Origin of the sequence: Kribbella sp. NPDC051770 (assembly GCF_040681455.1) — a bacterium.
Classification (GTDB): domain Bacteria; phylum Actinomycetota; class Actinomycetes; order Propionibacteriales; family Kribbellaceae; genus Kribbella.
On the sequence record NZ_JBFAYT010000001.1, the window covers coordinates 281061 to 394311 of the forward strand.

At 70.1% G+C, this 113251-nt stretch carries 109 protein-coding genes (2 of these 109 only partly in view); 54 read left to right on the forward strand and 55 right to left on the reverse strand.

From position 1 onward, the window contains the following. From cbiE to AB0M01_RS01375, 4 genes are all read right to left on the reverse strand, one after another. Positions 1 to 809 carry the 5' portion of a precorrin-6y C5,15-methyltransferase (decarboxylating) subunit CbiE gene (cbiE, locus tag AB0M01_RS01360; RefSeq protein ID WP_363664857.1) on the reverse strand. The gene continues 379 nt to the left of window position 1, outside the view, so 809 of the gene's 1188 nt are visible here — the first part of the coding sequence; it begins with the start codon at positions 807 to 809; its stop codon lies beyond the left edge, outside the window. Next, entirely contained in the window at positions 802 to 1203 is a 402-nt protein-coding gene (locus tag AB0M01_RS01365) for a TIGR03618 family F420-dependent PPOX class oxidoreductase (protein WP_363664858.1), read from the reverse strand. The genes cbiE and AB0M01_RS01365 overlap by 8 nt, the downstream gene beginning before the upstream one ends. A gap of 153 nt (positions 1204 to 1356) precedes the next feature. Then, positions 1357 to 2949: an ABC transporter permease gene (locus tag AB0M01_RS01370; RefSeq protein ID WP_363664859.1), complete on the reverse strand. Its 1593-nt coding sequence runs from the start codon at positions 2947 to 2949 to the stop codon at positions 1357 to 1359. Continuing rightward, entirely contained in the window at positions 2946 to 3854 is a 909-nt protein-coding gene (locus AB0M01_RS01375; RefSeq protein WP_363664860.1) for an ABC transporter ATP-binding protein, read from the reverse strand. The genes AB0M01_RS01370 and AB0M01_RS01375 overlap by 4 nt, the downstream gene beginning before the upstream one ends. Before the next feature lie 97 nt (positions 3855 to 3951). Between AB0M01_RS01375 and AB0M01_RS01380 the strand changes: the two genes are divergently transcribed. Continuing rightward, the gene (locus AB0M01_RS01380; protein ID WP_363664861.1) at positions 3952 to 4449 is read left to right on the forward strand and encodes a MarR family transcriptional regulator; all 498 of its coding nucleotides are present in this window, start codon (positions 3952 to 3954) and stop codon (positions 4447 to 4449) included. A 48-nt stretch (positions 4450 to 4497) separates the two neighbouring features. Here the strand turns inward: AB0M01_RS01380 and AB0M01_RS01385 are convergent, their stop codons facing one another. Together AB0M01_RS01385 and AB0M01_RS01390 are read right to left on the reverse strand one after the other, a co-directional pair. Beyond that, positions 4498 to 6363: an alpha/beta hydrolase gene (locus AB0M01_RS01385; protein WP_363664862.1), complete on the reverse strand. Its 1866-nt coding sequence runs from the start codon at positions 6361 to 6363 to the stop codon at positions 4498 to 4500. A gap of 101 nt (positions 6364 to 6464) precedes the next feature. Continuing rightward, a complete protein-coding gene (locus tag AB0M01_RS01390; protein WP_363664863.1) occupies positions 6465 to 7148 on the reverse strand; it encodes an NBR1-Ig-like domain-containing protein in 684 nt (227 codons plus the stop codon). Positions 7149 to 7248: 100 nt separating this feature from the next. Here AB0M01_RS01390 and AB0M01_RS01395 point away from each other — a divergent pair, with 100 nt between their 5' ends. Next, entirely contained in the window at positions 7249 to 7941 is a 693-nt protein-coding gene (locus tag AB0M01_RS01395) for a CHAP domain-containing protein (RefSeq protein WP_363664864.1), read from the forward strand. A gap of 142 nt (positions 7942 to 8083) precedes the next feature. Here the strand turns inward: AB0M01_RS01395 and AB0M01_RS01400 are convergent, their stop codons facing one another. After that, positions 8084 to 9061, reverse strand: a complete 978-nt coding sequence (locus AB0M01_RS01400; RefSeq protein WP_363664865.1) for a LacI family DNA-binding transcriptional regulator — start codon at positions 9059 to 9061, stop codon at positions 8084 to 8086. Positions 9062 to 9205: 144 nt separating this feature from the next. Here AB0M01_RS01400 and AB0M01_RS01405 point away from each other — a divergent pair, with 144 nt between their 5' ends. Beyond that, the gene (locus AB0M01_RS01405) at positions 9206 to 9349 is read left to right on the forward strand and encodes a hypothetical protein (RefSeq protein WP_363664866.1); all 144 of its coding nucleotides are present in this window, start codon (positions 9206 to 9208) and stop codon (positions 9347 to 9349) included. Between the two features lie 149 nt (positions 9350 to 9498). Here the strand turns inward: AB0M01_RS01405 and egtD are convergent, their stop codons facing one another. From egtD to AB0M01_RS01430, 5 genes are all read right to left on the reverse strand, one after another. Then, positions 9499 to 10464: an L-histidine N(alpha)-methyltransferase gene (gene egtD, locus AB0M01_RS01410; RefSeq protein ID WP_363664867.1), complete on the reverse strand. Its 966-nt coding sequence runs from the start codon at positions 10462 to 10464 to the stop codon at positions 9499 to 9501. Continuing rightward, positions 10461 to 11201 carry an ergothioneine biosynthesis protein EgtC gene (gene egtC / locus AB0M01_RS01415; RefSeq protein ID WP_363664868.1) on the reverse strand — a complete coding sequence of 247 codons (741 nt, stop codon included), beginning with the start codon at positions 11199 to 11201 and terminating at the stop codon, positions 10461 to 10463. The genes egtD and egtC overlap by 4 nt, the downstream gene beginning before the upstream one ends. Further along, on the reverse strand, positions 11201 to 12535 hold the full coding sequence (gene egtB, locus AB0M01_RS01420) for an ergothioneine biosynthesis protein EgtB (protein ID WP_363664869.1): 1335 nt from the start codon (positions 12533 to 12535) through the stop codon (positions 11201 to 11203). Before egtB ends, egtC begins: the two co-directional genes overlap by 1 nt. Then, the gene (locus AB0M01_RS01425; RefSeq protein ID WP_363664870.1) at positions 12532 to 13761 is read right to left on the reverse strand and encodes a glutamate-cysteine ligase family protein; all 1230 of its coding nucleotides are present in this window, start codon (positions 13759 to 13761) and stop codon (positions 12532 to 12534) included. The genes egtB and AB0M01_RS01425 overlap by 4 nt, the downstream gene beginning before the upstream one ends. Before the next feature lie 138 nt (positions 13762 to 13899). Then, a complete protein-coding gene (locus tag AB0M01_RS01430) occupies positions 13900 to 14577 on the reverse strand; it encodes a (2Fe-2S)-binding protein (RefSeq protein ID WP_363664871.1) in 678 nt (225 codons plus the stop codon). Positions 14578 to 14617: 40 nt separating this feature from the next. On the opposite strand from AB0M01_RS01430, the gene AB0M01_RS01435 reads away from it, so the two are divergent. Further along, a complete protein-coding gene (locus AB0M01_RS01435) occupies positions 14618 to 15286 on the forward strand; it encodes a hypothetical protein (protein WP_363664872.1) in 669 nt (222 codons plus the stop codon). Here the strand turns inward: AB0M01_RS01435 and AB0M01_RS01440 are convergent. The 3 genes from AB0M01_RS01440 to folP are packed head-to-tail and all read right to left on the reverse strand — an operon-like array spanning position 15262 to position 17538. Then, positions 15262 to 15933 carry a class III extradiol dioxygenase subunit B-like domain-containing protein gene (locus AB0M01_RS01440; RefSeq protein WP_363664873.1) on the reverse strand — a complete coding sequence of 224 codons (672 nt, stop codon included), beginning with the start codon at positions 15931 to 15933 and terminating at the stop codon, positions 15262 to 15264. The two genes, AB0M01_RS01435 and AB0M01_RS01440, sit on opposite strands and share 25 nt — an antisense overlap. A 1-nt stretch (position 15934) precedes the next feature. Continuing rightward, on the reverse strand, positions 15935 to 16663 hold the full coding sequence (locus AB0M01_RS01445) for a pyrimidine reductase family protein (protein ID WP_363664874.1): 729 nt from the start codon (positions 16661 to 16663) through the stop codon (positions 15935 to 15937). Beyond that, complete coding sequence (folP, locus tag AB0M01_RS01450; RefSeq protein ID WP_363666186.1) at positions 16663 to 17538, reverse strand: dihydropteroate synthase; 876 nt, start codon at positions 17536 to 17538, stop codon at positions 16663 to 16665. The genes AB0M01_RS01445 and folP overlap by 1 nt, the downstream gene beginning before the upstream one ends. A 138-nt stretch (positions 17539 to 17676) precedes the next feature. Between folP and AB0M01_RS01455 the strand changes: the two genes are divergently transcribed. Genes AB0M01_RS01455 through AB0M01_RS01465 form a run of 3 tightly spaced genes read left to right on the forward strand, consistent with a single transcriptional unit; the run spans position 17677 to position 20753 of the window. Beyond that, a complete protein-coding gene (locus AB0M01_RS01455) occupies positions 17677 to 18993 on the forward strand; it encodes an L-fuconate dehydratase (protein ID WP_363664875.1) in 1317 nt (438 codons plus the stop codon). Continuing rightward, positions 18990 to 19742 (forward strand): SDR family oxidoreductase, encoded by a 753-nt coding sequence (locus AB0M01_RS01460; RefSeq protein ID WP_363664876.1) that lies wholly within the window; start codon positions 18990 to 18992, stop codon positions 19740 to 19742. Before AB0M01_RS01455 ends, AB0M01_RS01460 begins: the two co-directional genes overlap by 4 nt. 45 nt (positions 19743 to 19787) lie before the next feature. Next, positions 19788 to 20753: an aldo/keto reductase gene (locus tag AB0M01_RS01465; protein WP_363664877.1), complete on the forward strand. Its 966-nt coding sequence runs from the start codon at positions 19788 to 19790 to the stop codon at positions 20751 to 20753. A 135-nt stretch (positions 20754 to 20888) separates the two neighbouring features. On the opposite strand, the gene AB0M01_RS01470 is transcribed toward AB0M01_RS01465, so the two are convergent. The 3 genes from AB0M01_RS01470 to AB0M01_RS01480 all read right to left on the reverse strand — a co-directional run bounded on the left by AB0M01_RS01470 (position 20889) and on the right by AB0M01_RS01480 (position 24836). Then, positions 20889 to 22202, reverse strand: a complete 1314-nt coding sequence (locus AB0M01_RS01470; protein WP_363664878.1) for a neutral zinc metallopeptidase — start codon at positions 22200 to 22202, stop codon at positions 20889 to 20891. Between the two features lie 227 nt (positions 22203 to 22429). Beyond that, positions 22430 to 24010 (reverse strand): ATP-binding cassette domain-containing protein, encoded by a 1581-nt coding sequence (locus AB0M01_RS01475; protein WP_363664879.1) that lies wholly within the window; start codon positions 24008 to 24010, stop codon positions 22430 to 22432. Positions 24011 to 24164: 154 nt separating this feature from the next. Beyond that, entirely contained in the window at positions 24165 to 24836 is a 672-nt protein-coding gene (locus tag AB0M01_RS01480) for a FadR/GntR family transcriptional regulator (RefSeq protein WP_363664880.1), read from the reverse strand. A 48-nt stretch (positions 24837 to 24884) separates the two neighbouring features. Here AB0M01_RS01480 and AB0M01_RS01485 point away from each other — a divergent pair, with 48 nt between their 5' ends. The 4 genes from AB0M01_RS01485 (at position 24885) to AB0M01_RS01500 (ending at position 30457) form a co-directional block, all read left to right on the forward strand. Then, complete coding sequence (locus AB0M01_RS01485) at positions 24885 to 25289, forward strand: DUF3052 domain-containing protein (RefSeq protein WP_363664881.1); 405 nt, start codon at positions 24885 to 24887, stop codon at positions 25287 to 25289. 413 nt (positions 25290 to 25702) lie between these two features. Next, on the forward strand, positions 25703 to 29542 hold the full coding sequence (locus AB0M01_RS01490) for a multifunctional oxoglutarate decarboxylase/oxoglutarate dehydrogenase thiamine pyrophosphate-binding subunit/dihydrolipoyllysine-residue succinyltransferase subunit (RefSeq protein ID WP_363664882.1): 3840 nt from the start codon (positions 25703 to 25705) through the stop codon (positions 29540 to 29542). A gap of 1 nt (position 29543) precedes the next feature. Continuing rightward, positions 29544 to 29720 carry a DUF6104 family protein gene (locus tag AB0M01_RS01495; RefSeq protein ID WP_012922754.1) on the forward strand — a complete coding sequence of 59 codons (177 nt, stop codon included), beginning with the start codon at positions 29544 to 29546 and terminating at the stop codon, positions 29718 to 29720. A 20-nt stretch (positions 29721 to 29740) separates the two neighbouring features. Continuing rightward, positions 29741 to 30457: an AAA family ATPase gene (locus AB0M01_RS01500; RefSeq protein ID WP_363664883.1), complete on the forward strand. Its 717-nt coding sequence runs from the start codon at positions 29741 to 29743 to the stop codon at positions 30455 to 30457. 1 nt (position 30458) lies between these two features. Here the strand turns inward: AB0M01_RS01500 and AB0M01_RS01505 are convergent, their stop codons facing one another. Beyond that, on the reverse strand, positions 30459 to 31742 hold the full coding sequence (locus tag AB0M01_RS01505) for a multidrug effflux MFS transporter (RefSeq protein ID WP_363664884.1): 1284 nt from the start codon (positions 31740 to 31742) through the stop codon (positions 30459 to 30461). Positions 31743 to 31857: 115 nt separating this feature from the next. Then, a complete protein-coding gene (locus tag AB0M01_RS01510; protein ID WP_363664885.1) occupies positions 31858 to 32211 on the reverse strand; it encodes a metalloregulator ArsR/SmtB family transcription factor in 354 nt (117 codons plus the stop codon). A gap of 114 nt (positions 32212 to 32325) precedes the next feature. Here AB0M01_RS01510 and AB0M01_RS01515 point away from each other — a divergent pair, with 114 nt between their 5' ends. After that, positions 32326 to 33558, forward strand: a complete 1233-nt coding sequence (locus AB0M01_RS01515) for a sodium:proton exchanger (protein WP_363664886.1) — start codon at positions 32326 to 32328, stop codon at positions 33556 to 33558. A gap of 2 nt (positions 33559 to 33560) precedes the next feature. Here AB0M01_RS01515 and AB0M01_RS01520 read toward each other — a convergent pair whose 3' ends face one another. The 8 genes from AB0M01_RS01520 to AB0M01_RS01555 all read right to left on the reverse strand — a co-directional run bounded on the left by AB0M01_RS01520 (position 33561) and on the right by AB0M01_RS01555 (position 41228). Next, positions 33561 to 33851 carry a WhiB family transcriptional regulator gene (locus AB0M01_RS01520; protein ID WP_363664887.1) on the reverse strand — a complete coding sequence of 97 codons (291 nt, stop codon included), beginning with the start codon at positions 33849 to 33851 and terminating at the stop codon, positions 33561 to 33563. A 136-nt stretch (positions 33852 to 33987) separates the two neighbouring features. Next, the gene (locus tag AB0M01_RS01525) at positions 33988 to 35556 is read right to left on the reverse strand and encodes a carboxylesterase family protein (protein WP_363664888.1); all 1569 of its coding nucleotides are present in this window, start codon (positions 35554 to 35556) and stop codon (positions 33988 to 33990) included. Between the two features lie 60 nt (positions 35557 to 35616). Next, complete coding sequence (locus AB0M01_RS01530; RefSeq protein WP_363664889.1) at positions 35617 to 36792, reverse strand: FAD-dependent oxidoreductase; 1176 nt, start codon at positions 36790 to 36792, stop codon at positions 35617 to 35619. Position 36793: 1 nt separating this feature from the next. Beyond that, complete coding sequence (locus AB0M01_RS01535) at positions 36794 to 37669, reverse strand: diiron oxygenase (protein ID WP_363664890.1); 876 nt, start codon at positions 37667 to 37669, stop codon at positions 36794 to 36796. Between the two features lie 63 nt (positions 37670 to 37732). After that, positions 37733 to 38281 carry a GNAT family N-acetyltransferase gene (locus tag AB0M01_RS01540; RefSeq protein WP_363664891.1) on the reverse strand — a complete coding sequence of 183 codons (549 nt, stop codon included), beginning with the start codon at positions 38279 to 38281 and terminating at the stop codon, positions 37733 to 37735. Beyond that, a complete protein-coding gene (locus AB0M01_RS01545) occupies positions 38282 to 39250 on the reverse strand; it encodes a zinc-binding dehydrogenase (protein ID WP_363664892.1) in 969 nt (322 codons plus the stop codon). It lies immediately after the preceding gene. A gap of 54 nt (positions 39251 to 39304) precedes the next feature. Next, a complete protein-coding gene (locus AB0M01_RS01550) occupies positions 39305 to 39898 on the reverse strand; it encodes a DUF1349 domain-containing protein (RefSeq protein ID WP_363664893.1) in 594 nt (197 codons plus the stop codon). A gap of 127 nt (positions 39899 to 40025) precedes the next feature. Further along, on the reverse strand, positions 40026 to 41228 hold the full coding sequence (locus tag AB0M01_RS01555; RefSeq protein ID WP_363664894.1) for an NADP-dependent malic enzyme: 1203 nt from the start codon (positions 41226 to 41228) through the stop codon (positions 40026 to 40028). A gap of 304 nt (positions 41229 to 41532) precedes the next feature. On the opposite strand from AB0M01_RS01555, the gene AB0M01_RS01560 reads away from it, so the two are divergent. Genes AB0M01_RS01560 through AB0M01_RS01570 form a run of 3 tightly spaced genes read left to right on the forward strand, consistent with a single transcriptional unit; the run spans position 41533 to position 43948 of the window. Then, on the forward strand, positions 41533 to 42378 hold the full coding sequence (locus AB0M01_RS01560; protein ID WP_363664895.1) for an ABC transporter substrate-binding protein: 846 nt from the start codon (positions 41533 to 41535) through the stop codon (positions 42376 to 42378). Next, complete coding sequence (locus AB0M01_RS01565; RefSeq protein WP_363664896.1) at positions 42375 to 43196, forward strand: amino acid ABC transporter permease; 822 nt, start codon at positions 42375 to 42377, stop codon at positions 43194 to 43196. Before AB0M01_RS01560 ends, AB0M01_RS01565 begins: the two co-directional genes overlap by 4 nt. Continuing rightward, entirely contained in the window at positions 43196 to 43948 is a 753-nt protein-coding gene (locus AB0M01_RS01570; RefSeq protein ID WP_363664897.1) for an amino acid ABC transporter ATP-binding protein, read from the forward strand. Before AB0M01_RS01565 ends, AB0M01_RS01570 begins: the two co-directional genes overlap by 1 nt. A gap of 51 nt (positions 43949 to 43999) precedes the next feature. On the opposite strand, the gene AB0M01_RS01575 is transcribed toward AB0M01_RS01570, so the two are convergent. Next, the gene (locus tag AB0M01_RS01575) at positions 44000 to 44944 is read right to left on the reverse strand and encodes an NEW3 domain-containing protein (protein ID WP_363664898.1); all 945 of its coding nucleotides are present in this window, start codon (positions 44942 to 44944) and stop codon (positions 44000 to 44002) included. Between the two features lie 5 nt (positions 44945 to 44949). Beyond that, the gene (locus AB0M01_RS01580) at positions 44950 to 46392 is read right to left on the reverse strand and encodes a Gfo/Idh/MocA family oxidoreductase (protein WP_363664899.1); all 1443 of its coding nucleotides are present in this window, start codon (positions 46390 to 46392) and stop codon (positions 44950 to 44952) included. Positions 46393 to 46590: 198 nt separating this feature from the next. Between AB0M01_RS01580 and AB0M01_RS01585 the strand changes: the two genes are divergently transcribed. Continuing rightward, complete coding sequence (locus tag AB0M01_RS01585; RefSeq protein WP_363664900.1) at positions 46591 to 46983, forward strand: anti-sigma regulatory factor; 393 nt, start codon at positions 46591 to 46593, stop codon at positions 46981 to 46983. Continuing rightward, the gene (locus AB0M01_RS01590; protein ID WP_363664901.1) at positions 46980 to 47777 is read left to right on the forward strand and encodes an RNA polymerase sigma factor SigF; all 798 of its coding nucleotides are present in this window, start codon (positions 46980 to 46982) and stop codon (positions 47775 to 47777) included. Before AB0M01_RS01585 ends, AB0M01_RS01590 begins: the two co-directional genes overlap by 4 nt. A 6-nt stretch (positions 47778 to 47783) precedes the next feature. Here AB0M01_RS01590 and AB0M01_RS01595 read toward each other — a convergent pair whose 3' ends face one another. Next, complete coding sequence (locus AB0M01_RS01595; protein ID WP_363664903.1) at positions 47784 to 48068, reverse strand: hypothetical protein; 285 nt, start codon at positions 48066 to 48068, stop codon at positions 47784 to 47786. A gap of 626 nt (positions 48069 to 48694) precedes the next feature. Here AB0M01_RS01595 and AB0M01_RS01600 point away from each other — a divergent pair. Continuing rightward, positions 48695 to 48946 carry a WhiB family transcriptional regulator gene (locus AB0M01_RS01600; protein WP_012922773.1) on the forward strand — a complete coding sequence of 84 codons (252 nt, stop codon included), beginning with the start codon at positions 48695 to 48697 and terminating at the stop codon, positions 48944 to 48946. Between the two features lie 139 nt (positions 48947 to 49085). Here AB0M01_RS01600 and AB0M01_RS01605 read toward each other — a convergent pair whose 3' ends face one another. Continuing rightward, positions 49086 to 50561, reverse strand: a complete 1476-nt coding sequence (locus tag AB0M01_RS01605; RefSeq protein ID WP_363664904.1) for a histidine kinase N-terminal domain-containing protein — start codon at positions 50559 to 50561, stop codon at positions 49086 to 49088. Between the two features lie 97 nt (positions 50562 to 50658). On the opposite strand from AB0M01_RS01605, the gene AB0M01_RS01610 reads away from it, so the two are divergent. Further along, on the forward strand, positions 50659 to 51567 hold the full coding sequence (locus AB0M01_RS01610) for a DUF2785 domain-containing protein (protein WP_363664905.1): 909 nt from the start codon (positions 50659 to 50661) through the stop codon (positions 51565 to 51567). Here the strand turns inward: AB0M01_RS01610 and AB0M01_RS01615 are convergent. Further along, on the reverse strand, positions 51564 to 52625 hold the full coding sequence (locus tag AB0M01_RS01615; protein ID WP_363664906.1) for an endonuclease/exonuclease/phosphatase family protein: 1062 nt from the start codon (positions 52623 to 52625) through the stop codon (positions 51564 to 51566). The genes AB0M01_RS01610 and AB0M01_RS01615 overlap by 4 nt on opposite strands. A gap of 85 nt (positions 52626 to 52710) precedes the next feature. On the opposite strand from AB0M01_RS01615, the gene AB0M01_RS01620 reads away from it, so the two are divergent. The 3 genes from AB0M01_RS01620 (at position 52711) to AB0M01_RS01630 (ending at position 55331) form a co-directional block, all read left to right on the forward strand. Next, positions 52711 to 52974, forward strand: a complete 264-nt coding sequence (locus AB0M01_RS01620; RefSeq protein WP_363664907.1) for a DUF3311 domain-containing protein — start codon at positions 52711 to 52713, stop codon at positions 52972 to 52974. Continuing rightward, positions 52971 to 54620 carry a monocarboxylate uptake permease MctP gene (gene mctP, locus AB0M01_RS01625; protein WP_363664908.1) on the forward strand — a complete coding sequence of 550 codons (1650 nt, stop codon included), beginning with the start codon at positions 52971 to 52973 and terminating at the stop codon, positions 54618 to 54620. Before AB0M01_RS01620 ends, mctP begins: the two co-directional genes overlap by 4 nt. 129 nt (positions 54621 to 54749) lie before the next feature. Continuing rightward, entirely contained in the window at positions 54750 to 55331 is a 582-nt protein-coding gene (locus AB0M01_RS01630) for a DUF5317 family protein (RefSeq protein WP_363664909.1), read from the forward strand. On the opposite strand, the gene AB0M01_RS01635 is transcribed toward AB0M01_RS01630, so the two are convergent. Then, complete coding sequence (locus AB0M01_RS01635; RefSeq protein WP_363664910.1) at positions 55293 to 56564, reverse strand: HD domain-containing phosphohydrolase; 1272 nt, start codon at positions 56562 to 56564, stop codon at positions 55293 to 55295. The genes AB0M01_RS01630 and AB0M01_RS01635 overlap by 39 nt on opposite strands. After that, positions 56565 to 57758 (reverse strand): HD-GYP domain-containing protein, encoded by a 1194-nt coding sequence (locus AB0M01_RS01640; RefSeq protein WP_363664911.1) that lies wholly within the window; start codon positions 57756 to 57758, stop codon positions 56565 to 56567. Positions 57759 to 58443: 685 nt separating this feature from the next. Between AB0M01_RS01640 and AB0M01_RS01645 the strand changes: the two genes are divergently transcribed. Next, on the forward strand, positions 58444 to 61008 hold the full coding sequence (locus AB0M01_RS01645; RefSeq protein ID WP_363664912.1) for a tetratricopeptide repeat protein: 2565 nt from the start codon (positions 58444 to 58446) through the stop codon (positions 61006 to 61008). 161 nt (positions 61009 to 61169) lie between these two features. On the opposite strand, the gene rsrA is transcribed toward AB0M01_RS01645, so the two are convergent. From rsrA to AB0M01_RS01670, 5 genes are all read right to left on the reverse strand, one after another. Further along, positions 61170 to 61442 (reverse strand): mycothiol system anti-sigma-R factor, encoded by a 273-nt coding sequence (gene rsrA, locus AB0M01_RS01650; protein ID WP_184796691.1) that lies wholly within the window; start codon positions 61440 to 61442, stop codon positions 61170 to 61172. Beyond that, the gene (locus tag AB0M01_RS01655; protein ID WP_363664913.1) at positions 61439 to 62053 is read right to left on the reverse strand and encodes a sigma-70 family RNA polymerase sigma factor; all 615 of its coding nucleotides are present in this window, start codon (positions 62051 to 62053) and stop codon (positions 61439 to 61441) included. Before AB0M01_RS01655 ends, rsrA begins: the two co-directional genes overlap by 4 nt. A 98-nt stretch (positions 62054 to 62151) precedes the next feature. Beyond that, positions 62152 to 62784, reverse strand: coding sequence for an alpha/beta family hydrolase (locus tag AB0M01_RS01660; RefSeq protein WP_363664914.1), 633 nt, complete (start codon positions 62782 to 62784; stop codon positions 62152 to 62154). Between the two features lie 48 nt (positions 62785 to 62832). Further along, entirely contained in the window at positions 62833 to 63642 is an 810-nt protein-coding gene (locus tag AB0M01_RS01665) for an SOS response-associated peptidase (protein WP_363664915.1), read from the reverse strand. 135 nt (positions 63643 to 63777) lie between these two features. Further along, positions 63778 to 64584, reverse strand: coding sequence for a hypothetical protein (locus AB0M01_RS01670; protein WP_363664916.1), 807 nt, complete (start codon positions 64582 to 64584; stop codon positions 63778 to 63780). Between the two features lie 213 nt (positions 64585 to 64797). Here AB0M01_RS01670 and AB0M01_RS01675 point away from each other — a divergent pair, with 213 nt between their 5' ends. From AB0M01_RS01675 to AB0M01_RS01730, 12 genes are all read left to right on the forward strand, one after another. Then, entirely contained in the window at positions 64798 to 67101 is a 2304-nt protein-coding gene (locus AB0M01_RS01675) for a sigma-70 family RNA polymerase sigma factor (RefSeq protein ID WP_363664917.1), read from the forward strand. 256 nt (positions 67102 to 67357) lie between these two features. Beyond that, positions 67358 to 68641: an aspartate--tRNA(Asn) ligase gene (aspS, locus tag AB0M01_RS01680; protein ID WP_363664918.1), complete on the forward strand. Its 1284-nt coding sequence runs from the start codon at positions 67358 to 67360 to the stop codon at positions 68639 to 68641. A 151-nt stretch (positions 68642 to 68792) separates the two neighbouring features. Beyond that, entirely contained in the window at positions 68793 to 70046 is a 1254-nt protein-coding gene (locus AB0M01_RS01685) for an ArgE/DapE family deacylase (RefSeq protein ID WP_363664919.1), read from the forward strand. Between the two features lie 15 nt (positions 70047 to 70061). Then, a complete protein-coding gene (locus AB0M01_RS01690) occupies positions 70062 to 72692 on the forward strand; it encodes an AAA family ATPase (protein WP_363664920.1) in 2631 nt (876 codons plus the stop codon). A gap of 137 nt (positions 72693 to 72829) precedes the next feature. Then, positions 72830 to 73540 carry an alpha/beta hydrolase gene (locus tag AB0M01_RS01695; protein ID WP_363664921.1) on the forward strand — a complete coding sequence of 237 codons (711 nt, stop codon included), beginning with the start codon at positions 72830 to 72832 and terminating at the stop codon, positions 73538 to 73540. Then, on the forward strand, positions 73537 to 74331 hold the full coding sequence (locus AB0M01_RS01700; RefSeq protein WP_363664922.1) for an alpha/beta hydrolase: 795 nt from the start codon (positions 73537 to 73539) through the stop codon (positions 74329 to 74331). Before AB0M01_RS01695 ends, AB0M01_RS01700 begins: the two co-directional genes overlap by 4 nt. 83 nt (positions 74332 to 74414) lie before the next feature. Then, a complete protein-coding gene (locus tag AB0M01_RS01705; RefSeq protein WP_363664923.1) occupies positions 74415 to 75140 on the forward strand; it encodes a DsbA family oxidoreductase in 726 nt (241 codons plus the stop codon). A gap of 68 nt (positions 75141 to 75208) precedes the next feature. Beyond that, positions 75209 to 75799, forward strand: a complete 591-nt coding sequence (locus AB0M01_RS01710; RefSeq protein ID WP_363664924.1) for a DoxX family protein — start codon at positions 75209 to 75211, stop codon at positions 75797 to 75799. 128 nt (positions 75800 to 75927) lie between these two features. Then, a complete protein-coding gene (gene aroA, locus AB0M01_RS01715; protein WP_363664925.1) occupies positions 75928 to 77199 on the forward strand; it encodes a 3-phosphoshikimate 1-carboxyvinyltransferase in 1272 nt (423 codons plus the stop codon). 28 nt (positions 77200 to 77227) lie between these two features. Next, on the forward strand, positions 77228 to 78217 hold the full coding sequence (gene rsgA, locus AB0M01_RS01720) for a ribosome small subunit-dependent GTPase A (RefSeq protein WP_363664926.1): 990 nt from the start codon (positions 77228 to 77230) through the stop codon (positions 78215 to 78217). Between the two features lie 127 nt (positions 78218 to 78344). Beyond that, complete coding sequence (locus AB0M01_RS01725; RefSeq protein ID WP_363664927.1) at positions 78345 to 78470, forward strand: hypothetical protein; 126 nt, start codon at positions 78345 to 78347, stop codon at positions 78468 to 78470. Continuing rightward, positions 78470 to 79219: a siderophore-interacting protein gene (locus AB0M01_RS01730; protein ID WP_363664928.1), complete on the forward strand. Its 750-nt coding sequence runs from the start codon at positions 78470 to 78472 to the stop codon at positions 79217 to 79219. Before AB0M01_RS01725 ends, AB0M01_RS01730 begins: the two co-directional genes overlap by 1 nt. Here AB0M01_RS01730 and AB0M01_RS01735 read toward each other — a convergent pair whose 3' ends face one another. After that, on the reverse strand, positions 79220 to 79714 hold the full coding sequence (locus tag AB0M01_RS01735) for a DUF2231 domain-containing protein (protein ID WP_363664929.1): 495 nt from the start codon (positions 79712 to 79714) through the stop codon (positions 79220 to 79222). It abuts the gene before it with no gap. 74 nt (positions 79715 to 79788) lie between these two features. Continuing rightward, positions 79789 to 79929, reverse strand: a complete 141-nt coding sequence (locus tag AB0M01_RS01740) for a hypothetical protein (protein ID WP_363664930.1) — start codon at positions 79927 to 79929, stop codon at positions 79789 to 79791. An 18-nt stretch (positions 79930 to 79947) separates the two neighbouring features. Here AB0M01_RS01740 and hisN point away from each other — a divergent pair, with 18 nt between their 5' ends. After that, positions 79948 to 80727, forward strand: coding sequence for a histidinol-phosphatase (hisN, locus tag AB0M01_RS01745; protein WP_363664931.1), 780 nt, complete (start codon positions 79948 to 79950; stop codon positions 80725 to 80727). A 14-nt stretch (positions 80728 to 80741) separates the two neighbouring features. Here hisN and AB0M01_RS01750 read toward each other — a convergent pair whose 3' ends face one another. Beyond that, the gene (locus tag AB0M01_RS01750; protein ID WP_363664932.1) at positions 80742 to 81740 is read right to left on the reverse strand and encodes a LacI family DNA-binding transcriptional regulator; all 999 of its coding nucleotides are present in this window, start codon (positions 81738 to 81740) and stop codon (positions 80742 to 80744) included. 270 nt (positions 81741 to 82010) lie between these two features. Between AB0M01_RS01750 and AB0M01_RS01755 the strand changes: the two genes are divergently transcribed. Genes AB0M01_RS01755 through AB0M01_RS01775 form a run of 5 tightly spaced genes read left to right on the forward strand, consistent with a single transcriptional unit; the run spans position 82011 to position 87604 of the window. Continuing rightward, positions 82011 to 82877 carry an ABC transporter permease subunit gene (locus tag AB0M01_RS01755; protein ID WP_363664933.1) on the forward strand — a complete coding sequence of 289 codons (867 nt, stop codon included), beginning with the start codon at positions 82011 to 82013 and terminating at the stop codon, positions 82875 to 82877. After that, complete coding sequence (locus tag AB0M01_RS01760) at positions 82874 to 83797, forward strand: carbohydrate ABC transporter permease (RefSeq protein WP_363664934.1); 924 nt, start codon at positions 82874 to 82876, stop codon at positions 83795 to 83797. Before AB0M01_RS01755 ends, AB0M01_RS01760 begins: the two co-directional genes overlap by 4 nt. Positions 83798 to 83815: 18 nt before the next feature. Further along, positions 83816 to 85444, forward strand: a complete 1629-nt coding sequence (locus AB0M01_RS01765; RefSeq protein WP_363664935.1) for an extracellular solute-binding protein — start codon at positions 83816 to 83818, stop codon at positions 85442 to 85444. A 16-nt stretch (positions 85445 to 85460) separates the two neighbouring features. Then, on the forward strand, positions 85461 to 86516 hold the full coding sequence (locus AB0M01_RS01770; RefSeq protein ID WP_363664936.1) for a Gfo/Idh/MocA family oxidoreductase: 1056 nt from the start codon (positions 85461 to 85463) through the stop codon (positions 86514 to 86516). Then, entirely contained in the window at positions 86513 to 87604 is a 1092-nt protein-coding gene (locus AB0M01_RS01775) for a Gfo/Idh/MocA family oxidoreductase (protein WP_363664937.1), read from the forward strand. The genes AB0M01_RS01770 and AB0M01_RS01775 overlap by 4 nt, the downstream gene beginning before the upstream one ends. Positions 87605 to 87636: 32 nt before the next feature. Here AB0M01_RS01775 and AB0M01_RS01780 read toward each other — a convergent pair whose 3' ends face one another. The 4 genes from AB0M01_RS01780 to AB0M01_RS01795 form a co-directional block, all read right to left on the reverse strand. Further along, the gene (locus AB0M01_RS01780) at positions 87637 to 88509 is read right to left on the reverse strand and encodes a formylglycine-generating enzyme family protein (protein ID WP_363664938.1); all 873 of its coding nucleotides are present in this window, start codon (positions 88507 to 88509) and stop codon (positions 87637 to 87639) included. A gap of 13 nt (positions 88510 to 88522) precedes the next feature. Further along, positions 88523 to 88942: a hypothetical protein gene (locus AB0M01_RS01785; RefSeq protein ID WP_363664939.1), complete on the reverse strand. Its 420-nt coding sequence runs from the start codon at positions 88940 to 88942 to the stop codon at positions 88523 to 88525. Positions 88943 to 89120: 178 nt separating this feature from the next. Then, entirely contained in the window at positions 89121 to 89363 is a 243-nt protein-coding gene (locus tag AB0M01_RS01790; RefSeq protein WP_363664940.1) for a hypothetical protein, read from the reverse strand. Between the two features lie 141 nt (positions 89364 to 89504). Next, positions 89505 to 90719: an MFS transporter gene (locus AB0M01_RS01795; RefSeq protein WP_363664941.1), complete on the reverse strand. Its 1215-nt coding sequence runs from the start codon at positions 90717 to 90719 to the stop codon at positions 89505 to 89507. Positions 90720 to 90864: 145 nt separating this feature from the next. On the opposite strand from AB0M01_RS01795, the gene AB0M01_RS01800 reads away from it, so the two are divergent. Beyond that, positions 90865 to 91290: a CBS domain-containing protein gene (locus tag AB0M01_RS01800; protein WP_363664942.1), complete on the forward strand. Its 426-nt coding sequence runs from the start codon at positions 90865 to 90867 to the stop codon at positions 91288 to 91290. A 102-nt stretch (positions 91291 to 91392) separates the two neighbouring features. Next, a complete protein-coding gene (locus AB0M01_RS01805; protein WP_363664943.1) occupies positions 91393 to 92187 on the forward strand; it encodes a DUF4190 domain-containing protein in 795 nt (264 codons plus the stop codon). A gap of 54 nt (positions 92188 to 92241) precedes the next feature. On the opposite strand, the gene AB0M01_RS01810 is transcribed toward AB0M01_RS01805, so the two are convergent. The 8 genes from AB0M01_RS01810 to AB0M01_RS01845 form a co-directional block, all read right to left on the reverse strand. Continuing rightward, entirely contained in the window at positions 92242 to 93930 is a 1689-nt protein-coding gene (locus tag AB0M01_RS01810) for a S8 family serine peptidase (protein WP_363664944.1), read from the reverse strand. Positions 93931 to 94036: 106 nt separating this feature from the next. Beyond that, positions 94037 to 94408, reverse strand: coding sequence for a DUF4190 domain-containing protein (locus AB0M01_RS01815; protein ID WP_363664945.1), 372 nt, complete (start codon positions 94406 to 94408; stop codon positions 94037 to 94039). Between the two features lie 55 nt (positions 94409 to 94463). After that, complete coding sequence (locus AB0M01_RS01820) at positions 94464 to 95807, reverse strand: pitrilysin family protein (RefSeq protein ID WP_363664946.1); 1344 nt, start codon at positions 95805 to 95807, stop codon at positions 94464 to 94466. Further along, positions 95804 to 97072 carry a pitrilysin family protein gene (locus AB0M01_RS01825; protein ID WP_363664947.1) on the reverse strand — a complete coding sequence of 423 codons (1269 nt, stop codon included), beginning with the start codon at positions 97070 to 97072 and terminating at the stop codon, positions 95804 to 95806. The genes AB0M01_RS01820 and AB0M01_RS01825 overlap by 4 nt, the downstream gene beginning before the upstream one ends. A 16-nt stretch (positions 97073 to 97088) precedes the next feature. Further along, positions 97089 to 97916: a carbohydrate ABC transporter permease gene (locus AB0M01_RS01830; protein WP_363664948.1), complete on the reverse strand. Its 828-nt coding sequence runs from the start codon at positions 97914 to 97916 to the stop codon at positions 97089 to 97091. After that, positions 97913 to 98845: a sugar ABC transporter permease gene (locus tag AB0M01_RS01835; protein WP_363664949.1), complete on the reverse strand. Its 933-nt coding sequence runs from the start codon at positions 98843 to 98845 to the stop codon at positions 97913 to 97915. The genes AB0M01_RS01830 and AB0M01_RS01835 overlap by 4 nt, the downstream gene beginning before the upstream one ends. A gap of 33 nt (positions 98846 to 98878) precedes the next feature. Next, positions 98879 to 100273 (reverse strand): extracellular solute-binding protein, encoded by a 1395-nt coding sequence (locus AB0M01_RS01840; protein WP_363664950.1) that lies wholly within the window; start codon positions 100271 to 100273, stop codon positions 98879 to 98881. A 187-nt stretch (positions 100274 to 100460) separates the two neighbouring features. Then, positions 100461 to 101462 carry a hypothetical protein gene (locus tag AB0M01_RS01845; RefSeq protein WP_363664951.1) on the reverse strand — a complete coding sequence of 334 codons (1002 nt, stop codon included), beginning with the start codon at positions 101460 to 101462 and terminating at the stop codon, positions 100461 to 100463. A gap of 104 nt (positions 101463 to 101566) precedes the next feature. On the opposite strand from AB0M01_RS01845, the gene AB0M01_RS01850 reads away from it, so the two are divergent. The 11 genes from AB0M01_RS01850 to AB0M01_RS01900 all read left to right on the forward strand — a co-directional run. After that, the gene (locus AB0M01_RS01850; protein ID WP_363664952.1) at positions 101567 to 102181 is read left to right on the forward strand and encodes a TetR/AcrR family transcriptional regulator; all 615 of its coding nucleotides are present in this window, start codon (positions 101567 to 101569) and stop codon (positions 102179 to 102181) included. A 159-nt stretch (positions 102182 to 102340) separates the two neighbouring features. Further along, positions 102341 to 103576 (forward strand): MFS transporter, encoded by a 1236-nt coding sequence (locus AB0M01_RS01855; protein ID WP_363664953.1) that lies wholly within the window; start codon positions 102341 to 102343, stop codon positions 103574 to 103576. Beyond that, positions 103576 to 104751 (forward strand): radical SAM protein, encoded by a 1176-nt coding sequence (locus tag AB0M01_RS01860; protein ID WP_363664954.1) that lies wholly within the window; start codon positions 103576 to 103578, stop codon positions 104749 to 104751. Before AB0M01_RS01855 ends, AB0M01_RS01860 begins: the two co-directional genes overlap by 1 nt. Before the next feature lie 2 nt (positions 104752 to 104753). Beyond that, on the forward strand, positions 104754 to 105005 hold the full coding sequence (locus tag AB0M01_RS01865; protein WP_363664955.1) for an acyl carrier protein: 252 nt from the start codon (positions 104754 to 104756) through the stop codon (positions 105003 to 105005). Beyond that, positions 105002 to 106174, forward strand: coding sequence for a hypothetical protein (locus tag AB0M01_RS01870; RefSeq protein ID WP_363664956.1), 1173 nt, complete (start codon positions 105002 to 105004; stop codon positions 106172 to 106174). The genes AB0M01_RS01865 and AB0M01_RS01870 overlap by 4 nt, the downstream gene beginning before the upstream one ends. Further along, positions 106164 to 107117 carry a Gfo/Idh/MocA family oxidoreductase gene (locus AB0M01_RS01875; protein ID WP_363664957.1) on the forward strand — a complete coding sequence of 318 codons (954 nt, stop codon included), beginning with the start codon at positions 106164 to 106166 and terminating at the stop codon, positions 107115 to 107117. Before AB0M01_RS01870 ends, AB0M01_RS01875 begins: the two co-directional genes overlap by 11 nt. Beyond that, positions 107114 to 107995: an aminoglycoside phosphotransferase family protein gene (locus AB0M01_RS01880; protein ID WP_363664958.1), complete on the forward strand. Its 882-nt coding sequence runs from the start codon at positions 107114 to 107116 to the stop codon at positions 107993 to 107995. The genes AB0M01_RS01875 and AB0M01_RS01880 overlap by 4 nt, the downstream gene beginning before the upstream one ends. Positions 107996 to 108108: 113 nt before the next feature. Continuing rightward, positions 108109 to 109017: a hypothetical protein gene (locus tag AB0M01_RS01885; protein WP_363664959.1), complete on the forward strand. Its 909-nt coding sequence runs from the start codon at positions 108109 to 108111 to the stop codon at positions 109015 to 109017. Next, positions 109014 to 110129, forward strand: a complete 1116-nt coding sequence (locus AB0M01_RS01890; protein ID WP_363664960.1) for a condensation domain-containing protein — start codon at positions 109014 to 109016, stop codon at positions 110127 to 110129. Before AB0M01_RS01885 ends, AB0M01_RS01890 begins: the two co-directional genes overlap by 4 nt. 70 nt (positions 110130 to 110199) lie before the next feature. Further along, complete coding sequence (locus AB0M01_RS01895; RefSeq protein ID WP_363664961.1) at positions 110200 to 110988, forward strand: ABC transporter ATP-binding protein; 789 nt, start codon at positions 110200 to 110202, stop codon at positions 110986 to 110988. Then, on the forward strand, positions 110985 to 113251 hold the 5' portion of the coding sequence (locus AB0M01_RS01900; RefSeq protein WP_363664962.1) for an FtsX-like permease family protein. Its footprint extends 271 nt past the window's final position; the window shows 2267 of its 2538 coding nt (coding positions 1-2267); it begins with the start codon at positions 110985 to 110987; the stop codon falls past the right edge of the window. The genes AB0M01_RS01895 and AB0M01_RS01900 overlap by 4 nt, the downstream gene beginning before the upstream one ends.

Consider the following 113251-nt stretch of genomic DNA (forward strand, 5'->3'; position numbering starts at 1 on the left):
CAGCTCGGGTGGTGCCTGGCCCACTCGATCGCGATGCTGCCCGCGCCGCCGCCGACGTCCCAGAGGAGCTGGCCGGGGACCGGCGCGAGGCGGGACAGCGTGACGGCGCGGACCTCGCGCTTGGTGAGCTGGCCGTCGCTCTCGTACGCATCGTCGGGCAGGCCAGGGCTGGTCGGGAGAAGCCTCGCGTGGGCGTCTGGTCGGCACTCGATGCCGATGACGTTGAGCGCGTCGACGGCGTCTTGCCAGTTGCGCGCAGCGCTGGTCCTGACGGTCTCGCCGGCGCCGCCGAGCTGCTCCAGGACAGTGAACTGCGAGCCGCCGTACCCGCGCTCGGCCAGCAGCTGCGCGACCTCGGCCGGCGTGTGCGCGCCCCAGCTCAGGACGACGAGCCTCCGACCCGGCTGAACGTGCGGGTGGACCAGCTCGAGCGGGTGCCCGACCAGGCTGATCACCTCGACCTGGTCCTGCGGCCACCCGAGCCGTGCGCAGGCGAGCGAGACGCTCGACGGGTGCGGGATCACGTGGACCGGCCCGAGCAGGCGCGTGAGCGTCGTACCGATGCCGTGGAAGGTCGGGTCGCCGCTGGCCAGGACGCAGATCTTCTTGTCCTGGTACGTCGCCAGCAGGCCCGGCAGCGACTCGGACAACGGCGACGGCCACGCGACCTTCTCGGCACCGTCCGGCACGAGCGCGAGCTGGCGCGTGCTACCCATCACCACCTCGGCGGCTTCGACCGCCTGTCGCGCTCTCGGTGACAACCCGTCCCACCCGTCGGCGCCGACCCCGACAACAGTCAGGTCAGGCATTCCCGAGCACCTTCGTCACGTCGATCTCGACCACGACACGCAGCGGATTCACCCGCGGCTGCTTGTACCGCGCGGCGTACCGCCGCTCGGCGTCGGCGACCGCCGCCGGGTCGTCGTTCACCACCGCGCGCCCCTCCAGCGACGACCACGTCCGGCCGTCGACCTGCGTCACTGACACCGCCGCGCCCCCGGCTCCCGCCGCCCGGATCACCCGCGCCTTGTGCGACTCCCCGCTGCAGATCACCCGCGCGACCCCGGCCTCGAGGTCGAGAGTCACCCCCACCGGCGTCGAGTGCACCGTCCCGTCCTTGCGCACCGTGCTCAACACACACAGGTGCCGCTCGGTCCAGAACTGCCCGAACCCGACCGACCGCCCACTCAGCACCGATTCCACCCGCCGATCGTAGACAGCCCGCCCGCGCGGACTCGCGGGCGGGCTGGAAGGCGGACCTCCACCACTCACCAACCGGCGCCGGCTCGGCGTCGCGCCGCTCAGAGTCCGCGGCAGCAGGCCCGTCTGCGGTGGTTGGTGAGTGGTGCGCGTCCGTCAGCCGATGTCGCGGCGGCGGAAGGTTGCGTAGCCGGCCAGGGTGAGGGCGGCGGTGATGGCCAGGAGCCAGATCACCGGGGTGGCGGTGAAGTCGCCGCCGGGGAGGCGGGGGGTGTGGGCGTAGGGGCTGAGTTTCTGGACGGAATCGGGGAGGTTGAAGACCGAGCCGAACTGGCCGACCAGGAGGAAGGCGCCGTAGAGGAACCAGGCGGCGGTGACCAGGCGGGGCAGGGCTCCGAAGAGGAGGATGACGATGGCGGTCACCAGCCAGGTCGCGGGGAGCTGGACCAGGGAGGCGGCCAGGAGGCGTGGGACCTGGTTGCCCATGTTGCCCAGTTCGGCGCCGCTGGAGATGCCGGTGCCGAGGCCGCCCAGGACTGCCAGGGCGGTGGTGCCGGCCAGCGCGATGAGGACGTGGCTGGACAGCCAGCGGGTGCGAGTCACTCCGGTGGCGAGGAGGGGTTCGGCGCGGAGGCTGGTTTCCTCGGAGCGGAGGCGGAGGGCGGCCTGGATGCCGAAGGCGCTGGCGAGCAGGCCGAGCAGGCCGGTCTCGGTGGCGAGGAAGGCGTCGGTGATGCCGTTGACGCCGCCGAGTTTCTGGACCAGGTCCTTGGCGCTCTCGCTGGTGACGAAGCCGTCGACGTTGCTGGCGATGTTGCCGACGATCAGACCGAGCAGCAGGAATGCGGCCGACCAGCCGTAGAGCGCTCCGCGCTGCAGACGCCAGGCCAGCGCGAGCGGCGAGCGCAGCGAGCGGGCGGCGACCGGCGGGCCGGGGCGCGGGCGGACCAGTCCGGCGCCGATGTCGCGGCGACGCAGGAGGGCGATGGCAGCCGCCACCAGTACGACGGTGAGCGCGATCGGCAGCAGAGCGACGACGAAGCGGTCGCCGGCGAACGGGCGGATCTGCTGGGTCCAGCCGATCGGCGACAGCCAGGACACCCACTCAGCCCCGGCCGACGAGTCGCCGATTGCGCGCAGCACGTAGGCGATCCCCAGTACGACGGCCGTCAGGCCGCTCGCGGTCCGGGCGTTCTCGGTGAGCTGGACCACCAGGGCGCTCACCCCGGCGAACGCGAGGCCGGCCGCGATCCAGGTCAGCCCGAACGCGAACGAACCCACCGCCGGAAGCCCGGCCCCGATCAGCCCGAGCGCGCTGACCAGGCCGAGGGCGATGACGGTGCCGGAGGCAACGATCAGCGCGGCGGCCAGGGCGGCGTACCGGCCGAGGACGCCGGCGCTGAGCAGCTCGAGGCGGCCGTTCTCCTCCTCGCCGCGGGTGTGCCGGTTGACGATGATGGCCGCGAGCAGCCCGACCAGCAGGGCGCCGAAGTTGATCAGCTTGAACAGCGACACCTCACCGAGCGAGGTCGGGTCGAAGATCCGGCCGTACAGCGAGAGCAGCGCGGGCGAGGAATTGGTGGTGTTCGCGGCGTCCACCCGGGACTGCACGTCGGGGAACACCTCGATCGAGGCCGCCGCGGAACCGGCCGCGGTGACCGCGAAAACGACCACCCACAACGGGATCAGGACCCGGTCACGGCGCAGCGCGAGCCGCACCAGGGTCGACGTACCGACGAAGTCGTTCATCGCGCGTCCACCAGCTCCGGGGTCTCGTCCTCGTAGTGGCGCAGGAACAGCTCCTCCAGCGTCGGCGGCTGCGCGACCAGGCTCTTGATCCCGCTCGCGGCGAGCTGCTTCATCAGCCCGTCGAGCTGCGCGGTGTCGACCTCGCAGCGGACCCGGTTGCCCTCGACATCGAGATTGTGGACGCCGGGCAGCGAGGCGATGCCGTTCGGCGACGCCGCGAGCTCGGCCTGGACCGAGGTCCGGGTCAGGTGCCGCAGATCGGCCAGGGTGCCGGTCTCGACCACCTTGCCCTTGCGGATGATGCTGATCCGGTCACAGAGCGCCTCGACCTCGGACAGGATGTGGCTGGACAGCAGCACGGTCCGGTCCCGGTGGCGCTCCTCCTCGATGCACTGGCGGAACACCTCCTCCATCAGCGGGTCCAGGCCCGACGTCGGCTCGTCCAGGATCAGCAGCTCGACGTCGGAGGCCAGCGCCGCGACCAGCGCGACCTTCTGCCGGTTGCCCTTGGAGTACGTGCGGCCCTTCTTGGTCGGGTCGAGGTCGAAGCGGCGCAGCAGCTCGTCGCGCTTCTTCGGGTCGAGTCCCCCGCGCAGCCGGCCGAGCAGGTCGATCACCTCGCCGCCGGTCAGGTTCGGCCACAGGTTCACGTCGCCCGGGACGTAGGCCAGCCGCCGGTGCAGGGCCGCCGCGTCACGCCAGGGGTCGCCGCCGAGCAGCGACACGTCGCCGGAGTCCCCGCGCAGCAGTCCGAGCAGAACGCGGATGGTGGTGGACTTCCCGGCGCCGTTCGGGCCGAGGAATCCGTGCACCTCACCGGTCGCGACGTCGAGATCGAGACCGTCGAGGGCGTGCGTCACGCCGTACGACTTGTGCAGTCCGGAGACCGTGATGGCTGAAGTCATGTTTCAGACGCTACACTTCATTCAGAAATTTGTGAATCTTCCTAACGTGTCTCTCACACGGCAGGGATTTCCGGGACCGAGAGGAGATGATGGGGGCGTGAGCGCACAACGAGACGACGAGGCGGTCCAGCGGTACGCCGAGGGCTTCGGCAACCTGCTGGCCGACACCGGCTGGCCGCGGATGTCGGCCCGGGCCTTCGCCGCCATCCTGTCCAGCGAGGACGGCCGGCTGACGTCGGCCGAGCTGAGCGAGCAGCTGCAGGCCAGTCCGGCGGCGATCTCCGGCGCGGTCCGGTACCTGCTGCAGATGCGGCTGGCCTCCCGCGAGCGCGAGCCGGGGAGCCGCCGTGACGTGTACGTCGTCCAGGACGACTTCTGGTACGACTCGATGATGCGCCAGGACCGCTTCCTGCCGCGCTGGGAGGACATCCTCGGCCAGCTGATCAACGAGCTCGAGCCGGGCAGCTCCGCGCACCGGCGGGTCAGCTCGACGCTGGGCTTCCTGGCCTTCATCCAGGCCGAGGTGGACGGGCTGAGCGAGCGCTGGGTCAAGTACAAGGCCGAGCTGGACGCGGAGTACGACGCGAAGTACTGAACGCGAAAGGCCCCGGCGACGCGTCGCCGGGGCCTCTCACAGCGGTGACTAGCGCAGCGTGCTGGCCGCCACCATGTCGAGCGTCTGCTGCAGCAGCGGGCTCACCTTCACCGAGCCGGCCTTCGACTTCGGCAGCGGGACCGCCTTGCCGTCGACCGGGCCCTTGACCGGGTAGACCGACAGCTCGGCCGGCAGCGGGCTGGTGCCGCAGACCTGGTCCTTGCCCGGCAGCTCGCCACCGAACACGAACCGGTCACCGATCGCCTCGGCGCAGGCCGAGGCCGAGCCGATGTACTGACCGTGCTGGCCCTCGTCGTCGATCGCGACGAAGCGGGTCACCTGCTTGGTGTCGTTGTGCGTGCGCAGCGAACCCTCGTACGCCGTCGCCGGGTCGAGCTCGCCCTGCACGATCAGCATCCGGGGCGAGCCCTTCAGGTCCAGCTTGCGGTCCTGCGGAGCGTACTTCCAGAACGCGCACATCGGGACGCCGTTCATGTAGCCGAAGAAGGTGTACTTCTTGGCCATCCGGTCGGCTTCCTTCAGGTAGAAGTTCGGGTCCGTGTTCCAGGCGGTGTCGTTGCACCGGACCGTGGTCCCGATCGCGCCGAGGTTCACCGGCTGGTCGCCGGAGGTCGCCCGCGCCGCGGTCTCCCGGGCGTCGGCGAGCACCGACTTGACCGTGTCGGCCTGGGCGGCCGCCACACCGGCCGTGCTCAGCGCCGCGGCGCTCACGCCGTACCGGGCCCTGATCGCGGCGAGGGTGTCGAAGGCCTGCAGCTCCGGCGCGAGCCGGGCCCAGGCGCGGTCGACGTGCTGGACGGTGACCGTACCGGCGTCCGGGTCCTTGACGAACTCGTCGTGGACCAGGATGTCCATCGTCGCCCGGATGAACCGGACGTTGCCGTAGATCGCCGAGTAGATGTTGCCGTCCAAGCCGTCGCCGCGGACGTCGCTCTCACCGGCCTTGACCAGCGTCACCAGCGACGCGCGGATGCCGTTGTACTTGGCCAGCACCTGCGCCGGGGTCTTGCCCAGGCCGGTGATCTGGTCGGCGTGCCGGGCGATCCACGGGAACAGCTGGGTGTCGCGGCGGCGCTGCCCGGAGAACGGGTCGAAGTTCACGTTGTCCCACTGGGTGTGGGTCCAGTCCATGTTCGAGTCGAGCACGAAGCGGCCGACCCGGTTCGGGTAGGTGTCGGCGTACCAGCCGCCCAGCCAGGTCCCGTAGCTGTAGCCGATGAAGTTCAGCTGGCGGGCCTTGAGCAGCGCCCGGATGAACTCCATGTCGTACACGGTCTGCTGGCTGCTGACGAACTGACCGAACTCGGTCGCCGCACACGCGTCGGCCTGCAGCTTCGCCTCGGCCACCTCGACCTTGTGGGTGAGCTTCGTGCGCTCCTTGTAGTCAGGCGTCACCGGCAGCGCGTTCAGCTTCTCGGCCGTGGTGATGCACTGCAGCGGCGTGCTCTGGCCGAAACCGCGCGGGTCGAAGCCGACCAGGTCGAAGTCGCTGAACAGCTGCGGCTTGTCGGTGGCCAGCGCCGCGCTCAGCGTCAGGCCGGCACCGCCCGGACCGCCGGGGTTGGAGGCCATCAGGCCCTTCGACGTACCGGTCGCCTTGCTGTACGAGATGGCGACCTCGACGTCGGGGTGCGCGGTCGGGTTGGCCCAGTCCATCGGGACCTTCACCTTGGCGCAATTGGTGGTCGGGGCGGCTGGGTAGAGCGCCTTGATCTGCGCGTCGAACGCGCAGACCGACCACTGCACCGGCTGGTCCAGGTACTGCTGCGGAATGGCCGGCGTCGGCGGGTCGGTCGGCTTCGGCGCCGCCGCGGCCGTGGTGGCCGTCAGCAGCGGAAGGACCAGCGCCGCGGCGGTGGCTGTGGCCACCGCGATCTTCCGGGGTGTGAACACGCTCAGACTCCCGTTGTTCCAGGCGGACAGGAATAGGGCAACCTAATTCGCCTGACGTGACAGTTACCAGGTGTGAGGACGCAATCAAGGGCAAACCCGCATCACAGCTCGTAGACGCTGTGGATCGTGCAGTAGATCGGCGGCGACTCCAGCCCCGGGTAGTAGAGCCTTCCGGCCTCGTCGGTGATCTTGAAGTACGCCGTGGAGGCGCCGGCCTGCGACGGCGCCTGCAGCTGCATCCGGACCGTCACGATCTGTCCCGGTACGGCGTCCGGCAGCCGCGCCGACCGCGGCGACCGCATCCAGCCCGGCGTCGCCGCGGCGCCCTGCCGGGTCAGCCAGCGGTCCCGCCACGGGCGCTCGCCGCTGTTGCGGATCTCCCAGGTCTTCTCGAACTTCTGGTCCCGCACCACCCGGGTCCCGTCCGGCACGCTCTCGCCGACCAGCTCCGCACGGTCCTCGGGGTGGTGGTCGACCGGGACCGATCCGCCCAGGATGACGGGCTGGACGTGCCGGCGCTGGTCGCGCTGCGAGACGTCCTTGCCGGCCCGGACGGCAGCGTCGAGCTCGTCCAGCTGGTTCACCAGGGAGCTGTCGGCGCCGAACTGTTCGTCGTACCACTCGATCAACTGACGGCTCGGCTTGGTGTGCCCGCGCTCGACCCGGGACAGGTGGCCCTTGTCCCAGCCGGACAGGCCGGCCGCCCGCGTCAGCGGGACACCGGCCGCCTCCCGCAACTCGCGCATCCGGCTGCCGATCAGGGAGCGAACCTGGGCTGGCCTCACCGTGCTTCTCCGATCGTTGCCCACTGCGACAACACCGTAACGCTCTGATTCTCTGTGAATCAGTACCAGCGCGCTACCTCGCAACCGAAAAGGAGCAACCATGCGTACCGCCCTCCTGCGCATCACCGCCCGGCTCACCCTGACCACCCTGCTCGGCGGTGCCGCCGTCCTCGGCGCCACGATGCCCGCCCACGCCGCGACCGGGAACGTCGTCACCGACAGCGGGACCGGCGTGACCATCCGCTCCGGCAACGCCACGACGTTCGGCGCGGTCGGCACCCAGCCCAACGGGACGGTCCAGATCGACTGCCAGATCTACGGCGAACCGGTGACCGGCAAGTTCGGCCGCAGCCTGGTCTGGGACCACGTCCCGGGCAAGGGGTTCATCTCCGACGCGTACGTGAACACCGGCAGCAGCGGGCTGGTCGCGCCGCTGTGCACGAGCAACCCGCGCGCCGACAAGGCGATCGCGTGGTACTCGGCGCGGAACGGCTCGACGGCGTACCAGGGGTACTGCGAGAAGGCGGCCGAGAACTCGTACGGCAAGACCGCGATCTACGCCTCGGCCAAGGCGAACTGGAACGACGCCGTCGCCCGCGGGGCCGCGCACCGGGGTGACCTGAACCCGCCGAAGGGTGCGCTGGTGTTCTGGGACCTGGCGGCGCCGTACGGGCACGTCGGGGTGGCGCGCGGGGACGGGTACTTCTGGGCGACCAGCGTCGGCGGCAAGATCGGGCTGGCGAAGCTGCCGTACTTCAGCTCGTACCTCGGTTGGGCCTGGCCGAACTTCTAGGACTGGGCGCCCGGTCGTACCCGCCCCTCCGACCGGGCGTCTCGGCGGGCCGACGCCCACCACCGTCCAACCTCCCGCCGACCCGGCGTGTCGGGGCGACACGCCGTGGTCGGCGAGGGTTGGACGGTGGTGGGCGTCGGTGTCAGCCGGGTGACCGCTCCCCCGACCCGCGCTGGATGAGGGTGACCGGCACGACGATCCGCTGCGGCGGGCGGGTTTCGGTCCCGTCCGCGCGCGCGAGCAGCAGGCGGGCCGCCGTACGGCCGAGCTCGGCGATGTCCGAGGCAACGACCGTCACCGGGGTCGGCAGCATGTCGGCCATCCGGAAGTCGTCGAAGCCGACCACCGCGGGCGCGGTGTTCTCCCCCAACCCGCGCAGCACGCCCTCGGTGACGAAGTTGGTCGACGCGAACAGCGCGGTCGGCGGCTCGGGCTGACTCATCAGCTCCCGCGTCGCCTTCTCGGCCGCCTCCGCGGTGCCTTCCGGCAGCTGGACGACCAGCGACTCGTCGACCTTCAGGCCGGCTTCGCGATGGGCGCGCCGGTAACCGCGCAACCGCCGCCCGGTCGTGTAGTACGACGGCGCCAGCAGGATCGCGACCCGGCGATGCCCCTGCCCGAGCAGGTGATCGGTCGCCACCTTGCCGCCGGCCTCGTTGTCGACCATCACGATGTCGGCCTCGATCCCGTGCGCCGGCCGATCCACGAACACCACCGGTACGCCGGCCGCGGTCAGGAACGAGTGGTCGCTCTGGTCCGGCACGATCATCAGCCCGGCGACCTGGCGCCCGATCAGCTCCTGGATCGCCCGCTTCTCCCCTTCCGGATCCTCGTCGACACTGCCGAGCACGACCGCGAACCCGGACTGCCCGGCGACCTCCAGCGACGCCTTGGCGATGGTCGCGAAGAACGGGTTGGTGAGATCACCGAGCAGCAGCGCGAGGCTGGACGACTTCTTCCCCGGCCGCAGCGCCCGCGCGACCTCGTTGCGCTGAAAGCCCAGCTCGCCGATCGCCGCCCGGACCCGTTCAGCGGTCTCGGCCCTGACCCCCGCACCGCCGTTCACCACCCGCGACACGGTCCCCAGCCCGACCCCGGCCCGCCGGGCCACATCGATCATCGTCGGCGGCCTGGCCTCGGGACTACGTGGAAACGGCTCGGTCACAGGGTCAGCTTCCCTCTCACGGGACGACATCGGCACCCGACAGTAAATTGCCGCCCGGGCTGCTGACGACGATCCCCGGCAAGCTGTGATGATTCCGGGATGACCGCCGACGACGTGCAGCACGTGAAGGTCCGCTTCGAGCTCGAGCCCGACGAGGACGGCTGGCCGCCCGCGAGCAGCGAGGGCCTGTGGGCGGTGCCGGTGGGCGAAGACAGGGTGCGGCTCGACAACAGTTCGCGATGAACGTCGCCGCGAGGGGATGGAGCAGTTCTCACTGAACGTGCCGCCGGAGGCGGAGCTCGCGGTGGTCAAGGGGGTGCTGGAGCGCGGGGTTCTGGGGCGAGCGCGGGCGGGCCCGGCCGGGAGTGCCCGGCCGGGCCTGTTCCGGCGTACTAGACGGCTTGCCAGAGGGACAGGGCGAAGCGCTCCTCCGGGTCGGTCCACCAGGCGCCGGGGGTGAAGCCGGCCTTGTCGAGCTCGGCTTCTACGCCGTGGCGGTGGAACTTGGCGGAGATCTCGGTGCTGAGCTCCTCGCCTTCGGCGAAGTCGACCTCGAGGCGGATCTCGGGGATCAGGACGCGCATCGCGCGGTCGGCGCGCAGGTGCATCTCGATCCACTCGTTCTCGGGGTCCCAGACGGCGACGTGGCTGAAGGCGTCGACGTCGAAGTCGGCGCCGAGCTGGCGGTTCAGGACGCGGAGGACGTTCTTGTTGAACTCCGCGGTGACACCCGCACTGTCGTCGTACGCCGCGACCAACGTCGCCGGGTTCTTCACCAGATCGGTGCCGAGCAGCAGCCACTCGCCTGGTTCGAGGACCTCGCGGACCGAGGTGTAGAAGGTCTCCCGCTCGGTCGGCAGCAGGTTGCCGATCGTGCCGCCGAGGAACGCGACCACACGCGGGGCCTCGCCGGGGAGTTTGTCGAGGTGGGCGGTGAAGTCGCCGACCACGCCGTGCACGGTCAGCGCCGGGTAGTCGGCGTTGATCGCCGCGGCTGCCTCGCGGAGCGCGGTCTCGGAGACGTCGAGCGGGACGAACGTGGTCAGCGTGCCGTGCTTGGTCAGGCCGTCGAGCAGCAGCCGGGTCTTCTCGGAGGAACCGGAGCCGAGCTCGACCAGCGTGTGAGCGCCGGTCAGCTCGGCGATCTCGGCCGCGCGGGCGGTCAGGATCTCGCGCTCGGCGCGGGTCGGGTAGTACTCGGGCAGGCGGGTGATCTGTTCGAAGAGCTCGCTGCCGCGGGCGTCGTAGAACCACTTCGGCGCCAGCCACTTCGGGTCCGCGGTCAGTCCGGCCCGGACGTCCTCCTTCAGGGCGCGGGAGGTGTAGTCCGGGGTCAGATGAACGTCGATCAGGGTCACTGTCGTCCTTCCATCGAGGTGGTGGAGCAGGCGTACCGGGTCGCGGTGAGCAGGGTGCGGTCGGGAAGTTCGCGCCAGCCGGGGTCGTCGGTCCACGGCTCCGAGCTGACGGTCACGGAGTCGTCGGTCTGTCGTACCCAGAGCGCATGCGTCCAGGTCGTGGCGACGAGCTGCTCGCCGTCGGTGAGCAGGATGTTCAGCCGCGATCCGGGCGCGGCGGCTTCGACGTCCTGTACGACGGACGCCACCGCCTCGGCCGGACCGCGGTCGAGGCGGTCGACGATGAGCGCCCAGAGCAGCGCGGAGTCGACCGGGGCGTCGAGGGTCAGCAGGTCGGTGACCGGCAGGCCCTCGGCGAGCTTCGCCACCGAGCCTGGCCAGTCGCGGATCAGGCCGTTGTGGCTGAAGAACCACTGGTCGTGCTGGAACGGCGCGGCCGCGCCTTCACCCAAAGGCATCCCGGTGGTCCCGTTGCGCACGGCGGCGATGACGGCACCGGAGGAGATGCTCCGGGTGAGACCCGGGAGGTTCTCGTCCGCCCAGATCGGCACACTGCGCCGATACCTGACGGCTTCGTTCTCCAGATACCAACCAAGGCCGAAGCCGTCGGCATTCACCGATCCCCCGCCGCGCATGTCCTTCGGTGCCCAGCTCTGCTTGTACAGCGAGTGCGGCGGGTCGAGAACGAGCGATGCCAGCGATACCGATGGCCCGAGGTAGGCCAGGTGGCGGCACATCAGGGGCGGTCCGACGGTTGCGGGTCACGCGCACAGCGGAAGCCCGCGAAGATCTGCCGCCGGATCGGGTAGTCCCAGTTCCGGAAGGTGCTGCGGGCAACGACCTCGTCGGTGCCGAACGAGCCGCCGCGGAGGATCTTGTAGTCCGGCCCGAAGAAGACCAGCGAGTACTCGTCGTACGGGAAGGCCCGGAAGCCCGGGTACGGCGTGAAGTCGCTCGACGTCCACTCCCAGCAGTCGCCGATCAGCTGCTCGACACCCAGCGGCGACGCACCCGCCGGGTACGCTCCGACCGGCGCCGGCCGCAGGTGCCGCTGCCCGAGGTTCGCGTGCTGCGGACCAGGCGTCTCGTCACCCCACGGGAACCGCCGCGTCCGCCCCGACTCCGGGTCGAACCGCGCCGCGAACTCCCACTCCTCCTCGGTCGGCAGCCGCTTGCCGGCCCACTTCGCGTACGCCTCGGCCTCGTAGAAGCAGACGTGGATCACCGGCTCGTCCAGCGGCAGCGGCTCGCGGTGCCCGAAGCGGGTCCGCATCCAGTTGCCGTCGACGACCTCCCAGAACCGCGGCGCGACCAGCGACGCCTTCTGGACGTGCGCCCACCCGGCCGCCGACCAGTGCTCCTCCCGCTCGTACCCACCGTCCAGCACGAAGCGCAGGTAGTCCCCGTTGCTCACCGGCACCGTGTCGATCACGTACGGCGCGACCTGTACGGCGTGCGCGGGCCGCTCGTTGTCGAGCGCCCACGGCTCGATCGACGTGCCCATCTCGAACACCCCGCCCGGCACGTACACCTCACCGGCCGGCAGCCGCCGCCCGGCAGGCGGAGCGGGCGCGTCCAGCACCGGGGAACCGGTGCGCAGCTGGTGCGTGGCGAGCATCGTCTCGTCGTGCTGCTGCTCGTGCTGGACGATCATCCCGAAGGCGAAGCCGTCGTTCACCAGCTCGCGGCCGCCGTCGAACTTCACGTGGTCGAGCACGTCCATCACCTTGTCGCGCACCTCCACGACGTACGACTTCGTCTCGGTCGGGTTCAGCAGCGGCAGCGACGGCCGGTCGGCGCGGGCGTGCATGAACGCGTCGTACAGCTCGTCGATGTCCTGCCGGACCGGGTCGCGGCCGCCGACGTCGCGGACCAGCCAGAGCTCCTCCTGGTTGCCGATGTGGGCGTAGTCCCAGACCAGCGGGGACATCAGCTTGGAGTGCTGGCGGACCAGGTCGTCGGTGTCGACGGCGTCGGTCAGCTGGACGGTCCGGGCGCGGGAGCGCTCGAGCTGCCCGGCGACGAAGGCCCGCAGCTGCTCCGGGGACAGGTCGGACAGTTGGTGGTTCATGAGGCTCGCCTTCTGTGGGTGTCGTCGACGATGCAGTGCAGCCGGGTCGCGACGTGCTCTGTCAGTTCCTGCGGTACGCCGGTCCGCTCCAGCGCCCGGCTGCCCAGCTCGACCAGGTCACGGGCGGCCTGGAGCACGGGCTTGTCGTCCAGCCCCTCCCGCGCCGCCGGGAACCAGCGGCCGGATGCCGGAGCGGCAGCGGCCAGCGCCTGGTCGGTGACGGCCGGGTCGGACATCAGGGCGATCAGCAGCAGCGTCGGCGCGATCCAGCCGTCGCCCTGCTGGGCGTCCAGGTACCGGACCTCGAGGTACCCCCTCGGCCGGACAGGTGGGAAGAGAGTGGACAGGTGGTAGTCGAGGTCGTCGTACGTCGGTCTGTCGCCGGGCAGCGCGCCGTCGGCCCAGGCCCCGAAGGTCAGGCCGGGTGGCGCCTCCCAGGAGTCGCCGCGGCGCAGGCAGAGCACCGGCGCCTCCATCGCCGTCCGGGCCCAGGCTGCCGCTGGGTCCTCGTCGAGCGGTGGTGGTTCGGTGAACGGCGCGCAGGTGCCGAAGGTCGCCTCGGTGCGCGCCGAGGCCCAGCCGGTGTCGCTGCCGGTGCGGTGCCGCGAGTTGGCGAACAGGGCGACCATCGCCGGGCCGATGTCGTGCAGGGCGCGCCAGCGCAGGGCCGCCTGACCGGGCTCACCGGCGTCGAGGCAGACCTGGAGGCCGGCGGTGCTGCACATCATCCGGGGGCCGTGCGGACCGAGCTGCGCGAAGGCGCGCTCCATCGCGGCGTACCGGGGGACGGTCAGGATACGGCGGGGTGGCCGGAAGGCGTCCAGGCCGTGGTCGCCGGGAACGAGCCCGGCGGCGCTGAGCAGTTGGGTGAGTTCCGCCGCGTCGGCGGCGGTGTCCTCGATCAGCCTGGGCACCGAGGCCGAGGCGGGGCCGGAGATCTCCACCTGGCCACCCGGCTCCACCGTGACCAGAGAACCCCGACCGAGTGGCAGCTGCGGGCTGCCCCTGACCAGGGTGGCGGGCGCGTGCACGCCCAGGGCCTTGCTGAGTTGTCCGGCGTCGAGCGGCCGGTGCGGGTCGTCCGCGTGATGCACCGTCCACTCCAGCTCGACACCGTGCAGCTGCGGAGGGCCGTGCTTGAAGCACACCATCGCGACGTAACCCTCCGCTTCGGCCCGGGAGCCGATCGGAGTGGTCGTCGCCGGGGAAGAACCGGGCTCCGTCACGTCAGCGAACCTAACCCCGGCCACCGGCAGGAACAACCGATAGCGAGTTACCTCTCGATGACGTAAGAACCGGCGAGTGGAAGGAATTCATGCCGTCCAGCGTGCCTGGCGGCACCGACAGTTTTCGCCGATCCGCCTTCAGATCGGCTGTTTCACGCCGGAAATCCGCGGGCAGGTGCTGCACGGGTTCGTGTTCGGCAGCGCGTAGACGAAGCAGCACGACGTCCGCATCGTCTGGGACAGGTCGAGCCGGAACGCCTCCGCAGCAGCGGCAGCGTGCAGGGCCTCCTCAGGCATCTGTACGGCGGCCCGCAGCTCGTCGCTGATCGCCCCGAGCCGCTGGCGAGAGCTCAGCTTGACCCCTGGCTGGTAGCTGTCCGTGAACGCCCTGGTGTGGCTCTCGACCTGTTCCACGGCCTCCTGCGTCGTGACGACCCGCTGCGACAGCAGGGCGACCTCCAGCGGGTAGTGCGCGGTCGGGTGCTTCCGGAAGGCCAGCGCGTCCGGTGACACGTCCGGCGAGACCCCAGTCAGCGCGGTGGAGAGCCCGGCGATGATCGAGGGCACCGAGACGTACCACATCAGCACGAACATCGCGGCGACCCGGACCGGCGGCTGGATCGCGTACTCCGCCGCGTACTCGTCCTCCAGCACCTTCCGCCACCCGTACGTCGGGTCGGCGCCGGCCAACTGGTCCTGCAGCAGGGTGCCGCAGTGGATCCACTCCGGGCCGGGCACCTGGTCCGCGGCCCGCACCGACAGCCACTCCAGCTCCCCGTCGAGCAGGTCCGCGAGGCGGCTCGCGGTGTAGGTCATAAGGCCAGCCTAACCTCGACCGAGAGCTAACCTCGGTGCCGTGACAGTCCTCGAGCGGTGGCATGTGGGGCCTTGGACAACCTCCGGTACGCCGGTCGGCGCACCGCTGGAGCCCGGGCGGCGGCGGACGCCGGACGAGCTGAACTTCGACGTGGTCGGCCTCGCCCGCATCCTCGGCCGCCGCCTCGACGGGCGGGCGGAGCTGCAGGTCCGGCTCTGGCAGAACGAGCTGCGGCCCACCCACACCCGGCTGGTCGGCGTCCACACCCTCGCTGACCCGGCCAACGCGGAGCTGCTCCGGCAGACCGCGCTGGAGGCCTTCGACTGGCTCAGCGCGCTGGCACCCGACGGCTACGAGTTCGTCCTCACCGACGCGGTCCGCCTCCAGCCCAAGCTCGACCTGACCGCTGAGGTCGTTGCTGTCGACGCGGTGATCCAGCTGGCCGCTGACCGCGGCGACTCCTTCCCCGCTGACCGCCTGGCCGCGTCCCACGTCCGGCAGTCCTCCGCTGGCGACTGGTACGCCGGGGACGCCGTCTGCAACTGGTCAGGCCCGTACCCGACAGCCGACGAGGCAGTTGCTGCGGTCGGAGCCGCCCGCGTCGAGCTGGCCGACCAGCTGCGCGCCGGTGGCCACGAGGACCTCGCTGCTACCGAGCCGCGCTGGGCGCCGGTGCCGGTGGATCAGGTCCAGGACGCTACGAGGTAGCCGACGCCGTACGGCGCTGCGTGGTAGAGCAGGTTGCCGGTCAGACCGCTGGTTGCTGCCAGGACCTGCCAGGGCGCTCGGCCGGCAGCGTGAAGCTCGGTGGCCAGGTCTGGGTCCAGGGCGGCGAGCGTAGCGGTGTCCGCCAGCTGGAGGGCTGCCGCGACCGTGCTGTCGAACAGCTCGGCCCGCGGATGCAGGTGGACGGGCGAGTGCTCACTGCGGCGAGCTGAGCCATCGCCCATGATCAGCAGCGCCACGCGGTCGCTGCTGTCGGCCAGCTGCTTGCCGAGCGCCAGGCAGTTGGCAGGGGTCTCGTCGGGCGCGACGGCGTAGTAGCTGCGCGGGACATCGGCGGCCTTGGACTGGTTGAGCAGCCAGGCACCGATCGTCAGGGACAGCGGCAGCGTCGGCGTACCAGTGCCGACCTGGAACGGCACGCCGTACGGCGTGAGGCTGCCGGCCGCGTCAGCGGCGTACCGGGCCGGAGCGCCGGAGCCGACGACGACCAGGCGGTCCGCTGCGGCCAGCGGGGTGAGTGCGGTGAGGCAGGCCGCGCGCAGGTCGTCCAGGTCGGCGGCAGCGCCGGTGGCGATCTCGGGAACGAGCAGCGGCGGGTGCGGACAGACGGCCGCGCTGATAACTGGCATGTCAGGCCTCGCGGAGGTAGCGGAAGAACAGGTAGCCGTCGTCGCCGGCCAGCGCCGAGTGCAGGACGTAGCTGCGAGTGCTGGTCGCTGCTGGGCCGGCAGTGATCCGGCCGGAGCCAGGGCCGGCCAGCATCGGCGCCAGCGACAGGCACATCTCGTCGATCAGATCCGCCTCGGTGAGCGCGCCCTGCAAGTGCGGTCCGCCCTCGGTGAGGATCTGCGGCAGCCCGCGCTCGACCAGCGTGGCGACAACCTCGTGCAGGTCGACGCCCGCGTGCCCGCAGACCACCACGTCGGCGACCTCGGCCAGCGCCTCGCGCGCCTCGGCCGGGGAGGCCGGGTTGGTGAAGATGATCGGCCGCACCGGGGCATCGGCGAGGTAGCGGGCCTTCGGGTCCAGGTCGAGCCGCGACGAGACCAGGGCGAGCGTCGGGTTCTCCGCGAGGCCGTGCTCGAGCCGCCAGGCCCGCCGCTCGGCACCGAGCCGCAGCGCGTTGTAGTGCTCGTCGCGGACCGTCCCGGCGCCGACGAGGATCACGTCGCTGAGCATCCGGAGCTTGCCGAACACCTCCTGGTCGGAGGCGCCGCTGAGCGCCTTCGACTTCCCGTCGATCTCGACCGCGCCGTCGAGCGTGGTCACGAAGTTGCTGCGCAGGTGCGGGACCGACCGGTCCTCCACCTGGTACGCCGCCAGCACCTCCGCCTCGGTAAGCTCGGACAGCTTGCGCATCAGGCGAGGCTCCTTCGGGTGCCGGCGGGTGGTTTCGCGCCCTTGAGGACGGCGACGAGGTCGAGTGCTTGCCGAGCGGCCGGTACGTCGTGCACGCGGAACAGCCGGGCGCCGAGCCAGGCCGACACGGTCAGAGCGGCCGTCGTACCGGTCCCCCGCTGACCGGGCGGCAGCTCCAGGGTCTCGCCGATGAAGTCCTTGTTCGACACGGCGACCAGCACCGGCCAGCCGGTCGCGACCAGCTCGTCCAGGCGGCGGGTGAGTTCCAGCGACTGCAGCGTGTTCTTGCCGAAGTCGTGGGTCGGGTCGATCACCAGGCCGTCCCGCCGGACGCCCTCCGCGACTGCCCGGTCGGCGAGCGCGGTGGTCGTCCGGATCACGTCGGCGACCACGTCGTCGTACGCCATCCGGTGCGGGTCGGTGCGCGGCGTCAGCCCGCCGACGTGGCTGCAGACCAGGCCCGCACCGCTCGCGGCCGCGGCGGCGGGCATCTCGGGGTCGGAGCCGGCCCAGGTGTCGTTGATCAGGTCCGCGCCGGCCTCGCCGACCCGGCGTGCGACGCCGCTGCGGTAGGTGTCGACGCTGATCACCAGGTCAGGATGGCGAGCCCGGATCCCGGCGACGAAGTCGACGGTCCGGCGCAGCTCCTCGGTCTCGCTGACCGGTTCGCCGTACCCGGCCTTGACGCCGCCGATGTCGACCAGGTCGGCGCCGTCGGCGACCGCCTGGGCGATCGCGTCGTAGGCCTTGTCGGTGGCGAAGGTCGCGCCCTGGTCGTAGAACGAGTCCGGTGTCCGGTTCACGATCGCCATCACCGCGAAGTGCCCCGGCCCGAACTCCCGCCGGCCGAGTCGCAGCACGCCCGTCCCCGCCACCTGGTCCGCCACGGCGACGACTCTAGCCGTTGGCTGTGAAGCGCTTCCCGAAACCCGTGACGGCGGTGCCACATATCCTATAGGATCTCTGACAAGCAGTCCCTGCGCTCCGCCTCCGCACCAAAGAACGGGTCCTCTATGCCGCGCTTCACCGAGTTCGAGACGTACGACGTCCGCTTCCCCACCTCGCGGGACCTGGACGGCTCCGACGCGATGAACGCCGACCCGGACTACTCCGCGGCGTACCTGATCGTGCGCACCGACGCCGGGGACGGCCTGGAGGGGCACGGCTTCGCGTTCACCATCGGCCGCGGCAACGACGTCCAGACCGCGGCCATCGAGGCGCTGCGCGACCATGTCGTCGGGTTCGACGTCGACGCGACGCTGAACGACCTCGGCGGGTTCTGGAAGTCGCTCGTGCACGACTCGCAGCTGCGCTGGCTGGGCCCCGAGAAGGGCGTCATGCACATGGCGATCGGCGCGGTCGTGAACGCGGTCTGGGACCTGGCCGCCAAACGGGCCGGCGTCCCGCTGTGGAAGCTGCTGGCCGACCTGACCCCGGAGCAGATCGTCGACCTGGTCGACTTCCGGTACCTGACCGACGCGCTCACCCGCGACGAGGCGCTGGAGATCCTGCGCAAGGCCGAGCCGGGCCGCGCCGAGCGCGAGGAGCTGCTCCGCGAGCGCGGCTACCCGGCGTACACGACGACGCCCGGCTGGCTCGGGTACGACGACGACAAGCTGGTCCGGCTCTGCCGCGAGGCGGTCGCCGACGGGTTCACCCAGATCAAGCTGAAGGTCGGCGCGAACCTCGACGACGACGTCCGCCGGATGCGGCTGGCCCGCGAGGCGGTCGGCCCGGACGTGCGGATCGCGATCGACGCCAACCAGCGCTGGGACGTCGCCGACGCGATCGCCTGGGTCAAGGCGCTGGCGCCGTACGACGTGTGGTGGGTGGAGGAGCCGACCAGCCCCGACGACATCCTCGGGCACGCCGCGATCGCGCGCGGGATCGCGCCGATCCGGGTCGCCACCGGCGAGCACGTGCAGAACCGGGTCGTCTTCAAGCAGCTGCTGCAGGCCGGGTCGCTGGAGTTCCTGCAGATCGACTCCGCGCGGGTCGCGGGCGTCAACGAGAACATCGCGATCCTGCTGCTGGCCGCGAAGTTCGGGATCCCGGTCTGCCCGCACGCGGGCGGCGTCGGCCTGTGCGAGCTGGTCCAGCACCTGTCGATGTTCGACCTGGTCGCGGTCAGTGGTAGTACGGACCAGCGGGTGATCGAGTACGTCGACCACCTGCACGAGCACTTTCTCGACCCGGTGGTGATCGAGGCGGGACACTACGTCGCGCCGGTCCGGGCCGGGTACAGCGCGGAGATGTCGGCAGCAACGTTGCGCGACTTCCGCTTCCCGCAGGGTGTGGTGTGGACCGAATCGAAGGAGCAGTCGAAGTGACGGATTTCGCCGGCCTCAAGGCCGTGGTCACCGGTGGCGCGTCGGGCATCGGCCTGGCCGCCGCGACCCAGCTGGCCGCGCGCGGCGCCGAGGTGGTGGTCTTCGACCTCAAACCCGACGTCGCGGCGCCGCTGAACGGGATCGCCGCCGACGTCACCGACGACCAGTCCGTCCGGGACGCGGTCGCCTCGGCGGCGCTGCGGCTGGGCGGGATCGACATCCTGGTCAACAACGCCGGAATCGGTGCCCAGGGCAACGTCACCGCGAACGACGACGAGGAGTGGCACCGCGTTCTCGACGTGAACGTGGTCGGGATCGCGCGGGTGACGCGGGCGGTGCTGCCGTACCTGCGGCGGTCGTCCGCGGCGGCGATCGTCAACACGTGCTCGATCGCGGCCACGGCCGGGCTGCCGAATCGCGCGGTCTACAGCGCGAGCAAGGGTGCGGTCCTGGCGCTGACGATGGCGATGGCGGCGGATCACGTGCGTGAGGGCGTGCGGGTGAACTGCGTGAACCCCGGTACGGCGGACACGCCGTGGGTCGGGCGGCTGCTCGACTCTGCGACCGACCCGGAGGCCGAGCGGGCGGCGCTGGAGGCTCGGCAGCCGATGGGCCGGTTGGTCTCGGCGGACGAGGTCGCGCAGGCGATCGTGTACCTGGCGAGCCCGCTGTCGGGGTCGACGACCGGTACGGCGCTGGCGGTGGACGGCGGCATGCAGAACTTGAGACTTCCTGCGGCGCGCAACTGATCGGCGTACTGTCTGTCTGGCTCCCGTCCGAAAGGTGACCTGCCTGTGAAGATCTTCCCCACGGACCTGCGGATCGGTCTGGGCGGTGCGCCGCTGGCCGGGCTGTTCACGCCGATCTCGGACGACGACGCGAAGGCGACCGTCGAGGCGGCCTGGGAGGAGGGCTGGCGGTTCTACGACACCGCGCCGCACTACGGCCTCGGCCTCGCCGAGGAACGCCTCGGCGCGGGCCTGGCCGGAAAACCGCGCGACGAGTACACGCTGTCCAGCAAGGTCGGCCGGATCATCTACGAGGCCGACAGCGACGAGCCCGACGGCGAGGGTTTCGCCGTCACCTCGAAGCGGCGCCGGCGCTGGGACTTCAGCCGCGACGGCGTCCTCGCGAGCATCGAGGACTCGCTGCGCCGGATCGGCACCGACCGGCTCGACATCGTGTTCGTGCACGACCCGGACGACCACTACGAGGAAGCCGTCGCGACCGCCTTCCCGACGCTGATCGAGCTGCGCGAGCAGGGCGTGATCGGCGCGATCGGGTCCGGGATGAACCAGTCGGCGATGCTCACGCGGTTCGTCCGCGAGGTCGACGTCGACGTGATCATGCTGGCCGGGCGGTACACGCTGATCGACCCCGACGGCCTCGACGACATCCTCCCGGCCTGCCTCGACAACGACACCCAGGTGATCGCCGTCGGCGTCTTCAACTCCGGCCTGATGGCGCAGCCGCGGCCGGCGTCCGACGCGACCTTCAACTACGCGCCGGCCGCGCAGCCGCTGATCGACAAGGCCAACCAGCTCGCCGATGTCTGCGAGGCGCACGGCATCACGCTGCCTTCGGCCGCGCTGGCGTTTCCGCTGTTCCACCCGGCGGTCGCGGGGATCGCTGTCGGGTGCCGGTCGGCGGCGGAGGTGCACGCCAACGCGGCGTTGTCGCGGGTTCAGGTTCCGACGGCGTTCTGGTCCGATCTCAAGTCGGCGGGGTTGCTGCGGGAGGACGCGCCGACGCCGAGCTGACGGGTCGTCCGACGCTCGTACGACGGCCGCCCGCAGCGCTGACGGCTGACCGCCCCGCACGACGGTGCCGCGCGGGCGGCTGACTGCCCCGCACGAAGGACGCTGTCGCGCTGGCGGCGTAGCGGCGTACGGCGGTCAGCTCACCGAGGACGACGGTGCGGTGAACGTGTTGCACAGCGCCAGGTTCGGGCGGTCGAAAGCCCGTCTGGACCAGGCGCCGTGGTTGCGGGTGCTGCCGTGGTCGCGCGCGCCGGTGTCGGCGCGGTCGCCGGTGTTGTTGACGACGTACAACCACTGGGTGCGCAGCGCACCGCGGATGGGGTAGCTGTTCTTGTTGGCGCCGAGGAAGAGGTTGCCGAAGCAGGACGCCTGGAGCTCCAGCCGCCGCTCGGTCTCCAGCGCGGCCGCGCGGGTCGGCGCGTCGTAGGCCATGCGCCGCTGCGCCCTCAAGATCCCGGTCAGCTCCTGCACCGCGTGCCCGTACTCGTGCGCCGCCGCGTGCGACCCGACCGCCCGGCTGAACGTCTGCGACTGCCGCCAGTACTGGATGTCCAGGTCGGCCTTCATGTACATGGTGTGGTTCGTCGGGCAGTAGAACGCGAGCGCCTGCACGGCGGTGCCGCAGGGTGAGCTGCCGTTGGTGGCGATCGATATCAGCCCCGGCGGACGGAACTGGTACCCGGCCGCGGTCACCTGGCGCCGCCAGGCACGATCCATGCAGGCCCGCATCGACCGGTAGTACGCCAGCGAGGCGGCCTGGTTCCCGAGCCCGGCCCGCGACTCCCGGCAGCCGACCGAGGCCTGCGTCCCGGTTCGGTACAGCTTGTTCGTCGCCGCGATCTGGTACGGCGTGAGCCGCGGCGGCGGCTTCTGCGTCGGCTTCGTCGCCGTCGGCCTGGTCACGGTCGGCCTGGTCGGCCTGGTGGTCGGCGGCTCGTTCGTTGCCGTCGGCACCTCAGGCTCGTCCGCCGTCGGCTCGTACGTCGGCTGAGCCACCGGCGGAGTCGCCGACGAGTCAGCCTTCCCCGCGAGCGAGAACCCCACCCCGATCACCACCGCCGCGAGAACCGCCAACCCACCAACCACAGCGAGCACCACAACCCCGGCCCCCCGCCGCTTCTTCGGCGGCGTAGGCATCGGCCCCCACCCAAACTGCTGCTGCCCGGACGGCGGCCCCCACTGCTGAGGCGGCCCATAGGACGGCTGCCCGGGCGGCCCGTACGCCGGCTGCTGCCCCGGCGACCTGTACTGCGGCTGCTGCCCATACGGCTGCTGTCCAGCCGGCCCGTGCTGCGGCTGGCCCGGCGCGCCGCCGTACGGCTGCTGCCCAGCAGACCCGTACTGCGGCGGCTGCTGCGGGTTCTGCCCACCCGGCGGCCCCCACTGCTGCGGAGGCTGCCCCTGCGGTGGCGGGTACTGGCCGGGAGGACCCCACTGCTGACCAGACAAGTCCACTCCTTACCCCAGGCCGGCCCCCGCGACCGATCCCCCAGATCCTAAAAGCGCAGAGGGCCAGCCCCGAGCACCGAACTAGCGCGGTCCCCGGTGCGAGTAGTGCGGATGCGGGATGACCGGCCACGGCTCACTGCGCCGCCGGGACGGAACCTTGCTGGTCGCCCGGGGAGGCGTCTGCGCAGGATCGCGGCGGATGCAGTGGAGGCTGCCGGCTCTTCTCATCAGAGGGCCTCGATCTCTTGGAGCTGGTTGTCCTCGATGGACAGCCAGCGGGTGATCGACAGGCTTCGCAGGAACGGGAGGTCGTGGCTGGCGACCACCAGCGCGCCTTGGTACGACGACAGGGCGTCCTGGAGCTGGGCCGTGCTGGCGAGGTCGAGGTTGTTGGTGGGCTCGTCGAGCATCAGGAGTTGAGGGGGAGGCTCGGCCAGCAGCAGCGCGGCGAGGGTGGCCCGGAAGCGTTCGCCGCCGGAGAGGGTGTGGACGGGCTGGTCGGCGGCGCGGCCGCGGAAGAGGATGCGGGCCAGGCGGGCGCGGCGGTCGTTGTTGTCGGTGCCGGGGGCAAGGATCGCCAGGTTGTCGGCGATCGAGAGGTCGTCCTGGAGGAGGTCGAGGCGCTGGGGCAGGAGGCGGGCGGGGACCAGCGGCAGGTCGGCGGACGTGACGGCGTGCAGGAGGGTGGATTTCCCGGCGCCGTTCGGACCGACCAGGGCGATGCGTTCGGGGCCCCGGATCTCCAGCGACACGTGCAGGCCGGTGCGGAGTACGAGGTCCTCCAGGCGCAGCACGATGCGGCCCGCCGGAACGGCCGTGGCGGGAAGGTCGACGCGGATGTGGTCGTCGTCGTGGATCTTGAGTTCGGCTTCGGCGAGCGCGTCCTGGGCGGCCTCGATGCGGTCGCCGTGCATGCCGAGGTGCTTGCCCGCCGACACCTGCGACGACCGTTTCATCGCGCCCGCGGCCATCTTCGACACGCTGCCGGACTCGAAGGCCCGCCGTCCGCCCGCCTGGCGGCGCTCGATCTTCGTCCGCGCCTCGATCAGCTCGCGCTTCTGCCGCCGCAGGTCGGACTCGGCGACGCGCAGCATCCGCTCGGCGGCCTCCTGCTCGACGGCGACGGCTTCCTCGTACGCCGTGAGGTTGCCGCCGTACCAGGTCAGGTCGCCCTGGCGCAGCTCGCCGATCTGGTCGACGCGGTCGAGCAGCTCGCGGTCGTGGCTGACCACGAGCAGAGCGCCGCGGAACGCGTCGACCGCGGCGTACAGGTGTCGCCGGGCGCGCAGGTCGAGGTTGTTGGTGGGTTCGTCGAGCAGCAGGACGCCGGGCCGCCGGAGCAGCTCGGCGGCCAGGCCGAGCAGGATCGTCTCGCCGCCGGACAGCTCGGCGACCGAGCGGTCCAGGCCGATCGCGCCGAGGCCGAGCTTGCCGAGCATCGCCTCAGCGCGTTCCTCGACGTCCCAGTCGTCGCCGACCGCCGCGAAGTTGGCCTCGGAGGCGTCACCGAACTCGATCGCGGCGATCGCCGTCCGCACCGAAGCGATCCCGAGCGCGGCGTCGACGCGCAGCGAGGTGTCGAGGGTCAGGTCCTGCGGCAGGTACGCCAGCTCGCCGCTGACCCGGATCGCGCCGCGCTGCGGGGTGAGCCGCCCGGCGATCAGCCGCAGCAGCGTGGACTTGCCGGCGCCGTTGCGGCCGACCAGCCCCGAGCGCGCCGGACCGGCCGCGAACGTCAGGCCGTCGAACAGCACGTCACCGTCGGGCCAGGCGAAGTAGAGGTCGTTGCACGTCAAAGAGGCAGTCATCAGGGTGTACTCCGAGATCTCGAACGAGACCGCGCACCGACCGGTGGCGATCAACCGCTGCTGAAGAGAGATCTCAGTACGACAACCCGCACCCCTGACGTGGACGACAAGACACCACCAAGGCTAGCCAGAGGAAGCAGTCAGGCCAACAGATTTAAGGTGCTTTGCGGAGCCAGCTTTCGACGCCGGCGATGTGGGCGGTCATCCACGCGCGCGCGGCCTCCGCGTCCCGCTGCTCGAGCGCGTCGAGGATCGCGGTGTGCTCGGCCAGCGTCCGCTCCACCGCGCCGGCCTGGGTGACACCCCGCCAGATTCGCGCCCGCTGAGTGGCTCCGGAGACACCGTCGAGCAGCGAGCACACGACCGCATTACCTGTCGCCTCAGCGATCCCCCGGTGAAACCGCAGATCGTTCGCCACCAACTCATCCACCTCGGCACCCGGCGACAGATCGCTCGTCAACAACCGCAGCGCCGTCAGCTGCTCACCGGTGATCCGCGCGGCCGCCAGCGCCGCCACCCCGGGCTCGAGCAGGCGCCGTACCTCGAAGAACTGCAGCACCGAGTCGTCGCGGTGCAGGTCGACCATGAAGCTGAGCGCGTCGAGCAGGTGCGCGGAGGTCAGGCTGGTCACGTAGGTGCCGTCGCCGTGCCGGACGTCGAGCACGTTGACCAGCGTCAGCGCCTTCACCGCCTCGCGCAGCGAGTTCCGCGACAGGCCCAGCCGGGCGGCCAGATCCGCCTCCTTGGGCAGCCGGTCGCCCGGGCCCAGCTCGCCGGAGGTGATCATCTCCTTGATCTTGACGATCGCCTCGTCCGTCAGCGCCATCGGATCAGTATGCCGCCGAGGTCGCCCACCCGCTCGTATCCTCGAACCGTGGTGACTGGCTACTCCGGCAAACCGCTGGCGGCGAAGCTCGGGATCAAACCCGGGTACGCCGTACTGCTCGACCGCGCGCCGGAGGGCTTCGTCATCGAGGGCCTGCCCGCCGGCGTCACCCCGCTGACCCGCCCGGGCCGCGCCGAGCTGGACCTCACGCTCACCTTCTGCCCGGACCGCAAGCGGCTCGCGCAACGCCTCCCCCAGCTCCTGGCCAGGACCGCGACGAACGGGACGATCTGGGTCGCCTGGCCGAAGCGCTCGTCCGGCGTACCGACGGACCTGGACGAGAACGGCGTCCGCGAGCTCGCGCTGCCGCTCGGCGTGGTGGACGTGAAGGTGTGCGCGGTCGACGCCACCTGGTCGGGCCTGAAGCTGGTCCGGCGGCTGGCCAATCGCTGAGAACTGGACTGATCCGCTGCGTGACGTTGGCCACACTTCCGGGCACCCTCGGTCATCACGACCGGCGTCCGCGTAGTTGCATACCGTGCACGCTCAGGCGTAGCCGGTACTCCGGAACAGCCCCGATCCACGCCTGGAACCCCACCTCTGCAACGTCTCCGGCAGTCCCACCGACCCGCGACGACGGTGCCGGAAGCGGGGCCGGGGGCAACGACGCTGAAACACCCGAATCCACAGTGTTCCAGGGCTCGATCGATCAACTCGCCGTGGCGCAACCACTCGACACACTGGTCCGGTGGTCCCGGGCTGTAGATCGGTTGCCGGTGCTATTAGCCTTGCCTCGGGAGCACCCCATAACTCCCGTAGTCATAACAGTGGTACCGGACCCGCAATCGGAAGAGGCGAACTGCCCAGTGGCCACCGAGCCATCAGACACAAATCCCCTTGCAGCCTTCGGAGCGAACGAATGGCTGGTCGACGAGATGTACGAGAAGTACCAGCAGGATCCCAAGTCGGTGGATCCCGCGTGGCTGGACTTCTTCAAGGACTACACCCCGGGTGACGCGAAGCCGGTGAACACCGCCCCGGCCGACGCTCCCCGACCCGATGCGGTGTCCGACAACAAGACCCCGGAAGCCGCCGGCCGCGGTACGGCGGCGACCGCGCCGGCCGCCAGCAAGCCGGCCGCGCAGGCCGCCGCGACGACGCCGGCCCCGGCCGCGCCCGCCGCGACGACGGCGGCGCAGAACCAGACCCAGCCTGCCCAGACCAAGCCCGCAGCAGCAGCCCAGCAGCAGACCGCGCCCGCGGCCGGCGGCGCCCCGACCGGAGGAACGGTGAACCAACCGCCCAGCGCGCAGCCCAAGCCCGCACCCGCCACCAGCGCGGACGCGGAGCGCAAGATCCTGCGCGGTGCCCCGGCCCGGACGGCCCAGAACATGGAGATCAGCCTCCAGGTCCCGACCGCGACCAGCGTCCGCCAGGTCCCGGTCAAGCTGCTGATCGACAACCGGATCGTCATCAACAACCACCTCAAGCGCGCTCGCGGTGGCAAGATCTCGTTCACCCACCTGGTCGGCTGGGCGCTGGTCAAGGCGCTCAAGACGCTGCCGGAGATGAACGCGTCGTACGACGAGACCGAGGGCAAGCCGACGCTGGTCCAGCCCGAGCACATCAACCTCGGCCTGGCCATCGACATGCAGAAGCCCGACGGCACCCGGCAGCTGCTGGTGCCGTCGATCAAGGCGACCGAGACGATGACGTTCGCCGAGTTCTGGATGGCCTACGAGGACATCGTGCGCCGGGCCCGCGACAACAAGCTCGCGCTGCCGGACTTCCAGGGCACCACGATCAGCCTGACCAACCCGGGCACGATCGGGACGCAGCACTCGGTGCCGCGGCTGATGAGCGGCCAGGGCACGATCATCGGCGTCGGCGCGATGGAGTACCCGACCGAGTACCAGGGCGCGGCCGAGGAGACGATGGCCAAGCTCGCGGTCAGCAAGGTGATGACGCTGACCTCGACGTACGACCACCGGATCATCCAGGGCGCCCAGTCGGGTGAGTTCCTGCGCCGCCTGCACCAGCTGCTGCTCGGCGCCGAGGGCTTCTACGACGAGATCTTCCAGAGCCTGCGGATCCCGTACGAGCCGATCCGCTGGGCCGCCGACCTCCCGCACAGCCACGAGGAGGACATCAGCAAGCAGGCCCGGATCCTGGAGCTGATCCACGCCTACCGCGTGCGCGGCCACATCATGGCCGACACCGACCCGCTGGAGTACAAGCAGCGCAGCCACCCCGACCTCGACGTCGCGACCCACGGCCTGACGCTGTGGGACCTGGACCGCGAGTTCGCCACTGGCTCGTTCGGTGCGGCGACCGACCGCCGGTTCATGAAGCTGCGCGAGATCCTCGGCATCCTGCGCGACTCGTACTGCCGGACCACCGGCATCGAGTACATGCACATCCAGGACCCCGAGCAGCGCAAGTGGCTGCAGGAGCGGATCGAGCGGCCGCACACCAAGCCGCCGCGCGAGGAGCAGCTGCGGATCCTGGCCAAGCTGAACGAGGCCGAGGCGTTCGAGACCTTCCTGCAGACCAAGTACGTCGGCCAGAAGCGGTTCTCGCTGGAGGGTGGCGAGACCACCATCCCGCTGCTCGACGAGATCTGCGAGGAGGCCGCCGGCGCCGGCCTCGACGAGGTCGTGATCGGGATGGCGCACCGCGGCCGGCTGAACGTGCTGGCCAACATCGTCGGCAAGTCGTACGGGCAGATCTTCCGCGAGTTCGACGGCAACATCGACCCGCGCACGGTCCAGGGCTCCGGTGACGTGAAGTACCATCTGGGCGCCGAGGGCGAGTTCGTCAGCGAGTTCGGCGACAAGATCAAGGTGTCGGTGGCGGCCAACCCGTCGCACCTGGAGACCGTCGACCCGGTGCTCGAGGGCATCGTCCGGGCCAAGCAGGACATCCTCGACCAGGGCGCCGCGTTCCCGGTGCTGCCGGTCCTGGTCCACGGTGACGCGGCCTTCGCCGGCCAGGGCGTCGTGGCCGAGACGCTGAACCTGTCGCAGCTGCGCGGGTACCGCACCGGTGGCACGATCCACGTGATCGTCAACAACCAGGTCGGGTTCACCACCTCGCCGGCCTCGTCGCGCTCGTCGATGTACTGCACCGACGTGGCCCGGATGGTCCAGGCGCCGATCTTCCACGTGAACGGCGACGACCCCGAGGCCTGTGTCCGGGTCGCCGACCTGGCCTTCGAGTACCGGCAGGCGTTCAACAAGGACGTCGTCATCGACCTGGTCTGCTACCGCCGCCGCGGTCACAACGAGGGCGACGACCCGTCGTTCACGCAGCCGCTGATGTACGACCTGATCGAGCAGAAGCGCTCGGTGCGCAAGCTCTACACCGAGGCCCTGATCGGCCGTGGCGACATCACCGTCGAGGAGGCCGAGCAGGCGATGCGCGACTTCCAGCAGCGGCTGGAGCGCGTGTTCACCGAGGTCCGCGAGGCGAAGAGCCAGCCGGACACCCCGGCGCCGTACGTCACCGTCCCGGTCTACCCGGACAAGCCGGAGGGCCCGGACGCGACCGCGACCACGCCCGAGGTGCTGAAGAAGATCGCCGACGCGTATACCACGCTGCCGGAGGGCTTCACCGCGCACCCGAAGGTGATGCCGCAGCTGCAGCGTCGCGCCGCCGCGATCACGCAGGGCCCGGTCGACTGGGCCAGCGCGGAGATGACGGCGTTCGGTTCGCTGCTGCTGGCCGGCCGGCCGGTCCGGCTCGCCGGTCAGGACAGCCGCCGCGGCACGTTCGTGCAGCGGTTCGCGGCCGTCATCGACCGGGTCAACGGCCAGGACCACGTCCCGCTGCAGAACCTGGACGAGGAGCAGGCGAACTTCTACGTCTACGACTCGCTGCTCAGCGAGTACGCCGCGCTCGGCTTCGAGTACGGCTACTCGGTGGCCCGGCCGGACGCGCTGACCCTGTGGGAGGCGCAGTTCGGTGACTTCGTGAACGGCGCCCAGTCGATCATCGACGAGTACATCTCGGCCGGTGAGGCGAAGTGGGGCCAGAAGTCCGGTGTCGTGTTGCTGCTGCCGCACGGCTACGAGGGCCAGGGCCCGGACCACTCCTCGGCGCGGATCGAGCGGTTCATGGCGCTGTGCGCCGAGAACGCGATGACCGTCGCGCAGCCGTCGACGCCGGCGTCGTACTTCCACCTGCTGCGCCGGCACACCCTCGGCGAGGAGCACAACCCGCTGATCGTCTTCACGCCGAAGCAGCTGCTGCGGCGCAAGGAAGCGGTCTCGCAGCCCGAGGAGCTGACCAGCGGCACGTTCCGTCCGGTGCTCGGGGACGCCGAGGCCGAGGCCGCCGCGGCGACCGTCGACCGGGTGATCCTCTCGTCCGGCCGAATCGCGTACGACCTGTTCGCGGAGCGCAAGAAGACCGAGACCGACAAGATCAGCACCGCGGTGATCCGGGTCGAGCAGCTCTACCCGCTGCCGGCCGAGGAGATCAAGGCCGAGCTCGCCAAGTACCCGAACGCGACCGAGGTCCGCTGGGTGCAGGACGAGCCGGCCAACCAGGGCCCGTGGCCGTTCATGGCGCTGAACCTGACCGAGCACCTGGGCGGCAAGCCGTTCTACCGGGTGTCCCGGCCGGCCATGTCGGCGACGTCGGTGGGCTCGATGGGCGCGCACCAGGCCGAGCAGCAGACGCTGCTGAAGCAGGCGTTCAGCTGACGTGTACTTCACCGACCGAGGGATCGAGGAGCTCGAGGGCCGGCGTGGCGAGGAGGATGTCTCGCTGGCCTGGGTGGCCGAGCGGCTGCGTGAGTTCGTCGACCTGAACCCCGAGTTCGAGACGCCGATCGAGCGGTTCGCCACCTGGCTCGCCCGGTTGGACGACGAGGACGACTAGTCGTTTTGTAGTGTGAGCGAATGCCCTTCGCCGATCACCCCGTACGCCGGGTGGCCGCGGCGGAGGGCATTCGTGCGTCCGGGGACTGGCCGCACACGATTCCCGCCGTCCGCCAGGTGCTGACCGACGGGCTCGACCTCGGGCCGGGGGTGACCTTCCTGGTCGGCGAGAACGGCGCCGGGAAGTCGACGCTGGTCGAGGCGATCGCGGTCGCGTTCGGGATGTCGCCGGAGGGCGGCTCGACCGGCGCGCGGCTGAGCACGCGCGCCACGGAGTCGTCGCTGTCCGGCGACCTGGTCCTGACGCGGGGCGCCGGTGCCCCCAAGGCCGGCTTCTTCCTGCGCGCCGAGACGATGCACGGCTTCTACACCTACCTCGAGCAGAACCCGGGCGGCCGCGACCCGGCCTTCCACGAGATGAGCCACGGCGAGAGCTTCCTGTCGCTCATCGAGAACCGCTTCACCCGCCGCGGCTTCTACTGCCTGGACGAGCCCGAGTCGGCGCTGTCCTTCTCGTCGAGCCTCGCGGTGGTCGGCGTCCTGAAGCAGCTCGCGGACACCAAGTCACAGGTGCTGTGCGCGACCCACTCCCCCGTGATCGCCGCCCTCCCGGGGGCGACGATCCTGGAGGTCGGCGAGTGGGGCATCCGTCGTACGGAGTGGGAGGACCTGCAGCTGGTGCAGAACTGGCGCGCCTACCTGCAGCACCCCGAGCAGTACCTGCGGCACGTGCTCTAGCTCAGTGGACGACCACTACCGGCTCGGTGGAGGTCGCCTGTACGCCGGGCTGCCAGGGCCTGACCACCGCGAGCAGGGTGATCAGGGAGAGCGCCAGACCGGCTGACATGACTACGGCCATCGCTACCGCGTCGGTGCCGAGGGCACCGACCAGTGGTGCGGCGATCGCGCCGATGCCGAACTGGACAGCACCCAGCAGGGCGGCCGCCGTACCGGCTGCTTCGCCGTGGCGGGACAGCGCCAGGGCAGGCGCGTTCGGAAGAGCCAGGCTGGCGGAGAACAGCGCCGCCCAGACCGGGACGAGGATGCCGACCAAGCCGCCGAGGCTCAGCGTTGCGGTCAGCAGCAGCGCGACGCCTGAGAGCGCGGCGAGGACCGCACCTGCGGTGAGGACCTGCTCCGGCTCCCAGCGCTTCAGCAGCACCGGGTTGAGCTGAGTCGCTACGACGAGCAGGATGCCGCCCACACCGAACAGCAGGCCGAAGGTCTGGCTGCTGACGCCGAACTGCTCCTGGAACACGAACGACGCTCCGGCGACGTACCCGAAGACACCGGTCATCGCCAGCCCGGCGACGAGCGTGAGGCCGACGAAGATCCGGTCGCGGACCAGTTGGCCCGCCGTACGGGCGATCTGCCCCAGCCCGAACGGGCGCCGGCCGGCCTTGGGGAGGGTCTCCGGCAGGGTGAACGACACCAGCAGCATCAGCGCGACACCGAGCACGGCCAGTACGCCGAACACGCCCTGCCACGGCAGCACGACCAGCAGGGCGCCGCCGACGGTGGGGGCGAACACGGGGGCGACACCGATCACCAGCATCAGCCTCGACAACAGCGTGGCGGCCGCGCGGCCGACGTACAGGTCGCGGACGATCGCCAGCGCGACCACGGACCCGGCGGCGGCACCGACGCCCTGCAGGATCCGGAAGACCGACAGCGTCTCGACGTTCGGCGAGACCGCGCACAGCACGGAGGCCAGTACGTGCAGCCCGGCTCCCGCGATCAGTGGCAGCCGCCGCCCGACGGTGTCGGACAGCGGTCCCACCAGCAGCTGCCCGAGCGCGAGGCCCGCGAACGTGCCGGTCAGGGTGAACTGGATCGCCGTCTCGGACGCGGCGAGATCGGTGGTGATGGTCGGCAGCGCCGGCAGGTACATGTCGATGGTCAACGGGCCGAGCGCCACGATGAACCCGAGGGTGAGGACCAGCCGGATCCGCCCGAGCGGACGAATCACCGGCTGCTGCTGGACGGAATCGGCGGACGTGATCGCAGGATCGGAGATCGCCATGGGTTCCTCGAAAAATCGGCAGGCCAACAGGGCGCGACGTCGCTGTCGCCAGCCATCAGCAACTGCCCGCCGGCGTCCGCTATTCCCGGCGGCGCCGGCAATCCACTCTGTGGACTCAGTCGGCGTGCGGTGGCCGGGTTCTCCGCGGCGGGTCGGGCGCGAGCGAGCCGTCCGGGGCGATGTGTTCGAAGATCTGGTCGACCAGGTTCAGCACGTGCGGGTCGTCGACGGTGTAGATGTGGCGGCGGCCCTCGCGGCGGGCGGTGATGATGCCGGCCAGGCGGAGTTTGCCGAGGTGCTGGCTGGCGGTGGCGATGCTGACGCCGACGCGGTCGGCGAGGGTGCCGACGTCGTACTCGCCCTGGGCGGCCAGTGAGACCAGATGCAGCCGGACGGGGGCGGACAGCATCGCGAAGGTGCCGGCGGCGGACTCCAGCTGCGCCTTCGTCGGTTCGGGGAAGGTCGTCATCTCGCGGTCATTGTGACCGGTCGAGCGGGTCCTGGGGAGTCGGCAGGCCGAGGGTGAGCACGGTCTCACACTTTCGCAATTGCGAAAGTATCGAAACGATGGCAGCCTGGAGGCATGGCAAGAGCTTTCCGCCCCGTACTGCTCCTCCTCGCCGTGGCGATCCCAGCGGTCGTCCTGCGGCTCACCGGCACCCACCCGTTCGCCCCGCTCGGCATCCTGGTCTTCGGCCTCGGCGTCGTCGCCGCGTCGTTCGTGCTGGCCTGGGCCGCGGAGGCCGCCGAGATGGACATCTCCGGCGGGCTCGCGATCGCGCTGCTCGCGGTGATCGCCGTCCTCCCGGAGTACGCGGTGGACCTCTACTTCGCCCACACCGCCGGCAGCAACCCGGAGTACGTGCAGTACGCCGCCGCCAACATGACCGGCTCGAACCGGCTCCTGCTCGGCCTCGGCTGGTCCAGCGTCGTCCTGGTCAGCCTGTACGTCGCCAGCAAGCGCAGCGGGCGGACCGTCAAGGCCCTCGTGCTCGACTCGGGCTACAAGCGCGAGCTCGGCTTCCTCCTGATCGCGGGCGTGGTCGCGTTCATTATCCCGCTGACCGGCCAGATCCACCTCCTGCTCGGCATCGCGCTGCTCGCCTTCTTCGCCTACTACCTGTGGCGCGCCGCCGCCAGCGAGCACGGCGACGAGCCCGACCTGGTCGGCCCGGCCGCGCGGATCGGCGGCCTGCCGAAGGTGCAGCGCCGGATCACGGTCGTCACCATGTTCGTGGCGGCGGCGACGATCATCCTGTTCTCGGCCGAACCGTTCGCCGACTCGCTGGTCGAGGGCGGGCACGCGCTGGGCATCGACCAGTTCCTCCTGGTCCAGTGGCTCGCGCCGCTGGCCTCCGAGGCCCCGGAGTTCATCGTCGCGCTCCTGTTCGCCTGGCGCGGCAAGGGCGCCGCGGCCCTCGGCCTGCTGATCTCCGCCAAGGTGAACCAGTGGACCCTGCTGATCGGCAGCCTCCCGATCGCCTACGGCCTGGGTGGCGGCCCCGCCGCGCTCCAGCTGGACGGGCGGCAGGTCGAGGAGTTCTTGCTGACGGCAACGCAGACGATGCTGGGCATCGCGATCCTGCTGGCACTGCGCTTCCCCCGCTGGGCGGCCTGGACGCTGCTCGCGCTCTTCGCCGTGCAGTTCGCCGTACCGGGCCAGACCGGGCGGTACGTGATCTCGGGCGTGTACGCCGTCCTGGCGATCGGCGCGTTCATCCACCACCGCCGCGAGATCATTCCGGTCCTCACCGACCCGTTCCGGCGTACGCAGAAGACCACCGACGAGCGCACGGACGAGCTGGTCGGGGTCTGACGTCAGCTGGCCTGCTGCTGCTCCGGCGGGCGGCGGCGCTCGCTCGGCCCGGGCCGGCCCCGGCGGCGACCGTCCAGGAACTTCTCACCGGCCGCCGTACCGGTGAACTTGGTCCGGCGAGCCCAGGCCCGGCAGTCCTCGAGAACCGGGCAGGCGGTCAGGCAGACGGCTTGCGCCTTGCGCTGCTCCCACTGCGGCGCGGTCTCGTCGTACGCCGGGGACATGCCGACGCACGCGGCCTTCGACATCCAGCGGTCGGCGGGATCGGCGATCACCGTCAAGGTCGGCCTCATGGGCACTCCTGCTCGTCGTCCGATCGGGCGGATCGGGTCCGCGGGGGTTTCCCGCGGACCCGATCAGCTTGCGCCCGGCTCGTTGCCCCGGTGCGACGCCGATGTTTCCAACGTGAAACGTCAGCGCCGCACGGTGTCACATCGGTGCCGCTGACACCTCGTCCCACAGGTCGCAGCGGTGCGTACCGCGCAGGTTCACCGGACCGGTCGATGCGACGCTGACCGACCGGACCAGGTCGCGCCGGTACGGCGCCCAGCCGGGATCGCCGCCGCGGGCGAACGCCGACCACTGGTCGAGCAGCCGTCCGGACAGCTCGCGCTGCGCGGGGGTGAGCGGCGGCGGCTGCCACGGACCGGGGTTGGTGCTGGCGAAGAAGTACGGCATCTCGACGCCGTGGTGCGCGCCGTACGGGAACTCCCCCGGCCGCGGCGTACGCGGTTCGGCGAACTCGTACGCGTAGACCGGCGCACGCCGGCGCATCAGGTCGTTCGCCCGCAGCTGCGAGCAGGCGCCGAGCAGGAGTCCTTCATCGGTCAGCACCTGCGCGAGGGCGAGGCTCGGCGTCGGATACGCCGCCGCCGGGTAGGCGGCAAGGACCTTCGCGGTGGCGTCGCCGTACAGGTCGCGGACGATCCCGGGGTACTGCTCGGCGGTGACCGGCCGACCCGCTTCGTCGTACCGGCTGCCGACGAAGGACCGCATCTCGTCCTTGGTGCCGCCCTGCAGAACCGGTACGGCGGCCGCAAGCCCGACCAGGTGCGCCACCCGCGGCTGGAGCGGCAGCAGCCTGGTGCCGACTGTGGGCAGCCAGGACCGGTCGGTGGTCCGGCGGTCCAGGCTACTGTCGTCGCCCAGCCCGGTGAGCTGCTCGAACGGCTTGGCCCGCAAACAGTCCATGGCGGTCCGCGGATCGGAGCAGCCGATCCCGGCCGCGGTCTGCACTGCCCGGGCCTCCGCGGTCGGCGCCGGCAGCAGGCCGTTCACGCACGGCGCACTCTGCACGATCGCCCGCGCGAACAGCCCGCGCGCCTGCGGGGAGACGAGCTGCGCGCACACGCTGAACGCACCGGCGGACTCACCCCAGAGCGTCACCCGGCGCGGGTCACCGCCGAAGGCGCGCGCGTTGCGCTGGACCCAGCGCAGCGCCTGCTGCTGGTCGGCCAGCCCGAAGTTCCCGGCGGCGGGGTCGCGCATCCCCGGGTAGCGGAGGAACCCGAGCGCGCCGAGACGGTAGTTGACCGTCACCACGATGTTGCCCCGAGCAACCATTTCGGAGGGGTCGTACAGCGACCCGGCGCCGCTGGTGAACCCGCCGCCGTGCAGGAAGAGCAGCACCGGCGCGCCACCGCGCAGCTCGGCCCGTGGCGGGGTCCAGACGTTGAGTGTCAGGCAGTCCTCGGCGCCGTCGACGGTCGGGCCGCCGGCCGACCATCCGGCTTGGGGACAGATCGGGCCGGGCCGCGTCGCGTCGCGAACGCCGGACCAGGGCGTGGGTGGGCGGGGCGCGGACCAGCGCCCGGCGCCGGTCGGCGGGGCGGCGTACGGGATGCCCTCGAAGACCTGGAGGCCGGTCGACGTCGTTCGGCCGTGGAGCAGTCCGGTGTCGATCCGGACCAGCTCGGTGGCGGCCTCCGCGGGCCGGGCAATCGTTGTGAGAACGGTCAGGCACAGCAGTGCTGCCGCGGTTCTTCGGAGTGGTTTCATACCAGCCGATGGTGCCGAGCCTCGCTGGGTCGAGGCATCGCCCAGCAGCGGTATCCCGCGCTACGCCGGCTGCGGTACGCCGACGGTCAGCAGGGTGCGCACGGTCTCCTGCGCGCAGGCCTTGTTCACGCCGATCCCGCCGCGGGCGCTGCGCTTGATCCAGCCGGCGACGAAGTGCCCGGGCCGGCCGATAACCGCGCCGCCGACGTTCGGCACGATGCCCAGCGTCTCGTCGAAGGGCAGCCCTTCGATCGGTCGCCCGGTGAAGCCGATCGCCGAGACGAGGGTGCCGGCGGAGATCAGTTCGCCGTCGGCGGTGGTCAGGCCGTGCTCGTCCCAGCCGGCCGGGGTCACGCCGTACCGGAAGGCGATCTCGTTCCGGCCTTCGACTTCCCGGTACGCCGAAGCGGTGTAGGCGGCAGCTTCTGGTCCCCGGCGGCCCAGGACCAGCACCTCGGTGATGCCGGTCCCGGGGAGGGTGGGCAGCAGGCGCGCGAGGTCGAGGGCGACGTTGCCGTTGCCGACGACGATTGCCCGGGGCCCCCTCAGTTCCGGCCGCCGGGCGCCCGGGCGGCCGTTGTACCAGGCAACGATCTCGTCCGCGGTCAGCTCGCCCGGGAGGCCGAGCCGCCGGCTCTCGGACGCCCCCGACGCGTGCACGACCGCGTCGTACCGGCCCTCGAGCTCGGCCACCGTCACCGACGTACCGGGACGCCAGTGCACCCGCGGATGTGCGGCGATCCGCTCGAAGGTCTCGACGATCTGCTTCGTCAGCGGGTGATCGGGCGCGACGCCGTACCGCGCGAGCCCACCGACCACTGGCAGGCGATCGAACAGGGTGATCTCCGCCGTACTGCGCTGCAGCAGCTCTCGCGTCGCGTACATCCCGGCCGGCCCGGCGCCGACCACCGCGACCCGGCGCGGCCCGTCCGACCAGGGGTCGAAGCGCGGCGGCTCCCAGGTGTCGAGGTCGAGCCCGTCGAGCGGCGGGCGTTCGCGGTAGTACGACGCGTTCAGCTGGACGTCAACCGGCGCCGAGCGGTCCGCGGGCTTAGCGGCGTCGACCGGGCAGATGTCGGCGCAGGCCCCGCAGTCGATGCAGGCCCGCGGGTCGACGTACAGGCCGTCGGTGGTGCCGAAGCCCGGCTCCCCCGGCGACGGGTGGATGCAGTTCATCGGGCAGACCGCGACGCAGCTCGCGTCCGAGCAGCACTCGCCGCTGATCGCGTACGTCATCTCAGAGCAGCCCAGTGCGTCGGTACACCCGCCGCGCGGCCGGCGTCAGCAGACCGACCTCGGCCAGGAAGTCCATCAAGTTCGAGCAGCTCGTCCGCAGCAGCGACCGGTGGTGCTGGTTGCCGCGGGCCAGCGTGACAGCTTTCCCGACATCGAGGCCCACGTTCCGGTACACCGCGGGGCTGACCATGCTGCTGACGATCATGTCCGCCGCGAGCGCGATCACCAGGGCACTGATCCAGCGCCGGACCGGCCCGGCCGCGGCGATCCGCTCCCGGGTCTCCTCCCGCGCGAACACCATGTGCCGCGACTCCTCGACCACGTGGATGTGGTTCACCGTGCGGACCAGCGGCGCGACCCGGCGGTCCCGCATCCAGTCGCGCTGCATCACGTCGAGGACCTCCTCGGCGACCAGGATCGCGGCGTACGCCGTGGCGCCGGTCGCGACGGTCTTGAACCCGCGCCCGAGCTCGCGCGCGAGCAGCCCCGGCCGGTAGTGCGTGTCGACCATCCGGCTGCACGCCTTCGCGAACATGATCGAGTGCCGGCACTCGTCGGCGATCTCGGTCAGCGCCCACTGGAACTCGGCACTCGCCGGGCTCTCGTCGTACACGTCGCGCAGGATCATCTGCTGCAGGATCAGCTCGAACCAGATCCCGGTCGAGGCGACCGAGGCCGCCTCGTGCCTGGTCAGCTCGCGGCGCTGCGCCTCGCTCAGCTCGTCCCAGTACGGCGTCGCGTAGAGCGTGCTCCACTCCGGGCTCAGGCCGTAGTCGTCGCCGACCGGCGCGTCCCAGTCGATCTCGGTCTCCGGATCGCGGGACAGCTGCGCCGCCGAGGCGAGCAGGCGTCGTGCGGTGTCGTCCGTGTCGTGCATGAAGCACCTCCCGGCATCGTTACATCCTCAATGTAACATGCTGATTGGCTTATTAGGCAAGGGCTACTGCGCGGGCCGGACCATCCGGATCTCGGGGACGCCGAAGAACTCCTCGTCCTCGCGCGCACCGTCCTCGGCGAACCCGTTCCGCCGGTAGAAGGCCAGCGCGCGATCGTTGCCCTCGAGCAGCCAGAGGCTCGCCGCCTCCCGTCCGATCGCGACGTCGAGCAGCCGCTGCCCGAGGCCGCTGCCCCACCAGGCCTGCCGGGCGTACACGGAGTACAGCTCCAGCGGCGTCGGGGCGTTGGGATCGCGGCCCGGACCTGGCGACGAGAACCCGATCACCCGGTCCTGAATCGGCACGTCCTGGCCCGGGTTGAAGGCCAGCCAACGGACGACGCCCGCCTCGATCGCACCGACCCAGCGCTCGGTCCGCCGCCCGATCCCCGCCGGGTCGGTCTTCTCCCGCAACCGCTCAGGGTCCAGCAGCCCGGCATACGCCTCCTGCCAGCACAGCAGGTGACACCACGCGCCGGCCTCGGCGTCGCCGACCTCAGCCCGGCGGATCTCGACCCGCGCCGCATCAGCGCGCGAGAAGCTCGCCGTGCTCATCTAGACGGTGAAGACGATCTTGCCGAACACGTCGCCCTCGTTCATCTTCGCGAAGCCGGTCCGGGCGTCGGCCAGCGGCAGCGTCGTGTCGATGTGCGGCGAGATCCCGGCGTTGGCCATGAACTGCACCAGCTCAGCGAGCTCCTGCCGGGTGCCCATCGTCGAGCCCTGGATCCGCAGCTGAAGGAAGAAGATCCGGTTCAGCTCGGCCGACTTCGGCGCCTGCCCCGACGTCGCGCCCGAGATGACCACCGTGCCGCCCTGCTTCAGCGACTTCAGCGAGTGCGACCAGGTCGCCTCACCGACGGTCTCCATCACCGCGTCCACCCGCTCGGGCAGCCGCGCGCCCGACTCGAACACGTCGTGCGCGCCGATCTCCAGCGCCTTCGCGCGCTTGCTCTCGTCCCGGCTCGTCGCCCACACCCGGATCCCGGCCGCGCGCGCCAGCGTGATCAGCGAGGTCGCGACGCCACCGCCCGCACCCTGCACGAGCACGGTGTCGCCCGGCTTCAGCCCCGACTGCGTGAAAAGCATCCGGTACGCCGTCAGCCAGGCCGTCGGCAGACAAGCAGCCTGCTCGAAACTCAACCCGGCCGGCTTCGGTACGACGTTGTGCGCCGGGACGACGACCTGCTCCGCCAGCGTCCCCTGGTACCGCTCGCTCAGCAGCGACCGCTTCGGGTCGAGCGTCTCGTCACCCTTCCAGGCCGGGTCGGAGATCACCGCGTGCACGACGACCTCGTTGCCGTCCTGGTCGATCCCTGCCGCGTCGCACCCGAGGATCATCGGCAGACTCTTCTCCGCCAGCCCGACCCCCTTCAGCGACCACAGGTCGTGGTGGTTCAGCGCCGACGCCTTCACGTCGACCGTCACCCACCCGTCCTGCGCCACCGGCTCCGGCCGCTCCCCCACCTCGAGCGCGGACACCGGGTCGTCGGCGTTGAACTTGGCGGCATAGGCAGCAAGCATGAGCCCACCCTAGGCGCTGGTCCGCACGCCGTCAGTTAGCAAGGTCACCGCGGCTCAGTCGGCGTGCAGCGCGCTGTCCGCGGTCGTCACGGCGTACGACGTGAAGCGCACCTTCAGCCCGCTACGCGTCGGCGCGCAGCACATCGGACCCGCCGCAGCCTCGGCGTCCGGGTCGAGCGGCGCGACGCGGACCATGCGCCACGGCTCGTCGTCGACGCGCGCCCGGACGGTCACCGCGTCACCCGAGCGGCTCACGCGGATCGTCACCTCACGCCCGGCCCACTCGGCGACCGGCGCCATCGACCAGTCGGAGACCCCGCGGGTCACCACGGCGCCCAGCTGAGGAGCGCCGTCGGTGAACTCGACGCCGGCCTTGATCCAGTTCTCCTCGTCCACCCGGACCAGGATCCCGGCCTGGTCGTACAGCTCCTCGAACGCGGCGACGAAGCCGACCTCGATCGCCGTGTCCGGCGGGAACTCGGTCAGCAGCGCGTGCCCGTCGTCGTGCACGAACCCGTAGCTGGTCGTCCGCCAGAAGTCGCTGCCCTCCCGCGCCGACACCACCAGGTCGTTGCCATCAGCAAGCACGCCCTCGGGCGCGTTCAGCCAGGCAGCCTCGGACCACTCGATCGCACGCCGGTTCTCCACCCGGTAGACCCTATATCGAGTGAAGAACCGGCGGCGGGTGGAAACAGATGGAGAGGTAGGAGCGGCGCGCCCCCGAACGCCAGCGGGCTCCGCCCGCGGCGGCGGCGCGGGATGTGCGCTGCCCGCGTCAGCTGCGGGCGACGCCTTCGCGCTGAGCCGCTTCGGCGACCGCCTTCGCGACGGCCGGTGCCACGCGCTCGTCGAACGGCGACGGGATGATGTAGTCCGCGCGCAGATCCTCCGGCGCGATGAGGTCCGCCAGTGCCTCGGCCGCGGCCAGCTTCATGCCCTCGGTGATCCGCGTGGCGCCCGCGTCGAAGGCGCCGCGGAAGATCCCGGGGAAGGCCAGCACGTTGTTGATCTGGTTCGGGAAGTCCGAACGACCCGTGGCGACGACAGCGGCGTAGCGGTGCGCGAGGTCGGGGTGAACCTCGGGGTTCGGGTTGGCCAGGGCGAAGATCATCGCGCCCGGCGCCATCCGGGCCAGCGCGTCCTCGGGGACGGTCCCGCCGGAGACGCCCACGAACACGTCGGCACCGTCCAGGGCGTCGGCCAGGCGGCCGGAGAGCTGGGCGGTGTTCGTGTCGCGGGCCAGCGACAGCTTGACCGGCGACAGGTCGGCGCGGTCCTCGTGCAGGACGCCCTTGCTGTCGACCACCGCGAGGTCACCGACGCCGGCCTGCAGCAGGATGCGCGCACACGCGACCCCGGCAGCACCGGCCCCGGAGATCACCACGCGGATTTCCGAGATCGACTTCCCGGTGACCCGCAGCGCGTTCCGCAGCGCAGCCAGTACGACGACCGCCGTACCGTGCTGGTCGTCGTGGAAGACCGGGATGTCCAGCCGTTCCTTCAGCCGGCGCTCGATCTCGAAGCAGCGCGGGGCGGAGATGTCCTCCAGGTTGATGCCGCCGAACGTCGGCGCCATCCGGGCGACCGTGTCGACGAACTCGTCGACGTCGGTGCAGTCGAGCGCGATCGGCACCGAGTCGACGCCGCCGAACTCCTTGAACAGCAGCGCCTTGCCCTCCATCACCGGCAGCGCCGCGGCCGGTCCGATGTCGCCCAGGCCCAGGACGGCGGTGCCGTCGGTCACCACGGCGACCACGTTCGACTTCCAGGTGTAGGTGCGGACCAGCGCCGGCTCCTCGGCGATCGCGGTGCAGACCCGCGCCACGCCCGGCGTGTAGGCCATCGACAGGTCGTCGGCGTCGCGGACCTGGATCGACGACGTGACCTCGATCTTGCCGCCGCGGTGCAGCTCGAAGACCGGGTCACCGGCGTACCGGTCGGTGGCGGGAGTTTCGGACGGAACGGCTTCGGCAACCATCAGGAGACCCTTCATCAGCCCGGCGGACAGCGGGCAGGCGTGAGCGGAGCGTGATCAACAAGTGGCGGTTCGGAAAGGGTGCGTCGAACACCGCCGTGGCCAGGGGGTCACCCGTCGCAACGAGTAAACCACAGGCCGCACTGGTCTGATCTGTGAGGCCCCCCACACGGCAACGGCGCGGTGACGATCGAGTCTCGGCCCCGGTTACCGGCCGACAGCGCGCTGCCTGCTGTGTCAGGATGCGGGAATCCTGACCGGTAACGTCCGGCAGGACGATCACAACCAGTGTCGAGGAGTATTCGCGATGAACATCGTCTCCACCCTCCGTAAACGTCGTGTTGCGGCCGCCACCGCCACGGTCGCCGCGCTCGCCCTCGCGCTCACCGCCTGTGGCAGCGACGACTCGGGCAGCGGTGGTAGCGAGGACAAGGCCGCGGCCGCCGGGATCACCCTGGTCAAGCCGGGCAAGCTGACCATCTGCACGCACCTGCCGTACAAGCCGTTCCAGTACAAGGACGGCACCAAGGTGGTCGGGTTCGACGTCGATCTGCTCGACCTGCTGGCCCAGGACCTCGGGCTGGAGCAGGAAGTGGTCAACATCGAGTGGGCCCAGGTCACCTCGGGCGCCGCGTTCCAGGCCAAGAAGTGCGACGTCGGCATGGGCGCGATGACGATCACCGACTCGCGCAAGGCCGCGATCAGCATCACCGACCCGTACATGGACGCCACCCAGGTGCTGCTGGTGAAGAAGGACGCGCCGTACAAGTCGCTGGAGGACCTGAAGGGCAAGAAGGTCGGGGTCCAGGCCGACACCACCGGTAAGGACTTCGCCACCGAGCAGTCGAAGAAGATCGGCTTCGAGGTGGTCGTGTTCAACGACCTCGCGCTGCAGGAGAACAACGTCAAGTCCGGCCGCGTCGACGCCGGCATCAACGACAACGGCGTGCTCTACGACTTCGTCAAGGAGAACCCGGACACCGCGGTCGCGGCCGAGTTCGACACCGGCGAGCAGTACGGCTTCGGCGCGCTCAAGGACGGCAGCGGCCCGAAGCTGGTGGAGAAGTTCAACGCGCTGCTGAAGACCGCCCAGACCGACGGCAAGTACAACGAGATCTACAAGAAGTGGTTCGGGGTTGAGCCGAAGAAGTGAGCGCGCCCAACGACACGGTCGTCCGTAAGGGCCTGAGTCCGCGACAGCGGGCTCAGCGCTCCCGCTACATCCAGTACGCCGTCCTGGTGGTGCTGGTCCTGGTCGCGGCGTTCGCCGCCGACTGGGGCCAGATCGCCAGCGTCTTCTTCAAGCCCGAGTACATCAAGTCGGCCTTCGCCGACGGTCTGCTGACCGCGCTGGTGAAGACGCTGGAGTACACCGCCGGCGCGTTCGTGATCGGGCTGCTCGGCGGCACGCTGCTGGCGCTGATGCGGCTGTCCAGCGTGGGCCCGTACCGGTGGATCGCGACGGCGTACATCGAGTTCTTCCGGGGCCTGCCGGCGATCGTGGTGTTCATCGCGTTCAGCCTGCTGCCGCTGGCCTTCGAGGGGATGACCATCCCGTTCGACCCGTACGGCGTGGTCTGGCTCGCGCTCGGCATCGTCGCCGCGGCGTACATGGCCGAGGTGATCCGGGCCGGTATCCAGGCGGTCCCGAAGGGCCAGCTGGAGGCGGCCCGCTCGCTCGGCATGCCGGCCGGGCTGGCGACCCGCAAGATCGTGCTGCCGCAGGCGTTCCGGATCGTGCTGCCGCCGCTGACCAACGACCTGATCCTGCTGGTCAAGGACTCGTCGCTGGTGTTCATCATCGGGACCAGCGCCTCGGCCTTCGAGCTGACCGGGTTCGGCCGCGACCTGGCCAACACGTACTCCAACCTGACCCCGCTGGTCACGTGCGGCTTCTGCTACCTGGTCATCACACTGCCGCTGGGCATCCTGGTCCGCCGGCTCGAAGCCAAGGCTGCGAGGGCCCGCTGATGGCACTGGTCGAAATCAAGAACCTGCACAAGTCCTTCGGCAGCAACCACGTCCTGCGCGGAATCGACTTCACCGTCGAGCAGGGCGAGGTGGTCTGCGTGATCGGCCCGTCGGGCTCGGGCAAGTCGACGCTGCTGCGCTGCGTCAACCTGCTCGAGGTCCCGCAGGAGGGCCAGGTGATCGTCCGCGGTGAGGACATCACCGACCGGGACTGCCACCTGGACGCCGCCCGGCAGCAGATCGGGATGGTGTTCCAGCAGTTCAACCTGTTCCCGCACCTGTCGGTGCTGGCCAACTGCACGGTCGCGCAGACGACCGTGCTGAAGCGCAAGGCGTCCGAGGCCGACCAGATCGCCCGGGCCAACCTGTCCCGGGTCGGCCTGGACGACAAGGTGACCGCCTACCCGGCGCAGCTGTCCGGCGGCCAGCAGCAGCGGGTCGCGATCGCCCGGGCGCTGTCGATGGACCCGGCGCTGATGCTGTTCGACGAGCCGACCTCGGCGCTCGACCCGGAACTGGTCGGCGACGTCCTGACGGTGATGCGCAAGCTCGCCCTGGACGGCATGACGATGCTGGTGGTCACCCACGAGATGGCCTTCGCCCGCGAGGTGGCCGACCGGGTGGTGTTCATGGACGGCGGCGTGATCGTCGAGCAGGGCCCACCCGGCGACGTGATCGGCAACCCGCAGCAGCCGCGTACGCAGGACTTCCTGCGCCGGGTGCTGAACCCGACCCACGTCGAACCGACGTAACCGGTACGCCGAACGGCCGGTCCCCGCGCTGGGGACCGGCCGTTCGTGCGTTCAGGCGACGGCCGCCGCGAACAGGTGCAGGCTGCCGGTCGACGGCAGCGTGATCAGCTCGACGGTCTTGGCCGGGTCGAGCGGAACCGAGTTGGCGAACACGCGGTACTGGTACTCCGCGTTGGCGTAGCCGCCCGGGGTGTTGCGGCCGGGCATGCTGATCACCTGGGTCGCGCCGTGCGCGCCGGCGTCCTGGAACGACCAGTTGGGGAAGCCGAACGAGCCGGTGGACGACGTGCCGTCGGCGTACCAGATCGTCACCGTGCCGACCGCGGCCTGACTGGAGCCGGAGCCGAGCAGCACGAGTCGTTGCCCCTGGCCCGCGAACTGGACGGTCTGACCGCCGCCGGCCGCGTTGTCCTTCGTGCCCGGCTGGGCATCCGGCCACTTCAGCGTCGCGCCGAGCGCGCTCACGGTCGAGCCTGGCGTCACCCCGGCCGCCGCCAGGCGCTGCGCCGAGAAGCTGTTGCCCTCGCCGTCGAAGTCGCCGGGCGCCGGGGCCGACTCGTTGGTGACCCCGACGTTGTTGAAGGCCGCCGCGAGGTTCGGCAACGGCGTACCAGAACGTTGGGAGCTCGTTCCGGTTGCCTCACCACCGGCGTACGACGCGGTCGCGGTGAACGTCCGGATCGTGAAGCCGGCCCGCGGCGCGGGCACCCTGATCTGGAAGTCGACCACCGCCGAAGCGCCCGGCTTGACCGCGTCCTTCACGGTCCGGACCTCCGGCGCGACCGTCCACCCGACCGGCCCCCGGAACGAGACCGCCAGCTTCGACAACCGGGTCGCGGTGTTGTTTTTCACCGTCACCTTGACCCTAGCGATCACCGGCCCGGCCAGGTCCACCGTGGAGATCCCGACCTCGACCTGCCCGGCCGCGGACGCTTGCGGAGCAGTCAGCCCGGCCGCCAGCACGGCGACCGCACACACCTTCGCGAAGAGTTTCATCGCGCTCAGCCGACCGGGGGCATGTCGGTCTCGCGGGAGTCGAGGCCGAGGCGGAGGTCCGACCAGCGGCCGCGGGTGAAGTCCGGTACGTCGACCGGGCGGCCGTCGCGCTTCAGGGACTCCACGCTCAGTGGCACCGGTGCGCACCAGGCGGCCGAGTCGTACACGTCGATGTCGGGCACCAGCCCGGCGCGCATCTGCTGCACGATTCGCCACTGCAGGACGTAGTCCATCCCGCCGTGGCCGCCGTTGTTCTCCGCGTCGTCGCCGATCTTCTTCCACAGCCAGTGGTCGAACTCCTGCCGGTACGGCGCGAAGTCGCGCCAGCTGTGGCCGCCGTGGTCGGGCTCCAGGTACACGCGGCCGCCCGTGCTACCGACGGGGACGTAGTCCTCGAAGATGCCGCGGCTGCCGGCCAGGCTGTTGATCCGGCTGTACGGGCGCGGCGAGCTGACGTCGTGCTCGGCCCGGATCACCCGTCCCTTGGCGGTGTCGATCAGGCAGGTGACCAGGTCGCCGTTGACGTACTTCTCGTTCCAGGACGGGTGCGAGCGCGGGATGTTGCGCTCGCGGTAGTCGGCCAGGCCGCGCGGCGCGGTCGCGGTGGCGCGCAGCGTGGTCATCCGGTCGCCGCGGTTGATGTCCATCGCCGCCGCGATCGGGGCCAGGCCGTGCATCGCGTAGAAGCTCGCCGTACTGCGGGTGTGCCACTTCCGCCGCCACGCGTCGGTGTAGTAGGTGTCGCTGAACAGCAGCTCCCGCAGGTCGTGCAGGTAGCCGCCGTGCCCGTTGGTGATCTCCCCGAACAGGCCCTCGTGGGCCATCTTCAGCATCGCCAGCTCGTTGCGGCCGTAGCTGCAGTTCTCCATCAGCCACAGGTGCCGGCGGGTCCGCTCGGAGGTGTCGACCAGGTCCCAGAGCTGCTTGAGCTCGGTCGCGATCGGCAGCTCGACCCCGACGTGCTTGCCGCCGAGCAGAGCGGCCTTGCCCTGCTCGTAGTGGAACTCCCAGGGCGTGGCGATGTAGACGAGGTCCACGTCGCTGCTGCGGACCAGATCCTTGTACGCCGCCGCGGAGCCGCCGTACTCGGTCGGGCGCGGTTTGCCGAGCTGGACGAGCCGGTCGGCGGCCGACTTGGCCCGGTCGGCGCGGATGTCGCAGACGGCGGTGACGACCGCGCCGGGTACGGCGGCCCAGCCGGTCAGCATGCCGGCGCCGCGGTTGCCGAGACCGATCAGGCCGATCCGGACGGTCTGGTGCTCGGCGAAGGGGACGTCGACCATCGAGCGCTGGTCGGGGCGCCGGGCCGCGGCGGTCGCCTCGGCGGCCGTCGTACTGGTTGTGGCGGAGGTGCTGGAGGCGGCGGCCGGTCCGGCGGCGCCGGCGGCGGCCAGGACGCCGGCGACTCCGGCGCCGAGCACGGTCCGGCGAGAGCTGGTGGGATCCACGGTGAACTCCTGTCGTCGGGCGGGGCGAGAAGAAGTGCGTGATATTGCTCGGTATCCCAACATGCTCAACATCTACGCGCAATACGTCAGCGTTCCCCAGATCGATCGGGGGCGGTTGTGCATTGCCGGGCCGCAGCGGGGAAGATGTACGCGGTGTGGGCCGACCCGCCCAGAGATCAGCCCGCCAGGGAGGCAGCAGTGAGCAACACCGGACAGGCCGCCGAGGTTCGCCTCAGCATCCCGGCCGACAGCGCCTACATCGCCGTACCGCGCTCGGTGGTCGGGAACCTCGCCGCCCGCAACGACTTCACCGTCGACGCGATCGACGACCTGCGGATCGCCGTCGACGAGGCCTGCTCGCTGCTGCTCCCGCAGGCCACCGACGGGGAGCTGGAGTGCGTCTTCGCGATCGCTCCGCCGCAGCTGACCGTCCGGACGTCGGCCGTCGTGCCGGCCGGGTGGATGCCGGACACCGACTCGTTCGGGTGGACCGTGCTGACCGCGCTGGTGGAGTCGGCCGCCGCGGAGACCGTCGACGGCCGGCTGACCATCACCGTGACGGCGACCGCCACCGCCGCGGAGAAGGCGTGACCGACGACAGATCCCTGGGCGACCCCCAGGAACCCAGCACCGACCTGCGCACCCGGACCGCCGAGCTGTTCGCCGCCCTCGGGGCCGCGCCGGCCGGCGACCCCGCGCACACCCTGGCCCGGGACGGGCTGGTCTCCCTGCACATGCCGCTGGTCGAGCACCTGGCCCGCCGGTTCCGCAACCGCGGTGAGCCGTACGACGACCTGGTGCAGGTCGCGACGATCGGGCTGATCAAGGCCGTCGACCGGTTCGACCTGGAGCGCGGCGTCGAGTTCTCGACGTACGCGACGCCGACGATCCTCGGCGAGATCAAGCGCTACTTCCGCGACAAGGGCTGGGCGATCCGGGTGCCGCGCCGGCTGCAGGAGCTGCGGCTGTCGCTGACCGCGGCGACCGCGGAGCTGACCCAGGAGCTCGGCCGGGCGCCCACGGTGGCGGAGCTGTCGACGCGGCTGGAGCTGGCGCCGGACCTGGTGATCGAAGGACTGGAGTCGGCGAATGCGTACAACACGCTGTCGCTGGACGCCCCGGATCAGAACGAGGCCGACGCGACGACGGTGCTGGACGGGCTCGGCGGCGAGGACGAGGCGCTGGAGAGCGTCGAGTACCGGGAGTCCCTGAAGCCGCTGCTGGCCCAGCTCGACACCCGCGAGAAGCGGATCCTGACGCTGCGGTTCTTCCGCGGGATGACGCAGTCGCAGATCGCCGAGGAGATCGGCATCTCGCAGATGCACGTGTCGCGACTGCTGGCCCGGACTCTGACCGAGCTAAGGGCAGGCTTGCTTAAGGAATAAGGGGTTCTAGAGCACTGGCGGGTGGTCGCGGGTGGGGTCGTCCTTGAGGGCTTCGGTCGAGGCCTTCTGGAAGATCGCGAGCAGTACGCCGACCGCCGCCAGCGCCAGGACAACCGAGACCGGGCGGGTCGAGCCACCCCAGAAGCTGTAGGCCATCAGGACCTGGATCAGCTGGGTGAAGACCGCCGGCCCGCGGCTCCACGTCGACGCGCGGAACAGCCCGCGGGCGATCAGCAGCAGGCCGCCGCCGTACGCGATCAGGAACACCGTCGTGGTCAGGCCGAGTCCCAACCGTCCGGAGTCGAGCGTTAACGCTTCGGCAAATCCGAGAACGGCGACCACGAGCCCTTCCGCAGCGACCACAGCCGCGGCTAACTTGAGCGGACGCGGTGCGGCTGTGGAGGAATCGGTCGGCACACCGCAAGCCTACGCGGCGGAGGTTCGGGCGTACTGGTGTGCCTGCCAGTACGACGGAACGTCCGTCGCTGGGCAACTCGAAGCCCCGGTGGACCGCTGTGAGGAGCGGTCCGGCGCTGGGCACGACGTACCTGGGCCCACCCCTGCCCCAGGTGCGGCGAAGGGTCGGAGAGCCTTTCCCCACAGGGATTCCAGGTTTTGCGTAACCCCGAGGCTGTTCGATCGGTTACTTGCAGTGAACGGGTGATCGCAGCTCAGGCCCCGCGTTCGGATAACGGACGGGGCGGTCCGCTCTGCACCGGTTCGAAACGTAAAGGAAGCGTTGTGATCGGATCGACAAGTCCATAACCCTTGTTTCGCCAGCGCGAGATTGGGAACATGGTGTCGTTCGTGAAAACGTTCACAACGCTTCGCACCACCCCCGTGCGATTACTTCCACGCTGATCGGGCACAGACCAGCCTTCAGCGTCATTCGACTACCGAGAGAGATGGGATTCGCCATGGATTGGCGCCACCGGGCCGTTTGCCTCGATGAGGACCCGGAACTGTTCTTCCCCATCGGCAACACCGGGCCCGCGATCATGCAGATCGAGGAGGCCAAGCAGGTGTGCCGCCGTTGCGACGTGCGTGAGCAGTGCCTGGCCTGGGCACTGGAAGCCGGCCAGGACCACGGTGTCTGGGGCGGCCTGAGCGAGGACGAGCGTCGTGCGCTGAAGCGCCGCAACGCCCGCGCCCGCATCCGCACCGCCTGACGCAGCAACACGATGGGGCCCCGCGGGATCCGCGGGGCCTTTTGATTTCCCCGTTGCCCCAGGCCCCCACGCTGGCTGCGAAGAACCATGGGTACGCACCAACAGTTGAAGTCCCCCACGGTTGTTCACAGCCAACGAATCAGTCTTTGATCGGCAGATCAAGCACCACAGTCGTCCCCGGTCCGCCGCGTCGGCTGTGGAACTCGAGGGTGCCGTCCAGCTCCCCCAGCACCAGCGTCCGCACGATCGACAACCCCAGATTCCCCGAGGTCTCCGAATCGAAGTCTGTCGGCAGGCCTTTCCCGTCATCCGTGATGACGACATGCAACCGCCCCACAGACCGATTCGCCTCCAGCTCGATCGTCCCCGCGACCTCCTCCCCCTCACGCCCCCCGAACGCGTGCTCAACCGAGTTCTGCATCAACTCCGTCAGCACCATCGCCAGCGGAGTCGCCACTTCGGAGTCCAGCACCCCGAACGACCCCGCCCTCCTGATCGACACCGCCGTAGCAACAGTCGACACATCCGCCACCATCGCCGCCACCCGATCCGCAACATCGTCGAAGTCCACATGCTCGTCGAACGACTCCGACAGCGTCTCGTGCACGATCGCAATAGACCCCACCCGCCGCACCGCCTCCGCCAGCGCCGCCTGCCCCTCAGGCACGGTGATCCTCCGTCCCTGCATCCGGAGTAACGCGGCGACGGTCTGCAAGTTGTTCTTCACACGATGGTGAATCTCCCGGATGGTCGCTTCCTTGGTGACCAGCTCCCGCTCCCGGCTCCGCAGCTCGGTCACGTCCCGGAGCAGGATCAGCGCACCCACATGCTCACCGGCGGCCCGCAAAGGGATCGCTCGCAGGAACAGCGTCGCGTCCGCGTTCTCGATCTCGAGCTCCTTGGCGGCCCGTCCGGTCAGCACCGACGCGAGCACGTCGTCGACCTTGTGCCCGGTGTGCAGCAGTTCCCCGGTGACGTCCTTCAGCCGGCTTCCGACCAGATCGGTGACCAGTCCCATCCGCCGGTACGCCGACAACGCATTCGGGCTGGCGAACGTCACCATTCCGTGCCGATCGACCCGGATGCACCCGTCCCCGACCCGGGGCGTGGTGGACAGCAGCCGCTCCCCGCCGTACGGGAAGATGCCGTCGGTGATCATCCGGGCCAGGTCGGTGGCGCTCTGCAGGTAGGCGATCTCGAGCCGGGACGGTGTCCGGACGCCGAGCAGGTTGGTGTTGCGGGCGATCACCGCGATCACCCGGTCGCCGCGCCGGACCGGGATCGTCTCGACCCGCACCGGGACGTCGTCGCGCCACTCGGGGTCGCCCTCGCGGCAGATCCGGCCGCCGTCGTAGGCCTGGTCGAGCAGCGGCCGCCGGTCGCGCGGGATGAAGCTGCCGACGATGTCGTCCAGGTACGCCGTCGGCCCGGTGGTCGGCCGCATCTGCGCACCGGCCCAGAAGCCGAGGCCCTCGGTGTCGGGCAGCCAGAGCACCAGGTCCGCGAAGGACAGGTCGGCGAGCATCTGCCAGTCCGAGACCAGCAGCTGCAGCCGGTCGAGGTCGGCGGAGTCCAGGGTGGTGTGGTTACGAGCCACGTCGCTCAGGGAGGGCACCCACCCGAGCGTAGTCGTAGCACCCGGCTCGACAGATTCGCGCATTGGGTGTTGATTGATCTGTGCCGAACCACGGTTCGAGTGAAAGGATGTTTTGGTGGAGTCGACGTCGTACTGGCAGGACGTGATGGCCGCGGACTATGCGGTCCCGCACGACCGTGGGCTGAGCGACCTCACCGAGGAGCTGGTCCGGGGCCTGGCCAGTACGAACCCGCAGATCCGCGACGCCCTCGCGTACCCGACGCTGGCCACCTGGCTCGAGCGCGGGGTGTACGACGACCTGCTGCCCGGTTTCGGTGACGGGCTCTGCGCCGGCCTGAACTACGGGCTCGGCGAGGACGGCACCGACACGGTGTTCCGGCGCTCGTTCACGGCACTGACGCTGGCCGAGGTGATCCACCGCGACAACGCCGAGTTCCTGGTCCACGACGAGGTCGTGATGCGCTGGGGCGACCGCCTGGCGACCTGGCTGCTGCGTGAGCGGGACCTGCGCGGCTTCGTCCCGGACTCCGGCTGGGCGCACACCGTCGCGCACGGCGCCGACGCGATCGGCGCGCTGGCGCGTTCTCGCCACTGCGACGCCGGCGTTCTGCGCGCGCTGCTCGACGTACTGGCGGACCGGATCGTCAAGGACACCCAGTACCGCTGGGTGCACGAGGAGCACGACCGGGTCGCGCACGCGGTGATGACGATCCTGCACCGCAACATGCTGACCAGCGACGAGCTGGAGCGCTGGCTGAAGCCGGTCGCGGCGACGGCGGCGCAGCAGCCGATGATGCACGAGACGCTGCCGGAGTGGCCGACGCCGAACGTGTTCAACGCCCGTGGCGTGCTGCACGTGCTGCTCAGCCAGTTGGCGATCGGCGTGAAGGGCTTCCCGATCCCGGGTGACGACGACCTGTTCGGCCGCCCGATCGAGTCCCGCGCGGATCTGCTGCTGATGGTCACCGAGGCGGTCCGCGCTTCCCAGCCGTACATCTACCGGCCGGCACCGAGCAGCAGCTAACGCCGTACGGCGACCGTCGCGATCACCGCGCGATGGTCGGAGCCGTCGATCTCGTACGTCTTGAACCGGCTCGGTTCCACTCCGACGCCGGCCACGACGTGGTCGATCTGCGTCCGCGCGAACACCGGCCGGTCGGCGGGCCAGGTCCCCTGCAGCCCCTCCCCCACGGCCGGGCCGACGCTGCGGCAGTTCTTGCCGAGCGCGTCCCGGAAGTCCGCGTGGTCGCTGGTCGCGTTGAAGTCCCCGGCGACGATCGTCGGTACGTCGGACGCACACCACTTCCGCAGTACGACGAGGTCCTGCTTCCAGGTGCTCACCTCGGACGGTAGCGGCGGGTAGCCGTGGTAGGCGATCAGCCGCAGCTTGCCGAGCGTCCCGCCGGTGACGACGATGTGCCCGAACCGGGTCGTCGTCTGCTGGACGACGCCCGCCTTGTCGAGCGCCGGCTTGCCCTCGGGCGCTGCGCCGTTCGGCACCACGGCGTTCACCCGGCCCGGGTCGAGGGTGTCGGCGGTGAAGGCGACCTTGCCGAGCGAGCTCGCCACCAGCACGCTGGTCGCGCTCTCCGGTGCGGCGTTCGCCTGCACCGTGTACCCGTGGTAACCAAGCCCGCTGAGCTGCTGCTGGATCTGCTCGCGGACGTCGACCTGTGCCTCGGGCAACGACACCAGGTCGGGCCGCTGGGAACGGATCAGCTTCCCGACCTCCTCGGGGTCGGCGCCGCCGCCGAGCACGTTCGCGACCATCACGGTGAGTGCGCGCGATCCCGGTTCCGGCGGCTCCGGGTCGGAGATCGCCCGCGGCGCGGTCAGCGCGGCACCGGTCAGCACCAGCAGCACGACCAGGGCCGAGGCGAGCCGCCAGCTTCGGCGTACGAGCATCAGGAGGGCCAGGACGAGGACCAGCGCGAGCAGCTGCGGCCGGAACGCGACCAGCTGCGGGAACGGCGTCACCTCGTCGAGCCCGAACAGCTCGGGATAGAGCGGTACGGCAACGACCAGCAGGAACAGGGTGGACAGGACGACACTGCGGACCCGCCAGGCGGTTTCGTTGTCCATCGGTGTCCCCTTACGTCTAGTCGCGTTCCATCAGCGAACGGTAGCGTTCACCGTTGCGCCAGCCTGTGTCCCCGAGGAGGTTGCTGTGTCCAAGCTGTCCGCGGTGAGACCCGCGTACTGGATCGCCGGCGTTCTGCTGGCGGCCTCAGTCGTGGTTCCTCTCCTGGTCTCCACCTATGCCAAGGACGAACCCCGGTTGTGGGGTTTCCCGTTCTTCTACTGGTACCAGCTGCTCTGGGTGTTCATCTCCGCGATCACGGTGAGCATCTCGTACTGGCTGGTGACCGGTGAGGAAAAGAAACGACGCGCCGCCGAGGGGCTGGACGCGGTCAAGGAGGGCGACCGGTGAAGCACGTCGACTGGGTCCAGCTGATCATCGTCGTGGTGATCTTCGTCGCGGTCACCGTGATGGGGTTCATGGCGGCCCGCTGGCGCAAGACCGGTGAGCTGGACAGCCTGGACGAGTGGGGCCTGGGTGGGCGGGGCTTCGGCACCTTCATCACCTGGTTCCTGCTCGGTGGCGACCTCTACACGGCGTACACGTTCGTCGCGGTACCGGCCGCGATGTACGCGACGGGTGCGATCAGCGGCTTCTTCGCGGTGCCCTACACGATCGTGGTTTACCCGATCATCTTCGTGTTCATGTCCCGGCTGTGGTCGGTCTCGCACCGCAACGGCTACGTGACCCCGGCCGACTTCGTCGGTGGCCGCTACGGAAGCCGGGGACTGTCGCTCGCGGTGGCAGTGACCGGCATCCTGGCCACGATGCCCTACATCGCGCTGCAGCTGGTCGGCATGCAGGCCGTCTTCGAGGTGATGGGCCTCGGCGGCGACAACCTGCTGGCCAAGGACCTGCCGCTGCTGATCGCGTTCGCGGTGCTGGCGGCGTACACGTACTCCTCGGGCCTGCGGGCGCCGGCGATGATCGCGTTCGTCAAGGACGGCCTGATCTACCTGGTGATCGGCGCCGCGATCCTCTACCTGCCGGGCCAGCTCGGCGGCTGGGACAGCATCTTCGACGCCGCCCAGACCAAGATGGAGACGCCGTCGCCGACCACCGGGCAGCCGATCGGCGCGTTCATCCCGGGCGAGGCCGGCTACTCGTCGTACTGGACGCTGGCGCTCGGTTCGGCGATGGCCCTGTTCATGTACCCGCACTCGGTGACCGCCGTGCTGTCGACGAAGAACCGCAACGTCGTACGCCGCAACGCGGCGATCCTGCCGGCGTACTCGCTGCTGCTCGGCCTGCTCGCGCTGCTCGGCTTCATGGCGATCAAGGCGAACGTCGACATCAAGGGTCTGGACGGCCTGGCCAACCCGCAGCTGGCGATCCCGCGGCTGTTCGACCAGGAGTTCCCGGCCTGGTTCGCCGGGATCGCGTTCGCGGCGATCGCGGTCGGTGCGCTGGTGCCGGCGGCGATCATGTCGATCGCGGCGGCGAACCTGTTCACCCGCAACATCTACCGCGACTTCCTGAAGCCGGATGCGACGCCCGCGCAGGAGGCCAAGGTCTCCAAGCTCGCCTCGCTGCTGGTGAAGTTCGGCGCGCTGGTGTTCGTGCTCGGGATGGACAAGACGATCTCGCTGAACCTGCAGCTGCTCGGCGGGATCTGGATCCTGCAGACCTTCCCGGCGATCGTGGTCGGCCTGTTCACCCGGTGGTTCCACCGCTGGGCGCTGCTGGCCGGCTGGGCGGTCGGCATGGTCTGGGGCACCATCACGGCGTACAACGTGGTGAACCCGGCGACCGGCAAGCACTTCGGCGGTTCGCTGGCGATGATCCCGTTCACCGACACCAAGGTCTACATCGGCCTGACGGCGTTCGGGCTGAACCTGGTCGTCGTGCTGGTGCTGACGGTGGTGCTGCGGGCGCTGAAGGTGGCCGAGGGCACCGACTCGACGCACCGGACCGACTACACGGCCGACGCCGGGGACCCGGGCGTGAAGGACCTGAACGAGCTGCTCGACGAGGGTGGCGCGACCGCGAAACCCTGACCTGGTTGGCTTTTCCGGCGGGCGGTTCCTCCTCGGAGGGACCGCCCGTCACGCTTTGCGGTTATGTCGACACGCTAAGGAGTGTCATGTTGCCCGGATCCGGGCAGCATCACGGGCAGAATCGCGAGGGTGCTGCTGGTCCTGCTCGTCATGGTGCTGGCCGCGGGAGCGGCGTTGCTCACCGGCGGCCGGCTCGTTCGCCTGGCCGACAGCAACCTGGCCGGCCTGCACTGGCTGGCCGCGGCAGCCACCGGCCAACTGCTCGGCTCGGTCACCGGCGGCATCGCGTACCCGGTCGGCCTGATCGGCTCGGCCGTCTGCATCGCCGTCTTCCTCCGCCAGAACCTGCGCCACCCCGGCGTCGCCCTGCTGGCCCTGGGCTTCACGGCGAACGCGCTGGTCGTCGTACTGAACGGTGCGATGCCGGTGTCCCGCGAAGCGCTCGGCCAGGCAGGCCTGACGGCCTTCGTCGTCGACCCACGCCACGAGCTCGCCGACGCGCAGACCCTGCTCCCCTGGCTCGGCGACGTCGTACCGGTCGCCCTCCCCTGGCTCGGCCAGGCCGTCAGCCCCGGCGACGTCCTGATCGCCGCAGGCGCCGGCCTCCTCCTGTACGCCGGCCTGGGCGGCACCGGCCGCGTCCCGGCCGACCGCGCCCCTTCGTGGGCCGAACTAGAAGCGGAACCCGCGCCCGACCACCCGGCGCAGTGACTCCACCACCACCGGGTCGTACTCCGCGCCGATCCCCAGCCCGATCGACTCCATCGCCTTCTCCGGCGACTGCCCCGACCCTTCACCGACGAGCTGCTCGTACGCCAAGGCGACGTTGACGATCCCGCTCTCGACCGGGATCTGCGAGTTGTTCGCCCGCCCTTGCCGGTAAGGATCGTTGGAGTGCCGCACGATCTCGGCAACGTGATCCAGCACGCCGGACCGCTCGATCACGGAAGCCCCGATCTCCGCCGCCTGCTGGCGCTCGGCGCGGTTCCGCAGCAGCGACGCGCCACCCGGGCTGGGATCGGCGAGCGCGAGCTGCCCGACACCGGACAGCAGGGCGGCGTACTCGAGGGCTTCCATCCGATCGGGGCGCAGCCCGAGGTCGTACCCCAGGGCCACGGCCAGCGTGGCGGTCCGCGCGTTCTGACCGGCCGTGCTGAAGCCCGCGATCTCGGTACTCCGCGCCATCGAGCGGACCGTCTGCCGGTAGGTCCGTTGCGCCGAGGCGAAACGACGGAACGCGAACTGCGTCAGCAACAGCGGCACGACGACCAGCGGCAGACCCCAGAGCCCGACCAGCGACGTACAGGTCGCCAGCAGGATTCCGCTGATGCCCATCGCCATCCCGATCCGGGCCGCCATCAGCACTTCGTCGCGGAGCGCGGCCGGGAACGGCTGGTTGAACTTCTCGGTCGCCTGTCCGGCACCGACCAGAGCGTCGATCACCACCGCGCTCAGGACACCGAGCAGCATCGCGCCGGTGAGTTGCAGCGCGTCCTGCCAGGACCCGCTCCAGCGCAGACCGTCCGGCGTCACCGCTCCGAACACCGAAGCGGCGCAGGCGACGGAGAGCACCCGGCGCGAGGACACGACGATGTCCCAGCGCAGGCCGGCGATCGCTCGCGGGATCACGCCTGCCAGCGTGGCCAGGCCGGTGACGGCGATGACCTGCCCGACGTTCGGGGAGACAGTCACCTCAGGTGGAGTGAGCAGGACGTACCCGAGCGCGGCGCTGGTCGCGATCGGCGCCCGGTTACGGCTCCTGTCGACACGGAACTGCACCATCTCGCCGATGGCGATCAGCAGTCCGAAGGTCAGGGCGTAGGGCCACTCGCTCAGCCCTTCCCGCACGCTCACAGCGAGCCCCGCCAGGCCGAGCACCCCGCCGGCGAGCACGATGACCGCTCCGCTCCCGAGCTTGCGCGGCTCGCTCACGTCCGCCGACATCTACGCGTCCGCCGGACCGGCAGCGGTCCCGGTGGCGCCACCGCTGCTGCCGAGACTCAGGTCGTCGTGGTCGATCCCGGACCGGACGCTGCTGTCCGGAGCCGGCTGGTCGACCGCCGCGGCCTTCCAGCCCTGGGTGCGGATGAGGTCCACGAAGGCGTCCACCAACTGGGGGTCGAAGTGGCTGTACCTGTCCTGGAGCAGGATCTCCAGCGTCTGGTCCACGCTGCGCGCGGGCCGGTACGAACGGGTCGAGGTCAGGCAGTCGAAAGCGTCCACGATGCCGATGATCCGGGCGAAGTACGGAATGTTCGTCCCGCTCAGACCGGCTGGGTACCCGGTGCCGTCGTACTTCTCGTGGTGGTGCAGCACAGCGGACTTCACTTCTTCGAGGAACGGGATGTTGCCGATCAGCTCGACACCGCGCGCGGGGTGCAGCCGGATCGCGTCCATCTCCGAGTCGTCCAGCCGGCCGGGCTTCTGGATGATCCTGGTCGGCACACCGACCTTGCCCACGTCGTGCAGCAATCCGGCGTGCTCCAGCGCTTGCTGCCGGTCCTCGGGCAGCTTCAGCCGCTTGCCGAGCATGCCGACACCTTCGCTGACCCGCTCGGAGTGGCCGCGGGTGTAGAGGTCCTTGGTCTCGATGACCTGGATGAACGCCCGCATCGTCGCGGCCTGCGCGTTGCGCTCCGCCTCGTACAACGACAAGGCCCAGCGGGCAACGAGGAGGGGCACGATCACCAGCAGAATCGCTCCGACACCGAGGCCCCCGACCCACACCACCGCCAGCAGTACGCCGAGCAGGCCGTAGCCCATCATCGGCAGTACGGTGGGCGCCGCGACCTTGCGCAGGAAGTCGAGCGGTGACGTGGCACCGCGGTCCAGCCACAGCACCAGACACATCAGCACGGCACTGACCGCCAGCCAGGTGGTGATCGCCGCACCGGCCGCGAGCAGCGCACGCCCCGGTGACTCCAGGACCTCGGCGCCCCGGACATCGCCGGCCCAGACGAAGACCGCCCCCGCGGCGGTGGCACACAGCACGGCCTGGGCTCCGTTGAAGACCCTGCGCATCAAGGGCAACCGGCGGTCCTGCGTCAAGGGCAGCAGAACCACCACGACGACTGTCGCGGCGGGACCGGACAGCAGGAAAAGCGCGATGCCGACCACGTAGTCCAAGGACGCACGCACCGGACCGACTTTGGATCGGAGCAGGGCTCCGACGAGCAACAGAAAACCAAGCGACACCGTAGGGGCGTCAAGCCTGGTATTGAACAGCGCGACGAAGAGCGTCACGATGGCGATACCAGCGCTGAACGCCACCGTCAGGCGGAGCGGCCAGCGGCTGTTCACCCGTGAACTCTAACCTTCACCACTCCCACGCGTCACTACCGGACATCTGCCGTCACCTCCGATCAGCGGTCGCGGTCTCGAACTGCCGCGGCAAGGCAGTGCAGGGGGCAGACAGCACATCGCTGACTCTTCAAGATTTTGCTCATCAGGCACGCCGCGAAACACTGTAGGCCAGAGCGTGACCCGCCGCACGGTGCGAGAGCAGCGTGCTGATATGAGACACTGTGACTCTTTGCAGTTGTTACAAGGAGGCTTTCGAATGGGCAAGACCGGCCGCAAGCGTCGCGCACGCAAGAAGAAGGGCGCGAACCACGGCAAGCGCCCGAACGCCTGAGTTCAGGCGGCTACTGACAGCGAGGACCCCGGTGAAAACCGGGGTCTTTGCAATTTGGTCACATGTCCGGGCAAGACCACCAATAGCAGAGGTCTTGTATTCGGAGCGTCTGCCCACAACTACTGAACGCTATAATTCAATCAACTGTTTAAGGCCGCGTCCAGGATTCACCGGTACCGGCGGGAGCCTGTGGACAACTCGCCCCCGCTGTCGGCGCCACCTCCTACAGTTAGGGCTGTCGAACGCGGTTGTATACCGCGGACCACGGGGCGCGGCAGGAGGTGGACAGAGGTGGCGACCGAGCTGCTCGGGGAGCTGCTGCGCGAGTTCCGTCTGTCCGCCGGCCTCACCCAGGGAGCGCTCGCCGAGAAGGCCGGGCTGAGCGAGCAGGCCGTCAGCCTGCTCGAGCGCGGTACCCGCAGGCGTCCCCGGATCAGCACCCTGCAGGCTCTCGCCGGCGCGCTCGGGCTCGATGCCGACGCGGCGACCCTGCTCACCGACGCGGCCCGGGGATCACGCGATCCGGCCGTCACGCCGGTTCGGCCGCCGAGCAGCGACACCGCGCCGCCACCTCGGCAGCTCCCGCCGACGCTGGCCGACTTCACCGGCCGTCCGGCCGAGGTCGAGGCTCTGGTCTCGGCTCTCACCGACGACGTCACCGTCGGCACGGTGCGTACGGTCGCGGTGACCGGGATGGGCGGGGTCGGCAAGACCTCGCTGGCGGTGCACGCCGCCCACCTCACCGCCGACCTGTACCCCGACGGCCACCTCTACCTCGATCTGCGCGGCTACGGGCCGGGCGATCCCGTCCGGCCGATCGAGGCCCTGGCCCAGCTGCTGCGCTCGCTCGGCGTCGACGGACAGTCGATCCCGGACGGCGTGGAGGAGTCCGCGGCGCTGTACCGCTCGCGGCTGGCCGGGCTCCGGATCCTGGTCCTGCTCGACAGCGCGACCGGCGCCGCCCAGGTCCGGTCACTGTTGCCGGGGGCACCGGGCGCGGCGGTGATCGTCACCAGCCGCCGGAGCCTGACGACGCTCCCAGGCTTTCGCCAGATCCGCCTGTCCCCGTTGTCGGAGGCCGACTCGGTCGCCTTGCTGGGCCGGATCGCCGGGGAGTCCCGGGTCGCCGCCGAGGCGCCGTCGGCGAAGGCGATCGCGCGCCTCACCGGCCGGCTGCCGCTCGCGGTGCGCTTGATCGGCGCCCGCCTGGCCGCGCGGCCGGGCTGGCCGGTCGAGCACGTGAAGAACCAGCTGCAGGACGGTCGCCGCCGGCTCGACGAGCTCGGGTCCGGCCACACCGGCGTACGGTCGAACATCGCGGCGTCGGTGGAGTTCCTGGCCGGCAGCGACCAGCTCGTCGAGCGACAGGCGGCCGAGGCGCTGGACTTCCTGGGCCTCCCGGACGGCACCGAGCTCGTCACGACCACGGCCGCCAGCCTGCTCGGCGAGAGCGAGCAGCACGCCGAGGAGATGCTCGAGCGGCTGGTCGACCTCAACCTGCTCGAGTCGACCGCGCCCGGGCACTACCGGATGCACGACCTGATCCAGGCCTACGCGCGGGAGAGTTCGGGACGACGGCTGACCGAACCGACCCGGATCGAGGCGCTGGCCCGGGTGCTGACCTACTACACCGAGCTCGCTTGGCGGTGCCAGCAGTTCACGCATCCCAACAACAGCCGGCTCCAGATCGCGACGACCCCGGTTCCGGCCGCGCTGCGGACCACCGAAGGAATCGACGCACTGACCCTGCTCGAAACCGAGTGGCCGAACGTGTCCGGGGCGTTCCACCAGGCCCATCGGACTCCGGAGCTGCAGCATCAGATCCCCGAGCTCGTGCTGGCGCTGTTCGGGTTCTTCGACACGCAGGCGAAGTGGACGGAGATGCGTCTGCTCTACTCGGTCGCGCGCGACCTCGCAGACCGTCCCGGCACCGACCGGCGACTCGTGGCCTGGCTGGAGCACGACCTGGCCATCCCCAACGCCGAACGCGGAGCGCTTGAGCAGTCCCTCCGTCATCTGAGGGTGAGCCAGGAGATGTTCCGCGTCAATGGAGACCTGGCTGGTCAGGCCCGGTGCGCCAGCTCGCTCAGCCATGTCCTCGAGCGGCTCGGCCGGCTGGATGAGGCCGTGGAACGTGCCGAGGAGGCGCTTCGCCTGAGTCAGGAGATCGGGGACCAGACCGTCGAAGGCATCAGCTACGTCGCGCTCGCCAACTTGTACAACAGGGCGGGCCAGACCGTCCGCGCCGAACGCGCATTCAACCGCGCCATCGCGCTGGCCACCATGTCCGGAAACCTACGCTCGGTCGCGCGGCGCAATCAGATCGCCGCCAAGTCCTACCAGAACGGTGGACTGCCTGAGCCGGCGATCGAGTTCATGTCGAAGGCGCTTTCGACCTTCCAGGAGATCCAGGACAGGAACGGCCAGTCCGAGTGCCATCGTGAGTTGGCTGCTCTGCACTCGGCGACCGGTGACCTGGCGACGGCTCTTGAGCACGCCCGGGTGGGTGCCCAGCTTGGTCGGGAGCTCGGCAGCCGTCAGCGTGAAGGCGAAGCTCTGATCGAGCTCGGCAGGGTCGAGCACGCACTCGGAGAACTCTTCGCTGCTCGTGATCACTGGCGCAAGGCCGCCGGTCTGTTGCACTCTCAGTCCGCCGATCAGGAGGCCATCGCGCTCGCGTTGCTCGCCGAGCATCCCGATCCCCGGGAGGCCGAGACGTCTCCACCGCTCGCGGTGCCGGTCGAGGGCAGCTGACCCGAGCCAGCCGGTCGTCGCGCCGGTTGAGCGCTGCTGAAGCGAGATCGCGTGCCTGTCCCCGGAGACGCCGCGACCGCGGCACCCTGGGGGTGGCGCGGTCGGGGTGATGCAGACCTGAGGGTCAGTCGCGCGTCGTCGTTTCGACGCGGGCCTGAAGGTCAGTCCGTGGTCGTGGTCTCGACGCGGACCTCGGTCAGCCGCAGCAGGATCTTGGCGCGCAGCGCGTCCGGGGCCTGGTCGTCGCCGCAGGAGCGGTGGACGAGTTTCTTGATGCAGCGTTCGAGGTCGTACTGGTCGAGGCAGGGAGCGCACTCTTCCAGGTGGGTGCGGATCTCGTCGCTGCTGGCGTCTTCGAGCTCGTTGTCGATGAAGACGTACACGCGCTGCAGGATCTCGCTGCAGTCGACGTCGTGGTGCTCGCCGCAGCTCACGACTCCTCCTCGGTCTTCGCGTCGGTCGCGGGGATCAGGCCGCGGTCGCGGGCGTAGTCGGCCAGCAGCTCGCGCAGCTGGCGCCGGCCGCGGTGCAGCCGTGACATCACGGTGCCGACCGGAGTCCCCATGATGTCGGCGATCTCCTTGTAAGCAAAGCCCTCGACATCGGCCAGGTAGACGGCCAGCCGGAAGTCCTCCGGGATCGACTGCAGGGCCGACTTGATGTCGGAGTCGGGCAGGTGCTCGAGGGCGACCGCCTCGGCCGACTTCAGCCCGCCGGGAGTGTGCGACTCGGCGGCGGTCAGCTGCCAGTCCTCGATCTCCTCGGTCGGCGACTGCGTGGGTTGGCGCTGTCGCTTGCGGTAGCCGTTGATGAAGGTGTTGGTCAGGATCCGGTACAGCCACGCCTTCAGGTTGGTCCCGGGCGTGAACTGGTGGAACGAGCTGTACGCCTTCGCGAAGGTGTCCTGGACCAGGTCCTCCGCGTCGGCCGGATTACGGGTCATCCGCATCGCCGCGGCGTACATCTGGTCGAGGAAAGGCAGCGCCTCGCGCTCGAAGCGCTCGGTCCGCTGCTCGGGAGTCTCGGTGGTCGTCGATGTCGGCATCACTATCGAGAATACCGGGGCGACCCCAGAACTCGGTGCTCTGTCCAGGCTCGTAACCGTCATGTCTGGTAGAACACACCCCGCCGCGGGGTCATTCCCTACCCGGAGACCTCGCGCGACACCCATTCGAAGACGGCCTCGACGAGCACCTCGTACGACTCCTGCTGGCTCAGCTCGGCCCGTTTCGGCACCTTGAAGCTGTGGTCGGCGTCCGGTACGACGGCCATCTCGGTCAGCGGCGGGAACTCCTCGGGCGTCCCGAACGGATCCTTCTCCCCCTGCACGACGAGCGTCGGCAGCCCCGCCGCCTGCAGCTCGTCGACCCGCGACTTGTCCGGCTTGCCCGGTGGGTGCAGCGGGAACGACAGCGCCAGTACGCCGGACGCCCCCAGCCCGGTCGCCGTCCGGCAGGCCACCCGCGCGCCCGCGGACCGGCCGCCCAGCACCAGCGGCGTCCGGATCCGGAGCTGGCCGATGATCGCGACCCACGCCTCGTCGAGGATCTTCGGCGCCGGCGCGAGCTTGCGCCCGGCCCGCCGCCAGGGCTGCTCGATCAGGAACACGTTGATGTCCTGCTTCGGCAGCCGGGCCGCCAGCGCGGCCAGGTCACCGGCCTCGATCCCACCCCCGGCGCCGTGACCGAGCGCCAAGGTCGCCACCGGCCGCCGGGCCCGGTGCGCCACGATCCGCGCCTCACCGTGCGGCGTCGCCACAATCCGTTCGTCGGTCACGGGCCCATCCTGTCATTGGAAGCGCCGCTGACCGGTCACCCACACAGCTCAGAACAGCGGATTGTCCTCGGCCTGGGTCGGCGGCCCGGGCTTGTCGGCCGGGTCCTCGCCGTCCGGGGGCAGCGGGTCGACCAGGTGCGGGCCGTTGTTCTTCACCGAGCTGACCGCCTTCGACACGGCGTACGCCTCGAGCCGGCCGGGGGCCGCCGGGACCAGCAGCTCCAGCAGGTCGTCGGGGTCCGAGGACAGCGGGTCGAGCCAGGCGTCGTACCGGTCCTTCTCGACCAGCAACGGCATCCGGTCGTGGATCTGGCCGAGATCGTCGGTCGCCGACGTGGTCAGCACCGTGCAGGTCCACAGCCAGGCCGCGTCGGAGTCGGCGTCGGCGACCGTCTTGTCGCGCCAGATCTCGTACAGCCCGGCCATCGCCAGGACGCCGCCGTCCGCGGGACGGATGAAGTACGGCTGCTTGACCGGCTTGCCGTTCTTCTTCTGCTCGGTCTCGTACCACTCGTAGTACCCGTCGGCGGGCAGCAGGCAGCGCCGGGTCGCGAACGCCTTCTTGAAGGCGGGCTTCTCGGCCACCGTCTCCATCCGGGCGTTGATCAGCCGGCTGCCGATCGAGGTGTCCTTGGCCCAGGACGGCACCAGACCCCACTTGACCGTGGTCAGCTTGCGAACCACCTGGTCGGGCTGCTCCCGGTTCTTCCGCTCGACGACGGCGATCACCTGGTCGGTCGGGGCGACGTTGAAGTTGTCCGGCAGCTCCTGGACGGACTCCTTGACGTTGCCCGCGGCGATCTCGAACTCGACCACCAGGTCGGAGGGGTCCCGGCTGCTCGCGTAACGGCCACACATGCCGAACAGCCTAGCCAGCGCCACCGACAGATCACGGGAACGTGCAGCGGCGGTGGATCGCCTACCCCGTGATAGGCGATCCACCGCCTGCTTGTCGCGCCCGGGCATCCCCCTGTAGACGTCCGGGCGCAAGCTCTAGCGCCGGGTCAGCTCGTCCAGCAGCCGGACCGCCATCGCGTCGCTCGCGGGCAGTCCCTCGATCCAGATCCGGGCCAGCTGCGGCTCGTCGGTGTCGAGCCGCCACTGGGTGATCAGGGCTCGGACCGTCGCGACCTGGTCCGGCAGGTTCGGCTCGCGATCGACGAGCGCCGCCGCGCGGTGTGTGCCGAGGCGGCCCAGTACGTCACCGCCCGCGAACACGATCCGGAGGCACTCCGCGACGTCGACGAGCCGGAGCTCGCGGTCGAACGGCGTGGTGCCGGGCGGGTTGAGCGGCTCGACCACCACCAGTGCGTGGGTCGCCGGTACGGAAGTTCCACGGAGATCGGCCTCCCGGTAGATCTCGCCGAGCCGGGACCGCAGGTGCGCCAGGCTGGACAGCCCGGTCAGCGGGTCCTCGCAACTCAGTGAGTGCAGGTAGATGAGTGACGCTTCGGCCCAGCTGGAACTGAGTGCGCGTACCGCGGCGAAAGCCGGCTCGCCCCCGGCGATCGAGCGGTACAACGCACTCAGTCCATCCAGTGCCTCGAGCAGCGAGACTCCGTCGGCCGCCAGTTGGCGGCCGACCTCGTCACTCGCAGGCACGACGTCGGCTCCGTCCTGGAGTGCCTCGGCGATCGCGAGATAGGCACTCCGGTCGAAACCAGCTGTGCCGTGCGGCTCCCTCCTTCCGCACGGTTGCTCAGGTGACGACGCTTCCGGCCGGTCCCGGGCGAGCGACCCCGCCAGGTTCGGGCCGCGCAGCGAGTCGAACCGCCGGCGGATGTCCGCGTACAGCGACATGACCCTCCTTCACGCAGCCCTTTCAGCCTCCCGACCAGGTGGCCGGAAGCGTCGTTCTGAGGGAGAGACAGCGCGCTGACGGGTTCATGACGCAGATTTCAGGGATTTTTTTCCGTAACCTCTGACTGGCCGTGGTCGTCAATCAGAGGAGTCTTGTCCTCGGCAACTTGTGACAGACTGTGACGACTCGATGACAGCAGGGGGAGAGCCTCGATGGAGGAAGTGCCGAGCGACGCGGAGCTGATCGCGCGCGTGCGTTCGGGCGACCTCGAGGCGTACGGCGAGCTGTTCGCCCGGCACCACCAGGCCGCCGAGCGGATGGCCCGGCAGCTGGTCCCGGCCAACGACGCCGACGACCTGGCCAGTGACGCGTTCGCGAAGGTGCTCGATGCCCTGCGCAACGGCGGCGGCCCGGACGTCTCCTTCCGCGCCTACCTGCTGACGACCGTCCGCCGGGTGCACGTGGACCGGATCCGGGCCGGGCGCAAGGTCACCTCGACCGACGACATCGCGGCGTACGAGCGGGAACCGCAGGGCTTCGACGACCCGACGGTGACCGGGTTCGAGAGCGGCGCGGCGGCGAAGGCGTTCGCCTCGCTGCCGGAGCGCTGGCAGGCCGTGCTGTGGCACACCGAGGTCGAGGGCGAGAAGCCCGCGGCCATCGCTCCCCTGCTCGGCCTGACCGCGAACGGCGTCTCCGCCCTGGCGTACCGGGCTCGTGAGGGCCTCCGGCAGGCGTACCTGCAGCAGCACCTGGCCGACGTCGCCGGTGACCGCTGCCGCTGGACCACCGAGCGGCTGGGCGCGTACGTCCGCGGCGGCCTGACCAAGCGCGAGAACCGGAACGTCCGCGAGCACCTGGACGAGTGCGCCAAGTGCACCGCGGTCTACCTCGAGCTGGTCGAGGTCAACAGTGCGCTGCCGGCGCTGCTCGCCCCCGCCCTCCTGGGCACGGCGGGCCTGGGCTACCTGGCCGCTGCTTCCGGCGTGAAGGTCGGGATCGTCGGCTTCTTCGTCACCGGTTGGCAGAAGGCCACCGAGAACAGCACCCGCACGGCGCTCAGCGCCGGCGGAGCTGTCGTGGTCGTCGCGGCGGCGGTGATGGCCGCGCTCGCGCTGACCGGTGGCGAGGCGCCTCCCGCAGCGATCGACCAACCCCCGTCGCAGCAGCCCACGCAGGCGCCCCCGCCACCGCCGGTGCCGCCGTCAGCGAAGCCGCCGACGCAGAAGCCGCCCGCGACCCAGCCGACGCAACCAGAGCCGAGCCAGCCCGAGCCCACTCAGGCAGAGCCGACCACTGCGCCGACGAGCGCGCCCACCAGCGCCCCGACGACTCCGGTGCCGACACCGCCGTCGCCGACCACACCGATCCTCGACGAGGGCCTGCTGACGATCAGCCTGCCCACCGGCGGCGGTAGCCCGTCGACGGGCGGCCCGGCGCGGGGCGGTACTGCGTTGGGTGGCGGCAGCCCAGCGGCGTACGGGCCGTGGGCCCGCAGCGGCGCCGAGCGGGAGGCCGGGCTGCGCGCCACCGTGGCCATCAAGGTCCCGGCGAACAACAAGAACGCTGTGGTCATCGGCATCAAGTACGGCAACGCCCTGCAGTGGCCGCTGACCGGGGACCCGGCGGGCTGGACCTGCACCAAGGCCGCCGACGGCAAGAGCGGCAGCTGCACGGCTGACAACCCCGCGGCCCCGCCGGTGCTCCCGATGACGTTCACCGAGCCCACCGGCGGCTCGGTCACCGACCGCACGTTCACCGTCTCCGGCAAGTCCGGCCGCCTGTACGACGACGACTCCGCGACGCTGACCGCTCCCCCGCGCCTCGACGAGAACCTGCTGAAGCTGGCCGTCCGCAAGACCGACCCGGACCGCTACTTCCGCACCATCACCGTGGCCCCCGGCACCGACCGGACCGGTGTGACGCTCAAGCTGACGTACGGCGCCTCGCTGGAGTGGCCGCTGGCTGCCAGCCCGGCCGGCTGGAAGTGCAACCAGGCCGCCAGGACCTGTACGTCGACGACGCCGACCAAGCCGGCTCCGCTGCCCGCCGACTTCGCCGTACCGGCTGGTGGCTCTGCAGCGGCGCGGACGTACACGGTGACGGCGACGGCCGGGCTGCTGCACGACACCGACTCCGAGACGCTGGCACCGGTCCGGATGGACGAGTCGCTGCTGCGCATCCTCACCCCGGACCCGCACAACGACCCGAACCCGTTCGTCTACAACAGGTTCCTGGACCTGAGCGGGACGACCGGCCCGGTCACGCTGGACATCACCTGGGGCCGGAACGTCAGTCTGGTCACCTACATCGCCAAGGGCTGGACGTGCTCGCGCTCGACGGACGTCCGGCAGGCCACCTGCTCGACGGACAACTACACCAAGGCGCTGAACACCGAGTGGGCCGCCTGGCCCGGTGGCGGCGTGAAGAACCAGATCACCGTCAAGGCGACCACCCCGGGCCGGTACGACACCGACACCGCGCAGATCCCGCCGACCGGGCACGGCAAACGCTAAACAGGTTTGGCGCTGTGCCTGCCGCGCCCTAGGCTGGTGGATGTTCGCGCTGACGGAACCGAGTAGCGCCGGACACCTGTGCTGGAGAGAGTCGCCGGTAGCTGCGAAGGCGACGTACAGGCCCGGCTGTGAAGACACTCCTGAGCGAATGCGTAGCAAGAGGCCGAGCATCGCTCGGTGAAGGTGTGGTGGCACCGCGAGTCCCCTTCGCCCACACCTCCGGGGTTCGAGCAATCCGACGGAGGTGAAAACAGCGATGCGCATTCTCAACCACGAGATCCCCTCAGCAGTGGGCCAGACCGTCACGGTGGCCGGCTGGGTGCACCGAAGACGACGGCTGGCCGCGGTCAGCTTCCTGGTCCTGCGGGACCGCTCCGGCCTGGCCCAGATCGTGCTCAAGGGCGCCCAGGAGCAGCTGGACGAGCTCAGCGAGGAGACCGTCGTCCAGGTGACCGGTACGGTCGCCGCCAACCCGCAGGCGCCCGGTGGGGCCGAGCTGGTCGACCCGGTGATCGTCCCGCTGACCGAACCAGCCCGTACGCCGCCGATCGAGCTGTGGCGTCCAGCGGTCGGTGCCGGGCTGCCGGTCGTGCTGGACAACGCACCGGTCGCGCTGCGGCACCCAGCGGTCCGCGCCGGCTGGGAGGTCGCCGCAGCTGCACTGCACGGCTTCCGGAGCACGCTGGACGGGCTGGACTTCACGGAGATCCAGACGCCGAAGATCGTCGGTACGGCGACCGAGTCCGGTGCGAACGTGTTCGCGCTCGACTACTTCGGCGGTCCGGCGTACCTGGCGCAGTCGCCGCAGTTCTACAAGCAGACGATGGTCGGTGTCTTCGAGCGGGTCTACGAGGTCGGTCCGGTGTTCCGGGCCGAGCCGCACGACACCGTGCGGCACCTGGCCGAGTACGTGTCGCTGGACGCGGAGCTGGGGTTCATCAACGACCACCGGGACGTGCTGGCGGTGCTGCGCGAGGTGGTGGCGGGCATGCTCGCAGCGGTCGGTTCCAGAGCCGGTACGGCGCTGGAACGGCTCGGCGTCGAGCTGCCGGAGATCCCGGTCGAAGTACCGGTGCTGCACTTCTCGGAGGCGCTGAAGCTCGCCGGGGCGGACGCGGGCGAGCCTGACCTGTCGCCGGCCGACGAGCGGGCGCTGGGCGAGTGGGCGCTGCGGGAGCACGGCAGCGACTTCGTGGCCGTCGAGGGCTACCCGATGGTGAAGCGGCCGTTCTACACGCACCCGCAACCGTCGGACCCGACCTGGTCGAACTCCTTCGACCTGCTGTTCCGGGGCGTCGAGCTGGTCACCGGTGGGCAGCGGCTGCACCGCTACAGCGACTACGTGGCGGCGCTGGAGGCCAGAGGCGAATCAGCCGAGGCACCGGCGTACAGCTCGTACCTGCAGGCGTTCCGGCACGGCATGCCACCGCACGGCGGCTTCGCGATCGGGTTGGAGCGGTTCGTCGCGCGGCTGACGGGTGCGGAGAACGTCCGAGAGGTGACGTTGTTCCCGCGCGACCTGCATCGGTTGACTCCGTGAGCTAGAGCACGACCCCCTCTCAAGTACCAGCCCCCGACAGGTGGCCGGTACTTGAAAGCCACCTCGCCCGTTACCTCTCAAGTACCGACCCCCGACAGGTGGCTGGTACTTGAGAGGTGATGGGCGACGTGGCCGGTGCATGATGTGCGCCATGAGTGCTGACGTGGAGCGGGCCGTGCTGGCGGCACTGGACGACGACCTGATCGTCGAGGAGCTGCGGGAGCTGGTGCGGATCCCGAGTGTCGACGGGACCGCCGAGGAGAACGTGGCCCAGGAGTGGGTGGTCGGGCGGCTGAGCACGCTCGGAATGACGGTCGACCACTGGCAGTTCGACCTTCCGGCGATCGTCGGCGATCCCGCGTTCCCCGGGATGGAGGTCGCCCGCAGCGACGCCTGGGGCTGTGTCGGGACGCTCGGCGACGGGACACCAGGGCTGATCTTCAACGGGCACGTCGACGTCGTCCCGCCGGGTGATCTTGCGCTCTGGCCGGACGGCGACCCGTACTCCGCCCGCGTCACCGACGGGATCATGTGGGGCCGCGGCACCTGCGACATGAAGAGCGGGATCGCGGCGATCCTCGGCGCGGTCCGCGCAGTTGTTGCCTCGGGCATCGAGTTGCGGCGGCCGCTGGCCGTGCACACGGTGGTCGGCGAGGAGGACGGCGGCCTCGGCACGTTCGCGACGCTGCGCCGCGGGCACACCGGCGCGGCCTGCCTGATCGCGGAGCCGACTGCCGGCACGGTGATCCCCGCGAACGCCGGCTCGCTCACCTTCAGGCTGGAGGTTCCCGGGCTGGCCACGCACGGCTCGACCCGGACCAGGGGCATCAGCGCGATCGAGAAGTTCGAGCCCGTGCACGCCGCGCTGCGCGAACTGGAGGCCGCACGCAACCGGGAGCCGCACCCGCTGCTGGCGCACCTGGACCTGGCCAACCCGCTGTCGATCGGCCGGGTCACCTCCGGCGACTGGGCGAGCACAGTGCCCGACCAACTGATGGCCGAGGGCCGGTACGGCGTACGGCTGGGTGAGCCGGTCGAGGAGGCGCGCGCTGCGTTCGAGGAGACTGTTGCTGCGGCGTGCGAGAAGGACGACTGGCTGCGGGACCACCCGGTGAAGGTCAGCTGGCCCGGCGGGGTGTTCGCCTCGGGTCTGCTGCCGGAGGGCGACCCCCTGCTCGCCGACACGCTGCAGGCGATCGCCGACACAGGTGCTGGCGCTGCTGAGGTCCGCGGCGGGCCGTACGGGTCGGACCTGCGCCAGTACGCCGCTGCCGGCGTACCGACGTTGCAGTACGGGCCTGGTGACGTCCGGGTGGCCCACGCGACGGACGAGCACGTGGCGCTGGCTGAGGTGCTGCACTGCGCGCGGGTCTATGCGTTGTTGGCGGTACGGCGCTGCGCCTAGTGGTACAAAGTGGCCATGGATCCGCTGCGTGGGCGCTCGGCTGAGTTGGGCCGGTTGCTGGAGGCAATGCGCGCGGCAGATCAGGGCACTGCTTCGCTGACGGTGGTGACCGGTGAGCCGGGTATCGGGAAGTCGGCGCTGCTGCATGCGGCGGTCGAGCAGGCTGAGCGGCACGGGATGCTGGTCGCTACGGCGACGGCGCACCAGACGGACAACATCAGTCCGCTGGCCTCGCTCGCTCCGGCGTTGCGGGCCGGCAAGGAGCCGCTGATCGGGACCGAGCACTTCCTGGAGCTGGCTGCGCTCAACACGCAGCCGCTGTGGCTTGCTGAGCGGCTGGCCGACCTCATCGGTCAGCGGCTCGCTGGAACGGCCGCGCTGGTGGTGCTGGACGACGCGCAGTGGTCTGACCCACTGACTGGGTTCGTACTGCGGGTGGTGGTGTCGCGGCTGGCTGACCGGCGGGTGATGTGGCTGCTGGCGACGCGTCCCTCGCCTGGTGGGGTGACCGACCAGCTTGTCGATGCGCTGGGCGATCAGCTGCCGGTGCATCTGGTGCAGCTGGCTCCGCTGGACACCGAGGCCGTACTGCAGATCGCCGCAGACCGGTTGAACCAGCCGATCGATGCTGCGCTGACCGTGCGACTCGGAGGCGCCCAGGGCGTCCCCTTCCTGGTCGAGCAGGTTGTCGCAGGCCTCTACCTGGCGGATGGATCGCCGCAGGGCCCGCTGCCCGCCGGGCTCGTCGAGGGTGTTCGCCGACGGACCGCTGGCACTACTGAGCTCTCCAGGTCGTTGCTGCGAACTGCTGCTGTGTTCGGCAGCGAGTTCCGGCTGGAGGACGTCGCTGCGCTCATGGGCGAGGGTGTCGCTCGCCTGGCCGAGCCGCTGGACGAGGCGATCCGTGCTGGGCTGCTGGCGGACAGCGGCGCCCACCTGACCTTCCGGCACGAGCTGCTGCGGGCCGCCGTACTGGCTGATTTGCCGCCGTCGGCTCAGCGGGCGCTGCACTCGGCGGTGGCTGACCAGCTGCTGCTGACCGAGCAGGGCGCGTCCGCTGCGGCGCCGCACATCCTGGCGACGGCCGCTGTGGGCGACCTGAGCGCGATCAGCACGCTCCGCACGGCTGCGCGGGACCTGCTCAGCACCATGTCGATCACCGCGATGTCGGTGATCCAGGAGACGTTCGAGCTGACTCCGGTCGACCAGGCGATCCGCGGCGAGGTCGGCGCGGACGTGGTCGAGATCCTGCTGGTCGCCCGCCAGTACGACGCGGCGCGGGCGTTCGCCGACGACCTGGTGGGCGGAACGGCGCTCTACCAGGGCCCGGTCACGCCGGAGCTGACCGCGCGAGTCCGGCTGCTCCTGGCGCCGCACGAGTGGGCGACGGGTGCGCTCGACGCCTCCCGCCTCACTGTCCCCGGCGCATCGAGCCCGCTGGCCGACCGCCTGACGGCCTACCAAGTACTGGCCGGAGCAGCCGAGCCGTTCCCGACAGATGACCTTGTCGCATCGGCTGTCCTCCAGCTCGCCAGAGCCGAGCAGGCAGCAGCCGCAGGCCGCTTCGCCGAAGCCGCCGAGGCGTACGCCGTCGCCCGCTCAACGGCCGGAGACGCTGTCGGCGCGCCCCCAGCGGTGCGGGTCGAGCTGGCTGAACTGTTCAGCCGTGCCCACGCAGGCGAACCAGCGGCCGCTCTCCAGCGGCTCTCCGAGGGACTACCCGGCGACTCCTGGCTGGCCCCGCAGGTCGCTCTCCTGCGGGCTCAGCTGGAGCTTGCTGTCGGCAACCTCCCGGCGGCCGGCGAAGCCGCCAGGGCCAGCCTCCGTTGGTCCGCTGAGTTCCACGAGCCGTCGGTCGAGCCGATGGCGCGACAAGTGCTCGCGCTGATCGCTGTGCTCCAGAGTGATCTAGCGGCTGCCCGCAAGGTCCCGGACGAACCAGTCCGAGCCCTGCTCGCACTGGCCGACGGCGACGCTGCTGCAGCCTCACGGCTGCTCACCACTCCCCTGGATCACCCGCTCCGGCCGGAGCTGCTGGTCCGCGCAGCAACGGTCACACTCGGCGCCTCGGCGCCAGCCGCCGCGCAGACAGTCGCTGGGCTCCTGGCCGAGCAGGCAGCGGCTACGCCCGCAGCCACCAGCGCAGCCGCGCTCGTGGCTGCGGCCAACGACCGAGACCTGCCCGCCCTGGCCAGCGCAGCCGACGACCTGCGCACCAGCGACCGCCGGCTCCTCGCAGCAGCCGCCGACGAGCTCCACGGCCGAGTGGAGCTGGAGCACGGCGACCGCAGTACCGCCATCGCCGCGCTGGAGCGTGCGCTCGACTCCTACACCCAGCTGGGCGCCACAGCGCTCGCCGTACCGGTGCAGGCTGTTCTGCAAGCAGCGGGAGTACGGCGACGCCGCTGGGCCGCCGTACCGACCAGGCCGGAGTCCGGCTGGGAGGCGCTGACTCCGATGGAGCGCAAGGTCGCGCTGCTCGTCGCGGACGGCCACACCAACCGGTCCGCCGCCGAGGAGCTGGTCCTGTCGGCCAGCACCGTCGGCACCCACCTGCGCAACGTCTTCAGCAAGCTCGACGTGAACTCACGCGTCCAGCTCACCCGGCTGGTCCTCCAGCGGTTCAGCGCTCCCCCGAACGCATGAGTTTTGGGTGCACCACCTCGGGCTGAGCCTGGTCAGCAGGTGCTGAAGTTCCCGTTTTCGGTCGATCCGGCGAACCGCCCCGGAGCGGTTTTCTAGGGGCACAAGGGAAAACCGCGAACGAGAACCGAGGACGAGAGATGAGCGAGAAGAACCCCACCGCGCTGCTGGTGCACGGAGCCTTCGCCGACGGCGGCAGCTGGGCCGGCGTGATCGCCGAGCTGGAGAACCGCGGCATCACGGCGATCGCCGTACCGAACGACCTGGCCGGAGCGGCCGCCGACGGTGCCAAGGTCGCGGCGCTGGCCCGCGAGATCGACGGCCCGGTCGTGCTGGTCGGCCACTCCTACGGCGGCGCGGTGATCACCTCCGCGGCCAACGACGCCGACAACGTCGTCGCCCTGGTCTACGTGACCGCGTTCGCGCTGGAGGAGAACGAGGGCATCCTCGAGCACCTGGCCAACTACCCGGCCAACGACTTCGGCGCCTCGCTGGTGCCGCACCAGTTCGGTGCGCAGACCTACCTCGGGATCGACCTGGACAAGTTCCAGCACATCTTCGCGGCCGACGTACCGGCCGGGCAGGCGCTGGTGATGGGCCGCTCGCAGCGGCCGATCGCGGCCGCCGCCTTCGAGGAGAAGTCCGGCCCGGCGAGCTGGAAGCGGCTGCCGAGCTACTACCTGGTCGCGACCGCCGACAACGCGATCCCGCCGGTGGCCCAGCGCGGGATGGCCGAGCGGATCGGCGCCAAGGTGACCGAGGTCGACGGTTCGCACGCGGTCGCGGTCTCGCAGCCGCTGGCCGTCGCCGAGTTCGTCGCGAGCGCGGTCGAGGCAGGTGCGGACAAGTGAGCACCCGTCGCCGCTTCCTCGCCACCGTCGCCGGAGTCGCCTCCGCCGCCCTCCTGACCGCCGGCGTCACCACTGCCGCCGCCGGCCCCGCCCACCACAGCACCCCGAAGCCGACCGTCGTCCTGATCCACGGCGCCTTCGCCGACGGCTCCAGCTGGAACGAGGTGTCCGAGCGCCTCCAGCGCGACGGCTACCAGGTCGTCGTACCGGCGGTCCCGCTGCGCAGCATCGCGACCGACACGACGTACCTGACCGGCGTCCTGGCCGGCATCCCCGGCCCGAAGGTGCTCGTCGGCCACTCGTACGGCGGCGCGCTGATCACCCAGCTCGCCGGCGCCCCCGGCGTCAAGTCGCTGGTCTACGTCGCGGCGTACATCCCGCAGGCCGGCGAGAACCTCGGCGACCTGACCGCGAAGTACCCCGGCAGCGAGATCGGCCCCGACACCACCAACACGATCACGTACGCCGGTGGCGCCGACCTGGTGATGAAGCCCGAGTCCTTCCGCCAGGTCTTCGCCGCGGACCTCCCCCGCAAGCAGGCCGCCCTGCTCGGTGCGTCGCAGCGCCCGGTCTCCGCGTCGGTCTTCGGCGAGACGGTCGCGAAGTCGGCCCCGGCGAACCTCCCGAAGTACGCGGTCGTCGCGACCGGCGACAAGGCCATCCCGCCGGCCGGCGAACGCTTCATGGCCAAGCGCGCGAAGGCGACGATCGTCGAGGTCAACGCCTCCCACCTGGTCGCGCTGTCCCAGCCGGAGAAGGTGACGAACCTGATCGAACGAGCCACCCGCTGAAATCACCAGAGGAGCAGGTGCCACTCGGCACCTGCTCCTCTGCCGTGGGAATAGAACCCCCACCACAACTCTTAAAACTCTTTATGCGTATTGATGTCTGGTCCGATGTCGTCTGCCCCTGGTGCTACATCGGCAAGCGCCGGCTCGAAGAAGCCCTCGCCGCCTCCGGCGAGCAGGCCGAGGTGGTCTTCCACAGCTTCCAGCTCGACCCCGGCGCCACCAACGACGACCCCCGCGACCTCGCCACCCGCCTCGGCGAGAAGTACGGCCGCGGCCGCGAGTGGGGCCTGCAGGCCAACGAGCACGTCACCACCGTCGCCCGCGAGCACGGCCTCGACTTCGACTTCGGCATCGCCAAGTCCGCGAACACCGTCGACGCGCACCGCCTGCTGCACCTGGCCCGCGAGCTCGGCGCCTCCGGCGAGGTCCCGGCCGACACGCAGTCCCGGCTCAAGGAGCGCCTGCTGAAGGCGTACTTCACCGACGGCCTCCCGGTCGGCGACCACGCGACGCTGACCGACCTCGCCACCGAGTGCGGCCTCCCCGCCGACCGCGTCGCCGCGGTCCTCGCCAGTACGGCGTACGAGCAGGAGGTGGCCGCCGACCAGGCCCAGGCCCTCGCGTACGGCGCCAACGGCGTCCCGTTCTTCGTCATCGACGACAAGTACGGCGTGAGCGGCGCCCAGCCGACCGAGGTCTTCCAGGAGGCCCTGCGGCGCGCCGCGGCCGACCGCAAGCCGGTGACGCTGATCACCGCTCCCGGCAGCACCGACGACGCGACCTGCGGCCCGGACGGCTGCCCGGTCTGAGGGGTTGAGCCGGAGACACACGGGTACCGGTGCCCAGATCGGTTTGCCGGACGATGTAAGAAGGAGCCATGACTGTCGTGCGCGCACTGGCCAGGCCGTTGCTGTCCATCATCTTCGTCGTGCAGGGCGCCAACCAGGTGCGCAACCCGGAGCCGCTGGTTCCGAAGGCGCAGCCGGTGACGGACCGCCTGGTGCCGCTGGCCAAGCGGGTCGCGCCGCCGCAGGTCGGCGACCGGATTCCTGACACGACAGCGAACCTGGTCCGGCTGAACGGCGCGGTCCAGGTCCTCGGCGGGCTCGCGCTGGCCAGCGGCAAGGGTCGGCGCGTCGGCGCCGCCGTACTGGCTGCCTCGCTGGTGCCGACGACGATGGCCGGGCACCCGTTCTGGCTGGAGAAGGACAAGCAGGCCAAGCAGGTGCAGCGGGTCCAGTTCATGAAGAACCTCGGGCTGTTCGGTGGGCTGCTGCTCGCGGCGGTCGACACCGAGGGTCAGCCCGGGCTGGTCTGGCGGGCGTCGCACGGCGCGAAGGCGGCCAAGCGGGAGACCAAGCGCGGCGCGAAGCTGGCCAAGCGCGAGACCAAGCAGCTGGCGAAGGCGGCGCGCCGCGAGGCGAAGCTGGCCGCGCAGACGGCGAAGGCCGAGCTGCCCTTCATCTGAGTTCCGAGGACCGGCACCCGTCTTCTGGCGGGTGCCGGTTTTTTTGTTGCCTGTGGACAGAGCGCGACGGCGTTCGGCGGCGATGCCCTAGGCTCTTGAGCGACATCGGAATTCGCTTGAGGAGTGCAATGGGGACGTCAGAGGGCTGGCCGGCACCGCGCCCGGCCGGGGCGGTCAACGGCCGGGTCACCGTGCCCGGATCGAAGTCGATCAGCAACCGCGCGCTGATCCTGGCCGCGCTCGCGGACGGGCCCTCCACCCTCTCCGGCTTGCTCGCCGCCCGGGACACCGCGCTGATGAAGGCCGCGCTGGTCTCGCTCGGCGTCGGCATCACCGAGCACGACGGCCTGGTCACGGTGACCCCGGGATCGCTGAAGGGCCCGGCGTCCGTCGACTGCGGCCTGGCCGGGACGGTGATGCGCTTCGTCCCGCCGGTTGCCGCGCTCGCCGACGGCATCGTCTCCTTCGACGGCGACCCGTACGCGCGGGAGCGCCCGATGAACGTCATCCTCGGCGCGCTGCGCACGCTCGGCGTCGAGATCGACGACCACGGCACCGGCCGGATGCCGTACGCCGTGAACGGATCGGGTTCGGTCCGCGGCGGCGAGGTCACCCTCGACGCCTCCGGCTCGTCGCAGTTCGTCTCCGCCCTGCTGCTGGCCGGCGCGCGCTACGACCTCGGTGTGGACCTGCGCCACGACGGCAAGCCCGTCCCGTCCCAGCCGCACCTGGACATGTCGATCGCCATGCTCCGCGAACGCGGCGTCACCGTCGACGACTCCGAACCCAACCGCTGGATCGTTGCCCCCGGCCCGATCCGCGCCCTGGACACGGTCATCGAGCCCGACCTCTCCAACGCCGCCCCGTTCCTGGCCGCCGCCGTCGTCACCGGCGGCACCGTCACGGTCACCGGCTGGCCGTCTGTGACGACTCAACCGGGCGGCCAACTCCCCGACCTCCTCTCCCGCTTCGGCGCCGAGGTCACCTTGTCCGGCGGCGACCTGACCGTCCGCGGCACCGGCCGCATCTCCGCGGTCGACTTGGACCTGAGCGAGGTCGGCGAGCTCTCCCCCGTCCTCGCCGCCATCGCCGCCTTGGCCGACGGCCCGTCCTACTTCCGCGGCATCGCCCACCTCCGCAACCACGAGACCGACCGCCTGGCCGCCCTCGAAACCGAGTTCAACGCCCTCGGCGGCGACGTCTCCCAAACCCCCGACGGCCTCGAGTTCCGCCCGAAGCCCTTGCACGGCGGCGTCTTCGCCACCTACAACGACCACCGCATGGCCCACGCCGCCGCGGTAGTAGGCCTCGCCGTAGAAGGCATCCAGATCGAGAACATCGCCACCACGGCGAAGACATTGCCGGAGTTCCCCGACCTCTGGTCGAGCTTGGTCGGCTGATGCGTTCTTCTGCACAGGTGAGCTGCTGATGTCGCGGTACGACGAGGAGGCCAAGTACGACCGGCCGAAGCGGCGGACTCGGCCGCGGACGAAGGATCGGCCGGCGTACGAGGACGCGGTGACCGGGTTCGTGATCACGCGTGATCGCGGGCGGTACACGACGTGGGTCGGCGAAGGCGACCGGGTGGTGACCGCGATGAAGGCGCGGCAGCTCGGGCGGAAGGGTGTGATCGTCGGCGACCGGGTGAAGCTCGACGGGGACTCGAGCGGCGCCGAGGGCACGCTCGCGCGGATCGTCGAGGTGCTGCCGCGGACGACGCTGCTGCGGCGTTCGGCCGACGACGACGACCCGGTCGAGCGGCCGCTGGTCGCGAACGCCGATCAGCTGGTGATCGTGGTCGCGGTCGCCAACCCGGAGCCTCGGACGCGGCTGATCGACCGCTTCCTCGTCGCGGCGTACGACGCCGGCATGCGCCCGCTGCTCTGCCTGACCAAGACCGATCTCGCCGACCCCGAGCCGCTGCTCTCGACGTACCGGCCGCTCGGTGTCGAGTCCGTGGCGACGCAGCAGGGTGGCAACCTCGACGAGCTCAACGAGCAGCTCCGCGACCGTACGAGCGTGATGGTCGGGCACTCGGGCGTCGGCAAGTCGACCCTCGTCAACGCGCTGGTCCCCGGGACCAACCGCGCCATCGGCGTCGTCAACGACAACACCGGCCGCGGCCGCCACACGTCCACGAGCGCCCTCCTCCTCCGCCTGCCCGAGGGCGGCTGGATCGTCGACACCCCCGGCATCCGCTCCTTCGGCCTCGCCCACGTCGAGCCGGACCAGCTGATCCACGCCTTCCCCGACCTCGCCGACGAAACCGCCAACTGCCCGCGCGCCTGCGGCCACTCCGAGTCCGACCCCGGCTGCGGCCTCGACGAGGCCGTCACCGAAGGCCGCGTGGACGCCGAACGCGTCGCGTCCTTCCGCCGCCTCCTGGCCAGCCGAGAGGGTCGCCCCGACCCAACCTGAGCAGCCGCGATGGCCGCCCCCGGGCCCGACCTGAGGCCTGCCCGGAGCCGGCGCTGCGGCTGAAGGTCCCGCCACCGACCGAGATGTAGCTTGTGAGGCTAGCCTTACCTAAGGCTAGGATTGAAGCATGCGCAGTGAACTGATCCAGGACGAGGCATCAGCCGCGGGACCAGACGGCGAGGCACTCACGGCCGGCGGTCGCAACCTCGCACCGCTGGAGGGCCGCCCCGAGTTCCTGTCCGGGAGCGTCTGATGCCCGCCGTGGTGATGGGCACCGTGACCGGCGTACGGCGTACCAGCCCGTCGTTTCTGACCGTGACGCTGGCCGGGTGCTCGACGTTGGAGACCGGTGGGTTCGATCAGCGGATCAAGATCCTGCTCGCGCAGCCGGGGCAGGACGAGCCGGTGCTTCCGCCGGCGGAGGACTGGTACGGCGTCTACCGCGAGATGGCCGACGACGTGCGGCCGGTGATGCGGACGTTCACGATCCGGGCGCAGCGCGGCGAGGAGATCGACATCGAGTTCGCGCTGCACGGGGACGCGGGGCCGGCGGCGGCGTGGGCGTTGTCGGCCGCACCGGGGAGCCGGCTCGGGATCATCGGGCCGGAGATCGGGGACAACCCGAAGGCCTACCAGTACATGCCGCGCAGGCCGGACTGGCAGTTGCTGGTCGGTGACGACACCGCCGTACCGGCGCTGGCGTCGATCATCTCGGCGCTGCCCGCGGACGCGGTGGCGCGAGTGTTCGTTCAGGTGCCGCACGCGGAGGATGTGCGTGAGTTCGAGACCGCCGCGCAGGTGAAGGTCGAGTGGTGCGTCGGCGGCGGGCTCGCCGACGCGGTCCGCTCGGCCGAGCTGCCGGACGGTACGCCGTACGCGTGGGTGGCGGGTGAGACCAGCATCGTGCGCGACATCCGTCGGCATCTCACCGGGACGCTCGGCTGGGACAGCAAGCCGCACTACTTCGGCGGCTACTGGAAGGCCGGCCAGTCGGAGGGCTGACTACTTCGGCGGAAGCTGCCCGTCCCAGACCGCCTTCGCGCCGGCGTCGCCGGTGCGGATCGTCTGGTAGATGACCAGTACGCCGACCACCACCAACGCCGCGCTCAGCACCCACTCGAGCGGCTGGCTCTTCGTTGCCTTGGCGCCCTTTCCGCTCGCCAGCGCGGACGGACCGGCCAGCAGTACGAACGCGAGCACCACCAGCACCGCGAAGCCGACCACGAACCAGAACAGCAGGTCGCCGCGATCCTGGTGCAGCTTCACCGCGGGCTCCAGCTCCGGGATCGCCGCGAGGAACGCCTCGCCGCTCTCCTTGGCGACGAACGCGACGACGAGCCCGCCGAGGCCGAGCAGCAGCGCCGGCCAGCGCAGCAGCCAGCGCCACTTCGGGACCAGCGCGAACACGATCGCGGTCAGCGCCGCCACCGGCAGCACCACCACGGCCGCATGGATCACCAACACATGCAGAGGAAGATCCCCAAAGCGCTCGAACATGACGCCTCCCGCGGCCCGGCCGTAGTGAACTGACACTAACTGCACGTTCAACCACCCAGAACGGTTCAATCAGCCTAGTAGCCGGCGACCGCTCCGAGCCGGTGCACCGCCGCGACCGGCTCCGACATGCACCACTGATCAACCCGCCGAGCGCGGCTCGGCCCGCGACCGGTCGTCCCGCCGTACGCCGGACCGCGCGCTCGTGGTGAGCCCATCGCGGGTAGCCTTCCGGCATGCCTTCGCACACGGACGACCTGCGGCTCGCGCACATCCTGGCCGACGACGCGGACTCGACCACGATGGACCGGTACAAGGCGCTCGACCTGCACGTCGCGACGAAGCCGGACCTGACGCCGGTCAGCGACGCCGACCAGCGGGTCGAGGACGTGATGCGCAAGACGCTGAGCCGGGCCCGGCCGCGGGACGCGTTCGTCGGCGAGGAGGACGGGACGACCGGCTGGGGGCCGCGGCGCTGGGTGGTCGACCCGATCGACGGGACGAAGAACTACATCCGCGGCGTCCCGGTCTGGGCGACGCTGATCAGCCTGATGATCGAGGACCAGGTCGTCGTCGGCGTCGTGTCGGCGCCGGCGCTCGGGCGGCGCTGGTGGGCGTCGTACGGCGACGGCGCGTGGACGGGCCGGGCGCTGATGTCGGCGCAGCCCTGCCGGGTGAGTGATGTGAGCAAGGTGGAGGACGCCTCGCTGTCGTACTCGTCGCTGAAGGGCTGGGACAAGCTCGGCAAGCGCGACCAGTGGGCGAACCTGATGGACGACGCCTGGCGCACCCGCGCGTACGGCGACTTCTGGTCGTACATGCTGGTCGCCGAAGGCGCCGTCGACATCGCGGCGGAGCCGGAGCTCAACCTGTACGACATGGCCGCGCTGTCGATCATCGTCGACGAGGCCGGCGGCAAGTTCACCTCGGTCGACGGCAAGCCCGGCCCGAACGGCGCGAACGCCGTCGCGACCAACGGCCGCCTGCACGAGGACGTCCTCAACCGCCTCACCTGAGACCAGTACGACGTTCAGACCGCAGGCGCGGGCCCGGTGGACTCCCGGAAGATCAGCCGGTTGATCCCCCGCTCCGCCGCCTTCGGCGCCGGTTCGTCCCTGATCTCCGCCAGCAGCCGCAGGATCGCGTCCCGTCCCTGCGCCTCGCGGTCGACCGCGACCGTCGACAGCGACGGCGTCGCGAACTTCCCCATCACCTCGTCGTCCCACCCGAACACACTCAGGTCGTCCGGCACGCTCCACCCCCGCTCGCGCGCCGCACGCACCACGCCCATCGCGACCACGTCGTTCGCCGCGACCACAGCGGTCACCCCGCAGTCGCCGGCCAGCGCAGCGATCGCGTCGTACCCCGACTGCGCGGTCCAGTCGCCGTCGTACACGCCGATCGAGCGCAGCCCGAGGCGCTCGATCGCCTCCAGGTAAACGGCTTTGCGGTTCCGCGCCGAGGCGAAGTCCTGGTCCCCCGCGACATGGAAGAACGACCGGTGCCCCAGCGAGGCGAGGTACTCGACGATCTCCACCACCTCGGTCGCCTCGGCGAGCTCGCCGAGGCCGCGCAGCTTGTCGTCGTACGTCTCGCTCTCGACGATCGGGACCTGCCGGAGCTTGCGGCTCTTCAGCCCGGTCGGTGAGATCGCCAGGATCCCCTCCACGGCACCCGATCGCGCCAGGTCCTCGATCCGCGCCGACCGCGCCCGCGAACCGCCTTCGACGCTGACCACCTCGACCTGGTACCCGGCCCGGTGCGCCGTCTCGGTCGCGGCAGCGAGCAGCCGGCCGGGGAAGTGCGGCCCGGAGGCGAGCACGATCGCGAGCCGGTTGGTCCGCCGGGTGCGCATCGAGCGGGCGACCAGGTTCGGCCGGTAGTCGAGGGTCTTGACCGCGAACTCGACCTTGATCCGGGTCTTCGGTTTCAGGCTCTCGGCGTCCTGCAGGTAGCGCGAGACCGTCGTGTGCGACACCCCCGCCAGCCGTGCCACCTGATGGATCGTCGCCGGCCGTTTCTGCTCCACCTCTGCACACCTTCCCCTCCGCAGCGCCGCTGCGGCACACACGTTAACCGATCCAACCGTTCACTGGTTGGGTTCTACAACGTTTGACCTGACATCCGTCCGATCCCGGTCCGAGGGGTTGACATCGTCGGACAGGCTGCGGTTAGCTACCGGATCAGAAGTGGATCGATCACATTTTATTGATTGACCCCGGGAGCGCCTATGAGCGATGCCGCCCGCAGCCGAAAACTTTCCTTTCGCGAGCGTTTACGACGAGATTATCCTGTCCTCTTGCTGGCTATTCCCGGCATGCTGGTCATCTTCGCCTTCCAGTACTACCCGCTCTGGGGCAACGTCATCGCCTTCCAGGACTACCAGCCCTACCTGGGGGTCGGGCAGAGCCTCTGGTCGGGCGTCGAGAACTTCACCACCGTCTTCAACGGCGACCCGGAGTTCCTGAACGCGGTCAAGAACACGCTGGTGCTGACGCTGATCCAGACCGTCATCGTCTTCCCGGCCCCGATCGTGGTCGCGCTGGTGCTGCACAGCCTGCTGTCGAACCGGCTGCGCCAGATCGTCCAGACGATCATCTACGTCCCGCACTTCATGTCCTGGGTGATCGTGGTCGCCGTGTTCCAGCAAGTGCTGGGCGGCACCGGCATGATCAACAACTGGTTGCGGGCCCACGGCTACGACCCGCTGAACATCATCGGCAACGCCGACGCGTTCCGCGCCCTGCTGACCTCGCAGGTGATGTGGAAGGACACCGGCTGGGCCACGATCCTGTTCCTGGCCGTGCTGTCGCAGATCGACAAGTCCCTGTACGAGGCGTCCGCCGCGGACGGTGCCAGTCGCTGGCGCCAGACCTGGCACGTGACGCTGCCGGGCCTGAAACCGATCATCATCCTGCTGCTGATCCTCAAGCTCGGGGACTCGCTCACGGTCGGTTTCGAGCAGATCATCCTGCAGCAGCAGGGCGTGGGAGTCGATGCGAGCGAAGTGCTCGACACCTACGTCTACAACAACGGGATCCTCGGCGGCGACTGGGGCGTGGCGGCCGCGGTCGGCCTGGTGAAGAGCGTCGTCGCGCTGGCCCTGGTCCTGACCGCCAACAAAATCGCGCACCGGATGGGTGAGGAAGGGGTCTACCGCGGATGAGCCGACTCAGTACCGAACCACGCAGCCGGCCCAAGGTCCTGGTGGGCGGCATGCCGATGCCGAGCCTGGCGGAGCGCATCGTCAAGGCAGTCTTCCTGACCGCGATCTGCGCGGCCGTCATCCTCCCGTTCGTCGGCGTGATCTCCACCAGCCTGGCGAGCCCGAAGGCAGTGATCGAGGCCGGTGGCTTCGTGCTGCTGCCGCACGGGTTCGACCTCACGGCGTACAAGTCGATCCTGTCCGGCGGGACCGTGACGCAGGCGCTCCTGGTGAGCGCCTTCATCACCGCCGTCGGTACGGCGATCGCGCTGCTGCTCACCTGCACCCTCGGCTGGGCACTGAGCCGGCGGGGAACCCTCGGGAACAAGCCGTTGCTGCTGCTCGTGCTGATCAGCCTGCTGTTCAACCCCGGCCTGATCCCGACCTATCTGGTCGTGCAGCAGTTCGGTCTGCTGAACAGCCTGTGGGCAGTCATCCTGCCGACGTCGGTGAGCGCGTTCAACGTCATCGTCGTCCGGGCGTACTTCGCCGGGCTGCCGGTCGAGGTGCTCGACTCGGCCAAGATCGACGGCGCCTCGGAGTGGAAGGTCTTCTGGCACATCGGGCTGCCGCTGTCGAAGGCGGTCGTCGCCGTGGTCGGGCTCTTCTACGGCGTCGGATTCTGGAACGGATTCTTCGGCGCCCTGCTCTACCTGAGCGACGCCAGCAAATGGCCGTTGCAGCTGGTCCTGCGCACGTACGTCGTCAACGGTGTCGAAATCGGCGCCCAGGACCTCGGCGGCGCGAGTGAGGCGCTACCACCCCAGACTTCGATTCAAATGGCAATTCTGATGATTTCCATCATTCCGATCCTGTGCGTCTACCCGTTTGTCCAACGGCATTTCGCCAAGGGCGTGCTGACCGGCGCCGTGAAGGGCTGACACGAGAAAGGCAGAACGATGAACACTGATGATTCACGGATCGGCCGCCGGGCCCTGCTGGGCGGCGTCGGAGCGCTCGGTCTGTCCGGCGTCGTCGGCGGCTGCTCCAACGAGGGCCGCGGCGGAACCACCGGGCAGGGCAACACCGGGTCGGCGTCCGGCGTCCGGCCGGCGTACCTGCCGTACACCGGGGTCAAGCCGGACCTGGCCGGTGCCGAGTTCAACATCCCGAACGCGTTCACCAAGTACCCGGCCGATCCGGTCCGGGCGATCGCGAACCCGCCCGGTGACGGCAAGCCGATCAACGTCCTGACCTTCACCAACACGCCGATCCCGCCGAAGCTCGAGCAGAACCGCTTCTGGCAGGAGCTCAACAAGCGGGTCGGCTCGCCGGTCTCGGTGAGTCTGACGCCGTCGGTGGACTACCCGCAGAAGTTCGCCACCTCGGTGGCCGGCGACCAGCTCGGCGACATCTTCATGGTCGGCGCCGTACCGCAGATCCCGAGCCTGCTGGAGGCCAAGGCCGTCGACCTGACCCCGCACCTGTCGGGCGACAAGATCAAGAAGTACCCGTTCCTGGCGAACCTTCCCGAGGTGCACTGGAACTCGTGCATCTTCGGCAACAAGATCTACGCCGTACCGATCCCGCGGGGCGCGATCAGTTCCCAGGCGCTCTACAGCCGCGCGGACCTGCTGGAGAAACAGGGCGTCGCGGCCGAGGTCAAGAACGTCGACGACTTCGTCGAGCTGTGCAAGGCGCTGACCGACAAGCGCCAGAACCGGTTCGCGCTGGCGACGTCGCCGACGATCTTCGTCCGGAACATGTTCGACATCCCGAACAACTGGAGCGAGGACGGCAAGAAGGTCGTCAGCCACCTCGAGCACCCGGCGCACGAGGAGGTCTTCGAGATCCTGCGCAAGCTGTGGAGCGCCGGCTACATCCACCCCGACGCCTTCTCCGGCCAGAACCAGGACCTGAAGGTCCGCTTCGGCAACGGGTCGAGCCCACTGGTCGTCGACACCTTCAGCGGCTGGCCGAGCTACCTGCAGACGGCGATCAGCGACCAGGCCCGGATCGGCATCATCGCGCCGCCCAAGCACGACGGCTCGGGCCAGGGCAAGATCTGGCTGGGCGCGCCCAACCTCGCGACGACGGCGATCAGCAAGAAGGCCGAGGGCCGCGTCGAGACCCTGCTGGCGTACCTGAACTTCCTGGCGGCGCCGTTCGGCACCCAGGAGTACCTGTTCCGCAAGTTCGGTCTGCCGGTCGTCCACCACAAGGTCGTCGACGGCAACCCGGTCCTGACCGACAAGGGGTTCAGCGAGACCCAGCTCGGCCTGATGTACCAGGCCGACGGGCCGTGGACGATCTTCCTGCCCGAGAAGCAGGGCGACAGCACGGTGGAGTTCAATGCGATGAAGGAGATCGTTCCCGACGCGCTCGCCGATCCGGTCGCCGGTCTGTACTCCGAGACCAACGTCCGCAAGGGGTCGCAGCTCGGCGAGGACATGACGACCGTGACCGAGGACATCATCCAGGGCCGCAAACCGGTCTCCGCCTGGGCCGGTGCGGTGAAGAAGTGGAAGAGCGGCGGTGGGGACAAGATCGCCGAGGAGTACGCCCAGGCACTCGAAGCTTCGCGCTGACGTGAAAGGAAGACCTTTGACCTCCACGCACCAACCCGTCAGGTTCGCCGCGGTCGGACTCGACCACGCCCACATCCACGGCCAGGTCGCCGGGCTGATCAAGGCCGGGGCCGAGTTCGTCGCGATGGCCACCGACGACCCGGGCTCGGGCGTCGCGAACCAGGTCCGCGAGCGCTACCCCGACGTACCGTACGTCGACGACGGTGACGAGCTGATCGCCCGCGACGACCTCGACCTGATCGTCACCGCCGCCGTCCCGGACCGGCGCGGGCCGATCGCCGTCGCCGCCCTGCGGTCGGGCAAGGACGTCGTCGCCGACAAGCCCGGCTGCGTCACCCACGACCAGCTGGCCGACATCGAGAAGGCGGTCGCCGAGACCGGCCGGTTCTGGTCGGTGACGTTCTCCGAGCGGTTCGAGGTCAAGTCGGCGATCAAGGCCGGCCAGCTGGTCCGCGAGGGCCGGATCGGGACCGTCGTCCAGACCATCGGCCTCGGCCCGCACCGGATCGGCGACCGCGGCCACCTCGGCGGCAACGCCGGGCGCCCGGACTGGTTCTTCGAGAAGGAGCGGTACGGCGGCATCCTGGCCGACATCGCCTCGCACCAGATCGACCAGTTCCTCTGGTACACCGACTCGCGCACCGCCGAGGTGGTGACGAGCTCGGTCGGCAACTTCGCCAACCCGGACAAGCCCGGCCTGCAGGACTTCGGCGACCTGCTGCTGCGCAGCGACCATGCCCAGGGCTACATCCGGGTCGACTGGTACACCCCGGCCGGCCTCGGCACCTGGGGTGACGGCCGGCTGATGATCCTCGGCACCGAGGGCTACATCGAGCTGCGCAAGTACGTCGACATCGCCGGCCGCGACGGCGGCAACCACCTGTTCGTCGTCGACGGCGAGAAGACCGAGTACATCGACTGCTCCGACGTCGAGCTCACCTACTACCCGGACCTGGTCCGCGACGTCCAGGAGCGGACGACGACGGCCGCGCCGCAGGAGCACACCTTCGAGACCATGCGGCTGGCGCTGACGGCACAGCAGAACGCCGCCGTACGGGGAGCCGCCAAGTGACAGCACAGCTCAAGGTCGCGGTAGTCGGTGCCGGAGGCATCAGCCGGCGGCACGCGGAGGCGTTCGCGAGCACCGGCCGTACGACGCTGGTCGGGGTCGCCGACATCGTCGCCGCGAACGCGCAGGCGCTCGCGGACAAACACGGATCGAAGCCGTTCGGCAGCGTCACCGAGCTGCTGGCCGCGGTCGATCCCGACCTGGTCACGGTGACGACGCCACCGGGCAGCCACGCCGAGATCGCCATCGAGGTGCTGGCCGCCGGGAAGTCGGTGCTGCTGGAGAAGCCGCCGGTGCTCAGCCTGGCCGAGCTCGACGCGGTCGCCGAGGCCGAGCGTTCCAGCGAGGGGTCGGTGTACGTCGTCTTCCAGCACCGGCACGGGTCCGGCGCCGTACGGGCTGCTGAGCTCCTGGCCGCCGGGACGTTGGGTGCGCCGCAGGTCGCGGTCTGCGAGACGCTGTGGTTCCGGCCGCGGCCGTACTTCGACCCGGAGTGGCGCGGGACGTGGGTCGGCGAGGGCGGCGGACCGACGCTCGGCCACGGCATCCACCAGATCGACCTGCTGCTGCACCTGCTCGGGCCGTGGAAGACGATCAACGCCACCGCCGTCCGGCTGGACCGTCCGGTCGAGTTCGAGGACGTGTCGATGGCGTCGGTGATCTTCGAGAGCAACGCCGTCGCGACGGTGATCAACAGCCTGCTCTCGCCGCAGGAGCTGAGCCGGATCCGGATCGACACCACCGGTGGGTCGCTCGAGGTCAACCACCTGTACGGCTACAAGGACGCGGACTGGAAGTACACGCCGGCACCGGATGCGGCCGACACGTGGACGTCATCGGCTGGTGAGGATGTGGCGAGCAGCCACGAGGCGCAGCTCGGGCGCCTGGTCGACGATCTGCTGGCCGGGCGTACGCACGACACGACGCTGGAGAGCACGCGGCCGACGATGGAGTTCGTGACGGCGCTGTACGCGTCGGCGCTGACCGGCCAGGCCGTACGGCGTGCTGATCTCGTCCCGGGGCATCCGTTCTACCAGGCGTTGAACGGCGGTTTGCCGCAGTCGGAGCTGACCGAGGCGTTCGCGCCCTGATGCTGCTGGTAGCCCTCGCCGCCGGGCGAGGGCTACCAAGCGCAGCGGAAGCCGAGGTTGCCCGCCGTACTGGTCGGGTCGTTGGCGGAGCGGGCGGCGACGCGGTAGCGGTTGCAGTACGAGGCGTGGCACAGGTACGAGCCGCCGCGCATCGCGCGGTTCTCGCCCCAGGCGTCGGCCGTCCACTCCCACACGTTGCCGACCACCTCGTAGAGGCCGTACCCGTTCGGCGGGTACGAGCGGACCGGCCCGGTGCCGCGGTGGCCGTCGTCGAGGGTGTTCTTCACCGGGAACGTGCCCTGCCAGATGTTGCACAGATGCTTCCCGTCGGGCGTCAGCTCGTCGCCCCACGGGAAGCGCTTCTGCTCGAGCCCACCGCGGGCCGCGCGCTCCCACTCCGGCTCGGTCGGGAGCCGACCGCCGGCCCAGGAGCAGAACGCGACCGCGTCCGACCAGGAGACGTGCACGACCGGATGATCCTCGCGACCCTGTACGTCGGACTGCGGCCCTTCCGGCCGATCCCACGTCGCGCCCTCGACCCCGCACCACCACGGCGTCGCCGGCGGCCGCCGACTGACCTTCCGTACGGCGGCCGGGAGGAACCCCGCGAACACGAAGCTCCACCCGAACCGCTCGGCCTCGGTCACGAACCCGGTCGCCGCGACGAACTCGGCGAACTGCGCGGTGGTCACCGCGGTGACGCCGATCGCGAACGCGTCCACCTCGACCTCGCGCACCGGCCCTTCGCCGTCGGCCGCGAACGCGTCGGCGTCCTCGGTACCCATCAGGAAGGCGCCTTGCTCGATCCGCCGGCGTTCGATGGCCGAAGTGGTCGCCGGAGCGACGTGGATCTCACCGACGACGCTTCCCGGCTCCCGCCGCGGACTGCAACACCCCTCGCTCACCCGCCCACCGTACTCACCCCTTGCTCGGCGCGAGATCCTCGTCGATGAACGGCGTCCGGCTCAGCGACTTCTGGTACACCTCCAACGCACTCGCCAGATCCAGCCGCCCGAGCTCCAGCAACGTCTGTACGCCGTTCAGCTCCGCCCCCACCTGCTCGGCGGCGCTGATCCGCTCGGCGGTCTCCTGCGACCGCAGCAGGTTCGTACAGATCGCGGCCACCACCGAGATGGCGAGCCCGAGCAGACACAGCCCCTGCCACACCGCCGTACTGGACGGCAGGCCCAAGGCCCCTTGCACCGAACTGGCGAATTCCTGCCCACCCACAGCAGGCCCAGCAGTCAGTACGGCGGTCAGCGCACTGCTCACCACCCCGATCGTGCCCAGCCGATGGTTCCGCGGCCGGGCCCGATCGAGAAACGCGTCGAGCACCACCCGACGATCATGGATCCGCCCGATCAGCGCGTCACGGTGATCAGGTTCAACAGAAGAATCAGACACAGCCAACTCCAGGTCGCTGCCGGCAGAGGACGTTTCCGTCCGTGCTCGGGGGCCAGCACGGCCTGTACCGCGGCCGTTTCAGCCACAGCACCGCGACAGAGAGTACAACCTGTCAGCGAGCCCGCCGACGCAGCAGCTTCTTCACCCCGTACGTCGATTGGCACAACATCGCCACACCGCACACGGCGATCACCACGAACAACACGGTCCGCCCGGTCCCGAGCCCGCCGTGCGTCAGCTCCACCCCACTCCACACCAGCAACAGCCCCGCGGCGAACAACGTCAGATACCCCGTCGCCAAGTTCCGAGGAGTGAACTGCCACCACGGCTCGTCCTCCGGCCACACCCGCTTCATCCCAGTTCCTTCCCCAAGAGGCCGCTCCCGGACGGAGCAACCCGATAGTTCGAACGTAGGCGGGGTGGAGCGGGCGGCACCTCGACCACCAGGACGAAGTCCTGGGGCTGCCTCGTACTTTCGGCCAGGAGACGCGCCGGGTCAGTCGGCGGCGTAGCGCTGGAGGCGCCAGACGGCGGGGACCAGCAGGGTGAGGAGGACGACCACGAGGTAGATGCCGCCGCCGTACAGCTGGACGGCCTTTGCGCTGGTCGCCGCGGTCACGTAGCCGACCAGCAGTTGGCCGAGCGGTCCGGTCACGAACGAACCGAGCATGTCGTACGACGCCACCCGCGACAGCTTGTCGAGCGGGATGTGTTGCCCGAGCGCGGTCTCCCAGCCGATGCCGAACGTTTCGAACCCCAGGCCGACGGCGAAGGCCGCCGCGGCGACCGTCACCGTGTTCGGCGCGAGCGCGAGCGCCGCGAAGACCGGCAGCGCGGCGAGCATGCCGAACATGCCGACCCGCACCGGGTAGCGCGGTTTCAGCCGGATCATCAAGATGCCTCCGGCAACAAGCCCGGCGCCGAAGCACGCGCTGACCGCACCCCAGCCGGCCCGCCCGAAGGTGTCGTCGGCGATCACCGGGCCGAGGGTCGAGTAGCACGCGACGAAGATCAGGTTGAGCACGCTGAACGCCGCGACCACGCTCCACACCCACTGCCGCGACACGAACTCGGCCCAACCTTCCCGCAGGTCGCGCAGGATCGACGTACGGGTACGTTCGACCGGCGGCAGCGTCAGCCGCGCGAACAGTACGACGGCCAGCGCGAACGTCGCCGCATCGACCGCCAACCCGACCCCGGGGCTCGTGAACCCCACGATCACGCCGGCCACAGCGCCGCCTCCGACGAGCGCCGCCGAGCGCGCGAACCCCGCGACGGCGTTGGCCTGCGGCAGCTCGACCGGCTCGACCAGCGCCGGCATGATCCCCATCAACGCCGGCATCACGAACGCCGACGCGGCGCCGTTCAGCGCCTCGATCACCACCAGCTGCCAGATCTGCGCGTGCCCCGACAGCACGAGGATCGCGGCCAGCGCCTGCGTCAGCGCGCTCACGGTGTTGGCAACGATCAGCACCAGGTGCCGAGGCAACCGGTCGGCGATCACCCCGCCGATCAGCAGGAACACCACGTTCGGGATGCTCCGCGCGGCCAGCACGACGCCGACCGCGGTCGCCGAGTCGGACACGTCCAGTACGGCGAACACCAGCGCGATCGGCGCGATCGACGACCCGAGCACGGCCACGAACCGGGCCGACACGAAGGTCCGCACGTCCGGGTGCCGCAGCACCGCGAGGTCGTCGCGCCAGCTCATCCGATCACCGACCGTGACGAAAATGGACCCGGGTTCCGGCGGGCGGGACAGGCGGCGGTCACCGCGCGCATTCTGCCAGACCTGCCGTTCAGGGCGCCGAACCGCTACCGTGGGGTCTTGGGCTCTCGATTCAGCAGGAGGCTCCGTGAAGATCAACGACGTATTGCGCGGTAAAGGCAACCAGGTCGTCACCATCTCCCCCGAAGCCACCGTCACCGAGCTGCTCGCGCTGCTCGCCGAGCACAACGTCGGCGCGCTCGTGGTCAGTCCGGACGGCTCCAGCGTGGCCGGCATCGTCTCCGAACGGGACGTGGTCCGGCTCCTGCACGGCACACCTGACGCGGGCGAGGTCCGGGTCAGCGCGATCATGACGTCCCCGGTGCACACCTGCGGACCCGACGACCTGATCGACAACCTGATGCGGCTGATGACGGACCGCCGGATCCGGCACGTCCCGGTGGTGGTCGACGACGCCCTGACCGGCATCGTCAGCATCGGCGACGTGGTGAAGTCCCGGATCGGCGAGCTGGAGTTCGAGAAGGAACAGCTCTCGAACTACATCGCCGGCTGATCTTTCCACCCGCACCAGCCTGTCCGCCGGTCCGCCGGCTCCCGCGGCACGCGGGAGCCGCCGGATCGTTGCCCTGCGCTCCCACAGGACTACAGTCCGTTCATGGAGCCAACCGAACCGCCGGCCGGACCGCCCGGGCCGCCGCAGCGACCCGGTGACCAGTCGGGTCAAGGACAACCGTCACCCCAGTACGGCCAGGGCACCCCACCGCCGCAGTACGGCGCCCCGCAGTACGGCCAACCCGACCCGAACCAGCCCCAGTACGGCCAGCCCGGGCCACCGCAGTACGGCCAACCGCCGTACGGCTACCCCGGCGGCCAGAACCAGCTCCCGCCCCAGCAGCAGAAGACCAGCGTCTTCGCCATCCTCTCCCTCGTCCTCGGCGTGATCAGCGCGATCCCGTTCGCGATCATCTTCGGCATCGTCGCCCTGGTCCGGATCCCGAAGACCCGCGAGAAGGGCAAGGGGATGGCGATCGCCGGCATCGTCCTGGCCTGCCTGTGGCTGGTCGGCATCGTGCTCGCGGTCGCGTTCTCCGACTCCGACCCCGAGCGCGACGCCTCCGGCCAGGTCACCGCGACCGCCGACGTGGCGCCGGAGAAGCTGAGGGTCGGCGACTGCGTCGCGGAGGTGCAGGAGGGCGAGGTCCAGGACATCAAGGTCCAGCCCTGCTCGCAGCCCAACGGCGGCAAGGTCTACGCCGTCTTCGAGCTCCCCAAGGGCTCCTTCCCCGGCCTCGACGCCGTCCAGGCCAGCGCCGAGACTGGCTGCACCGACCGTTGGAAGCAACTCCGCGAACAGGCCACCGACCTGTCCGACATCTTCTACCTGCACCCCACCGAAGACAGCTGGAGCCTCGGCGACCACAGCGTCACCTGCCTCCTCGCACCCCGCTAGAAGACGCCAAAGGCCCCGGCCGCCGTAGCGGTCGGGGCCTTTGTCATGCCGTTGTCAGTACCGAGTCACCGCAGCCCAGGCATCCACGATCCCGTTGCCGTAGAAGCCGTTGAAGGTGCGGTTGCCCTCGCACAGCGCGTCGAACTCGGCCGGCCGGCCCTCGTTGGCGTACGAGACCAGCGGCGGGTTCGGGCACGCACGCTCCTGGGCGGAGCCGAGCATGATGTTGCGGACCTTGTCCGGGTTCAGGCCGAACGAGTTGCCCTTGCCCTTCTTGCCGTACTCGCTGACGATCAGCGCGGCGACACCGGTCGCGTGCGGGGACGCCATCGACGTGCCCTGCAGCCAGTTGTAGTAGCCGCACTTGGTGTAGTCGGTCTCGCCCGGCTTGCACTGCTTCTGCACGCCGCCGGTCACACCGGCCTCGGTGATGTTGCCGTCGGCATCGACCAGGCCGTCGGCCTGGAGCGTGTTCACCGGGTATGTCGACAGGATCAGGTTCTCGTTGACCCGGTGCTGCGGCGTCCCGAAGTAGTCGCGGAACCAGCCACCGGGGGCCGACACCTCGGTCTGCTCCAGACCGTAGTTGGAGTAGTCCGCCTTCTTGCCCGACGGGCCGAGCGCGGAGACACCGATCACGTGCGGGCCCTCGACCGGCAGGTCGACACAGGTCGCGTTGTCGATCGTCCGCGGGTACGGCGGGACGTCGCCGAAGTCCGGGCTGGAGATGTCGACGCGCGGCTTGCCCAGGTCCTCGTGGTTGTTGCCGAGCGACCCGACCAGCGTGACGTCGCGGTTGTGCGCGTAGTTCAGCGCCCGCTGCATGGCCCGGATCGTGGTCCGCTGCTCCAGCTGCGCCTCCGGGCTGTCGGCCGGGTTGTTGATGCAGTTGTAGAGCCACGGGTCGACGTAGAACGACATGTTCACCACGTCCAGCCCGACGTCACCGGCGTAGGTGAGCGCGTCGAGTACCGGGCCGAGGAACACGAACCCGCTGTCCTGGCCGCCGCGGATCTCGACCAGCGTCACGTTCGGCGCGACGCCGGAGACGCCGAGACCGTTGACCGCGGCACCGATCGTGCCGGCCACGTGGGTGCCGTGGCCGCTGTCGTCCCAGCCGACCGGGTCGACGCAGCCGCGGAACTCGCACGGCCCGTCGATCTCGGGCAGGTCGGAGGCGAAGTTGCGGGACAGCTTCCAGTCGAAGTTCGGCGCGATGTCGGGATTGCGGGCGTCGATGCCGGAGTCGAGGACGCCGACCTTGACCTGCTTCTTGCCGGGCTGCACGGTCCGGGCCAGGTCCGAGCGGACCATCTTCAGGCCCCACAGCTGCGGGTCCAGCGGGTCCATGCCCTTGGCACCCTTCGCGGCCGCCTTGGCGGCCTTGGCCGCGCCCTTCTCCTGCTCGACGTGGGCCGGCTTGGACCGCGGCAGCTGCCCGATCGGCCGGCTCCGGGTGGCGCCCTCGACCGCGCCGGAGGCCGACACCTGGCTGGCGAAGCCCGAGGAGGCCGCCCGCACGGTGATCGTGCCCAGGTTGGTGTTCTCCTTGACCACTTCACCCCCGGCGGCCTTGACAGCGGCCAGCGCCTGCGCCCGGTCGGCCCCCTGCTCGACCAGGACCAGGTACTCGGTGCTGCCACCCTGCGCCTGGGCGCCGGCGACGACCGGCACGGCCAGGCCGGCGGCGACCAGTGCCAACGCACCCGATGCCGCGTACAACGATCTGCGGACGTCTCTCACGAGCGGATCCCCTCCCTGAAGTGAGTCTGACGCGCACAACGTAAGTCAGCCGTGCACGTGACGGGAGGGGGCCGACGTTGTCAGCTTTTCCAAGCAAACAGTTGAATCAGCCCGAGTAGTCCGAGTTGGCGGCGAAAACCACGAACAGCAGCACCATCGCGATCCCGAACAGGATCGCCAGGATCAGCAGCACGGTCCCGACGATGCCGGTGATCCGGCCGGCCACCGCCATGCCGCGGTTGTTGTAGACGCCCGGTGCGGCGTCGATCTCGGCGACCGCCTGGTTGCCCTTCCACCAGGCGAACGGCGACAGGATGAACAACCCGGTGATGAACGGGATCAGCCCGAGCACCAGCGCGACGGTCGCGTTCGAGTTGTCGCGCAGCACGCCGTACGCGGGTTGCGACGGGAACCCCGGCTGCGTCGGGTACTGCCCGTACTGCGGCGGCCGGTCCTGCGGTCGCTCGTCGAACGACATGTCGTGCTCTCCTCTGCTCAGGGCCAAGTAGGCCTGAGCAGAGGATGACAGGTCCTCAGCTCAGCTCGGTGACGTCCCCCAGCCCGGCGAGCTGGTCGCGGACGTCCTTGGCCTCCCCTACGACGACCACGAGCAGCCCGTTGGTTCCGACGTACCGGTTGTACGCCGCGGTCGCCGACTCCGCGGTGGTCGCCGCGATCTGCGCCAGGTAGGTGTCGGCGAAGTCCAGCGGTACGCCGGCGGCGATGTTGCTGCCGACCTGCTGGGCGATCGAGTCGGCCTGCTCGTAGCGCAGCGGGGCGGTCCGGATCAGGTTGTCCTTGGACTCCCCGACCTCCTTGTCGGTCAGCCCGTCGCGGGCCTCGCGCAGGATCCGCAGCGCGTCGGTGATCGCGGCGCCGGTCACCTCGGTGCGGACCGAGCCGCCGAGGCTGAACGTGCCGCCCTTGCGTGGCGCGGTGAAGCTGGACCGGGTGCCGTAGGTGTAGCCCTTCTCCTCGCGCAGCACGGTGTCGACGCGGGAGGTGATGGTGCCGCCGACGACGTGGTTGGCGACCGCGGCCGCGCCCCAGATGTCCTCGCGGCGGTCCGGGCCGGGGCAGCCGATCAGCAGCTGGCTCTGCACCGAGCCCGGCCGGTCGACGAGCACTATCCGGTCGCCGAGCACGTACAGCGGCTCCGGGGTCTCCAGCGCGGGGCCGGCCTCGGAGGTCCAGTCGCCGAACGCGTCGTCGACGATCCCGGCGACGTCGACGCCGGTGGCGTCGCCGGCGAACAGGATCTGCGCCCGCGCCGGTCCGACGTTGTCGCGGTAGAACTTCGCCACCTCGACGTTGGTCAGCGCCCGGATCGTGTCCGGTGTGCCCGCGGTCGGGCGGGAGCGCCGTACGGTCGGCTCGAAGAGGTGCGCGGAGAACGCCTCACGGGCCCGGTACCCGGCGTTGGCGCGCTCCTGGTTGATCTCGCCGAGCCGGATCGTGACGTGCCGGCCGACGTCGGCGGGGTTGAACGCGGGCCGGGTGACGGCCTCGGCGAGCAGCTTGACGGCGGGCGCGAGCTGCGAGGTCGGGACCGAGATCTCCACGTGCAGCGCGTCGGAGCTGACGTCCACCCCGTACGCCGCCCCGTGCCGCTCCAGCGCGGCCGCGAAGTCGTTGGCCGAGTGCAGCTCGGTGCCCTCGTCGAGGGTGCGCGACATGATCGTCGCGACGCCCTCGAGCTCGCGCGGCTCCGCGAACAGCGGCAGCGCGATGGTGACCCGGACGGTCGCGACGTACTGGCCGGGCCGGTCGAAGACGTGCACCGGTGTCCCGGCGCGAGTGGTGGTCGTGGTCGAGGCCGGGAACGTCCAGGGCCTCGGCGGCGCGACGACGGGCGGCGTGGCGAGGTTCTGGGTCATGAGCTCTTCCTGTAGGTCACCTGGACGCGGCCGTCGGCCCGAATCCACTGCTGCGCTGCCTGCTGGACCTGCTCGACCGTGACGGCGCGGAGCTGGTCGATCCGGGTGTTGATCCGGTTCGGGTCGCCGAACAGCAGCGTGTGGTGGGAGATCTCGTCGGCGCGGCCGGCGCAGGTCGCCAGCTGCTCCAGCCAGTCCCGCTCGGCCTGCGCCTGGACGGTGGCCAGCTCGTCCGCGGTGATCCCGTCGGCGGCGAGCTTCTCGACCTCCTCGACCAGCGCGTCCTCGACCTTCTGCAGGTCGACGCCGTCCGACGCGATGCCGGTCAGCGTCCCGAACGAGACGCCGCCGATCAGCGGCAGCGCTCCCCCGGACACCGACTGCGCGATCTGCTCGTCGCGGACCAGCCGCCGGTTCAGCCGGCCGCTCTGGCCGGCGGCCAGGACGTCGAGCGCGAGCGCCGCCGCGTCGAGCTCGGGCGTCCCGTCGACGGGCAGCCGGAACATCATCGTGATCAGGTCCGACGGCACGTCCTCGACGACGTCGTCGCGAGCGACACCGGTCATCGGGCCGATCGTGCCGTCCGGCGCGGCCGGCGGCTGCGGGATCGCGGGCAGGTGGCCGAAGTACCGCTTGACCGCCGCGAAGGTGTCTTCCTCGTTGACGTCGCCGACGATGGTCAGGACCGCGTTGTTCGGGCCGTAGTACTTGCGGAAGAAGGCGTGCACGTCCTCGACCGAGGCGGCGTCCAGGTCCTCCATCGAGCCGATCGTCATGTGTCCGTACGGGTGGCCCTGCGGGAACGCCAGCCGGACCAGGCGCTCGTAGGAGTCGCCGTACGGGCGGTTGTCGTAGCTCTGCCGCTTCTCCTCCTTGACGACGTCGCGCTGGTTGTCCAGGTTCTCCTGGTTGACCGCGTCGAGCAGGTACCCCATCCGGTCGGCCTCGAGCCAGAGCGCGAGGTCGAGCCCGCCGCTGGGCAGCGACTCGAAGTAGTTCGTCCGGTCGAAGAACGTCGAGGCGTTCAGGCTCGCGCCGGCACTCTCCAGGAGCCCGAAGTGCTCACCGGACTTCACGTTCCGCGAGCCCTGGAACATCAGGTGCTCGAACAGGTGCGCGAAACCGGTGAGCCCCGGCGGCTCGTGCCGCGAGCCCACGTCGTACCAGAGATTCACGGCGACGATCGGCACCGCGCGGTCGATACTCACGACCACACGCAGCCCGTTGTCCAGAGTCTGCTCAGCGAGCGGATACGTCAGCGGCATACGGACAAACTTACCCTCACCCCTTGATCGCTCCGCCCAGGGCGAACGCGCCGCCGAGCTTGCGGCTGAGCAACAGGTAGAGCAGCAGCACGGGGAAGGTGTAGATCAGCGAGTACGCCGCCAGCTGGCCGTAGTTCGGTTCGCCGTACTGACCGAAGAAGGTGAAGATGCTGACCGACGCGGGCAGCCGCTCGGGCGACAGCAGCAGCATGAACGGGACGAAGAAGTTCCCCCACATGCCGATGAAGGTGAAGATCAGCACCACCGCGATCCCGGGCCACATCAGCGGCAGCACGATCCGGCGCAGTGCCTGCATGTTGCCGGCGCCGTCCACCCAGGCGGCCTCCTCGAGCGAGATCGGGACGCCGTCCATGAAGGTCTTGGTCAGCCAGATCGCGAACGGCAGCGAGCTGGTCGCCATGAACATGATCGTGCCGCCGATGGTGTCGACCAGGTTGAGCTGCACGAACAGCCCGTAGACCGGCACCATCACCGCGGTGATCGGCAGCCCGGTGCAGAACAGCACGGTGAGCAGGAACGGCCGGTTGAACCGCGACTTGAACCGCGACAGCGGGTACGCCGCGAGCACCGCGCAGACCATCGTCAGCAGCGCCGCGCCGCCGCACAGCACGATGCCGTTCAGCACCGGCCGGTACGTCGTGTCGGTGTTCAGCACCGCCTTGAAGTTGCCCAGCGTCGGGTTGGTCGGGAACTCGACCCGCAGCCCCGCGGTCCGGTTGATCGAGGCGAACAGCACCCACAGCAACGGCAGCACGAACAGGATTCCGATCGCCAGCAGCACCAGGTTCGAGGTGAGCTTGCTGAGGCGGTCCCGGGCGATCATGCGGCCTCCGTGTTCAGTCCACGCAGGTAGATCAGCGAGAAGACCGCGCCGATCGCCAGCATCACCAGGGCGATCGCGGTGCCGTAGCCGATCTGGGAGAAGCTGAACGCCTGCTCGTACATGTACAGCGGCAGCGTCTGGCTCTTGGTGCCGGGCCCGCCGCGGGTCATCGCGTAGATCAGGCCGAAGACGCTCAGCGTCTGCAGCGTGATCAGCATCAGGTTGGTCATGATGGCTCGGCTGATCATCGGCAGCGTCACGAAGACCAGCCGGCGCAGCCCGGCCGCGCCGTCCATCTCGGCCGACTCCTCGATCTCCTTGGGCACCTCGCTGAGCGCCGCGGAGTAGACCAGCATCGAGAACGCCGTACCGCGCCAGATGTTGGCGATCGAGACCGCGATGATCGGTGCCGCGTACAACCAGTCCTGGCCGGGCAGCCCGACCTTGTGCAGGATCACGTTCAGCGTGCCCTCGTCGTTGAAGAACGCGCTGAGCAGGTACGCCGCCACCACCTCGGGCAGCACCCAGGCGCCGATCACCGCCGTCCCGACGAAGTTGCGGACCAGCTTGGTGGAGCGCCGCATCAGCAGCGCCAGGCCGAGACCGAGGGTGTTCTGGCCGATGATCGCGGAGATCAGCGTGAACACCAGGGTCAGCCAGATCGAGTTCGTGAACGCCGAGCTGCCGAAGGCCTTGCGGAAGTTGTCGAGGCCGACGAACTTCACGTCGCTGGCCCCGGGACCGGTGAGCGCCATGTTCGTGAACGCGGCGTACAGGCAGTAGATGATCGGGCCGGCCAGGAAGACCAGCATCAGCCCGATCGCCGGTCCGAGCGGCAGCATCTTCAGCAGCTTGGCGCCGCGCGGGCGCCCACCGCCCCCGGCCTTTCGGCCGGAGGCAGCGGGCAGCGCGGAAGCGGAGGTCGTCACAGCGAAGATCCCTTCAGCAGCGCAAGGTGGGTGTCACTGGCCCTGGCTCTGGGTGGTCGTCTTGTCCTTGCTGACGATGCTCTCGACGGCCTCGTCGTAGTTCTTGGCCGCTTCCTCCGGCGTCGACTGCTTGGTCATCACCGCTTCCATCGCGGTGATGATCTCGTTGGAGACCTTCGGGTACTCCGGCAGCGCCGGCCGGTACACGGTCACCGCCACCAGGTCGGTGAAGAACTGCGTCGACTTGGCCGAGGTCTTGTAGCCGGCGTCGGAGGCGACGTCCTTGCGGACCGCGATCTGGGCGCCGTCGGTGGCGTACTTGGTCGCGTTCTTCTGCGTCTGCAGGGTCTTGATGAAGTTCCAGGCGGCGTCGGGCGACTTCGACTTGGCCGGGATCGCCCAGGTCCAACCGCCGGAGAGGCTGACCTTGCCCTTGCCACTGCCGTCCTGGGTCGGCATCGCGGTCTGGCCGAGCACCTCGGACCACTGCGGCCACGGCTTGGCGCCGGTCTTCTGCCAGTTGTTGTACAGCCAGGAGCCGTCCAGCGCGATCGCCAGCTTGCCGTTCGGGAGCAGGTCGCTGCCGACCTTGTTGCCCCAGTTCGGGTCCAGCGACTGCTTCGGCTGCGGCGCGATGCCCTCGTCGAAGACGGTCTTGACGAAGTTCAGCGAGTCCTTGAAGCCCTGGCTGCCGACGACCCACTTCTGCTGGTCGAAGTTGTACAGGGTGTCCTTGGTGCCGTAGAGCAGCATCTCCATGCCCTGCATGGCCGAGGCCTCACCCATCGGCTTGCCCGAGTAGATGTTGAACGGGATGACCCCGGGCACCTTCTGCTTGATGGTGCGGGCCGCGCTGAGCACGTCGTCCCAGGTCTTCGGCTGCCAGTCGGCCGGCAGCCCGGCCTTGGCGAAGATCTCCTTGTTGTACCAGAGGGCGCGGGTGTCGGTGCCGTCCGGTACGCCGTACGTCTTGCCGTCCTGGCCCTTGGCCGCGCCCTTGGCGGTGTCCTCGAACTGGTTCCAGTCCGACCAGTCCTTGATGTAGTCGTCCAGCGGCTTCAGGTACCCCGCGGTGATGTCGGAGTTGATCAGGAAGGTGTCCTCGTAGACGATGTCGGGCGCCGTGTTCGGCGAGCGCATCATCAGCTGGAGCTTGGTGTAGTAGTCGTTCTCGCTGGCCACGATCGGCACGATCTCGACCTTCGAGCCGGGGTTGGCCGCCTCGTACTCGGTCTTGGCGCCGGTGAGGAAGTTCTTCATCACCGTGCCCGGACCCCACTGCTGGTAGGCGATCTTGATGTTCGCCGGGCCGGAGCTGGAACCAGCTGCTTCCGGCGTCTTGGTGGTCGATCCCTGACTGCAGGCCGAAACCCCCAGCAGGAGCGCGCCCACGGCGAGGACACCCGCCGTCTTGAAACCGTTCTTCATGACCATCACGTCCACCTTCGGGCAATCGTTGTCATCCCGGTACCACCGCTCAAACCCCGTGGGCTTTCCCGTGACCGTAGGAGTGTCAGACCAGTGAAGTCAATGGTTGACAGACAACGTTGTCGCCGTCCGGACGGACGGACGCGGTGACCGGGCCGTAACGATCCGATCACCGCATTCCCGTAGTTCAGACGGTAACGGGCGACGCCTCGTGACGGGCCTGTACGACGTGCCGCTGACCGCGGATCGAGCCGAGTCCGCAAAGAACCAGTCCGAGCACCAGCCAGCCGGTCAGCACGAGCAACGGCTGCGCGGCACCCGCTCCGTCGAAGAAGCTGACCGAGCGCAACGCCGTACCAGCGGCTCCCGGCGGGAGGAACTGGCCGAGCGTTCCCCAGCCGCCCGGCAGCATCTCCGGCGCGCTCGTCATCCCGGACAGCGGGTTGCCGAGCAGCATCATCGTGGCGGAGCCCAGGCCGAGCCCGGCCGCGCCGAGCAGCCACTCGAGACCCAGCAGGGTCAGGCTGATCGCGCCGATCGACATCGCGATCACGCCGGCGTTGGCCCAGTAGCTGCCCTCGAACGAGCCGAGCCAGAACTGCAGCACCGCGGTCAGCGCCAGCGCACCGGCGACGGCGAAGCCGAGCGCACCGACGATCCGGCTCCGGCCGGCCTTGGCGAAGTTGGTCAGCGCGGCGGCCGCGAGGATGCCCCCGAGCACCAGCGGCAACGCGCCCGCGGCCAGGCCCGCACCCCGCGGATCCTCAGCAGGCAAGGGAACCACGTCGGTCACCTTCGGTGCGGCGGCCGGGTTCTGCGCGGCCAGCTTGCCCGCGACCTGCGTGAGCAGCTGCGACACCACCGGACCGGCCGCCGACGCGGTCAGCACCTCGGGCGCGGCCTGGTCGAGCACGATCGCGCCGTACACGTCCCGGTCCTCGATGGCCTGTACGGCGGACGCCCGGTCGGCCACCGGCTCGATCGCGAAGCCACCCGGCATCGCCTGCTCCAGCGCGGCGCTGACCTGACCGACCGCCGCCTGCGGACCGGCGACGGCCAGCGGAACCTCGCGCGGTTCCGACCGCGCGGCCGGCCAGGCGAACGCGATCAGCAGCACCGTCAGCAGCGCGGTGAGCAGGGTGACGACGACGAGCACCGGCGGGCGGCGGCGTTCGGTGGTCTCGGACATGAGCTCTCTCCCCTAAAAACGAATGACCGTTCTTTTAGATGCTCCGAGCGTGACCCCTGGCCGGTCGAGTTGTCAAGAACGGACATTCGTTTTATGTTCGCGGTATGCCGAAGGTCACCGCGGAGCACCGGGTCGCCCGGCGCGAGCAGATCGTCACCGCCGCGCTCACCTGCGTGTCCGAGCACGGTTTCCACAAGACGACGATGGCCGACGTGATCCGCGAGTCCGGCCTGTCCGCGGGCGCGGTCTACGGCTACTTCCGGAGCAAGGACGAGATCATCGCGGCGATCGCCGACCAGGCGCTCGGCACCGTCGACGACCTGTTCGCCGAGATCCTGTCCACCGAGGAGCCGCTGACGCCGGCCGAGGCGATGCGCCGGGTGCTGGTGCACGTGGTGGCGATCGCCGAGCGGCCGGGCGGCGACATCACCCGGATCGGCCTGCAGGCCTGGGCCGAGGCGGTGCACAACCCGGCGATCGGGGCGATCGCCCGCGAGAAGTACAAGATGCTGCGCGGCCACTACCTGCGCGTCGTACGGCGTGCGCAGGCCGACGGCACGGTCGCGGCCGACGTCGACCCCGAGCACGTCGCGCAGGCCCTGTTCGGCCTGCTCCCCGGCTTCATCCTGCAGCGTCTGCTGCTCGGCGACGTCACCCCGGAGAGCTACTCCGCGGGCATCGACGCGCTGTTCGGGTCGTCGACTCCTCAGACCACCTGAAACTGAAAGATCCTCCGACTTCGCCACTGTGAGCGATTACAAGGTCACGGAGGGCTTGAGTCCTCAGACCTATCCGGTTAAGTTGTCCGAGGTTATTTCAAGTCTTGAACTTAGGGGGTCAGCCGCAGGGCCGGTGTACCGACGACGCTGGGGAGAGTCGTGCGATCAACCACAACTGCCGTGCGGTCGCGGGTCGGCCTGCCCTGGTACTGGGCCAGCCAGACCGCGAGTTTCACCGGGGACCGGCTGACCGGTTTCGCCGTCCCGACGATCGCGATCCTCACCCTCGACGCCAGCGAGGCGCAGGTCGGCGTCCTGTCCGCGCTGGGCTGGTTCGCCTACCCCGCGCTCGGCCTGGTCGCCGGTGCCGCGCTCGCCCACGTCCCTCGCCGCCGGGTGATGATCGCGGGCGAGCTGGTCCGCTTCGCCGCGTTCGCCAGCGTCCCGCTCGCCGCATTGGCCGGCTGGGTCAGCGTCCCGCAGCTGTGCGTCGTGGTCGCGCTCGCCGGCGCCGCGATGGTGTTCGTCGACATCGCCGGCCAGTCGTACCTGCCCGCTCTGGTCGAGCCCCGCGACCTGGTCGGCGCCAACGCCAAGCTGCAGAGCTCCGACAGCCTGTCCAAGCTCGTCGGCCCCGCGCTCGGCGGTCTCCTGCTCCGCACCACCACGCCGTACGCCGGTCTGCTGCTCTGCGCGTTCCCCTTCCTGGCTTCAGCTCTCGGCCGCACCCGCATCGCCGCTGTCGAGCCACCACCTGAGCCAGTGCGCGAGCCACTCCCCCACCGGATCCGCACCGGCTTCACCTTCGTCTGGCAGCACCAACTGCTGCGTCGCCTGGTCGGCGCAGCAGCGATCCGCAGCTTCGGCTCGGGCATGGTCGACGCCGTCCTGCTGCTGTTCGCGTACCGGGTGCTCGGCCTGTCCAGCCTCGCCGGAGGGCTGCTGATCGCCGCCGGATCGGTGGGCGGGCTGCTGGGCGCGTTCGTCGCCAACAGGCTCGCCGCGACCATCGGCGTACGGCGGACGCTCGTGCTGACCGGTGTGGAAGCCCTGTGCTGGCTGGCCGTTCCGCTGTGTCTGCTGAGCGCTCCGGCGCTCGCACTGGTCGCCATCCGGATCTGCGCCTCGGTCTGGCTGCCGGTGTGGAACGTCGTCACCACCAGCGTCCGTCAGGAGATCACCCCGGCCGCTCTGCAGAGCACCGTGCACGCCACCGCGCGCACGCTCACCTCGTCCACCGTGCCGCTCGGCGCGATCACCGGCGGCCTGGCCGGCGGCGTACTGAGTGCACAGCTCGGTACGGCGACCGGTCTGGTCCTCGTCCTCGCGACAGGAGGTGTGATCGCCGGAGCCAGCGCACTGCTCGTCGCCACAGCCACCCACCAGGAGGTCTGATGCGTCCCACCACCACCCGCACGCTGAACACCAAAGAGTTCGCCGACATCAAGCACACCGTGTCGATCCGCTCCAAGGCCCGGCGCAACCTGCTCGCGGACCCGTCGTACGCGGCACCGCTGCCGCAGGAGGTCAGCCTGCAGCTCACCTACCGCTGCAACCTGCGCTGCACGCACTGCTACCAGTGGAACGAGCAGGGGTTCTTCCGTGACTTCAGCGCGGTCAAGCAGAAGACGGAGCTCGACCTGGCGGTCGTCGAGGACGTGCTGCGGACCACCGCGCCGGTGCGCTCGAAGCTGTTCCTGTGGGGCGGCGAGCCGCTGATGCACACCAAGTTCAACGAGGTCGCCGCGCTGCTGGAGAAGTACCCGCGGACAGTGAACATGTGCACGAACGGCCTGCTGTTCAAGCGCAAGCTGGACGACCTGCTGCGGATCGGTGAGAACCTCAACCTGCTGGTCAGCCTGGACGGGCTCGGTGAGGACCACGAGGCGCTGCGCGGCCGCGGGACGTTCAAGCGCACGATGGAGAACATCCAGCTGATGCTGGACCTGAAGCGGTCCGGGCAGTGGGACGGCGAGCTGTCGCTGTCGTGCATGGTCAGCCACGTCACCGTGCACAAGATGTACGAGTTCATGGAGTGGGCCGAGGAGCTCGGCGTCAACACGGTCTACTTCCAGTTCCCCTGGTACATCAGCCCCGAGGTCGCCGAGTCGATGGACCGCCTGTACGAGAAGACGTTCTCCTGGCTGAACCCGAGTACCGACACGAAGAAGCCGACCTGGCACAGCTACACGTACCAGCTGCCCGAGGAGGAGCTGCCCGCGCTGCGTGACTCGATGGCGCGGCTGGCGTCGCGCGCCTGGAACGTCCGGCTGCGCTACCAGCCGCAGCTCGAGGAGGACGAGGTCACCGACTTCATCCTCGGCACGTCGCGGCCGGCCCAGCACCGCAGCAAGTGCCTCGCGGTCTCGAACCGGATGGAGGTGCACGCCGACGGCGCGGTCAGCTCGTGCAAGTTCTTCCCCGAGTTCGTGGTCGGCAACCTGTACGACCAGCCGGTCGGCGAGCTGTGGCAGAGCCAGTCGTTCCGCGAGGTCCGCCGGATCATGTCCGAGAACGGCATGATGCCGGTCTGCTCGAAGTGCATCCTCCTTTACCTGAACGGAGTCTGAGCATGACCGCTGTGATCGAGGACCGGGTCAAGATCGTCCTGGCCAAGGTGCTGGACAACGGGACGACCGCCGAGCAGATCGGTCCGGAGGCCGACCTGGTCGAGCAGTACGGGCTGGACTCGCTGCAGACGATCACGTTCCTGCTGGCGATCGAGGACGAGTTCGACCTGGAGCTGGACTACCCGCAGCTGCAGCTCGACGACCTGCGCTCGGTCCGCCAGTTCAGCGCGTTCGTGGCCCGACTGACCCAATGAGCGTCCGCTTCGGCACGTTCGACGCCGAGTCGTGGTGGCGGCCCGGCGATCTGGCACAGTTGCCGTCGATCGGCGGCGGCGACCCGTCGGTGGCCACGATGGACGAACTGCTGGCCGGCTTCTGCGCGCCTGGTGATCTGCTGATCACCAGGCGGGCGGTCGCCCCCGAGCTGCTGGCCGGCTACGGCGTCGACTTCGACTGTTTGCCGCTGGGTGCCCCGCTCTCCGGCCCGGTCGAGCAGCACCTCCCGCCACTCGACAACCAAGTACCAGCCCCCTACGCAGTCCTGTCCCCGCTCCCTTCCTTGCCCTCACCCGAGGTCGTTGCCCAGGTCAACTCCAAATCCTGGTCCAACGCCCTCGTGCTCGACCTCGGCCTCCCCGGCGCCGGCCGCGTCGTCCACTCCGCCGACGAGCTCGTCGCCGCCGTCACCGACCTCGACTTCCGCGCCCTGGTCAAGGACCCGTACGGCGTCTCCGGTCGCTCCCTCCTGGAGATCAGCACGCCCGGCGTCCTGCGCGCCGTCGAACGCGTCCTGCGCAAACAACCCGACAAACGCGTCGAGCTGATCGTCCAGCAGAAGTTCGCCAAGAAGCACGACTTCTCCGGGCACCTGTTGCTGGCCCGCGACGGCTCCTGGGAGTTCCTCGGTCTGCAGCAGATGACCAACAAGGGCTTCCGGCACTTCGGCTCCAGCCCGGCGCCGAGCGCTCTGATCGACGCAGGCTGGTACGCCGACTCGCTCGGCGACGTGGTCGCCGCGCTGCACGACGCCGGGTACTGGGGTCCGGTCGGTGTCGACGCGATGCTGCTCGACGACGACTCCGTCGTACCGGTGCTGGAGATCAACGCGCGGCAGTCGCTCGGCCTGCTCGCTCACCATCTGGGTCAACGCGGCTCGTTGCCTGCTCACCTGTGGCAACTCGAGCTGAACATTGCCGCGGGCAAGGGGATCCAGGACGTTCTGCACGCCCTTCGCGGCCTCCTGACGACCGGCGACCGACCCGGCGCGATGGTCCTCAACGGCACCCATCTCGCCGCACCCGGCGGCCGCGTGTACGTCGCGATCTTCTGCCCCGCCGGCGAGCTCACCCGCTGGCAGCACCGCCTGCTGGCCGCGGTCACCGCGGCCGGCCTGACTCCACGAGGAATGACCGATGCCGCTTGAGCTGGGCCTGATCGGTGCCACCGGGATCGCCGCCCGGACGATGATCGGCAAGGAGAGCGTCGACGTCCGGGCCGTCGCCGCCAGCGATCCCGTCCGGGCCAAGGAGTTCGCCGGCCGCTACGACATCCCGCTGGTCTACGAGAGCTACTCGGCGCTGCTCGCCGACCCGGCGATCGACGCCGTCTACATCTCGCTGCACAACTCCGCGCACCACCGCTGGGCGGTCCGCGCGGCCGTCGCAGGCAAGGACGTGATCGTCGAGAAGCCGCTCTGCCTGACCGCGGCCGAGGCCGAGGAGTTGTGCTTCGCCGCCGCGGACACGCGGGTGTTTGAGGCGGTCGCGACCGCTGGTCATCCGTGGCAGGCAACGGTTCGCGGGTTCGTCGAGGGCTCTGTTCACGGCGAACTGCGATCCGTCGAGAGCCGGATGACGTTCGCCGTCCCGGCCCCCGGTGGGTACCGCGACCGGCCCGACCTCGGCGGCGGCATCTTCTACGACTGCGCGAGCTACTGGCTGCAGGCGCTGCAGGCCACGACCGGGCTCGACGTCACGGCGTACGAGGGTCGCTCGGCCTTCGACGGGCCGAACGGTGTCGACCGCGACTTCACCGCGTCGTTGCGCTGGGCATCGGGTGCCGAGGCGAGGCTGACCTGCGCGGTCGGCGCGGACCACGTCGCCGAGCACCTGTTCACCTTCGAGCACGCGACGGTGAAGCTGCGCAACTTCCTCCGCCCGGTGCTCGGCGCCGTACCACTCAACCTGATCGTCACCCCGGCCGACGGCGACCGCGAGGTGATCGGCTTCCCACCGACCGCGTACTACGAGCAGCAGCTGGCGAGGATCCTGGCCGAGGACGGCGACGACCTGGAGGCCGCGCTGCCCCGCATCCAGCTGATGGAGGCGATCTACTCCGACGCCCTGTCCCGAAGGGAGAACCGGTGAAGCGCACGCTGGACCTCGCGGCGATCCACGCCCTGCTCGACCGGGCCGGCATCGCGCCGCACGAGCTGCACGCCCACGAGGAACTGACCGAGGGCACGTACAACACCGTCTACCGGCTGACCGTCGGCGAGCGGCAGCTCGTGCTCAAGGTCGCGCCGGACCCGGCGTCGCCCGGACTGACCTACGAGCAGGCACTGATCCGGACCGAGACCGAGTTCTACCAGGCCGCCCGCGGCAAGGCACCGGTCCCGGAGGTCGTGTACGCCGACGCCGAGCTGCTGCTGATGACCGCGTTGCCGGGGGCAACGATGTTGAGCGTCGGTGCGGCGCGTACGGCGTACCGGCGGGAACTGGGCGCGATCGTGCGGAACCTGCACGAGGTGGTCGGTGCGGACGGGTTCGGGTATCCGCAGCGCGGGCTGGTGGCGACGTGGGCGGTGGCGTTCCAGCGGATGCTGGACGACGTGCTGGCCGATGCCGAGCGCTACGGCGTCGAGGTGCCGGCCGGGGTCACGCGACAGCTGGGGCTTGATCGCTTCGAGCTGCTGAACCGGGTGCGGACGCCGCGGCTGGTGCACTTCGATCTGTGGGACGGGAACATCCTCGTCGACGGTGGGCGGATCAGCGGGCTGATCGACGGGGAGCGCGCGTTCTGGGGGGATCCGGTCGCGGAGTTCGTGTCGCTGACGCTGTTCAGCTCGGTCGACGACGAGTTGCTCGTGGGGTACGGCAGTGACATCGATCGGGAGTTGCTGTCGCTGTACCGGGTGTACCTGTACCTGATCATGCTGGTCGAGCGCACACCGCGCGGCGACGACGACCCGGGCATGCTCAAGCTGATCCAGAAGCACCTGGCGAAGGAGCTGAGCGTCCTTTGATCGAGATCCTCACCTCGGGTGTTGCTCTGGGTGTCCACGTCCCTGGTCTGTTGCTCGCCGACCGGATCCGCGAGCAGGGCGGTCAACCCGGCGTCTCTGTGTTGGAGCGCCTGATGTCCGCCGAGACCTTGGCGACCACAGCCCGCTCGAAGCAGGCCTTCCACCGCGACTTCCGCGTCGCCCTCGCCGGCCAGCAGCTCGCCCGCAACGCCTCCGTCTCCACAGAGCTTGCTGCAGTCGACCAGCTCTTCACCGACTGGCATGAGCGCGGTGTGACCCGCTTCGTCGTCCTCTCCGGCTTCTGGCTCGACCTGCTCGACCAGTACGTCGCCCGCTACGGCCCTGTCCCCGTCGACATCTGCCACGTCGACTCGGTCCAGTCCCCCTCGTTCGACAAGGCTGGAGCGAGCACGTTGCCGGTCCGCCACGTCTGGCTGGCCGACGCTCGCAGCGGCACGCTCCCCTGCAGCATCCCGGTCACCCGTGACGCTCCCCTGGCCTGGCCCGCCCGCGACCACCGCCTGCTGGTCCACGGCGGCGGCTGGGGCATGGGCACCTACCGCGAGCACGCTGCCGAGCTGCTCGCCGCCGGCTTCTCGCTGGACGTGGTCGCCTATGAGCAGCAGGACCTCTCCACCGACGGCGTCCGCTACTTCATGATCGACCCCGACTGGCACCCCTGGCTCGACGACGGCTACCCGCCCTTCGCCGAGGCAGGCGCTCCCTTCGTCCAGCGCACCGGCCACCACGGCTCCTTCGACCTCTGCCGCCAAGCACTGGCGACCGTCAGCAAACCCGGCGGCGGCACGCTGCTCGACTCCCTCTGGTCAGCAACACCTCTGGTCCTGCTGGAGCCGTTCGGTCCCCACGAACAACGCAACGCAGACCTGTGGATCTCGCTGGGCTACGGCATCGCCTATGAGGACTGGCAACGCAAGGACTACTCGCTCGACGTACTGGAGGAGCTGCACGCAGCTCTACTCACAGCTGACGTCCCCGACTACTCCAGGGCCTTGCTGTGAAGACATCCCTCTGGCAGACCTTCGCCCTGGAGCTGGACGCCCGCCGCCCGGGCTTCGCACTCGGCCCCTGGTTCACCATGAACGCCCAGCTCGCCCTCGACGGCCCTGTCGATGCCGACCGCCTGGCTGCTGCCTTCCACACCCTCCAGCAACGCCACGACGTACTCCGCACCGTGGTCCCTGTCGGCGTCCACGACTTTCCCACCGCCGCGCTGGAGCTGGTGGCCGAGCCCGCCCTGCACGTCCCCGTGCCTGTGGAAGCTCCAGTACGCCTCCAGCTCTCCAGCGAGCACCTGACGATGCACCTGCACCACCTGATCTCCGACCCCGCCACCCTCTGGCTGACCCTCACCGAACTAGCCGCCCTGTACTCCGGCGCGGAGCTACCGCCACCACCCCAGTACGCCGACTACGTGCTCGACGAAACCGAACAGGTCATCCGGCATGCTCCTGCAGCCGGCACCTGGTGGCAGTCGCAGGTCACCAACGCCAAGCTGTGCCCACAACCCTCCTCCTCCGCTTCCCCTGCCTTCGCGTACCGCAGCGACCTCCTCTCCCCCACCGAGCTCTCCCACGTCGACCAGCTCACCCGCACCCACCGCAGCACCGCCCTGGTCACCCTCCTCGCCGCACTAGCTGCAGCAACGAACCCCTCCGAGGGCGACACCCTCCTCTTCAACACCCTGTTCAGCAAACGCGACCGCCCGGCCTGGCAACAGGTTCTCGGTCCCTGCATCGTCCCCTCGGTCCTCGCCGTCCCCCGCTCCACCGGCGCCCTCCCGGCCGACGTACCGGCCATGCGCGACGCAGTGGTCAACTGCAGCCGCTACGCCCGCTTCCCGGTGCTCTCGCTGGAGGTGCCGAGCCGAACTCCGTTCTTCGAGTACGTCCCCCAGCAATGGCCCACCCCCTACTCCTTCGGCACCACCCAAGCCACCGTCGTCGGAGCAGCCGGCCCGAAGGACACCGGCCTGGCCGACACTCTGGCGATCCGCATGCGCCCCACGACAACCGGCGTACTGACCGGGCACTTCAGCGGTGACGGCACCGACTGGACCGAGCAGCACGTGTCCGCACTAGTCGACGACTTCCGCGCCTACCTCCTGGGGTAGGCCTAGCACCACTCCGACCGGCGGCCCAGCTCCCTGGGGCGCGCCGCCCGATCTTCCTAGCGTTGAGCCCATGAAGCGCAAGCAGGAAACACTCCAGAGGTCGTCGAACTCCGTCGTGCTGTCCGACGTCCGCCGCGTCTACGGCAAGGGCGCCGGCGCGGTCGTCGCGCTCGACGGGATCAGCATCAGCTTCGCCCGGGGCACGTTCACCGCGGTGATGGGCCCGTCCGGGTCCGGTAAGAGCACCTTCCTGCACTGCGCCGCCGGGCTCGACCGGCCGACGTCCGGGTCGGTCGCGATCGACGACCAGCCGCTGGCTGGGCTCAGCGAGCGGAAGCTCACCGAGCTACGCCGCGAGCGGATCGGATTCGTCTTCCAGTCCTTCAACCTGCTGCCCGCGCTGACCGTCTGGCAGAACGTCACGCTCCCGCAGGAGCTGGACGGCCGGCGTCCGCACCGGCACTCGGTCGAGGAGGTGCTCGAACGAGTCGGCCTCGCGGACCGGCACAAGCACCGCCCGGGCGAGCTGTCCGGTGGTCAGCAGCAGCGCGTCGCGATCGCGCGGGCGCTGGTCGCGCGGCCGGCGGTGATCTTCGCCGACGAACCCACCGGCGCGTTGGACACGCAGACCGCGGCCGACGTACTCGAACTGCTCCGCGAACCAGTCCGCAGCCAGGGCCAGACCGTCGTCATGGTCACCCACGACCCGGTCGCGGCGTCGTACGCCGACCAGGTCGTCTTCCTCGCCGACGGCAAGCTGGCCGGCAGCCTGGTCGCCCCGACGGCCGAGCAGGTCGCCGAACGCCTCACTCACCTCGGCGCCCGCTCCCGCGCCCACGGTCTGGCGGTCGCGCGATGATGAAGCTCGCCGTCCGCACTCTGCGCTTCCGCAAGGGCGGTTTCGTCGCCACCTTCGTCGCCGTCGTCTTCGGTACGGCGATCGTCCTGGCCTGCGGCGGCCTGATGGAGACCGGCATCCGCTCCAACGTCCCCGCCACCCGCTTCGCCACCGCCGACCTGGTCGTCACCGGCCCCGACTCGCACCTCCGCCCCGGCCGCGAAGACGCCACTCCCCTGACGGAGCAGACCGGTGTCGCCGCCGACCTGGCTCCCAAGCTCCGCGCGATCCCCGGCGTGAAGGAGGTCATCGGCGACCTGAGCTTCGCAACGCCGATCCAGCTCACCGCGCCCTCCTCCCGCCCGACCGGCGCTGACACGTTCCTCCCCGCCGAAGGCCACTCCTGGGCCTCCGCCCGCCTCACGCCGTACAAGCTCACCTCAGGCGCCCCACCAACGCGCCCCAACGACGTCGTCGTCGACACCTCCACCGCCCGCTCCGCCAACCTCCGCGTCGGCTCCAAGATCACCCTCCTCACCAACGGCGCCCCCACCACCTACACCGTCCGCGGCCTCGCCGACGGCCCCGCCGGCCACACCTTCTTCTCCTCCCCCGAGGCCCCCCGCCTCGCCAACACCCCCGGCACCTTCGCCTCCCTCGCCCTGATCGTTGCCCCCGGCACCGATCTCGGCACCGTCAAGGACGCCGTCGAGGAACAGGGCGACCTCACCGTCCGCACCGGCGCCGACCGCGGCCTCGCCGAGCACCCCGACGCCGCCCAGTTCCAGGAGGCCCTGATCGCCGTCGCCGGCTCCTTCGGCGGCATCGCCACCCTGACGATGATGTTCGTCGTCGCCTCCACCCTCGCCCTGGCCGCGCAGCACCGCGAACGCGAGTTCGCCCTGCTCCGCAGCATCGGCACCACCCCCGGCCAGGTCCGCCGGATGATCCTCGGCGAGTCACTGCTCGTCTCGATCCCCGCAGTCCTGGTCGGCATCATCCCCGGCTTCCTGCTCGGCCGTTTCCTCTTCGACCAGCTCGCCGAGCACGGCGTCGCGTCGCCGTACGTCGAGTTCCACCAGGGCTGGATCCCGTTCGCCGCCGGCGCGGGTGCCGCGGTCCTGGCCGCGATCGGCGCCGCCCTGATCGCCGCCCGCAAGTCGGCGAAGATCAAGCCCGTCGAGGCGCTCGTCGAGGCCGGCCTGCAGCGCAAGTGGTTCACCTGGACCCGCGCGATCCTCGGTGTGCTGTCGCTCGGCGGCGCGATCGCGCTGATGATCGTCACCGCGACGGTGATGACCGGCCCGCTCGCCGCCGCGACCGCCGGTCCGGCCGTGCTGTGCTGGGCGATCGGCATCGCGCTGCTCGGCCCGTTCTGGACGAAGCTCACGCTGGCCCTGATCCGCTGGCCCCTGTACGCCGTCAGCCGCGTCAACGGCCGCCTCGCGATCGTCAACGTGACCGCCCGGTCGGTCGCGATGTCCGCCGCGGTGATGCCGGTGATGCTCGCCGTCGGCATCTCGACCGCGAACCTGTACATGCAGACCACGTCCGTGCACGCCACCGAACAGGCCTTCACCAAGGACCTCAGGGCCGACGCGGTCCTCGTCTCCAGCACCGGCACCGGCCTCCCGGCGTCGCTGCTCGACGACGTCCGCAAGGTCCCCGGCGTCGCCGGCGCCTCGGCGTACGTGACGAGCCTCGGCGCGGTCGACGCACCCCGCAAGGCACCCTTCGCCGAGGACGGCGCACCGCTGATCGGCGTCAGCGCGCAGGGCGTGGACGGCCCGGCTCCGGTCCGGATCACCTCGGGCTCGCTCGAGAACCTGACCGGTTCGACGATCGCCGTCCCCGACCGCATGGTCGAGAAGACCGGTGAAGGCCTCGGCTCGACGGTCAAGCTGACCCTCGGCGACGGCACTCCCGCCGACCTCCGCGTCGTGGCCACCTTCGCCGCCGAACGCGGTTACGAATCCCTGGTCCTGCCGGCCGAACTGCTCGCGAAGCACACCACCGGTCGGTTGGCGCCGCAGATCCTCGTCCGCTACTCCCCCGGCGCCGACCCCGCCGCCGCCCTCGCGGCGACGGCCGCGCGGCACCCCGGCGTACAGGTCGCCGGTCGGGACGCTCTGATCGAGAGCAACCGCGCCGACGCGCAGACCCAGGCGTGGGTGAACTACCTGCTGGTCGGCCTTCTGATCGGCTACACCGCGGTCTCGGTCGTCAACACGCTCGCCTCGTCGACCATCCGCCGCCGGCGCGAGTTCGCCCTGCAGCGGCTGAC

Excerpts from the sequence above, each read along its gene's own strand:
- AB0M01_RS01455 (WP_363664875.1), top strand. The coding sequence starts at position 17,677 with ATGCCGCGCTTCACCGAGTTCGAGACGTACGACGTCCGCTTCCCCACC.
- hisN (WP_363664931.1), top strand. The coding sequence starts at position 79,948 with ATGCCTTCGCACACGGACGACCTGCGGCTCGCGCACATCCTGGCCGAC.
- AB0M01_RS01440 (WP_363664873.1), bottom strand. The coding sequence starts at position 15,933 with ATGCCAGTTATCAGCGCGGCCGTCTGTCCGCACCCGCCGCTGCTCGTT.
- AB0M01_RS01400 (WP_363664865.1), bottom strand. The coding sequence starts at position 9,061 with ATGATCGATGTGGCCCGGCGGGCCGGGGTCGGGCTGGGGACCGTGTCG.
- egtC (WP_363664868.1), bottom strand. The coding sequence starts at position 11,201 with ATGTGCCGCCACCTGGCCTACCTCGGGCCATCGGTATCGCTGGCATCG.
- AB0M01_RS01765 (WP_363664935.1), top strand. The coding sequence starts at position 83,816 with ATGAACACTGATGATTCACGGATCGGCCGCCGGGCCCTGCTGGGCGGC.
- AB0M01_RS01820 (WP_363664946.1), bottom strand. The coding sequence starts at position 95,807 with ATGACCCAGAACCTCGCCACGCCGCCCGTCGTCGCGCCGCCGAGGCCC.
- aroA (WP_363664925.1), top strand. The coding sequence starts at position 75,928 with ATGGGGACGTCAGAGGGCTGGCCGGCACCGCGCCCGGCCGGGGCGGTC.
- AB0M01_RS01405 (WP_363664866.1), top strand. The coding sequence starts at position 9,206 with ATGACCGCCGACGACGTGCAGCACGTGAAGGTCCGCTTCGAGCTCGAG.
- AB0M01_RS01370 (WP_363664859.1), bottom strand. The coding sequence starts at position 2,949 with ATGAACGACTTCGTCGGTACGTCGACCCTGGTGCGGCTCGCGCTGCGC.
- AB0M01_RS01510 (WP_363664885.1), bottom strand. The coding sequence starts at position 32,211 with ATGACGACCTTCCCCGAACCGACGAAGGCGCAGCTGGAGTCCGCCGCC.
- AB0M01_RS01690 (WP_363664920.1), top strand. The coding sequence starts at position 70,062 with ATGGATCCGCTGCGTGGGCGCTCGGCTGAGTTGGGCCGGTTGCTGGAG.
- AB0M01_RS01375 (WP_363664860.1), bottom strand. The coding sequence starts at position 3,854 with ATGACTTCAGCCATCACGGTCTCCGGACTGCACAAGTCGTACGGCGTG.
- AB0M01_RS01885 (WP_363664959.1), top strand. The coding sequence starts at position 108,109 with ATGTCCGCCGAGACCTTGGCGACCACAGCCCGCTCGAAGCAGGCCTTC.
- AB0M01_RS01655 (WP_363664913.1), bottom strand. The coding sequence starts at position 62,053 with ATGCCGACATCGACGACCACCGAGACTCCCGAGCAGCGGACCGAGCGC.
- AB0M01_RS01725 (WP_363664927.1), top strand. The coding sequence starts at position 78,345 with ATGCGCAGTGAACTGATCCAGGACGAGGCATCAGCCGCGGGACCAGAC.
- AB0M01_RS01860 (WP_363664954.1), top strand. The coding sequence starts at position 103,576 with ATGCGTCCCACCACCACCCGCACGCTGAACACCAAAGAGTTCGCCGAC.
- AB0M01_RS01730 (WP_363664928.1), top strand. The coding sequence starts at position 78,470 with ATGCCCGCCGTGGTGATGGGCACCGTGACCGGCGTACGGCGTACCAGC.
- AB0M01_RS01685 (WP_363664919.1), top strand. The coding sequence starts at position 68,793 with ATGAGTGCTGACGTGGAGCGGGCCGTGCTGGCGGCACTGGACGACGAC.
- AB0M01_RS01430 (WP_363664871.1), bottom strand. The coding sequence starts at position 14,577 with ATGACCTACACCGCGAGCCGCCTCGCGGACCTGCTCGACGGGGAGCTG.
- AB0M01_RS01875 (WP_363664957.1), top strand. The coding sequence starts at position 106,164 with ATGCCGCTTGAGCTGGGCCTGATCGGTGCCACCGGGATCGCCGCCCGG.
- aspS (WP_363664918.1), top strand. The coding sequence starts at position 67,358 with ATGCGCATTCTCAACCACGAGATCCCCTCAGCAGTGGGCCAGACCGTC.
- AB0M01_RS01500 (WP_363664883.1), top strand. The coding sequence starts at position 29,741 with ATGCCCTTCGCCGATCACCCCGTACGCCGGGTGGCCGCGGCGGAGGGC.
- AB0M01_RS01575 (WP_363664898.1), bottom strand. The coding sequence starts at position 44,944 with ATGAAACTCTTCGCGAAGGTGTGTGCGGTCGCCGTGCTGGCGGCCGGG.
- AB0M01_RS01830 (WP_363664948.1), bottom strand. The coding sequence starts at position 97,916 with ATGATCGCCCGGGACCGCCTCAGCAAGCTCACCTCGAACCTGGTGCTG.
- AB0M01_RS01845 (WP_363664951.1), bottom strand. The coding sequence starts at position 101,462 with ATGTCCGAGACCACCGAACGCCGCCGCCCGCCGGTGCTCGTCGTCGTC.
- AB0M01_RS01600 (WP_012922773.1), top strand. The coding sequence starts at position 48,695 with ATGGATTGGCGCCACCGGGCCGTTTGCCTCGATGAGGACCCGGAACTG.
- AB0M01_RS01445 (WP_363664874.1), bottom strand. The coding sequence starts at position 16,663 with ATGCGCAAGCTGTCCGAGCTTACCGAGGCGGAGGTGCTGGCGGCGTAC.
- AB0M01_RS01540 (WP_363664891.1), bottom strand. The coding sequence starts at position 38,281 with ATGAGCACGGCGAGCTTCTCGCGCGCTGATGCGGCGCGGGTCGAGATC.
- egtB (WP_363664869.1), bottom strand. The coding sequence starts at position 12,535 with ATGAACCACCAACTGTCCGACCTGTCCCCGGAGCAGCTGCGGGCCTTC.
- AB0M01_RS01670 (WP_363664916.1), bottom strand. The coding sequence starts at position 64,584 with ATGTCGCTGTACGCGGACATCCGCCGGCGGTTCGACTCGCTGCGCGGC.
- AB0M01_RS01635 (WP_363664910.1), bottom strand. The coding sequence starts at position 56,564 with ATGTCGGCGGACGTGAGCGAGCCGCGCAAGCTCGGGAGCGGAGCGGTC.
- AB0M01_RS01560 (WP_363664895.1), top strand. The coding sequence starts at position 41,533 with ATGAACATCGTCTCCACCCTCCGTAAACGTCGTGTTGCGGCCGCCACC.
- AB0M01_RS01515 (WP_363664886.1), top strand. The coding sequence starts at position 32,326 with ATGGCAAGAGCTTTCCGCCCCGTACTGCTCCTCCTCGCCGTGGCGATC.
- AB0M01_RS01395 (WP_363664864.1), top strand. The coding sequence starts at position 7,249 with ATGCGTACCGCCCTCCTGCGCATCACCGCCCGGCTCACCCTGACCACC.
- AB0M01_RS01840 (WP_363664950.1), bottom strand. The coding sequence starts at position 100,273 with ATGAAGAACGGTTTCAAGACGGCGGGTGTCCTCGCCGTGGGCGCGCTC.
- AB0M01_RS01505 (WP_363664884.1), bottom strand. The coding sequence starts at position 31,742 with ATGGCGATCTCCGATCCTGCGATCACGTCCGCCGATTCCGTCCAGCAG.
- AB0M01_RS01710 (WP_363664924.1), top strand. The coding sequence starts at position 75,209 with ATGACTGTCGTGCGCGCACTGGCCAGGCCGTTGCTGTCCATCATCTTC.
- AB0M01_RS01895 (WP_363664961.1), top strand. The coding sequence starts at position 110,200 with ATGAAGCGCAAGCAGGAAACACTCCAGAGGTCGTCGAACTCCGTCGTG.
- AB0M01_RS01795 (WP_363664941.1), bottom strand. The coding sequence starts at position 90,719 with ATGAGCTGGCGCGACGACCTCGCGGTGCTGCGGCACCCGGACGTGCGG.
- AB0M01_RS01865 (WP_363664955.1), top strand. The coding sequence starts at position 104,754 with ATGACCGCTGTGATCGAGGACCGGGTCAAGATCGTCCTGGCCAAGGTG.
- AB0M01_RS01805 (WP_363664943.1), top strand. The coding sequence starts at position 91,393 with ATGGAGCCAACCGAACCGCCGGCCGGACCGCCCGGGCCGCCGCAGCGA.
- AB0M01_RS01525 (WP_363664888.1), bottom strand. The coding sequence starts at position 35,556 with ATGAAACCACTCCGAAGAACCGCGGCAGCACTGCTGTGCCTGACCGTT.
- AB0M01_RS01675 (WP_363664917.1), top strand. The coding sequence starts at position 64,798 with ATGGAGGAAGTGCCGAGCGACGCGGAGCTGATCGCGCGCGTGCGTTCG.
- AB0M01_RS01695 (WP_363664921.1), top strand. The coding sequence starts at position 72,830 with ATGAGCGAGAAGAACCCCACCGCGCTGCTGGTGCACGGAGCCTTCGCC.
- AB0M01_RS01665 (WP_363664915.1), bottom strand. The coding sequence starts at position 63,642 with ATGTGTGGCCGTTACGCGAGCAGCCGGGACCCCTCCGACCTGGTGGTC.
- AB0M01_RS01530 (WP_363664889.1), bottom strand. The coding sequence starts at position 36,792 with ATGACGTACGCGATCAGCGGCGAGTGCTGCTCGGACGCGAGCTGCGTC.
- AB0M01_RS01475 (WP_363664879.1), bottom strand. The coding sequence starts at position 24,010 with ATGACTGCCTCTTTGACGTGCAACGACCTCTACTTCGCCTGGCCCGAC.
- AB0M01_RS01735 (WP_363664929.1), bottom strand. The coding sequence starts at position 79,714 with ATGTTCGAGCGCTTTGGGGATCTTCCTCTGCATGTGTTGGTGATCCAT.
- AB0M01_RS01760 (WP_363664934.1), top strand. The coding sequence starts at position 82,874 with ATGAGCCGACTCAGTACCGAACCACGCAGCCGGCCCAAGGTCCTGGTG.
- AB0M01_RS01535 (WP_363664890.1), bottom strand. The coding sequence starts at position 37,669 with ATGCACGACACGGACGACACCGCACGACGCCTGCTCGCCTCGGCGGCG.
- AB0M01_RS01555 (WP_363664894.1), bottom strand. The coding sequence starts at position 41,228 with ATGGTTGCCGAAGCCGTTCCGTCCGAAACTCCCGCCACCGACCGGTAC.
- rsgA (WP_363664926.1), top strand. The coding sequence starts at position 77,228 with ATGTCGCGGTACGACGAGGAGGCCAAGTACGACCGGCCGAAGCGGCGG.
- AB0M01_RS01520 (WP_363664887.1), bottom strand. The coding sequence starts at position 33,851 with ATGAGGCCGACCTTGACGGTGATCGCCGATCCCGCCGACCGCTGGATG.
- AB0M01_RS01870 (WP_363664956.1), top strand. The coding sequence starts at position 105,002 with ATGAGCGTCCGCTTCGGCACGTTCGACGCCGAGTCGTGGTGGCGGCCC.
- AB0M01_RS01615 (WP_363664906.1), bottom strand. The coding sequence starts at position 52,625 with ATGGACAACGAAACCGCCTGGCGGGTCCGCAGTGTCGTCCTGTCCACC.
- AB0M01_RS01480 (WP_363664880.1), bottom strand. The coding sequence starts at position 24,836 with ATGGCGCTGACGGACGAGGCGATCGTCAAGATCAAGGAGATGATCACC.
- AB0M01_RS01815 (WP_363664945.1), bottom strand. The coding sequence starts at position 94,408 with ATGTCGTTCGACGAGCGACCGCAGGACCGGCCGCCGCAGTACGGGCAG.
- AB0M01_RS01850 (WP_363664952.1), top strand. The coding sequence starts at position 101,567 with ATGCCGAAGGTCACCGCGGAGCACCGGGTCGCCCGGCGCGAGCAGATC.
- AB0M01_RS01790 (WP_363664940.1), bottom strand. The coding sequence starts at position 89,363 with ATGAAGCGGGTGTGGCCGGAGGACGAGCCGTGGTGGCAGTTCACTCCT.
- AB0M01_RS01825 (WP_363664947.1), bottom strand. The coding sequence starts at position 97,072 with ATGCCGCTGACGTATCCGCTCGCTGAGCAGACTCTGGACAACGGGCTG.
- AB0M01_RS01705 (WP_363664923.1), top strand. The coding sequence starts at position 74,415 with ATGCGTATTGATGTCTGGTCCGATGTCGTCTGCCCCTGGTGCTACATC.
- AB0M01_RS01570 (WP_363664897.1), top strand. The coding sequence starts at position 43,196 with ATGGCACTGGTCGAAATCAAGAACCTGCACAAGTCCTTCGGCAGCAAC.
- AB0M01_RS01545 (WP_363664892.1), bottom strand. The coding sequence starts at position 39,250 with ATGCTTGCTGCCTATGCCGCCAAGTTCAACGCCGACGACCCGGTGTCC.
- AB0M01_RS01740 (WP_363664930.1), bottom strand. The coding sequence starts at position 79,929 with ATGGGCTCACCACGAGCGCGCGGTCCGGCGTACGGCGGGACGACCGGT.